The sequence below is a fragment of the Bradyrhizobium sp. SZCCHNR1015 genome, assembly GCF_032489875.1.
Taxonomy (GTDB): domain Bacteria; phylum Pseudomonadota; class Alphaproteobacteria; order Rhizobiales; family Xanthobacteraceae; genus Bradyrhizobium.
On the sequence record NZ_JAUEYW010000010.1, the window covers coordinates 1 to 113,891 of the forward strand.

A 113,891-nucleotide genomic window follows, 5' to 3' on the forward strand; every position below is an offset into this window, starting at 1 on the left:
ACATTCAACGCCATCTCCGAGAGCCGCCAAGAAAACGAGAATACCAAGCGTTAATTTGGTAAGTTAGCGCCAATGAGGCATACCCCTCACCCAACCGAGTTCGCAGGACTTTCCTACATGTCCTCTCCCACAAGGGGAGAGGACACATTCATGAGCACCGCGCCTGCCGATCCACAACGGGCGCAATGATTATTTGAACAAAAGGACCACCTCATGACCGTCCAGGCCGCGCTACGTTCCGACAAGGCCGATCTGCTGCGCGACGCGCGCCTCGAGGCCTATGCGACGCCGATCGAGGACTTCCATCCCGGCGCGCCCAGGCTGTTCCAGAGCGACACGATCTGGCCGTGGTTCGAGCGGCTGCGCAAGGAGGCGCCGGTGCACTACTGCACCAAGGCGCCGATCGAGCCCTATTGGTCGGTGACGCGCTATCACGACATCATGCATGTCGACACCAGCCACGCGCTCTTCTCCTCGGACGTCAGCAATGGCGGGATCATGATCCGCGACGTGCCGCCCGGCTACGAATGGCCGAGCTTCATCGCGATGGACGAGCCTCGCCATGGCGAGCAGCGCAAGACGGTGCAGCCGATGTTCACGCCGGAGCATCTCGACGAGATGGCGGTGCTGATCCGGCAGCGCTCGGCGAAGGTGCTGGATTCGTTGCCGCGCAACGAGACCTTCAACTGGGTCGAGAAGGTCTCGATCGAGCTGACGACGCAGATGCTGGCGACCCTGTTCGACTTCCCGTTCGAGGAGCGCCGCAAGCTGACGCGCTGGTCGGATGTCTCGACCGCGCTGCCCAAGAGCGGCATCGTCTCGTCGGAGGAGGAGCGCCGCCGCGAGCTCGCCGAATGCGCCGAGACCTTCGGCCGGATGTGGAAGCAACGCCAGGCCGAGCCCGGCCGCGACCTGATCTCGATGATGGCGCATAGCGAGGCGACGCGCCACATGACGCCGGACAATCTGATGGGCAATCTGATCCTGCTCATCGTCGGCGGCAACGACACCACCCGCAATACGATGACCGCCTCGGTGCTGGCGCTGAACGAGAACCCGGCCGAGTATCAGAAGCTGCGTGACAATCCGGCGCTGATCGAGACCATGGTGCCCGAGGTGATCCGCTGGCAGACGCCGCTCGCCCATATGCGGCGCACGGCGCTGGTCGATACCGAGCTCGGCGGGAAGACAATCAGGAAGGGTGATCGCGTCGTGATGTGGTACGTCTCGGGCAATCGCGACGAGGAGGTGATCGAGAACCCCGACGCCTTCATCATCGACCGCAAGCGGCCGCGCATCCACCTCTCCTTCGGCTTCGGCATCCACCGCTGCGTCGGCATGCGGCTGGCCGAGCTGCAACTGCGCATCGTCTGGCAGGAGATCCTCAAGCGCTTCGACCGAATCGAGGTCGTGGGCGAGCCGAAGCGGGTCTATTCCAGCTTCGTGCGAGGTTACGAGTCGCTTCCTGTGAGGATTCCGGGGTGAGGGCCACGCCTGAGGCCCCCCACCTGTTCGATCGCCCGTCGTCGCAACCCGGCGGCGCGATTCGAGTTAGAAGCCGCGACTGAAATTGCCGTCAGCCCGCCCAATCTCGAGCGCTTGGGCCTTCGATACCCGATCGCGACACATGATGTATTTCAGAACCTGCGCGTCGGTCCCGGCACGATGGGCACGCCACATGTCGAGGGAGAAGCCGTTCTTTGCCATGCAGGCTTGAGAGTGAGGACTGTCGTTGCGCTCTCTGGCGTTTGCAACGCTGGAAGCGAAGAGCGCGGTCGATACCAGGAAAAAACCAAGCAGTTTCATCAAATCATTCCCTTGAGATGTCATGTGAGATCAAACACGGGAACAATAGCCAGCACGATCGCAAGCACAAGCGTGGGGTTGCCCATAAAATCACGGGGAGACATGATGACCTCATGTGATGAGGCGCAACGCGTGCTTTGACCAGATCATTCCTCGCACCCTTTGCGGGTGCTCATTTACCGAAAGTCGTCATGGCAGTATCCGACCCGCCGACAACAGGCCCCGACTGGCCGCTTGCCATCTACGAGGCGCTGAAGGCCGCCGACGTCCGGCAACTCTGCTACGTCCCGGACGCCGGCCATTCCCGTCTGATCGGCCTTGCGCATGACGATCCCGCGATCGCCACCACGGTCCTGACCACCGAAGAGGAAGGCGTCGCGCTGTCCGCCGGCGCCTGGCTCGGCGGCCAGCGCGCGGTGCTGCTGATGCAATCGAGCGGCGTCGGCAATTGCGTCAACATGCTCTCGCTGCTTCAGAGCTGCCGCTTCCCGTTCCTCACTTTCGTGACCATGCGCGGCGAATGGGCCGAGTTCAATCCGTGGCAGGTGCCGATGGGAAAGGCCACGCAGGCCGCCTTCGAGATCATGGGCGTCACCGTGTTCCGGCTCGAGCATCCCGAGGACGCCGGCGAGATGGCGGCCGCCTCCGCCAAGCTTGCCTATGACAGCGAACAGCCGATCGCGGTGCTGATCTCCCAGCGCATGATCGGCGCCAAGAAGTGGACGGAGGCCAAGTGATGCGTGCCGCACTCGACCGCCGCGCCGCCGTGAAGGCGCTTTTGCAGGACCGCGGCGACCTCCTGGTCGTCAGCGGCCTCGGCTCATCGTCCTACGATGTGTTTGCCGCCGGCGACCATGATGCGAATTTTTACCTGTGGGGCGCGATGGGCGGCGCAGCCATGATCGGCCTCGGATTGGCGCTGGCGCAGCCGTCACGACCCGTCGCGGTCATCACCGGTGACGGCGAGCAGTTGATGGGGCTCGGCAGCCTCGCGACATCGGCTGCGAAGAGGCCGCGCAATCTTGCGATCGTCGTGCTCGACAACGCGCATTTCGGCGAGACCGGGATGCAGATGAGCCATTCCGGGCTCGGCGCAAATCTCGAACTGATCGCGACCGGAGCCGGCTTTCCCTCGGTCAGCACCATCGAGGACAGCGCGGCGCTCGATGCCTTTCGGCCGAAGCTGCAAGATCTGTCCGGGCCGCATTTCGCCCGCGTCGCGATCTCGACCGATCACGTCGACCGCGCGCTGCCCGCACGCGACGGTGTCTTCCTCAAGAACCGTTTCCGCGGTCATCTCGGATTTCCCGTCAGCTAGAACGCAGCCGCAGGCCGCCTGCTCTGTCGCTCCGGCAAGGCTGCTCGGCTGCAACGCTGGCATTCCAAGCTTGCCAAGCGTGACCCGCTTGGTCATAGGCTATCAGGAACAAGTCCAGGGAGAGAGCCCAGGCCGCGTCACGGCGGCCCGCGGAGCAACACATGACAGACCAGCATCAGCACGACGATTACGCCGACATCCGCGACGCAGTGGCCAAGCTGTGCGCGCAGTTCCCCGGCGAATACTGGCGCAAGCTCGATCGCGAGATGGCCTACCCGTCCGCCTTCGTCGATGCGCTGACGCAGGCCGGCTATCTCTCGGTGCTGATCCCCGAGGAGTATGGCGGCGCCGGATTGAAGCTGTCGGCGGCGGCGGCGATCCTCGAGGAGATCCAGCGCGCCGGCTGCAATGGCGGCGGCTGTCATGCCCAGATGTACACGATGGGCACGGTGCTGCGGCACGGCTCGGCCGAGCAGAAGTCCAAATGGCTGCCCAAGGTCGCCAGCGGCGAATTGCGGCTGCAGGCGTTCGGCGTCACCGAGCCGACCTCGGGCACCGACACGACCTCGCTGAAGACGGTCGCGAAGCGTGACGGCGACAGCTACATCGTCAACGGCCAGAAGATCTGGACCAGCCGCGCCGAATATTCCGACCTGATGATCCTGCTCGCGCGCACCACGCCGAAGGACCAGGTGCAGAAGCGCACCGAGGGTCTCTCCGTTTTCATCGTCGACATGCGCGAGGCCAAGAAGGCAGGGCTCACCATCCGCCCGATCCGGACGATGATGAACCACGCCACGACGGAAGTGTTCTTCACCGACATGCGCGTTCCGGCGGAGAACCTGATCGGCGAGGAAGGCAAGGGCTTCCGCTACATCCTCTCCGGCATGAATGCCGAGCGCATCCTGATCGCGGCCGAATGCGTCGGGGATGCCAAATGGTTCATCGCCAAGGCCACCGCCTATGCCAAGGAGCGCGTCGTGTTCGGCCGTCCGATCGGCCAGAATCAAGGCATCCAGTTCCCGATCGCCAAGGCCTATGCGTCGATGCGGGCCGCCGAGCTGATGGTCAAGGAAGCCACCCGCAAATACGAGGCCGGGCAGGATTGCGGCGCCGAAGCCAACATGGCCAAGATGCTCGCGGCCGACGCCTCGTTCGAGGCGGCCAATGCCTGCATCCAGACCCATGGCGGCTTCGGCTTCGCCGAGGAATACGACGTCGAACGCAAGTTCCGCGAAACGCGGCTGTATCAGGTGGCGCCGATCTCGACCAACCTCATCCTCTCCTACGTCGCCGAGCACGTGCTCGGCATGCCCCGGTCGTATTGAGGTCTGCGATGCTGCCGCTTGAGGGAATCACCGTCGTCGCCGTCGAGCAGGCGGTGGCCGCGCCGTTCTGCTCGTCGCGGCTGGCCGATGCCGGCGCTCATGTCATCAAGATCGAGCGGCCCGAGGGCGATTTCGCCCGTGGCTATGACGCCGCCGCCAAGGGGCAGAGCAGCTACTTCGTCTGGCTCAACCGCGGCAAGGATTCGCGCGTCGTCGATCTCGCCAAGCCGGAAGGCCGCGCCGAGCTCGAGAAGCTGATCGCCGGCGCCGACGTGCTGCTGCAGAACCTCAAGCCCGGCTCGATGGACAGAATGGGCTTCGCCCGCGAGCGGCTGCGCAAGGACTATCCGAAGCTGATCTGCTGCACCATCACCGGTTACGGCGACACCGGTCCCTACGCCGACCGCAAGGCCTATGACCTGCTGATCCAGGCCGAGAGCGGGCTCGCCTCGATCACCGGCGGGCCGGATGGTCCGTCGCGCGTCGGCATGTCGATCGTCGACGTCGCCACCGGCGCGACGGCGCATGCCGCGATCCTGGAGGCGCTGATCAAGCGCGGCCGCACCGGCGACGGCGCCGATATCAGGATCTCGATGTTCGACGTGATGGCCGACTGGCTCACGGTGCCGCTGCTCAACGCGGAAGCCGGCAATGCGCCGAAGCGCATCGGCCTCGCCCATCCCTCGATCGCGCCCTATGGCGTGTTCACCTCGAAGGACGGCAAGGACATCCTGATCTCGATCCAGAGCGAGCGCGAGTGGAAGACGCTGTGTGCCAAGGTGCTGGACCAGCCTGCCCTGCCCGACGATCCGCGCTTCGCCAACATGGTCGCGCGCGTGCGCAATCGTGCGCTGACCGACGGCATCGTCGCCGAGCGCTTCGCGGCGCTGTCGCGCGATGAGCTGCTGGGCAAGCTCGCGAGCGCCGACATCGCCTTTGCCGAGGTCAACAGCATGGCGGATCTCGCGGTCCACCCGCATCTGCGGCGGATCGAGGTCGACACGCCAAACGGCGTCGTCAGCTATCCCGCACCGGCGGCGATCGTGGTCGGCGACGACAGGCGTTACGGCGCCGTGCCCGCGATCGGCGAGGCCGCCTCGCCCCATCAGCGAAAGGGATGATCATGACGGACATGCTCGATCTCGATCACCTCCGGCAATGGATCGGCCGCAGCGCCGAGGCGACCGACCTCGTCACCCCGCAGCTCACCAAGGGCCTGCGCGCGACGCTGTTCCTGGACATCGGCGAACCGACGACCGGCGACATCGCGCCCTACACAGTGCACTGGTGTTTGGGCCAACCGGTGTTTCCGCACGATCAGCTCGGCCCCGACGGCCATCCGACGCGCGGCGGCTTCCTGCCGCCGGTGCCGCTGCCACGGCGGATGTGGGCCGGCGGCGAGGTGCAGTTCGTCGATCCCCTGCGCGTCGGCGATGTCGCGACGCGTGTTTCGACGATCACCGACGTCACCCTGAAGAGCGGCTCGACCGGCCAGCTCTGCTTCGTGTCGGTGGAGCATGTCGTATCGACGCCGCGCGGTGTCGCGGTCCGTGAGCGCCAGGACATTGTCTATCGCGACATGGGCGGCGCGCCGGCTGCGCCGGCAAAAGCGCCGCCGCCTCCGGTCGCGCAGCACAGCGAGACGCGCGTGTCCGATGCGGTGCTGCTGTTTCGCTATTCCGCGCTGACCTTCAACGGCCACCGCATCCACTACGACCGCGACTACGTCACCAGGGTCGAAGGCTATCCGGGCCTGATCTTCCACGGCCCGCTGCAGGCGGCGCTGCTGGTCGAGTTCGGCGCCAGGCTGAAGGGCAAGCCGCCGGCCAGGTTCACCTACCGCGGCGTGCAGCCGTTGTTCGAAGGCAGCGAGTTCTCGGTCAACGCCAACGACAAAGATGGCGGCCTCGAGCTGTGGACGGCCAACGCCGAGCGGCAGCCGACCATGAAGGGCACCGCGACGTGGTGAGATAGGCTATCGTCATTGCGAGCGAAGCGAAGCAATCCAGGGCCGCACCCGGGACTCTGGATTGCTTCGTCGCTTCGCTCCTCGCAATGACGGCAATTCGAGGAAACGCCTTTGGCAAGAACAACCAAAACAACAACCAAGCCCGTGACCGTCAAGCAGGCCACCTTCGCGCTGCTCCGCGCCTTCGGCATCAAGAAGGTGTTCGGAAATCCCGGCTCGACCGAGCTGCCGTTCCTCAGCGACTGGCCCGAGGACATCGACTACGTGCTCGGCCTGCAGGAGGCCTCCGTCGTCGGCATGGCCGACGGCTACGCGCAGGCGACGCGCAATGCCGGCTTCGTCAATCTGCATTCGGCGGCCGGCGTCGGCAACGCGCTCGGCAACATCTACACCGCGCACCGCAACCAGACGCCGCTCGTCATCACGGCCGGCCAGCAGGCGCGCTCGATCCTGCCGCTGCAGGCGTTTCTCTATGCTGAGCGTCCCTCGGAGTTTCCGCGCCCCTACGTCAAATACAGCGTCGAGCCGGCGCGGCCCGAGGACGTGCCGGGCGCGATCGCGCGCGCCTACTACACGGCGATGCAGCCGCCCTGCGGGCCGACCTTCGTCTCGATCCCGATCGACGACTGGATGCATCCGGCGCAGCCGATCGCCGCACGCAAGGTCAGCCGCGAGCTCGGCCCCGATCGCGCCGCGATGGACGAGCTGGTGGGCGCGCTCGCCGCCGCGAGGAATCCCGCGCTCGTGGTCGGCCCCGGCATCGATCGCGCCGGCTGCGTCGACCTGATGGTTGCGGTCGCCGAGAAGGCCAGGGCCGCAGTCTGGGTCAGCCCGTTCTCGGCACGCTGCGCGTTCCCCGAGCGCCATCCTCAGTTCCAGGGCTTCCTGCACGCCTCGCCCGGTCAATTGTCCGACGCCCTGAAGCCGCACGACCTCGTCGTCGTGATCGGCGCGCCGGTCTTCACCTTCCATGTCGAAGGCCATGCCGCGATCTTTGACGGCGCGACGACGCTGTATCAGATCACCGACGACGCCGAGGGCGCCGCGGTGCCGCCGATCGGCACCAGCATCATCGCGACGATGCGCCCGGCGCTGTCGCTGCTGCTGGAGCTGCTGCCGGAGACCAGGCGCACGGCGCCGAAGGGCCGCGTACTGCCGGCGGCGCCGAAGCCAGCCGATCCGATCCCGGTCGACTATCTCCTACATACGCTGGCGCAGGCGCTTCCGGCGGGCAGCGCCGTGGTCGAGGAGATTCCCTCGCACCGGCCGGTGATGCACAAGTACATGCCGATGCCGGGCGCGGATTCGTTCTACACGATGGCGAGCGGCGGGCTCGGCTACAGCCTGCCGGCGGCGGTCGGCATGGCGCTGGGCCGTAGCACCGGCCGCACGGTGTGCCTGATCGGCGACGGCTCGGCGATGTATTCGCTGCAGGCGCTGTGGACATCAGCGCAGCGCCGGCTGCCGCTGACGGTCGTGGTCATCAACAATTCCGGCTATGGCGCGATGCGCTCGTTCAGCCAGGTCATGCAGGTGCGCAACGTGCCCGGGCTCGAGCTGCCCGGCCTCGACTTCGTCAAGCTCGCCGAGGGCATGGGCTGCGACGCGGTGCGCGTGAGCCATGCCGCCGAGCTCGAAAGTGCGCTGGCGCGAGGCCTCTCCCATGCCGGCACGAGCCTCATCGAGGTGATGGTCGACGCCGCGGTGCCGCTGCTCTACGCCCAGAAGGGCTGAGCCCGCGTTCGTACAGCGGACGTTCTGTCAACCACGCCGTATGCGACAATGCGTCGCATCTTCAATGGCGGCAGCATGGCTCGCCGCGAAATGCTCATCGGCCCGCCGCAACCGTGCAACCGGCGGTGTCGAGCGCAACCGATTGTTTCCAAAGCTTTCTGCTCCCCCGCGCCATCTCGCCGCGGCCGGCTTGCCGCAAACATCGCGAAATCCTGCCGTCAGCTCGCAGGCAGACGCCTTGCTGCTTGCAAGGTCCGACCATTCTGCAAGCCAAAATCATTTTCAAAAGGTTCCATCATCCAATCCAGCGTACCAAGGGAGTTGAGCTGATGGCGGATAAGAAGAATCTTCAAACCGCGGCGTCGAGGACCGATCTCTATCGCCATGTCAGCGTGCTGGCCCTGATGTCCGCTCTGGCGGTGACGGCGCTGCCGCATCAGGCCCATGCGCAGGCGATGACCACCGCCCTTGCCACGTCGGCCACCACCAACGCCGCCGCGAAGGCGGCGCAGGATGCGGCGGCGAAAGCCGCGGCACAGGCGGCCGCCAAGGCTGCCCAGGATGCCGCTGCCAAGGCCGCGGCTGCTGCCGCCGCCAAGGCCGCGCAGCAGGCTGCTGCGAAGGCGGCGACCGACGCGGCTGCGAAGGCTGCAGCCAACGCCGCTGCGAAGGCCGCGGCCAGCGCCGCCGCCAAGGCTGCTTCCACGGCTGCCTCCACGGCTGCGACCGCCGCTGCGGCGACCGCGGCGAGCAGTGCCGCCAAGACTGCGGCTGCAACGACGACGGCCGCGGCCATGACGACCAGCACCACCGCCAAGCCGGTTGCTGCCACCACCACCACCGCGGCTGCGACGACCAGCACGGCCGCCAAGCCTGTCGCCGCCGCCAGCACCGCTGCCAAGCCCGCTGCTGCCGCCACCGCGGCAACGACGACGACCGGCACGGCCAAGACCGCCGCCGCGACCACCACAAGCACGACCACCACCGCCGCCAAGCCGGCCGCGGCAACCACGACCACCGTCGCGCTCGCCAAGGCCACCGCGGCGCCGGCAGCCGCAGCGACGCCGGCCAAGGCGGCCGCCGCAGCGTCGAGCAGCAGCGATGCCGTCGCCAAGGCCAATGCCGCCGCAGCAGCCGCGGCGCAGACCGCGGCCGCCGCCGAGGCGCAGGTCGCTGCCGACCGCAAGGCGATCGACGTCGCCCGTCAGGCCGAGCAGAACGCGAAGGGCGCCGCGATCGAGGCGCAGGAACAGGCTGAAAAGAACCCGACAGCCGCCAACCAGGCCGCGGCGACCGCGAACGCCGCGAAGCTGAGCGCGGCCTCGGCCGCGCTGCAGGCCGCGTTCCAGAAGCTCGACAAGGACATCGACGTCTCCAACGAGGCCAAGGAAGCCGCCAACGCCGCCAAGGACACCGCGCGCGAGACGGCCGAGGCCGCCGGCAAGGCGGCCCAGCAGGCCGGCCAGGCGGCCGGCAACGCCAACAATGGCGGCAATGCCAACAATGGCGGAGCGGCGGCCGGCAACGGCGGCAACAACAACAATAACAACAACCAGCAGAACCAGGCGGCCCAGGAAGCCGCCGAGCAGGCTGCGCTGCAGGCGGCGTTGAAGACCGGCGAGCAGGCACGCGCGGTGGCCCAGCAGAAGACCCAGGCCGCGCAGGCGGCCGCGACCCAGAACCAGAAGACGGTCGAGGCTGCGCTGAACCAGAAGATCGGCACGATCGATGCGACGGTCGAAGCGGCCGAGCAGAAGGTGAACGCCGACCGGCAGGCCCTGGAGCAGGCGCGCCAGGCTGCGCAACAGGCCAAGCAGGACGCACAGGAGGCCGCCGAGGTCCTCGAGCGCGCCAACAATGCGGCCAACCAGGCTGCGCTGGCGGCCGCCCAGGCCAAGGCGCAGACCACCGCCAACGCCTTCAACCAGGCCAACGCGACGCTGAACGCCGACAACCAGGCCCTGACCCAGGCCCGCGAGACCGGCGAGCAGCAGGAGCAGGCGCTGCGGGCCACGGCTCAGCAGCAGATCCAGGCCGGCTACACCGCCGCCCAGCAGGCCACCCAGGCCGCCTGGGCCGAGGCGCAGCAGATCGGCAACGCCGCGCTGGCCGCGCTCGAACAGTAAGACCGCTCCGCGCCGCCGCTCGGGTTACGCCGGGCGGCGCGGACACCGATAACGATAACAAGACCATCACCAGCCGCATGCCGAACCGACCGGGGATGGCGCACGCGTCGGCGACCTGACCTCATCCCGCCGCGTGAGACTCCCCGGTCACCCCACCCGTCAGGCATGCGTTGCCTCGAGGCCCCGTCCCCTGCGGGGCCTTTCTTTTTTGCGCGAGATGGGCCAGCCCGCCCTCGACGGCGATGCAGACCGCGCGCATCGGCCGCAAATCCGGTCGGACAGACGTCGCCGCGTCGGAAGCGCGGGTTCGCGTTCGCGCCCTCGCTGTCGCGCGGCTCGCGCGGAACGACGGGCCGAGGTGCACGCGGCGACTGTCGTCCACCCGCCCTGTTGCCCGCTCAATATTGGAATCGCACGCCGACGACGCCGACCACCGCCATGAAGTTGTTCAGCGCGATGTTGGAGCGGGTCCATTCGGTGCGGACCTCGCTCTTGAGCTGAACGTTGCGGTTCATCTTGTAGGTGCCGCCCGCGGCAACGAACATGCGCTGGTCGACGCGGCCGATGCCGACGAACTGATCCTGGCCGTAGCCGCCGCGCAGCGTTCCGATCAGCCACGGCTCGAACTGATGATCCATCTGCAGGATCACGTCGCGCGACAGGATGCCCGAGACGTTCATCGCCGGCGTCTCGGAGGCCTGCGAGCGCGCCACCAGCACGAAGGTGGTGGCGTCGGTCGCGGCCCAGGCGAGCGTCGCATCCGCGATCACGCCGTTGATGTTCGGCATCAGCGGCGAGTCCATGCGGCGCGTGAGATAGCCGACCGAGGCTTCGCCGGTCAGCGTTCCCACGTTGACGACGGCGCCGCCGCGCGCGGTGATGCCGCTGGAATCGCGGCGCTGGCCGTTGAAGTCGACCTGCAGATCGTGGTTGCGCCGATCGAAACTCATGTCGACAAACGGCGAGATGTTCGGCGTCAGCGCATAGGTGATGCGGACCTGCGCGCCCGGCTGGGTGTAGTTGCGGTCCTGCGTCCGCAGCGGCACGTTGGCGACGATCAGCGCGTCGTTGAACACGACGCGGTCGGCCGATCCCTTGAATGCGATCTCGGCGGGACCGATCTTCTGCAGCACGCCGGCGCTGCCGCCGAACGTCGTGGCGCGGGGCAGCTTGAGCGCGCCCGGCAGCGCCAATGCATCGTTGACGAAACGCGCCTCGCCGGTGATCGCGGTGCCCTCGGTGACGTCATAGCGCCCTTGCGCCCGCGCCTCGAAGGTCGGATGGCTGAGCGAACGGACGTTGGTGTCCTCGGTGTAGGCGCCGCGGAAATCGGCGTTGAGCTGATGCCGCTCCCATTGCGAGCGGACCGCGACCTCCGTCGCCACGATGGCGACCGGTGAGCCCTGCCCGCCGTTTCGCCGGGTCGGATTGGTGTCGTAGCCGGCCTGGATCTCGACGGCGGGCTTCACCAGGAACGACCCGACCATCACACCCGTCGGATCGTAGGGCTTCGCATCGGCGGTCACCGGTTGCGGTTTCACCGTGTTCAGATTGCGATCGGGAAGAACGTCGCGGTTGCGCAGCACGGCCGCGGGCTGGGCTGCTGCCACGGTCTCGTCCGGCTTGGCCGGCTGTGCCTCGGCGGCTGGCTTTGCTGCGATCTGCCGTGCGGCGGGTTGCGGCGCGGCGCGTTGAGCGTCTCCCGCCGGCTCGGCCGTGGCGACGCGCGCGCCACGGGCGGGCTGAAACGCGGCGAATCCGAAGCTGCCGACCGCCGCGTCGCGCTTGCCCGGCGCGGCCAGCGACGGCGCACCGGCCTCGCGCACCGGACGCAGCAATGCGCTGACGCCACGCGGGTCCTGGCGCATCATCAGCGTCCGGCTGTCGTTGGTGATCCGCGGAACGTTGTAGTAGATGCTGCGCGCCGTCACGTGACGGAAGAACAGCCGGTCGGCGCGTCCCGGAACGACGTCCGTCGGCTTGGCCTTGATGGTCTGCTGCGCGGACGCGCCGTCCACCACCATCACGGTCAACAGCAGCACCTCGACGAGCGCGAGCGTGACCCCGCGGTGGGATCGCGTCACCATGAGCCGCTTGGTCCGCACCGCGAACGCGCCGGTCTTGTGTGGTGAATGAGCCTGCAAAGCAATGCCGGGGTATGCCAATATCACGCGACGACGTCAGGTCAGGGCGCCGTCGCAATGAATACGCAGCGCATGCACGCGACGAGCTCCCCTTGCCTGGCAGATAGCCGGAAAACGTCGGCGGAAGTTTTGCCGAGCCGGGATGATTTCAGGCGAGATTGAGAGCTGTTCGCAATGAGTCGCCGCGAAGCCGCGCAGCGGTGTCTTGGCGTTCGCAGACCAAACTAATTAGTTGAAACGAAGACGATCGCTGCGCGGAAGCCGGCGAAATTCGGACCTCGGCATGATCCTCTTTCGACGACAATCAAGGGTCCGAGACGGCTGCGGCGATCGCGGGCGCTGCGTCGTCGGCGACGGCCGACGCCTCTCGGATTCAGGACGCGAGGAAGCCGCCATCGGCCGCCAGGACGTGGCCGACGACATAGGACGACGCGTCCGACAATAGCCACAGCACGGCCTCGGCGATGTCCTCGGGCTGCCCCATCCGCCGCAGCGGCAGGCCGGCGGCGACGGTCGCGATGTCGCCGACACCGGCGCGCAGCATCATGTCGGTGACGACGCGTCCGGGCGCGATCGCGTTGATCCGGACGCCGCGCGGCGCCGCCTCCATCGCGGCCGATCGCGTCAGCGAAATCACGGCGGCCTTCGACGCCGAATAGAGCGCAAGCCCCGCATTCGGATTGCGCACGCCGCTCACGGAGGCGTTGATCACGATGCGGCCGCGGCCCTGCGCATACATGACCGGCAACTGCGCGCGCAGGCACAGGAACACCGAGCGCACATTGGTGTCGAACACGTCCGCATAGACGCCGTCGCCCTGCTGCTCGATCGGCGCCCGGCGCTCCTGGAATCCGGCATTGTTGAACGCCGCATCCAGCCGGCCATAGCGATCCAGCACGGCCTGCACGAGGTTCGCGACGTCGTCCTCGCGCGTGACGTCGGCCTTCACCGCGAGCGCCTCGGCCCCGAGCGCCCGGCATCGTGCCGCCGTATCGGCCAGCTCGGCCTCGCGCCGTCCGGCGACGACGACTGCCTCTGCGCCGCCGGCGGCGAGCTTCAAGGCGGCGGCCCGGCCGATGCCGGAGCCGCCCCCGGTGACGAGGCAGACCTGCCCCTGCATCCGCGACGCCGCGGGCGCGCTTGCCCCGGCCGTGAGCTGCGTATCACTCATCTCCGACCCTCCGCTGTACGGCGTCGTCGATGCCACGTTGCATCGTCTATTTGTTGTATGATACAACTATATGGCAGGAGTCAAGATGCCCGACCCGGATCTCACGCTCGTCGACGACATCCGCGCCGCCGCGCGCCTGATGGTGCGCGAGCTCGGCTTCATGGAAGCGACGCTGGCCGCCACCGACCTTCCGCCGTCGGCGGTTCACACCATCCTGGAGATCGGCCTGCGCGGCCCGCTGACGGCGATGCAGCTCGGCACGATCCTGCATCTGGAGAAATCCAGCATCAGCCGCATGGTCCGCAAGCTGATCGACAGCGGCGAGTTGCAGGAGACGATCGATGCCGGCGACGCCCGCATCAAGCCGCTCTGCCTCACAACCAAGGGACGGAAAACGCTGGCGGCGCTGCACGCCTTCGGCCGCCAGCAGGTTCGCGGCGCCCTGTCGTCGCTGTCGAAGGCCGAGCAGCGCACGGTGCGCGAGGGCCTGTTGCTGTACGCCCGCGCGCTCGAAGCTTGGCGCGCGGCAGAGCAGGACATGCAGCCGTCGGAGCCATGAGCGCGCCCGACGGGCAGATTGCGCATGCGCGTCATGACGAAACTGCCCGTCGTGTTGAAATGCCGCAGCACGTGGCCTTGCACCGTCGGGCAAATCAGGACGATGTTTCCGCGCATCCCGCCTCACACGAAGGGGCGTTGCGCGCGATCGTCACGACACGCGAGGCGGGGAGCGATGGCCGCGAGATGTCGCAGCGTGCTTGCGCGCGGACGAACGGCAACTTGCGGACGTGAAGTCGCAGGGTCCTGATACCCCGACGCTGGTATCACCCGCGCAATGCGCAAGCATTGTCGCGGCATGGTGGCCAACAAGCCCGGCGCACCAGGGAGACTGCGTATAAGCGTTAAAGACCGTCGCGCAGGGAATGCCGGAGTGTTCGGCTTTGCCTGTGGTACCTGCCGCCTGCATTTTTTTCTGCAGGCGGGCCATGGGTGAGGCCCTCACCCGGCATTCCCTGCGCCCTTCGTCTGTTCGGAGGGAGCCAAATGACCGTACAACTCGGACGCCCAAGGTCGCGAGAACGCGAGGTCATGTCATGAGCCGTGCGGATATGGACGCAGGACCTGCCACGCCGTCATTGCGAGCGAAGCGAAGCAATCCGGGGCAGCGCTCGCGACTCTGGATTGCTTCGCTTCGCTCGCAATGACGGAAACGACCAATGTCCGATGTGTCGCGAAGGGTCCACTGTCAGATTGTCCGACAACTCAAATCATCCGACGACAATGGCTGCAATCCTAGTTGCCGAACTCGTCCCGCATCTTCGCCTGGATCTTCGCCATGCCGCCGAGCCAACGGTCGTAGTTCTCGGTCTTCTTGCGCATGTAGCCGAGAACCTGCGGATGCGGGAGAATCAGGAAGCTCTCCTCGGCAAGCCCTTTCAGCACGTCCTGCGCGACCTGCTCGGGTGTCAGATCACCGTCGCCGGATTGCGGGCCCTTCGGGATCGATCGCAGCATGTCCGTGTCGACGCCCTGCGGACAGAGGATCGAGACCTTGATGTTGTCGGCCTTGTGCGAGATCGCGAGATTCTCGGCAAATCCCACCGCGGCATGCTTGGTGGTGGAGTAAGGCGCGCTGCCGACCTGCGACAGCAGGCCGGCCGCCGAGATCGTGTTGAGGAAATAGCCGCCGCCGCGCGCCTTGTAGCGCGGGATCAGATGCCGCGCCGCGTAGACATGCGCCATCACGTGAATGGCCCAGCTCCGCGCCCACGGCTCGTCGGAGGTGCCGCCGACATTGACCGACAACGGGTCGAAGCCGCCGCCGATGCCGGCATTGGAACAGAACAGCGCAATCGGCCCGAACTGCCGCTCGGTTTCCTCGATCACGTGCCGGATGTCGGCTTCCTGGGAGACGTCGCATCTGAAGGCGGCGCCGCCGATGCCATCAGCGACGGCCTTGGCGCCGGCTTCGTCGAGATCGGCCACGATCACCTTGGCCGCCCCAGCAGCCGCGAACGCCTCGCACAGCGCCTTGCCGATGCCGCGGGCTCCGCCGGTGACCACAACAATCTTGCCGGTCACCTGCATGCAAAGCCCTCCTCGTGGAATTTTCTAGGTCAAGACCAGGTCGAGCACCGCGGTATAATGAAAGCCGGCGCCCAGCAACACGAAACCATGCCAGATCGCGTTCTGGAAGCGCAAGCGCCGCCACGAGTGGAAGATGACGCCGAGGCTGTAGAGGATGCCGCCGGTGAGCACGCAGGCCAGGACCGAGGCCGGCATCACCGAGATCACCCGGTCGTACATCATGACGCCGCTCCAGCCGAGCGCGAGATACAGCCCGATCGACAGCGCGTCGAAGCGGCCCGGCCAGCGCAGCTTCAGAACGATGCCGAAGATGGCGACGCCCCAGACCCCGAGCAGCAGCGCGGCCGAGAACACCGTGTCCTTCAGGGCGGCGATGAACGGCGTATAGGTGGCCGCGATGAGCACGTAGATGGCGGAGTGGTCGAAGCGGCGCAGCACCCATTTGGTCGGCGACACCGGCCACAGATTATAGGTTGCCGACAGCGTCAGCATCGAGAGCAGTCCCGCGACATAGATCGACACCACCACGATGTCGACGGCGCTGGCATAGATCGAGGTCAGCACGACGAGCACGGTTGCGGCGACCAGCCCGGCGGCGATGCCGACGACGTGGACGACGCCGTCCGCGATCATCTCGACCTTGTCGTAGTTCCAGCGCATCGCGCCGGTGGCGGCATGGACGGAGGTCGAGGCGAACTGCTTCAGTTGAAATACGGTCATGTCAGAGCCTGGTGCCGGTTTTCCGGGACAATTGTGCCGGAAGGATTATGGTTTCCAGTGGTCAACGTTCCGTTCAAAGTCTGGTTCTATCCGGAAACGGGCCGGAATTGTGAGCTTGAATCCGGTGTTTTGCATCGCCACCTGTCAACAATCGCTCACGCCCTTTTCAACTGGCGAATTCCCCTCCTCCCATGGTGACCTTTTCCGAACTCGTCGAGGAAGCGCGGCTCTCGGCCCGTGCCCTGCTCGATTATGGCGAGAGCTTCCTCAACCCGACCGTCCGCCTTGGCGTCACCGGGCTGTCGCGGGCCGGTAAGACCGTGTTCATCACGGCGCTGATCCACGACCTCGTTCGCGGCGGGCGCATGCCGGTGTTCGAGGCCTTGGCCTCGGGCCGCATCGCCCGCGCCTATCTGACGCCGCAACCCGACGACGGCGTGCCGCGCTTTGCCTATGAGAGCCACGTGCGGGCGCTGGTCACCGAGCGACGCTGGCCGAGCTCGACCGTCGACATCAGCGAGCTCAGGCTGGTGATGGAATTCCAGCGCGCCAACGGCGCCGAGCGGACGCTCACGCTCGACATCGTCGACTATCCCGGCGAATGGCTGCTCGACCTGCCGCTGCTGAACAAGAGCTATGAGCAATGGGCGCGGGAAAGCCTCGCGCTGTCGCGCAGCGAGCCGCGCGCGCATGTCGCCAGGGACTGGCACGCGCATCTGGCGACGCTCGCCCCCGAAGGCCGCGAGGACGAGTCGGCGACACTCGAGGCCGCACGGCTGTTCACCGACTACTTGCGCGCCTGCCGCGACGAGCGCTTCGCCATGAGCCTGCTGCCGCCCGGACGCTTCCTGATGCCCGGCAATCTCGCGGGCTCGCCGGCGCTGACCTTTGCGCCGCTCGACGTGCCGGCCGACGGCCAGGCACCGAGCGGCTCGCTGTGGGCGATGATGGCGCGCCGCTACGAGTCCTACAAGGACATCGTTGTCAGGCCATTTTTCCGCGACCATTTCGCCAGGCTCGACCGCCAGATCGTGCTGGTCGACGCGCTGGCCGCGTTCAATGCCGGACCGGAGGCGCTGCACGATCTCGAGGCGGCGCTGACCGGCATTCTCGATTGCTTCCGCGTCGGACGCGGCAATCTGCTGACCGCGCTGTTCCGGCCGCATATCGACCGCATCCTGTTCGCGGCGACCAAGGCCGACCATCTGCATCACACCAGCCACGACCGGCTCGAAGCCGTGCTGCGGCGCGCCGTCAACCGCGCGGTGGCCCGGGCCGAGAGCACGGGCGCTGCGATCGATGTGGTGGCACTGGCCGCCGTCAGGGCGACGCGCGAGGCGCTGGTCGCCCGCGGCCGCGACAAGCTGCCGTCGCTGCTCGGCACGCCGGCCGCCGGCGAAAGCGCCAATGGCGAGATCTTCGACGGCGACACCGAGGTGGCGACGTTTCCGGGCGAGCTGCCGGCCGATCCGGAGGAGCTGTTCAAGGGCGGCGCCTATCGCGGCCTGTCGAGCGCTGCCGCCGACGGCACCGACTTCCGCTTTCTGCGCTTCCGCCCGCCTTTGCTGGCCCCCGATGCTGGCGGCGAGCCCGCTTTGCCCCATATCCGCATGGACCGCGCCCTTCAGTTCCTGATCGGAGACCGGCTGCAATGAGCGAACGCGCCAAGCCTCGTCGTCCCCAGACCTTCCGGCTCGATGATCCCGACGTCGTCGTGGTCGATGCCGAGGACGCCGCCCGGCCCGGCCGGGGCACCATCCAGATCACGCCTGAGGCCGACCCGGCGCAATTGCCGGTGCCGGTCGAGACCGTGCTGCCGGCACGGCGCGGCTTTCGCTGGGGCGCACTTTTTTGGGGCTCGGTCACCGGCCTCGTCCTGCTCGGCCTCGGCCTCGGCGTCACCCGGCTGATCGAGGATCTGTTCGCGCGCAGCGAGGCGCTCGGCTATGTCGGCGCGGGATTCGCGGCCGCAGCCGCGATCGCATTGGCGGTCGTCATTGCCCGAGAGACCTACGGCCTGGTGCGTCTCGCCACCATCGAGAAGCTGCATCAGCGCGCGGCCGCCGTGCTGCTGTCCGACGATCGCGCCGAGAGCCGCGAGGTGGTCGCCGAGCTGCTGCGGATCGCACATGCCAATCCCCGGCTGGCGCGTCCGCGTGCCGCGCTCGCCGGCCACGCCGACGACATCATCGACGGCGGCGACATGATCAAGCTCGCCGAGCGCGAGCTGATGGCGCCGCTCGACGTCGAGGCACGGCGCCTGGTGTCGGTCGCGGCGCAGCGGGTCTCGGTGGTGACTGCCGTGAGTCCGCGCGCGCTGATCGACGTGCTGTTCGTCTTCGTGGCAAGCTTGCGGATGATCCGGCAGCTCGCGCGGCTCTATGGCGGCCGTCCCGGCGCGCTCGGCATGATCAGCCTGTTGCGCCATGTCGTCGCGCATCTCGCCATCACCGGCGGCATGGCCGCGAGCGACAGCCTGATCCAGCAGGTGCTGGGCCATGGCATCGCGGCAAAGCTGTCGCAGCGGCTCGGCGAAGGCGTGCTCAACGGACTGCTCACGGCGCGGCTCGGCCTCGCGGCCATCGACGTGACGCGCCCGATGCCGTTCGCCGCGCTGCCGCGGCCGGCGCTGGCGGATCTCGCCAAGGATCTCCTGCGCAAGCAGGAGGAGCAGGAATGAGGCTCAGGCCCGCGGCGCGGAATCGAACTCACCGGCGAGCCAGCGCCATTGGTACAATGGCGAGTCCGGCGGCGGCGCCAGTTCGGGCGTCCAGCCCGTCAGCCTGCCGAACGCGTAGGTGTCCATGACGCGGCCGCGCCAGCTCCGCTCGACGCGTCCGAGCGGCTCGCGGTGCGCGGTCGTGTCCGCCAGCAGCGGGCCGGCATTGTCCGGCTCGCGCACGACGTAGAGGCCGGCATGTCCCGCGATCAGGTTCATGCCGGGATCACGAAAGCCGATGAAGCGGGCACGCTCGTTGATCTGGATCACCGGCACGCGGCCGCGAAAGAACCACCGCATCATCGCGTAGGTGCGATAGTCGGAGGTCGCGATCCAGGTGGCACCGCTGCTTTTGAGCTCCTGCTCGGCGCGCGCCGCCACCTGCTGATAGCCCGCCTCGGCGCCGATCGGATCGGCCCGCCCGAGGAAATTCCAGGGCGCGGCAACGTAGTAGAGGAAGATCAGGACCACCATGGCGATGCCGCTGACTACGGCGATGCGCGCCCAGCGCACGGTGGATCGGACGAACCAGGCGGGCGCGCCGTCCTGCGGCAGCTTGACGATGTTGATCGCGACCGCCGCAAACCCGATCGGCCACATGAACATCGGCCAGGTGTCGCCGATCCGCAAAGTGAACGACTTCCAGAGGAAGTAGAGGAACGGCACCAGCACAGCCGTCGACAGCAGGATCGCGACCGGCTCACGCGTGCGATAGCCGCGCCAGGCCGTGAAACTCAGCGCCGACAGCGTGACCGGCAGCAGCACGAAGCCGACCTGTCCGAACTGCAATCCGATGTAATCGCCGAGCGTCCGCAACGACAACTCATGCGGCGCGGTGGCGCGAACGAACTGGAAGCGGAACGAGGCCCAGTCGTGCTGAACGTTCCAGATCAGCACCGGCGAGAACACGGCCAGCGCAATCAATGCTCCGCACCATGGATAGGGACTGAGGAGCCAGCGGCTGCGCCATGCCGGCACGAGCAGGAACGCCGCCACGGCGGGCAGCAGCATGACGACGGTGAATTTGGACAGCAGCGCCAGCCCGCCGAACAGTCCGGCAGCGAGCCACCAGCGGCCGTCGTCGCTCTCGGCGAGCCGCACCAGCGCCCAGATCATCGCGAGCGCAAACGGGATCGCCGCGACGTCCGGCGCCACCTTGGCCATCAGCAGGCCATAATAGAGCGCGGCCTCTGGCAGCAGCACCACGATGATCACCGCCCGCATGTTGTGAGTGGCGCGGCGAACGATGTCGGCGAGCAGGAGCTGCGTCGCGCCCATCGCGAGGATGCCGGCAAAGCGGACGCCGAGATTGGTATCGCCGAACAGGGCAGTTCCCAGCCGGATGAACCAGGCGATCATGGGCGGATGATCGAGGAAGCAGAGCTGCAGCTCCTTCGACCAGGTCCAGTAATAGGCCTCGTCGGTGCGCAGATCGAGCGCAGCGGCGTAGACGAGACGGATGATCGTCATGCTTGCGATCACGGCCGCAGCCATCAGCCACGCAGCGCGCGTGGAGCGAAACTTTGGGCTGTCGATGCCTGGGGGAATGGCCGTCACGCGGTGCTTTTCCCCGACTCCGCCGGGCGAGTCAACGTTCGCGCGCGCAGCTCGCGCCGCCGGATGACCACCGCCATCAGCCCTCTAGGACAACAGGGAATAAATCTCTAGCATTGCGGCTCCAGATCATACGGACCACATGACCATTTCGATTTCCCATCGTTTACAGTCCGCCCGGCGCGGCATCGGTGTGCGGCAGGTGCGGCTGATCTGCGGCTTCATCCTCTTCAGCTACCTGCTCAGCCATTTTCTCAACCATGCGCTCGGCAACATCTCGCTGCAGGCGCTCGCCGAGGGCGTGTCCTATCATGTGGCGTTCTGGCAGTTTCTTCCGATCGCCGTGCTGTTCTATGCGGCCGCTCTCACCCATGGCGGGCTCGGCGTGTGGGCGCTTTATCAGCGCCGGCAATTCAGCCGCAGCACGATGGAGCCTCTGCAGCTGCTGCTCGGCCTCAGCATCCCCGCGTTGATCTTCAGCCACATCGCCGGCGTCCGCATCGGACAGGCCCTGTACGGACAAGAGAAGCTGTACCCGCAGGTTCTGTACTCCTATTGGACCGGCCCGTCCTGGCGGATCTGGCTGATGTCGGCCGCGCTCCTGACGTCATGGGCGCATGGCTGCATCGGGCTGCACTTCTGGCTGCGGCTCAAGCCGTTCTACAAGCGCGCGGCGCCGTGGCTGCTCGCCTGCGCCGTGCTGATCCCGGCGCTGGCGCTGCTCGGCTTCTACCGTGGAGGCCGAGACGTCATCGCGGCAAGCGCAGCGCCGCAGTGGCGGGTCGAGAATCTGTCGCGGCAGATGGGCACGCCCCTGGAGCAGGCAGTACTCGAGACCATCATGAACGGATTCCTGATCGGCTATGGCGGCCTGATCGGCTTGGCGCTCGCCGCGCGCGGCGTGCGAGCGGTGCATGAGCGACGTGGCGGCATGGTCACGCTATCCTACAACAATGGCCGCTCCATCCGAGTGCCAAAGGGTTTGTCCGTGCTCGAGGCCAGTCTGCGCAACAACGTACCGCATGCCAGCATGTGCGGCGGCCGCGCGCGCTGCTCGACCTGCCGCATCAGGGTGATCGGAGATCCCGGCGCGCTGCCGCCACCCTCGCCTCGCGAGGCCTTCGTGCTCGCGCAGATCGGCGCGGCCGACCCGTCGGTCAGGCTGGCCTGCCAGTTGCGCCCCACCGGCGATCTTTCATTCTTTCAGCTGTTCATGCCGAACCCGACACCCGGCGAGCGCACTAGCTCGCGCGCCGGAATCGGGCAGGAGCGCTACCTCGTCAGCCTGTTCGTCGACATGCGCGGATCGACCGGCCTCGCTGAGAAACGGCTGCCGTTCGACGTCGTGTTCATCGTCAACCGCTTCCTCAGCGCCGTCTCCCAGGCCGTGCTGGCGAATGGCGGGCAGCCCAATCAGTTCGTCGGCGACGGCATGCTCGCGCTGTTCGGACTGGCCACCGATTCACATGTCGCCTGCGGCCAGGCGATCCAGGCGGCGCGTGACATCGCGACCAACATCGCCGAGCTGAACACGTTCCTCAGCCACGATCTGCATGACCCGATCCGCTTCGGCATCGGCATTCACGGCGGCGAGGTGATCGTCGGCGAGATCGGCTATCGCGACCACATGGTGTTCACCGCGCTCGGCGACGCCGTCAACGTCGCATCACGGCTGCAGGACATGACGAAGACCCTCGGCTGCCAGGTCATCATCTCGGACGAGGTCTACGCGCGGGCGCGACTTGCCGCCGACGTGCTGCCGCAGCGCGAGGTCGAGATTCGCGGCCGCGCCGAGCCGATGCGCGTCAGGACGGCCATGGATGTCGCCGAACTCGCGATGCTCTGGGAACAGGGGACGGCTGCATGACGAGTTGCGTTGAACCTGTTTGCAGCCTGCGCTGTCATACCGAGAACGGTTGCAGCGGGTCCGCGGCGACGGGCGGAACGGTGGAGTTGCGGTCAAAAGCCGCAAAGCCGCCACGATATCGATCATTTCGGGCCAAAACCGCCCGCTGTTTGCGCTATCACGCCTGTCACAACCGCAGTATTCTCGAATTCCGAGCCTGACGGTTTGCGGGGACCGCCGGTTCGAATTGGATTGATCCCGCGGAGGCGACGTATGGCTAAAGGTACGGTCAAGTGGTTCAACCCGACCAAGGGCTATGGCTTCATCCAGCCTGCGGCCGGGGGCAAGGACATTTTCGTTCACATCTCCGCCGTGCAGAAGGCCGGGCTGGCGACCCTCAACGAGGGCCAGACCATCGAGTACGACGAGATTGCCAACCGCGGCAGGAGTTCGGCCGAGAACCTGAAAGTGTAGCGGATCAATTGGCGCGCCATTCCGCCTCGCGGCTTTTCGGCGCGATCGTTCCCCTCACCAAGCCAGCATGATTGTCGACACGTCGAAATAGACAGGAGCGGTGCCCGCTCCTGATCACATCTTTACGCTTGTTTGTAGTTTCAGCTCCCTCCCCGCCATTGCCTCGCCCGCCCGACCCGGGTCAAATGCGCCTCGAACCGCGCCGACAACAGAATTCCAGCGCGCGGAAACAAGCGACGGGAGCGACGCATCATGGACGACAAGGGCATTTTCCATGGCCTGAAGGTGCTGGACTGCGCGAGCTTCATCGCGGCTCCCGCAGCCGCCACCGTGCTTTCCGATTTCGGCGCTGACGTCATCAAGATCGAGCCGCCCGGCGCCGGCGATCCCTACCGCAACCTGCCGAACCTGCCGGGCTATCCGCGCAGCGAGCATAACTACGCGTGGTATCTTGAAGCCCGCAACAAGCGCAGCCTCGCGCTCGACCTGTCGAAGCCGGAAGCGCAGGCCGTCCTGCATAGATTGGTCGGTGAGGCCGATGTCTTCATCACCAACTTTCCGCCGTCGGTCCGCGCCAAGCTCGGCCTCACCCACGACAAGCTCGCGCCGCTCAATCCACGGCTGATCTATGCGTCGTTTACCGGGTATGGCGAGAAAGGCGAAGAAGCCGACAAACCCGGCTTCGACAGCAATGCCTATTGGGCGCGCTCCGGACTGATGGACCTGGTCCGTGCCGACGAGAGCACGACACCCGCCCGCTCCGTCGCCGGCATGGGCGACCACCCCTGCGCGATGGCGTTCTATGGCGCGATCGTCACGGCGCTTTACCAGCGCGAGAAGACCGGCAAGGGCTGCCATGTCGCCTCCAACCTGATGGCCAACGGGGTCTGGGCGGCCTCCGTGCTCGCTCAGGCCAAGCTTTGCGGTGCGACCTTCGTCGAGCGGCGGCCGCGCGAGCGCGCGCTGAACGCGGTCGCCAATCACTACAAATGCCAGGACGGCCGCTGGATCATGCTGTCGCTCCTCAATGAGGAGAAGCAGTGGCCGATCCTCGCCCGCTGCCTTGGCCGGGAGGAGCTGATCGACGATCCGCGCTTCATCACCAAGGCCGATCGCCACGCCCGCTCGGTCGAGCTGATCCATGAGTTCGACGCGGTATTCGCGACCAGGCCGCTGGCCGAATGGCGCCGGATCCTCGACGGCAGCGGGCTCGTGTTCGGCGTGGTCGGCATTCTCGACGACATCCCGAACGACAGGCAGATGATCGAGAACGATGTGCTGGTGCCGTTCGAGAACGACACCATGCTGACCGTCAACAGCCCGATCTTCATCGACGGCCAGCGCAAGGTCGCACCGCGCAAGCCGCCCGGCATAGGGCAGCACAGCGACGAGATCCTGCGCAGCGCCGGCTTCGACGACGAGGCCATCCGCGACCTGCGCGCGCGCGGCGCAGTAGCCTGAGCTAGCGCGTCGCGATGAAGCACATGCCGAACCGCGTCGCCGGCCCGGTCTGACAGGAAAGGTTCGCGGCGCAGGTCCAGGTCGAGAAGCTCCTGTCGTTGTCCGTCGCGTCAGCGTGGCGCGCGTAGCAATGCCCGCCCCAGCCGTCATTGTAGACCGTGCCGGCGAGCTCATCGCTGCCGCGCAGCTGCGGGCGGCTGGCGAAGCCGCGCGAGAAATCCGGCGTACGGCCCTCGGCAAAGGCGTTGAGGATGTCGCGCCGGCGGACCTGGTCGCCGAAGAAATGCGGCGAGCCCGGCACCACCACGGTGTTGGACGGCTTCTCCGCCATCCAGTCGACACCGGGGAAGTGGAAGCCGCCGATGCCGCGGGTCTGATGGCAGCCGCCGCAGCTCGAATCGTTGAGGCGACGCTCGAAGCCCGCGACCGACTGGATGTTCTGCAGCACGATGCCCTGCGCGGCCGCCTTCTCCAGCGCGCCGACCACATCGGCCTCGGTGAACACCGCACCCTGCCCGTCCGCGCTCCCCTGCACCAGCCCGTAGGCCGGCAGCAGATCGGAATTGACGAAGCCGACCGGGGTCGGCGCCACCGCAACCTTGGCCAGGAACTGGTCGGGGATCACCGCGGTGCCGCGGTCGAGCTCGCCGAGATGGACGGGGTCGAGCAGCCAGGCCTTGAACTCGCGCGCCAATGCGGCATCCGAAAGCAGCCGGTCGCGATCGACCTGATCCTCCAGCACCGCCTCCTCGAACGTCCCGCTCGCGGCCTGATAGTCGAACACCTTCATCATGTAGTCGGTGCGGAAATCGCGGATCGCCGATTTCGGCGCATGCGCGATTTGCAGGTTGGTCTCGATGCGGTGGATGTTCTCCGGCCTGATCAGCGCCAGCGGCCCGTCCGGCGCCGTCAGCTTCGCGGCAAGCTCCGGCCCGGTCAGTTGCAGATCGGACGTCGCCAGCCACCGCTTGGCGATCTCGGCGCAGCTCGGGGAGTTGCTCTTGGCTTGCGCGTCGCTGCGCGCCTTGAGCACGATGTTGAGCGTCATCGGCAGCCGCGGCGAGGCGACCTCGCCGTCCTTGGCCTCGGGCGGCGTCGTCCGCGTCAGGCGGTACAGCAGCCGCACCTCGCCGCAATGGTCGGGATCGACGAAGGCGCGATCCATGCGATTGACGACACCGGCCAGCACGAAGCGGGCATCGGACGAATCGAGCACGGTGCGGTCGAACAGCTGGAACGCGTAGGACGTGCCGACGCCGATGCTCTCGTTCGGCAACGTCGTCTTGTGCTTGTCGACGTAGCGGTCGAACTCCGCCTCGAGCGCCTTGCGCACGGGGGCCATCGACGGCAGCGCGAACAATGCCGCGTCGGTCAGCGGCGCATCGCTCGCGCGCGCGAGCATCTTTCCGAGGCCGAACGCGCCGTTGTCGAGCTCACGCAGCGCGAACGGCTCGAGGATGGCGGCGCCGCGCTCGATCGGCGCGCTCTCGTCCGCATGGGCGAACGGGGCGCAGCACAGCATCACAAGGCCGAATACCGACAGTCGCAAGATCCGCCTCCTCGATTCCATGGCGCAACTGACGGCCTGCTAGCCCTCGAAGATAGCCGAAAGGCGGGCGGCTTCGGACAATTGTGCGACGAGGCGCCTCACGTCGCGGTGAGGCGCCTCGTCAGATTCGTCTCCAAAAACAGATGGTCGGTCAGCGCGAGACGACAAGCCCCTTGGTGGTGACGACCACCCAGCGGCCGTCCTGCTTGCGGATCGCGTCGACCTTGCCGAGACCCGGCACGGGATCGCCGGCATAGACCTCGTAGAGGCCGCCGCGGCCCTCGATCAGCGCGCCGCCACGACCGACGTCGCGCAGCACCCAGCCCTCGACGACCTTGGGCTTGGCGGCGTCCGCGCGGTTCGGCTCGGGACGAGCAGCGGCCTCCGCCCGCGCCGGCTCGGTCCGGCTCGCCTCTGCCCTTGCTGCCTCGGTCCTGGCTGCCTCGGCGCGGTTCGCCTCCTGGCGGCTCGCCACCCCCGCGGGCGGGGCCGCCGCATTGATCGCGCCCACCGCCTGCGGCACGGATGCCGCGCTATCACGTGACGCCGCCTGCTGCGATGTCGCGGACGCCTGCGCGGCGCGCAGCCGGTCCACGGCCTCGCTCAGACGCTGCAGCTCGCTCGGCTTGGCCGACGATTTCGTCGACAGGTCACCCAGGATCTTCTCGAGCCGGTCGAGACGCTCGGCGGACTTGTTGAGCTCGACGAGGCTGGTCTGATTGGTCTGGTCGAGGCTCGCCTTCAGCGCGGCGACATCATTGTCGATCCGCGCCACCGTCGCGCCAAGCGTGGAATCCGCAGCCTCGCCGGCGGTCGCATCGGCCACGTCACCACCGCCGGAGCGCGTGACGAATTTGGCGGTGACCAGACCACCGGCAACGCCGCCGACGACCATCGACAGCAGCAGGATCGCGGCCATGGCCGGAAGGCCGAGCCTCCCGTTCACGGCATGCGGAATCACGGCATGCGGAAGGGTCTGCGCCTGCGGAGGCGACGACGCCCCAGCGGCGCGAGCTGCCGTCGCGGCGGCCGCCGGCTTGGGCGCCGCATCGACCTTGAACGGCTCGGTCTTGAACTTCGCCCTGGCCCAGGCTGCGGCCTTGTCGACGGCGGCAAGAGCACCAGCCTTGGTCAGCGGTCCGGCGACCGCCTGGACCGGCGTGACCGGACGCGGCGCGGACGCCTCTGGCTTGGCTGCGGATGCCGACTTGGCAACGGGCTCCGGCTTGGCAGCCGGCTCCGGTTTGACGGCCGGCTCGGGCCGGACGACGGCTTCCGTCTTGGTGGCAGTCACGGGCTTGATCGGCGCATCCGGCTTGATGGGCGCGTCCGGCTTCGGCGAGGTCGCCGCCATCGGACCCACCTTCGGCGCATTGGCCGCGAGCGCCGACAGCTTCGGCGTCTCGACCTTGAGGAGCTCGCCGGCCGCCGCCGCCTTGATCGGCTCCGACTTGACCGGCTCGGTCCTGATCAGATCCAGGATCGTCGAGGGAGATTTCGCAGCACTCGGGATCGCTCCGGCTTCGACCTTGCCCGGCACCGTGCCCCTTGCCGCCTGCGACTTTGTCAGCTCGGGCTTGACCTTGTCGGACTTGCCCTTGTCGGATTTGACCAGGTCGAGCCGCGCAGGCTCGGGCTTGGCGCGCTCCAGCTTCACCGCCTCGATCTTGGCGGGCTCGATCTTGTCCGGCTCGGCCGTGACGACTTCGCTCTTGGCCTGCTCGGGCTTGATCGTTCCGATCTCGGTGCCGGCCGTCATCCCGGTATTGATCGCAGAGCTGTTGATCGCTGGGCTGTTGAGCCCAGGGCTGTTGGGCGCAGACTTGGCGTCGGTCGTGGCGCCGTCCAATGCAACCGGTCCGGCCTTGGTGTCGAGCTGCGGCTCGGGCGCGGTCACCGCTTCCACGATTGCCACCTTGGGGTCGATGCCCGGACGATCAGCCGCCGGCGCTTCGTGATCCGGCGCGATCATGGGCGGGGCCACCGCGGCGATCGTGGGCACGGCCGGATCGACTGCGTCCGGGGAGGCGGATGTCGTCAGGGCCGGGTCGACGCTCGCAGGGGCCGCGCCAGTCGTACCGGCCACGCCAAGGCTGGCCCGTTCGGGCTTTTGGTCGCTCACGTTCAGAGTCTCCGCATGACGTTGAGCACTTGGTAACCTTAGTTAGCGTTCGATTGATTGCCAAAATCTTACTTTTGCAAGGCTTACCTGAGTTTTAGGGATTCATACCGGGCGGATTTGCGCCGACAAAGTGGAGCAGATGTGGCGGGCGGTGCCCGAATATTCAGCTCTGGGCGGCCCGTCCGGAGGCAGCAAGCTCGATCGGCACGCGGCGCAGTGTGGTCGACGGGGAGTCAAACAGAGCCGCTCTCGCGGCGCGATTGCACCCGAGCTTTGACCATCATTCCCTCCGCATCAGTCGGAGGGCGCAGGGAAGGCCGGGTGCCGACTGGCACCCGTGGCCCCCGTGCGGAAAGATTGCACGGGGCAGGAACCACAGGTTCAGCCGGAACGACCCGGCCCTCCCTGCGCGATGGCGTTACGGCTGCTTCGTAGTCTCCCCGGTGCGCCGGGCTTTCTGGTCACCGTCATCCGCACGAGGCGAAGCCTGCATGCGAACTTGACATCGGCATCGGGATGCCAGGACCCTACGACTTGACCGTCCGTACCGCGCTTGCTCGCCGGCCCGCTTGCGCAAAGCCCCAAGTCCGACACGGCCACCGCTCCCCGCTGCTACGCCTCGTGACGATCGGCCGAAACGTCCCTCTTCATCGCAGGCGGGATGGCCGGGATCATCGTCGTGATTTGCCCGACGCTGCAAGCCGGCAAGCGTGCGACAAACTGGCTCGACGGGCAGTTGGCGCATAAGAGGGATGCGGGAATTGCCCGTCGGGTCAGTGGTCGATGGACGACTGTAGGCTTGCGAATGCTATCAGTCTTGCAATGCCATTCAGTCTTGCAATGCCATCGACAGACGGAAGGCATGCTTGTCAGCCAACTGAACGCCAGTTCTCGACATCGGACGGCTGGCTCCCTGCTTGGCTGATAGGACGGGCCTGCACCAGAACCTTGAGGGAAGCGTTAGCCGAGCGAGGAACGAGAAACCGAAGAGAGCAATGCGCATCGATTGTCAGCCGGCCATCAAAGGCGTGCGGCCCGATGATCCGGTGGGATATGCCGACGAGCCCGGCAACTTCCATATCGGCGGCGCCGGCCAAATGCCCCGAACCGGGATTCCGCTTCTGCGACCGGAACACGAATATGAATTCTGCTTCTACGCAGACAGCAAATATGAAGGCGGCAGCTACGACGTAGAGGTCACAATGACGAGCACTGATCGATTCACGGGCTCGAGCGTGCAGATTGATCCAGAAGATCTTGATCGCACCACGCGGAACATGAGGCGCTTCTTTTCAGACCGCTGTTTTCTGATGCCGCGGATACCAATTCCTGCCGGGGAGCACTTTCGAAGCCTAAGGATGTTATGGCCCCCAAGAGACCGGAACAACGATGACGGTGCCGCACCGTCGAGATCGCCCCTGGTCAATACACAATCATAGATTGTATATTGTGCCGCCGGCCTTGTTGTTTTCGATGAACGCTCTGGTTGCTTTCGTAGACTAATACTCTGTGTTCGGGTTATTTTTCATTTTCAGCATTTCAAGGGGAGCGCTCATGCGAAAGCTCATTTCTTCGATCGGATTGTTGTGCGTCGCACTTTTGATCCTGGCCTCGCCGGGCGCGCACGCGCAGGCGACGCGGACCTGGGTGTCCGGGGTCGGCGACGACGTCAACCCGTGCAGCCGGACTGCGCCCTGCAAGACCTTCGCCGGCGCGATCTCGAAGACCGCCGCCGGCGGTGAGATCGACGTGCTCGATCCCGGCGGCTACGGCGCCGTCACGATCACCAAGTCGATCACCATCGACGGCGGGGGGACCATGGCCTCGGTCCTGGCGTCGGCGACCAACGGCATCAATGTGAATGCCGGCGCCAACGATGTCATCATCCTGCGCAATCTGAGCATCAACGGCGCCGGCACGACCCTCGGCCTCAACGGCGTCAATTTCCTCGCCGGCCGAAAGCTCGTCATCGAGAACTGTACCTTCGAGAACTTCTCGCAAAGCGCAATCTCTGTCGCGCCGACCGGTGCGGCACAGGTGGTGATCGCGGACTCCTCGCTCAAGGCGTCGGCGTTCGGCGTCACGGTCTCGACCGCCAATTCGAGCAGCGCGATCAGCGTGCTCGTCTCGAACACGAGGACCATCGAAAATGGCAATGCCGGAATATCCGCCACGGTCCCGGCCGGAAAGCCGGGGATGGGGGTGTTTCTCGATCGGCTGACCTCCGAGTTCAACAACACCGGCGTTCTGGCAAGCGGCAGCGGCGCCATCGTGACGTTGGGAAATTCCGTCATCCAGGGCAATTCCAACGGCGTCGTCCAGACCGGCGGCGGCTCCGTCTCGTCCTTCAAGAACAACGCGATCAGCAACAACGGCGTCGACGGCACGCCGCTCACGGGGATCAGCCTGAACTAGCGACGCCGCCGCGGGAAGCCCGACATCTGGCGACCCGCGCCTGGCGGACAACGTGCAATCACATCAGCGAGGTCCCGTCGCCGGCGGGACCTCGCTCGATTGTATCGATGCCGGCGCTCAGACGCCGGCGGCGGCCGCGTGCTGGGCCGCCATCTCGGCATCCGCAGCGGTGACGCGCTGGAACGCCGGACGCTGGGTGATGCGCTCGGCGTAGCGCACGAACACGTCCTTGCGCGGCACCACGCCGAACATCATGGTCCAGTTGAAGGCGACACCCCACAGCACGTCGGCGGCGGTCATGCGCTCGCCGAGCAGATACGGCCCCTTGGCGAGCTGCTGCTCCAGCGCCCCCAGCATCGTGTCGTAATCGGCATAGGGCGACTGCGTGACCGGCGCGGGCTCGCGCTTCATGAAATGGTCGATCACGGCGGGCTCGAACGACGCGCCGTAATACGCGATCCAGCGCAGATAAGGTCCGCGCATGGGATCGTCGAGCGCCGGCGTCAGCCCCGCCTGCGGAAACAGATCGGCGAGATAGATGAAGATCGCGACCTGCTCGGTCACGATCTGGCCGCGATGTCCGATCGTCGGCACCTTGCCGAGCGGATTGACGGCCAGGAATTCCGGCTTGCGCTGCTCGCCCGCCTTCATATTGAGGACATGCAGATCGTAGGGCGCGCCCAGCTCCTCGAGCAGGATGCGCGCGCCCGCGGCGCGAGTCTGCGGCGAGTAATACAGCGTGATCTTGTTGTCGGCGGTCATGATGGTCTCCTCCCATTGCCGGCTGCGGTGGCGGGCTTGTCGCACACCATACCTGACAAGGCGTGTCAGGTATGTTTAAACAACGTCATGCGCGCGAGCCGGCTGCTCTCCATCCTCACCACCTTGCAGGCCAAGGGACAGGTCACGGCGCCCGAACTCGCAGGCGCCTGCGAGGTCTCGGTGCGCACGATCTACCGCGACATCGACGCGCTCGCCGCGGCGGGGATCCCCGTCTATGCCGAGCGCGGCGCCGAAGGCGGGTTCCGCCTGCTCGACGGCTATCGCGTGCGGCTGAACGGGCTGTCCCCGGCCGAGACCGATGCGCTGTTCATGGCGGGCCTGCCCGGCCCCGCCGCAGCCCTCGGGCTCGACGACGCGATGAGCGCGGCGCAGACCAAGCTGGTGGCGGCGCTGCCGCAGAGCCTGCGCGCCAATGCCGGCCGCATGCAGGCGCGGTTCCATCTCGACGCGCCTGGCTGGTTCGGCGAGTCCGAGGAGCCGCCGCATCTGCGCGTCATTGCCGACGCCCTGCTCCGCGACGTCATGGTCGACGTCCGCTATCAGACCTGGCGCGCCGAGAAGCGCCGCCACGTCGCGCCGCTCGGCCTCGTGCTGAAGGGCGGCAATTGGTATCTCGCCGGGCAGGTCGAGGGCAGCGTGCGCACCTACCGGGTCGCGCGCATTCTCGACTGCCGCGTGACCGCGGACAGCTTCGCCCGGCCCGCCGATTTCGATCTCGCCGCCTATTGGCGCGTCGCGACGGAGCGGCTGGAGGCGGAGCTGCATCCGAAGACGGCCACGGTGCGGCTGTCGCCGCTCGGCGTGCGGCTGCTGGAGGTGTGGAGCCAGCCTTACGTACGTGCCCGCACCCGCCTCGCCGACGAAGCAGATGCGGACGGCTGGCGCATCGCGACGATCCCGACGGGGACGACGCTGTGGCACGCCGCGGGCGAGCTGCTGCGGTTCGGCCCGGAGGCCGAGGTGATCGATCCGCCAGAGCTGCGCGCGAAGATGACCGAGCTGGCGCAGGCGATGACGAAGCGCTACGGCGCGGCTGAGACGAAGGTGTGAGTTGCCGACAAAGACTCTGTCCGCTTGTCATTCCGGGGCGGCGCGCAGCGACGAGCCCGGAATCCATAATCCCGAACGGTGATGGGACGAAGATGAGCGCCACGGCGATCTCGCGCCCCACGATGTTTCGTGGCTATGGATTCCCGGCTCGCGCGTGCCGCGCGCCCCGGAATGACGTGGTGAGAGCATGCGATTTCTGACGCGCATCTGGCGTGAGCAAGAGCGTGGGAACTGAGGTGGACTACATCACCACCGGCGCGTCGGGCAGTTCGTTCGTCTCGCCGGCATGCGGCGGATAGTGCTTGGCGAGCTCGCGCGACACTGCGGCGACGCCCTCGATCACGCCCTGTTCGAAACGCCCCGCGCGGAACTGCGCCTCCATCGCCCGGCAGATCGTCTCCCAGCCTTCCGCGCCGACGCGATCGTGGATACCGCGGTCGGCGATGATCTCGACGTCGCGGTCGGCCAGGAGCAGGTAGATCAGGACGCCGTTGTTATCAGCGGTGTCCCAGATGCGCAATTGCGAGAACACGTCGAGCGCGCGCTCGCGCGGCGGCTGGTCGCGCCACAGCGGCCGGCCGTCGAGCGCGCCCTCGACGACGAAGCGGAGCTGGCCGGCATGGGTGCGCTCGCCGTCCTTGATCGCCTGCTCGATGCGGGCCAGCACAGCCGGCGTGAAGATGCGCCTGAGCTGCCAGTGATGCTGCAGGAGATGCCGGCCGATCCGCCTGATGCCCATGGTCGCGCGCCCCCTCCTCACCAACTGCCCGAGGCGCCGCCGCCGCCGAAACTGCCGCCGCCACCGGAGAAGCTGCCGCTGTCGCTCGAGCTGCCGCTGCTCCAGCCTGACGACGACGAGCCGCTCGACCAGCCGCCGCGGCGGCCGCTGCCCGGCGTCATCGCGCCGAAGGCGTCGGCAACGAAGGCGATGACGAAGCCGGCGATCGCCGACAGGGCCGCCAGCCCAACCGATCCCACCATCAGCCAGGCGAGCACGCCCATGGCGCCGCCGGTCGCCAGCGAGCCGATCAGGCGGCCGAGCAGCGTCCGCAGGAAGCCGCCGATCACCAGCGCGCCGAACAGCGCCACCGGCGCGAACGAGCTGATGGAGTCGAAGTCCAAATCGTCGCCATGCGAGGCCTGCGGCTGCGGCACCGGCAGACTCTCGCCATTGATCACGCCGATGATGCGGTCGACCCCGGCGTCGATGCCGCCGGCGAAATCGCCGCTGCGAAATCTCGGCGTGATGACCTCGTCGATGATGCGGCGCGCGGTGACGTCGGTGAGGCTGCCTTCGAGGCCGTAGCCGACCTCGATGCGCAGCTTGCGGTCGTTCTTGGCGATCACCAGCAGCGCGCCGTCATCGACCTTCTTGCGCCCGATCTTCCAGGTCTCGGCGACGCGGAGCGAAAACTGCTCGATGGTCTCCGGCTGCGTCGTCGGCACGATCAGCACCGCGACCTGGCTGCCCTTGCGGGTTTCCAGGTCCTTCAGCTTCTGCGTGAGGCCTGCGATGTCCGAGGAGGACAGCGTGGCGGTCTGGTCGACGACGCGGCCGGTGAGCTGCGGCACCGCCACGTCCGCCAGCACGATCGTCGCGAGGCAGACGAACAGCGTCGCAAGCAGCGCCTTGATGACCGGCAGCGCGCGCACGATTCCCTGCTCCGGCTATTTCGACGGCGCAGGCGACGGCGCGTTGAAATCGACCTTCGGCGCGACCGAGATCTCGCGCTCGTTCTCGACGGTGAAGTTGGCCTTCTCCTTGTAGCCGAACACCATGGCGGTCAGGTTGTTCGGGAAGGTGCGGATGCCGACGTTGTACTCCTGCACCGCCTTGATGTAGCGGTTGCGCGCCACCGTGATGCGGTTCTCGGTGCCTTCGAGCTGGGACATCAGGTCGCGGAACAGCGCGTCCGATTTGAGCTGCGGGTAGTTCTCGGTGACGACCAGCAGCCGCGACAGCGCGGAGGTCAGCTCGCTCTGCGCCGCCTGGAACTTCTGCAGCGCGGCGGGATCGTTGACGACGTCGGGCGTGGCCTGCACGCTGCCGACCTTGGCGCGGGCGTTGGTGACGCCGAGCAGCACGTCCTTCTCCTGCTGGGCAAAGCCCTTCACGCTGTTGACCAGGTTGGGCACGAGGTCGGCGCGGCGCTGATACTGGTTGACGACCTCCGACCAGGCCGCCTTGACCTGCTCGTCATTGGTCTGGATGGCGTTGTAGCCGCAATTGGTCAGGCTCAGCGTCATCAGCGCCGCCAGCACGGTCAGCAATCTCCGCATCGCGCGTCCCCCTCTTCATCCGGTTGTACCGCCTTCACACAGCACAGCTTTGGCGACGGCGCAATGACGGCAGCCGGCCGCTGGACATGGGTCGCGGCGGCCGGTGCGTCGGTTCAGGGAGGTTCCGAGTCTGCCGCGGATGCGGGTCATTCGCGCGGAATGACCGGTGGAGAGAGGCGCTGTCGTCTTTGCGGCGGGACTCGCGGCTGGCTGATGGGCCCTGCGCCAACCACACACTCCGTCATTCCGGGGCATCCGCACGCCCCGGACGACACCATAGGCGCCTGCGCTCAACTGCCCTTGCGGTCGCGCAGCTGGGTCACGAACATGTCCTGCCAGCTCGCCGGCTTGACCTTGATCGAGCCGACGCCGTGCATGAACTCGGCGATCTTCAGCACGCCCTCGGGCGTCGCGGAGAACCAGGTGTCCTTGTCCTGCAGCATCTCCAGCACGTCCTCCTTGGTGGTCTTCACCTTGGCGGTGCGGGCATAGATCTCGGCCGCGGCAGCCTTGTCGTTGGCGATCAGCGTGCAGGCCTCGTCGAGCGCGTCGAGGAACGCCTGCACGACCCTGGGATTGGCGTCGACGAAGCGCTTGGGCGCGAACACCACGTCCATCGTCATCCGTCCGAGCACATCGGCGGAATTGGCAACGCGGCGGATCTTCGGATCCTTCAGCTCGATGTAGGAGAACGGCGGCGAGGTGAAATGCGCCGTGATCTCGGTCTTGCCCGAGGTCAGCGCCGCCAGCGCCTCCGGGTGCGGCAGGCCGACGGTCATGGGATCGAGCTTGGCGTAGTTCTCCTTGCCGAACTCCTGCGCCGCCATCATCTGCAGCATGACCGCCGACAGCGAGGTCTTGATGCCTGGCAGGGCGATCTTGTCGCTCGGCTTGAAATCCTTCAGCGACTTGATCTCGGGATTGTTGGTGTTCATCCACAGCGAGGTGGAGCTGAGGCCGCTGACGCCGACCACCTCCACCGCCGGAATGCCCTTGGCCTTGGCCCACAAGGTGATGAAGCCGGGCGCGCCGGTGCCGGCGATGTCGAGCGAGCCGGCCATCATCGCGTCGTTGATGATGTTGCCGCCGTCGAGCATCTGCCAGTTCACCTTGAACGGGCCGAGCCCGGCCTTCTCGGCCTGCTTCTCCATCAGCTTCTGATCCTCCATCACGATCAGCGGCAGATAGAGGATGCCGTAGCCCTTGGAGAGCCTGATCTCCTTGACCTCGGCCTGCGAGGCACCGGTGGCGCCGAGCAGCGCGGCGAGGCCGAGCGCGGCGGCCGTGAATGATTTGCTCCAGGACATGGTCGTCTCCTTCCTTGTTGTTGTGCTTATAACTTGAAAATCAGTGCTGCATGCCCCAGCGCCGCACCGTCTTGCGCTCGATGGTGGCGAACACGACGTTCTCGACGACGAGACCGATGAAGATCACGGTGAACAGGCCGGCGAACACGTTCGCCGTCTCCAGCTGGTTGCGGTTCTCGAAGATGAACCAGCCGAGCCCGCCCGAGCCGGAGGACACGCCGAACACCAGCTCGGCCGCGATCAGGGTGCGCCAAGCGAAGGCCCAGCCGACCTTCAGGCCGGTGAGGATGGCCGGAAAGGCCGCGGGGATCAGGATGAAGCGCACCAGCTTCAGCCCGCGCAGGCCGTAGTTCAGGCCGACCATGCGCAAGGTGTTCGACACCGAGCGGAAGCCGGAATGGGTGTTGAGCGCGATCGCCCACAGCACCGAATGCACCAGCACGAAGATGATGCTGCCCTTGCCGAGGCCGAACCAGATCAGCGCCAGCGGCAGCAATGCGATCGCCGGCAGCGGGTTGAACATCGAGGTCAGCGCCTCCAGCATGTCGGCGCCGATCCGCGAGCCGATCGCGATCGTGGTCAGCACGGCCGCCAGCGCGATGCCGATGCCGTAGCCGATCAGCAGCGTCTCCAGCGACACCAGGGTGCGCGCCGGGATGATACCGTTGCCGATGTTCTCGAAGAAGGCTGAGAGCGTGTCGGTGAAGGTCGGAAACAACAGGGGATTGCCGAGCCACAGGCCATAGGCCTGCCACAGCGCGGCGAGCGCCACCAGGATGATGGCCTTGCGGACCGCACCGATGCGGTAGGCGCGCTCCAGCCAGGACAGGCTCGCCTCGACCTTGACGTCGCCGAGGGGCGTGTCTGCATTGACGATCTCCGGGCGCAGCGCCAGCGTCTCGCTCATGGATGCTCTCCTCGTCTCTAGTGATGGCCGAACAGCATGTCGTTGATGCGCCCTTCGAGCGCGACCTGTTCCGGCGAGCCCATCGTGCCCGGCGGCACGCTGTTGAGCTCGGCGCGGACGCGGCCGGGATGCGGCGACAGCAGCAGGATGCGGGAGCCGATCTTGATCGCCTCCTCGATCGAATGCGTCACGAACAGCACGGTGAAGCGGGTGTCCTGCCAGAGCTGCAGCAGCTCATCCTGCATCTTGCGCCGGGTCAGCGCGTCCAAGGCGGCGAACGGCTCGTCCATCAAGAGCACGTCGGGCTCCATCGCCATGCCCCTGGCGATCGCGACACGCTGCTTCATGCCGCCGGAGAGCATGTGCGGATAGGAGTCGATGAACTTGGTGAGACCGACCTTGTCGATATAGGACTTCGCCCGCTCGTTGGCCTCGGCCGTGCCGAGCCGGCCGCTGGCGGTCAGCGCGAATACGACGTTCTCGCGCACGGTCTTCCACGGCAGCAGCTGGTCGAATTCCTGGAACACCATCATGCGGTCCGGGCCGGGCTCGCTGACGTCGTGGCCCTTGAGCCGGATGCGGCCCTCGGTCGGCTTCAGATAGCCGCCGATCGCCTTGAGAAGCGTGGATTTGCCGCAGCCGGAGGGGCCGAGCAGCACGAAGCGGTCGGAGTCGAAGACCTTGAAATCGACGCGGTAGGTCGCCGTGACCAGGGTGTCCGGCGTCTTGTACTGGAGCGTCACGCCCTCGACCGAGAGCAGCGGCTCGAACTGAGACGGCGATTGATGGACGGTCATCGTCCTCCCTCCTCTATATTGCAGTGCGAAATTTCGCCTGGTGCACTTCGGCGCCCTTATTCGAAGTGATAGAGGAGGAGACTGACGCGAACCTGACTCCGGGACTGAGACGAAGACCTTGCGCATCCTGCTGGTGGAAGACACGCCTGAGATCGGCGCCGCCGTGACCAGCCGGTTCGAGCGGATCGGCTATGCCGTCGACTGGGAGAAGGACGGCCGCACCGCGAGCGAGCTGATCGAGGTGCAGACCTATGACCTGATCGTGCTCGACGTGATGCTGCCGAACATGGACGGCTTTGCCGTGCTCAAGCATCTGCGCAAGCGCGGCCTGCGCACGCCGGTGCTCGTGCTGACGGCGCGCTCGGCAGTCGACGACCGGATCGGGGCGCTCGACCTCGGCGCCGACGACTACCTGATCAAGCCGTTCGACTATCGCGAGCTCGAAGCGCGTGCCCGTGCGCTGCTCCGGCGTGCGGCTGGCCAGTCCGACAATCTGCTGACCCTCGGGCCGCTGGTGATCGACCGCGCCGGGCGCACCGCCAGCGTCGCCGGCCAACCGCTGGACCTGACGCGGCGCGAGCTGACCGTGCTGGAAATCCTCGCCGCACGCCCCGGACGCTACGTCGCCAAGGAGGAGCTGGTCGAGCAGCTCTTCAGCTTCGACCAGGACCCGAGCCCGAACGCGGTCGAGCAGTTCGTCGCACGTCTCAGGCGCAAGCTGGCGGCGACGTCAGTCGAAATCAAGACCGAGCGCGGCCTTGGCTATCAGCTCCACGCTTCGTGACCTCAGGGCGTCGCTGCGCGCGCGGCTGCTGATCGCGATCGGCGCGATCCTGGCCGTGGGCGCCGTCGTGCTCAGCCTCGCCGCTTGGCAATATGCCGCGACCGCCGCGCGCGACGCCTATGACAAGCTGCTCGCGGGCGGCGCCGTGCAGATCGCCGAGAACATCTACATGCAGGGCGGCGTCGTGACGCTGGATCCGCCGGCGGCAGCGTTCGCGACATTGTCGGCCTATGACCTCGTGTTCTATCGCGTCACCGATCCGCGCGGCGTCGTCATCGCCGGCTATGACGACCTCGCCGTCACCGCGCCCGCCAGGGCGCTGCGCGAGGGCGTGGTGCTGCGCGACGGCGTCTATCGCGACCAGGCCGTGCGCATCGCCGCGGTGGCGCGCAAGCTCGACGGCGCGCCCGGCGATGGCGGGAGCCAGATCGTGCTGGCGCAGACCCTGCGCGCCCGCGACGCGCTGACCTGGGATCTTGCCTCGAAGGCGATCGGCCTGATCGCGGCGATGAGCCTGCTGGCGCTGGTTGCGACCGCGCTGTGCCTGCGGCTGGTGTTCGCGCCGCTGACGCGGATCGAGGCCGAGATCGTCAAGCGTCGCCCCGATGATCTCAGCCCGATCGCGATCACGCCGCCGCGCGAGGTGCGCGCGCTGGTCGGCGCCATCGACGGCTTCATGCAGCGCCTCGCCGAGCGCATCGCGCTGATGCAGCGCTTCATCGCCGACGCCACGCACCAGCTGCGCACGCCGCTCGCGGCCATCGACGCCGAGGTCGAGCTGCTGAGCGATCACACCAAGGACCCGAAGGCGCTCGACCGGCTGCGCGGCCGCATCGCCGACCTCGCCCGTCTCACCAGCCAGTTGCTCGATCACGCCATGATCCAGCACCGCGCCCAGGCGCCGCGCTTCGCGGCGACCGATATCAATGCGCTGGCGAAATCGGTGCTGTCGCAAAGCGTGCCGCTGACGCTGGATCGGGAGGTCTCGGTCAGCTTCGTGGCGTCGGAGGAGAACGCGGTGGTCGCCGCCGACGCCATCAGCCTGCGCGAGGCGCTTGCCAACCTCATCCACAACGCGCTGGCGCATGGCGCAAGGACGCGGCTGATGGTGAGGGTGGAGCGAACGGCGGCGCATGTCGCGATCGTCGTCTGGGATGATGGGCCGGGGATCGCCGAGGAGGCGCAGACCGGACTGCTGGCGCCGTTTCAGAAGGGCGACGGCTCGCATGGATCGGGGCTTGGGCTTGCGATCGCCAAGGACGTCGCGGAGGCCCACGGCGGAAACCTGCGGTTTGCGGGCAGCGCGGGCGACTTCAGCGTGATCCTGGAACTACCACCCCAGCCCCATGGCTAAACCTTTAGTTGTTTCATTACACGCCCGTTCTGAAATCAACGGTATGTCGTTCCCAGCATCAGGGGAACCACCATGGTACGGCTTGCCGTTCTAGGAATTGTTGCAGCGGCCAGTCTCTCATGCACCGCACCGGCAACCGCCGCGGATCAGAACGGCGAATGCGCGAAGTCCCTGCTCAGGACCTCCCCCGAGATCGTCATTGCGGCCTGCTCCCGAATCCTTGCCGAGCCCAACACATCCTCGGCCGAGCGTGGCCGCGCCCTCTCGGTTCGAGGCTCGGGCTACTATCACACGAAGCGGTGGGACTTTGCAGCGAAGGATTACGATGCAGCCATCGCGCTGATGCCGACCGATGAAGAACTGCTGCTGTCCCGCGCGACGACGGCGTCCCGTCTCGGCGATCTCACACTGAGCCACTCACTCATCGAGAAGGTCCTGACGCTCAATCCGTCCAATCCGAATGCGATCTGGCGCGTCGCCGCCTCCTATGCAGACGCCGGCGACGACCGCTCCGCGATCCGCTATTATGACATGGCCTTGGCGATCGCGCCGAGAAACCAGTATGCGCTGCTGCTCAGCAGCGACAGTCATCAGCGTTTGCGCCGCTTCGACGAAGCGCTGAAGACCGCTGACGCGCTGGTTGCGCTCGGTCCCGACGAGATCAATCTGCAGCCCTATTTCGACGGCTATGGTAACCGGCTCGACTTCTACATCGTCGCTCTGAAGAACCGCGCGCGCATTTACTGGACAGTCGGCCAGTTTGACCGTGCAGAGCAGGACTTGAACGCTGCCGTAACCTATCGACGGATTCCCCTGTCGCTCACGGCACGGGGCCACTTGCTCACCTACAGACCCGGACGAGAGCAGGAGGCGTTTGCCGACCTGCAGGAAGCCAAATCGCTCGGGTCGGAGCAATATGAGACCTTCTTCGACCTCGGGCTCATCCACGCCAAGCGTCAGCAATTCCGCGAGGCGATCGCCGAATTCGATCGTGCCGCGGCGATTGATCCGCCATCCGGCGAGGCGTTCCGCATGCGTGCACTGATGCATCGGGAACTCGACGAGACCGATCTCGCGTTCGACGACATGGTGCTGGCCGTGAGCATCGAAGAGTCGGTGCTCAAGCGGACCGTTCTGGCGCTGCGCACCGCCGGCTATTGGCGCTCGAACCAGGCGCCTGACGAACTGACGCCCGACTTCAAGGACGCGATCCGCGCCTGCATGCTCGACAAGCTCTGCAAGTGAGTCCTCCGATGACATCCCGCATTCGCTCCGCCATCCCGCTCATCCTGATCGCCGGGCTGCTGGGCACGCCCTCTCTCGCCGAAGACATGCTTGGAACGGCGGGCCCGATCCGCTCCTTCGGCTTCGGAACATGCAAGCTGCCCTATCCGGCGAGAGCCCGCGGCGAATGTGATCCGCCGGAAGTTTCAGCAACACTGCCGGCGGATGTCCGTTCGCAGCAGCGCGTCGTTCGCGCGCGTCAGCTCACCGAGATCGCCAGGCTGCCGCAGGCGATCGCCGAGCTTGATACCGCCATTACCGAGCAGCCCGGCAACGTGCCGGCGCTGCTGCTCCGCGCCCGCCTAAGGATACCCGCCCAGCTGACCGAGGCCACGCGCGACGTGAAGGCGGCGCTGCAGGCCGCCCCTGAGAATGCCGACGCGCTGGCGACCATGGCCTTCATCCTCATCGGTCAGGACGATCAGGCCGCGCTTCAGTTGGCCACCGACGCCCTCGTCCGCGACCCGCCATCGGTCGATGCGCTCTGGATCCGGGCCATCCTTGCAAACCGAAGCGGCCGGCCGGAGCAGTCGGAGGCGGATCTCGATCGGGCCATCGCAATCGAGCCCGACGATCGGCGAAGCCGCATGACACGCGCCGAGATCAGGCTGCAGACCGGCAAGGCGGCTGGCGCCAAGGAGGATCTCGATGCGATCCTCGCGGCGGGGTCTGATCTCCAGGCGCTGCAGATGCGGGCGACGATACTGGCCGGGCTGGGAGACGACAGCGCAGCGCTTGCCGACCTGAACAAGGTTCTCGGTCCGCCCGGACAGCGGGTGCTTCCCGGCCCGGCCCGACCCGACCTCGTCAACATGTTCGTGCAGCGCGCCTTGATCCTCACCCGCACCGGACGAGAGCCGGATGCCAGGCAGGACCTCGAAACCATCGTCGCGCTGGGCGGCAATCGCGCGATCCTGCAGATGCAGGTCTACCTGCGGGGTCATGGCTTTCCGGACCTCGCTCTGAACGGCAAACGGTCCGACCAGCTCGACGACGCGCTGCGCGCCTGCTTCATCAACAGTGCATGTGGCCGCGGCATCGCCATCCGCGGGTAGCATCTCGTCTGCGGTGGCCTGACCGCCGCATCCTCAATGCCGGCAAGCGGCAGACGGATGCGGCGGTCTGAGAAGTGAAGTTATGCTTACGCCGCAGCCTTCCTTGCCTTCGCGTCCCGGATCGCCGCCCACACCTTCTCAGGCGTCAGCGGCGTCTGCAAATTGGTGATGCCGAGTTCGAACAGCGCGTCCATCACGCCATTGGTGACGCAGGGCGGGCCGCCGATGGCGCCGGATTCGCCGCAGCCCTTGGCGCCCAGCGGGTTGGTCTTGCAGGGCGCGGAATCATCGAGCGTGACGACGATCGGCGGCACGTCGTCGGCGCGCGGAATGCAGTAGTCCTGATAGGTCGCGGTCAGGAGCTGGCCGTCGGCATCGTAGGCGACGTTCTCGTACAGCGCCTGGCCGATGCCCTGGGCGACGCCGCCATGGATCTGGCCGGCCACCAGCATCGGATTGACGGCAACGCCGACGTCGTCGACGGTGGTGTAGCGCACGACACGGCTGATGCCGGTCTCCGGATCGATCTCGACCTCGCAGATATGGGTGCCGTTCGGCCAGCTCGGACCGTCGACCTCGCCCTCGCTGTCGACCGACAGCTTGGCGCCCTGCTCCTTCTGCGCGATCTCGAACAGGCTGATGCGGCGGTCGGTGCCGACGACGGTGAGGACGCCGTCGCGATACTCGATGTCCTCGACCGCGGTCTCCAAGAGGTTCGACGCCTTCTCGCGCGCCTTGCTGATGAGATCGTTGGAGGACACCGCCACCGCGGTGCCGCCGACGAACAGCGAGCGCGAGCCGACGCTGCCGAAGCCGGTGGCGAGATCGGTGTCGCCCTGCACCACGTCGATCTTGTCGAGCGGGATGCCGAGCGTGTCGGAGATCATCTGGGTGTAGGTGGTCTGCAATCCCTGCCCCATCGCCATGGTGCCGGAGTGCAGGATGACGCGGCCCTCGGAGGTCGCGTGCAGCGACACCTTCTCGGTGTGGGCGCGGCCGCCGGTCCATTCGATGTAGCTGGTGAGGCCGCGGCCGTAGAGCATGCCGCGCTTCTTCGCTTCGCGCTTGCGCGCATTGAAGCCGTCCCAGTCCGCAAGCTTGGACGCGCGCTCCAGCATGTGGGCGAAGGCGCCGGAATCATAGACCTGGCCGACGGCGTTGGTGTAGGGCAGTTGCGCCGGCTTGATGTAGTTGGCCTTGCGGATCGCGCGCGGATCGATTCCGATCTGGCGCGCGGCCGCGTCGAACAGGCGCTCCACGATGAACACCGCCTCGGGACGCCCGGCGCCACGATAGGCACCGACCGGCGCGGTATGCGTCATCACGGTCTTCACCTCGAAATGCACCAGCGGCAGGTCATAGACACCGGTCTGCACGAACGGCCCGAGCACCAGCGGAATGATGTTGGCCGCACCCGATGAATAGGCGCCGGTGGCGCCGATCGAGCGCACGCGATAGGCCAGCACCTTGCCCTTGGCGTCCAAAGCGAACTCGGCGGTCGAGGTGAGGTCGCGGCCATGCGTGCCGCCGACGAACTCGTCGGTGCGCTCGGCGCGCCAGCGGATCTTCTTGCCGAGCTTGGTCGCGGCATAGGCGACGATGCCGTCCTCAGGATAGAGGTTGGTCTTCTGGCCGAAGCCGCCGCCGATGTCGCCGACCAGCACGCGCACACTTTCCTTCGGCCGCTTCAGCACGGCTTCCGCCAGCACGTCACGGGTCGAGGCCGGCGTCTGCGACTGCACGTACAGCAGCAGCCGGCCGGTCTTCTTCTCGATCTCGGCAATGGTCGAGCGCGGCTCCATCGCCGAGGGCACCAGGCGCTGGCTGGCAATGTCGAGCGACACCTTGTGCGCGGCGCTGGAGAAGGCCTCTTCCACCTTGGCGGCATCGCCATAGCTCATCGCGGCAACGATATTGTCCGGCGCCTCGGCCCAGACGACGGGCGCACCCGGCTCGAGCGCCTTCACCGGATCGGTCACCGCCGGCAGCACCTCGTAGTCGACGGCGATCGCTTCCGCCGCTTCCTGCGCGATCGTGCGCGACGCCGCGACCACGGCCGCGACCGCCTCGCCGGTGAAGCGGACGACCTCATGGGCGAGCAGGCGGCGCGGCGGCACCGTCATCGGCTTGCCGTCGGGACGCTTGAAGATCGCCAATGTCGGAATGGTGCCGACATCGTCGGCGACGAGGTCCGCACCGGTGTAGATCGCCTGCACGCCCGCGATCTCGCGGGCGGCGGCGGTGTCGATCGACAGGATCCTGGCATGCGCATGCGGGGAGCGCAGCACGTAGAGCCACAGCGCGCCGTCCTCCGCCTTGTCGTCGATGAACTGCCCCTTCCCGGTCAGCAGCCGCTGGTCCTCCAGACGCTTGACGGGCTGCCCCGCACCAAACCGCATATTGTTGGGAAGAATGTTCATTCGGGAATCCTTGGTCAGTTCAATGTAATTGCATGGGGTTTTAGCGGATCGATGTTCCGCTGGCCAAGCCATGATTGTGCTGGTGCGTCATACCGCACTGTCATGCCCGGGCTTGGCCCGCCTGCGCAGCCGAAACGCTTCGGCCCAGCGAAGGCCCGGGCATCCACAGTCCCGTCTCCGTTTGGGATGGATGGCCGGGTCAAGCCAGACCAGCGTCACGCCAGGCTGCGCAGCACCTCTTCGACGACCTTGCGCTGCTCGGGCGAGAGCGGGGCCTGCGGCGGCACGGGATCGCCGACGTCGTACCCCTGGATCGACAGGCCGGCCTTGATGCAGGCCGCGAGGTTGAAGCGGGCGAAGGCCTCGTTGACGCGCCACAGCTTCTTCTGCAGCAGCATCGCATCGTCCCAGCGCGACGCCCTGCAGAGATTGTAGAGTTCGACGCTCTGGCGCGGAATGATGCAAGCCGGCCCGGCCATCCAGCCCTTGCCGCCGATCAGCATCACCGCCGCCGGAATGTGCGAGGACGCCGCGAACACCTTGATGGCGTCGCCGCAGCGATTGATGATCGACAACAGCCGGCCGGTGTTGGTGGACGCGTCCTTGATGTAGTTGATGCGCGGATGCTCGGCGAGATCAGCGATGACGTCGAGCGACAGGTCGGAGCGCTGGAACTGGGGATTGGTGTAGATGACGACGGGAATGTCGACGGCATCGGCAATCGCCCGGAAATACGCCTTGATACCGGCGTCGTTGACCGGGAAGTAGGCTTCGAGCACGGCCAGGATGCCGGTTGCGCCGCGCTTCTGGTAAGCCTTGGCCTGCGCCACCGCGTCAGCGATCGCAGTCGAGGCCACGCCTGCGATCACGGGAACGCGGCCCTGGGCGGCCTCGATGGTTGTCTCCACGACGGTCATGCGCTGCGCGCGGTCGAGATAGGCGAACTCGCCGGTCGAGCCGAGCGGCGTCAGGCCGTGCACGCCGGCATGGATGAGATCATCGCACAGCCGCCCCAGCACCTCCGTCCGGATCGTGCCATCCGCGCCGATCGGCGAGGCCAGGTAGGGGAAGACACCATGAAATTCAGTCATGCGGCGGGTATAGCGGCCGGGCCGCCGCCTCCGCAAGCATCCGCATGATCGCGGGCAGCCCCCTCGGCACTGAGTGCTTCCAGCGACGCGTCCGTCCGGGCGGAACCTGGCTCGCGCGGGCGGGTGCAACGGTGTCACACTGCTGCAGCAATCGCATGTTGTCGCTCACAACTGACCTGCCGATCAGTTCGCGTTAAACCCAGCTTCAAACTTCTTCTTCACCATGGAGGAAGGTCCGGCGGCAGAGGCGATGAGAAAGCAGCGATTCAATCTGCGATTGCGCGCACCATGACGAGGAAGGGCGAACGCGGTGGCGTCAAACACGGCAAAAATGGCTACGAACTTCGCCATTTTCAGTCATTTTTCCGCCGGATTGACCAACCATCATGCCAAGCGGAAACAGTTAGTACGAGTGCTCCAGCGTAAATTCGCCGTAGGAATTTCGATCGGAGACGAGGGAAGCCTGCAGCGAGAACGGCGATGAAGACGCTTTACGATTTACTCGGAGCTCTTCCGGACGATGACGCTGACGATATCCGGGCGGCCTTCCGCAAAGCGGTCAAAGAGAGCCACCCCGACGTCAATCCCGGCGATCCGGACGCCGCGCTGCGGTTTCGACAGATCATCCGCGCCAACGACATTCTCGGCGACAAGGAGCAGCGCACGGCCTATGACCGGCTGCTCGGAGCCGCGCAGGACGAGCATCGGCAGGATTCCAAGCTCGCGGTCGTCGCCAGGGTTCACACGGTCGCGTCCGGCGTGATGGCGCTGGCCGGGGCGTCCGCCTTGGCGCTGACGGGCTACCTGCTGTTCACGCACATGTCCTCGGCGTCCGTCGCGCCGCTCGAGCCGATCGTGGTTGCCACCAACAAGGTGAAGCCGAACGAGGTTCCCGCCAAGCCGATCGATGGCCCCACCGATGCGGCGACGGCCGTCGACGCGGCCGCAGGCAACGAGGCGGCTGCCGGCACAACGGTCGGAAACGCATCGGGCAGCAACAACGCGGCGTCCACCGAGCCACTGCCGCTGCGGGCCAGCAAGGTCGACGTGGTCTATTCGGCCGAGCAGGATCGCGCGCCCTGTGCGGCAGGCGCCACCGCACCATGCGGAGCAGATGCCATGCTCGCCGGGGGTACGGCCTCGAACGAGGCCCAGGCCCATCACGATCGTGGCATGGCCGCGTTCCAGAAAGGCGATTTCGCGGCGGCGCTGGCCGATCTCGACGCGGCGATCCAGCTCGATCCCCGCTACCATGAGGCCTATATCGACCGCGGCATCGTGTTCTATCGCATGCGCAAATTCGACCGCGCCTTTGCCGACGTCGCGGCCGCAAAGCGCATCGAGAAGACGAACCGCGCCGTGCTCGACGCGATGGCGAAGCGTCAGCCGCTGCGGCCGCTGAAGCTCGATCCGCCCAAATCCGACATCAAGGCGGAAACGCCGAAGGCAGAATCGCCGAAAGTGGCGGCGGCGGCGCCGATGCCCTCGCGGATGTCGACGGCGACGCCGGTCTATCCAACCAGCGACCCCAGCCGCGCCCCCTGAGCGATTGACGAAGATTTAAGGTAACTCCGAACCTTCGTCGCGCGAATCGTTCGCGCCCATCAACTGTTAGGAAAGGTGTCCCATGGTGGTCCCATGGGACATGGGCTGCTTTCCAGATTCATCCATCCGAACCCGGCGATCCGGCGCGAGCTCGTCGATCTGCTGTACACGTCTCTGCCGCAGGTCATGTCGATCAACGCGGCCGCCATCACCGGCTCGGTCACGCTTGCGGTCCTGCACGGCGATCCCGGCTACATCGCGATCTCATTCGCGATCATCGTCAACGCCATCGGTCGCGTGGTCAGCCTGCTGCGCTACAAACAATATGCGGGACGCCTGTCCGATCGCGACGTGATCCTCTGGGAGAAGGTCTACGCCGCGGGCGCCGCCGCCTTCGGCCTTGCGCTCGGAGCTCTCACCTTCCGCGCGTTCCAGCTCAACGATGCCCCGGGCGCATGGATCGCCTTCGGCCTGTCGATGTCCTATTGCGTCGGCATGGTGTCGCGCGCGGCGATCCGCCCGTGGGTCGTGCTGACGACAACCGCCGTGCTGCTCGCCCCGACGCTCGTCGCCGGGTTGATGCGCCCCGAGCTGCCCTATCAGCTCGGGGCCGTCCTGCTGGTGCTGTTCTGGTTCTCGATCCGCGAAGCCTCGCGCCATCTCAGCACCGCGTTCATCGAGCGGCTCGAGGCCAAGCACGCGCTGGCCCGCCAGGCCAACCATGATTTCCTGACCGACCTGCCCAACCGGGCGGCCTTCCTGGCTGCGCTTGAACGCACGACCGGGACTGTCGCGATCGTTGCCATCGATCTCGATGGCTTCAAGCCCGTCAACGACCGCCACGGTCACCACGCCGGCGACGACCTGCTGCGTCAGGTCGCAGCCCGGCTGTCGAGCTGTGTCGGCCGGGGCGGTCTCGCCGCGCGCTTCGGCGGCGATGAGTTCATGCTGCTGAAGCCGGTGGCGAGCGGCGCGGACGGACGCGACGAGGCGCTGGCGCTCGCGCGCGAGGCGGTCCGCTCGCTGTCGATGCCGTTCCTGCTGTCCGACATTCCCGTGGTGATCGGCGCCAGCGCCGGCCTGCTGGTGAACGACCGGCCGCTCACGGACGAGTCCATGGACGAGGTTCTGCGCCAGGTCGACAGCGCACTCTACGCCGCCAAGCGCGCCGGGGGCGGCTGCTGCACCTGGGCCGAAGCTGCGGACGGCGCGTTGCGGCAGGCGGGCTGACGCGCGGCCTTCGATCTCAGGCGACGATCACCTCGTGCAGCAGCGCGTCGATCTCCCCGGCGTCGAGCTCACCTTCGCGTCCGATCAGCACGAGCTGCGCCGTGAGGCCATCGGCGGGCGACACCGGCGACGGCGCCAAGGTGCCACGCGTCGCCACCGACTGAAACAGGATCGGCTGTCCCGGATGGTCGGTGAACAGCAGGATGCCCTTGATGCGCAGGGTGCGCGGCGCGAGCTTTCCGATCACCTGCTGGAAGCGGGCCAGCGACAGCGGAGCACGGGAGGTCCAGGTGAGGGTTGCGAAAGGTTGCGACATCGTCGGCACCTGCTTGGGTAGCTCTCGCGGCGCGCGAATGTCGCGGCTGAACAGCAGGTCCGGCGCGACGACGCCATGCGATATCTCGAAGATCGCCGATTGCGGCTTGATGCCGCCGACGACGCCGCGGACCGCATCGAGCGCGGCGCGGTCGAGCAGATCGGCCTTGGTCAGCAGCACGAAATCGGCGGCGCGCAGTTGCGAGCGCCACAGCGCGTCCTGCTCGATCCCGGGATCATCGCGCAGCCGCTGCGGATCGACCAGCGTGACCACGGTCTCCAGCGGCGCGACCCTGAAGATCACGGGATCCATCAGGCTGCGGATGATCTCGGCGGGATCGGAGATGCCCGATGTTTCGATCACGATCGCATCGGGTGCCGGATCGCGCTTGATGACGGAGGACAGCGTGCGCAGCAGGTCGCCCTGCAGCGAGCAGCAGATGCAGCCGTTCTTGAGGCTGATCACGCCTTCGGTGACGGTGCCGAGCAGTTGCGCGTCGATGTCGACCGCGCCGAAGTCGTTGACAACGGCGGCGATGCGCCGCCCGCCCGGATTGGCGAGCAGATGATTGAGCAGGGTCGTCTTGCCGGCGCCGAGCGAGCCGGCAACCAGCAGGACCGGGACGTTCATGACAGGACCGGACGGCGCACGGCCTGTCCCGGCCTGACGTCGCGAACGAGCTCGCCATTGGCGATGACCGCGCGGCCATTGACAAGCAGATGCCTCACGCCCTCGGACGGCCGGTTCATGTTGAGGAAGTCGGCGCGGTCACGCAGGCCCACGAGATCGAGCACCGCGATGTCGGCGTCGCAGCCGGCCTGCAGCCGTCCCTTCTTGCGCATCGCGGGCGTCGACGGTTCCAGGATCCGGGCCGGAATCAGCGTGCACTTGGCGAGGCCCTCCATCAGCGGCACTGCCTTGCGGTCCAGCACCCATTCGCGCAGGAATTTGGTGAACGTCGCCGATGAGCGCGGATGCGACACCGCGTCATCCGGCAGCGGCCAGGCGTCGCCGGTGTAGTCGGTGCCGTTGGACAGGATCCACGGCATTGCATCGGAAGCGATGGCGCCGCCCGGAAACAGCACGGAGACGTCGAGCAGGTCGCGGTGGCGCTGGTTGACGGCGACATCGAGGAAATGGATCAGCACCAATGCGCCGGGATCGTCCTGCTGCCGCGCGAGCAATTCGTCGCGGCTGCCGAGCCGGTGGCGCTCGGCCACCATCTCGATCGCGTCATAGCCGGTGCCCATGCGCTGGCAGAAGGCGGGATCGGCGAAGAAGCCGGCGCCGACCACGGTCGAGCCGGTGCCGTAAGGATAGGCTTCGGTCGTGACCTTCAGGCCCTGCTTCTGCGCGGTCTGCACCAGCTCGGCGCAGCGCTCGACATCCTGCAGGCTGGTGCTGTTGAAATGGCAGATGTGCATGTGGGCGCCGGTCGAGCCGGCCAGCCCGATCAGTCGCGTGTAGGCATCGACCGAGCTGCGCGGATCGACATTCGACATGTAGGCGATGTGCGTATAGGTCGGCACGTCGTGCTTGGCCGCGAGGCTGCACAGCTCCGACAGCTCCTTCATGCCGGTGCCTGGCGCGTACGCATTCGGGAAGGCGATGCCGAGACCGCCCTGCTCCAGACCCTGTCGCGTGCGCTCGACGATCTCGGCAGTCTCGGCCGCGGTCGCGACCTCCTCGACCCAGCGCTTGTCGCGCATCGCCTCGCCCATGCCGGCGATGTTGGACGCGGTCTGCTGCGTCGTCATCGTCGCGATGCGCGCGAACACCCAGCCCGACGCTGCGCCGTAATTCAGGAGGCGGCCGATCGCCGCCTGCTCGTCATACCAGCGCGCCACCGGCATCACGCCGATTTCGAGCTCGAGCGTCGTGGTGACGCCGTCGAACGCCTGCATGCGGTCCGCCGGCAGCGACTGGCCATGGGCGTGCAGATCGATGAAGCCGGGCACGACGGCAAGGCCGGCCGCATCGACCACCTGATCGGCAGCCCCGCCGACATCGCCCACGGCAACGATCGCGCCATCCGTGATGGCGACATCGGCCGTGGCGTCGAGCTTCGTTTCCGGGTCGAGCACGCGACCGCCGCGAATGATCAGATCGTAGTGAGGCATGAAATCAGCTGGGCTCGCGAAGTGGAACTGCTGAAAGCCCTAACACAGATGCGCGACGATGAGAACGCGGCGGGAGAGATCGATTCTCTCCGAGCCATGCGTGGCGCACTTATCAGTTCGTCGACCTGCCGCCCCCGCTCTTCCCCTTGCGCAAGCGATCGGTCAGGATTGCGAAAAACGACCTCTCGGCATCCGCCGTTCGACAGAGGAGACCCGAATGGATTCGCCCACACGGCGCATCGCCGACTTCACCTGCGAGAAGCAGCCGGCGACCGGCGCGCGCGGGATGGTCGTCACCAACCATCCGCTCGCCTCCAGCGCCGGCGCCGAGATGCTGATGCGCGACGGCAACGCGATCGATGCCGCGGTCGCCGCACTGTTCGCGCTGACGGTGGTCGAGCCGATGATGGTCGGCATTCTCGGCGGCGGCCTGTCGCACATCCGCCTTGCGGATGGACGGCACATCGTGCTCGACGGATTGAGCACCGCGCCGCGGCGCGCCACGCCAGGAATGTATGATCCGGTCTCCGACGAGATCGCGCTGGCGCGCGAGACGCGCGGCCGCAGCAATGTCGCAGGCGCGCTCGCGGTCGCCGTGCCCGGTGCGCTGAAGGGATGGTGCGAGGCCCTGGCGCGCTTCGGCCGGCTGCCGCTGGCCGAGGTGATGGCGCCGGCGATCCGGCTCGCCGAGCACGGCTTCGTCGCCAGTCCCTATCTCAACGATTGCGTGCGGCTGGTCGCGGACGACCTCGCGCGCGATCCGCATCTCGCCGCGCTGTTCCTGCCGGACGGCACGCCGGTCAGGCCCGGCGCCCGCGTGATCCAGACCGACTATGCCCGCTCGCTGCGGCTGATCGCGGAGCATGGTCCGGACGCTCTCTATGGCGGTCCGCTCGGGATCGCGCTGGCCAACTACATGGCCCAAAGTGGCGGCCTGATCGACGCGGCCGACCTCGCCGCCTACGCGGTGATCGAGCGCGCGCCGATCCGCGGGCTCTATCGCGGCCATGAGATCATCGGCCCCCCGCCGCCCTCGTCCGGCGGCGTGCACATCGTGCAGATGCTGAACATCCTCGAGGGCTTCGACGTCGGCGGGCTCGGCTTCGGCTCGGCCGACGGCGCCCATCTGCTCGCCGAAGCGCTGAAGATCGCCTTCGCCGATCGGGCGGTCGCCACCGCCGATCCTGCATTCGTCGACGTGCCGGTCGCGCGCCTGACATCCAAGACCTATGCCGCCGAGCGGCGGGCAGAGATCGACATGCGCCGGGCACGGAGCTTCGGTCCTGGGCTTGCGCCGACGGAGTCCGCCAACACCACCCATGTCACGGTCGCCGATGCCGCGGGCAACGTCGTCGCGGCGACCCAGACCATCAACGGCCTGTTCGGCGCCTGCGTACAGATCCCGGGCACCGGCATGACCGCCAACAACTACATGTACAATTTCGATCCGCATCCGGGCCGCGCACTGTCGATCCAGCCGGGCAAGCGCGTCTTCACTTCGATGGCCCCGATGATGGCGCTGCGCGACGGCCGCCTGCGCTATGCGCTCGGCCTGCCCGGCGGCCTGCGCATCTTCCCCTCGGCTTTTCAGGCGCTGGTCAACCTGATCGACCACGGCATGTCGCTGCAGGAGGCGGTCGAGGCGCCGCGGCTGTGGACGCAGGGCGGCGTGCTCGAGCTCGAGCCGGCTTTCCCCGAGCATGTGGCGCAGGATCTCGCCGCGCGCGGCCACGAGATCAAGCGCGAGCCGGTCGTGGCCGGCGGCATGAACGCGATCGCATTCGGCGACGACGGCACGCTGACGGGAGCCGCGTGCTGGCGCGCCGACGGCACGCCGATCGCGATCTCCGGCGGGCGCGCCCGCGCCGGGCTCCGCTTCGCCATCGCCTGAAGTCTAATGGCGCTTTCGCATCATCCGCGCGATCGCCTCGCCGATCACGACGGTGGTGAAATGCGTGTTGGCGCGGCAGTCCGACGGCATGATCGAGGCGTCGGCGACGCGCAGGCCGGCGATGCCCTTCACGCGGCCGTCCGGATCGACCACGCCATCGGCGTCGTCGAAGCCGCTCATGCGGCAGCTCCCGGCGGCGTGCTGGATGTCGCCGGTGACCTGCCGGAGCAGCGCATCGAGCTCGGCGTCGGGCAGCGCAGCCGCCTGCGGCAGGGTGAACTCCGTATCGCCGAGGCGAATCCAGTCGGCGATGTCGCGCAGCGCCGGCTGCACCGTGATCAGCGCCAGCCGCTTCACCGCATCGCGCATCCGCGCGATGTCGCTGACATCGGCCAGCATGTTCTCCTCGACGATCGGATCCACGCTCGGATCGGTCGAGGCGAGCTTCAACGTGCCGCGCGAGAAGGCGTTGAACAGGCCGGCGCCGATCGCGCCGGGCACGCCGATGCCGCGATGGTTGAACGCGATCAGGATCATGTCGCGCTTGCCGCCGCCGGCGAGGCCCGACGAGTAGGTGACGCAGCAGTTGGTGTGGCGGGTGTCGCGGTCGGTCGGACGTAGCGCCTCGCGCAATTGAATGGTGGTGCGGAACAGCGGATGATCGAAGAAGTGCCGTCCCACGGGAAGATCGCGCAGCACGGCGATGCCGAGCGCCTGAAGATCCGCCGCGGGGCCGATGCCCGAGCGCAGCAGGATCGCCGGACTATGGATGGCGCCGGCGCACAGCACGACCTCGCGCGCCGCGATGTCCTTCACGCCTTCACCCTCGCCATGGACGCGCACGCCGGTCGTCCTGCCGTCGCTGATCAGCAGCCGCTCGACCAGCGCCCGCCCGCGGATCTCGAGGTTCGAACGGCCGCGCGCCGGCTCCAGATAGGCCTCGTTGGTGGAGATGCGCCGGCCATTGCGGCTGTTGATCGGATAGCAGGCGACGCCCTCGCCGTCAGGCCCGTTGAGATCGTCGCACCAGGGATAACCGCTCGCCAGCGCGGCATCGCGCAGGCCGCGGTCGATCGGCCCCCATGTGTCAGGCGGTGCGCGGTAGACCGGAAGCGGCCCGCCGCGGCCGTGGCCCTCGCGATCACCGAGCGCGAGATCGTCCTCGATCACCGCGAACAGCGGCATGATGTCCTTGGCCGACCATCCCGTGCAGCCATTGGCCGCCCATTCGTCGAACGCATCGGCCACGCCGCGGATCGCGATCTGGCCGTTCATCATCGAGCTGCCGCCCAGCCCCTTGCCGCGCCAGTAGAAGCGCATGTCCTGCCCGGCGACGCGGCGGGACATCAACTGCGGCCACTGCCATTTCTCCTGGAAGGCGCGATCATGGATGATCGGAATCGGGTTTGGCGTCGCGATCTCCCACGGCGCGTCGTCCGCGCGCCAGTCGGCGCCGGCCTCGAGTAGCAGGACCCGCGTCCGGGAGTCTTCCGACAGGCGTGCAGCCACGGCCGCGCCCGCGGAGCCGCCGCCGACCACAATGACGTCATACATGGACTGAATTCCCGCTGTTCTCTGGCATCGCAATCATGACGGCCAGCTTGCGCTGCCGCGAGCGATCCGTGAAGCCCTCGAAAACTCAGGCCACCAGCATGCCGACGCAGAGCTGCGGCGCATCCTCGGCCACGAGACAGGAGGCCACGGCGATCACCTCGCGCGCCGATTTCCAGGCGCCGCCGCCGCCGGCCGGGCCATTGGTGTAGAGCGTCTCGACCTCGTTGCCGATGCGGATCGCCTCCGCCATCGTCTCGGTCCGTCCGGCGACACGAATGCGCACCTCATGGGGCTCGGCACCCTCTGCGCGCTCGTCGCCATGCAGCGCATTCAGCCCGATCAGGTCGCAGCGCAGCTCGCTCACGGCCACGCCGGTGAGCGCGAGACGCTCGCGGACGATATCGAGCGCGAGGCGGCCGCGCGCGACGGCGCCAGGGCCGGCATAGGAGATCTGCCCCTCGCCGACATAGGAGTCGAGATAGCCGACCGAGGTCTTCAGCAGTCCCGTCTTCGGCCGGCCGCGGCCGCCGACCACCCTGACCCGGTCCGCACCGAGCTCCTCGACGGTCACCTGCGAGAAATCCGCCACGACGTCGGGCTGGAAATATTGCGCGGGATCGTGGATCTCATAGAGCAACTGCTCCTTCACCGTTGCCGGCGTGACGCAGCCGCCGGAGCCCGCGACCTTGGTCACGATCAGTTCGCCATCCTCGCGCACCTCACCGATCGGAAAGCCGAGCCGGGCGAGATCGGGAACGTCCTTGAGTCCGGGATCGGCGAAATAGCCGCCGGTGATCTGGCCGGCGCATTCGAGCAGATGACCGACGACGGTGCCCTGCCCGAGCCGGTCCCAATCGTCCAAAGCCCAGCCGAACTCATGGATCAGGGGGCCGAGGAACAGCGCCGGATCGGCGGCGCGCCCGGTGATCACGACATCGGCTCCGCCCGCGAGCGCCTCCGCGATCGCGCCCGCGCCGACATAGGCATTGGCGGAGACGACGCGATTGCCGAGGGCATGGATCATGTCGCCGGTGTCGAGCACGACATCCGCTGTCTTCAACGGCTCCAGAACATCGTCGCCGGTCACGGCCGCGATCTTCAGTCCCGTCAATCCAAGCTGGCGCGCGATGGCGCGGGTGGCTTCGGCCGCGGCGACCGGATTGGCGGCGCCCATGTTGGTGACGATACGGACCTTGTTGGCGCGGCAGATCGGCAGCACCGCCTGCATGCGCGCCGCCAGCAGCGGATCATAGCCGGCGGCCGGATCCTTGATGCGCGCCTGCTGCGCCAGCGCGATCGTGCGCTCCGCAAGGCATTCGAACACGAGATAGTCCAGGCCGCCCCTCGCCGCGAGCTCCACCGCGGGCTCGATCCGGTCACCGGAATAGCCCGCGCCGGCGCCGATCCTGATGCTTCGCATCGGCCGCTCCTCCTGACATCATGCGCCGTTCGTCGGCTTCTGCCGGCCACATTAGCGGCCGCGGTGCGACCTTGCCAACGTCCGCATCAGACGATCAGGCATGCTGCTCATCCGCGAGCGCCAGCGTCGGGGCCTCGCTGCTCGCCGTGCATGCGACGGCAACGGCCATGTGCTCGTCGGCCCAGCACCATCGCTGGCCGCCGGCGCGCTTGGCGGCATAGAGCGCGCGATCGACCTGGCCGAGCAGCGCTTCCGTATCCGCCCGCCGATCCCCCGCGACCAGAACGCCGGCGCTGGCGCCGATCTGCACGCGCGTTCCAGCCAGCGCGAAGGGACGCGACAGCGCCGTCACCGCGGCTTGCGCGAGCGCGAGCGCGGCGTCACGTCCGGCTGCGGGCAGCAGCAGCATGAACTCGTCACCGCCGAACCGCGCCGCCAGGCCGGCTTCGCCGAGGCAATCCTGCAGGCGTGCGCCGACCTGGCACAACAGCTCGTCGCCGGCCTGATGGCCGAACCGGTCATTGACGAGCTTGAAGCCGTCGAGATCGACCGCAATGATCGCCACGGGACGATCGCACCGGCCGAGCGCGGCGATGAATGCAGCCCGGTTCGGCAGGCCGGTGAGGAAATCGCGCAGCGCCTGCCGCGCCAGCGCCTGCTCGGCCATGATCCGCTCGGTGAAGGCGGCCGTCAGCCGATAGGACGTCCCGCGCAGCGTGATCCAGAACAGCACGACCATGCCGGCGCCCATCCGGTAGACCGGCTCGGGCTGCATCAGGCAGGCGATGACGGTCGGGATCAGCAGCACCGCCGACGAGGTCATGACGATCCACGGGCTGACGCGCGACACGATGCCGACACAGAACGCCATCGACAGGCCGAAGCACATCCAGATCCCGGGCCCGTCGCCGATCTGGAACGCGCGAGCCGACAGCGCACCGATGGCCAGACCGAAGGCGGCGGCGCCGAGGCCGTAGAGGCGTTCCCAGCGAATGATGGCGTCGTGATCGAGCCGATCGAAGCGCGCGGCGAACATCCGCAGCTTGACCACGCGCAGCGCGCCGATCACCAGCAGCGCCACCGTGATCGCGGCGTAGCCCGGATCGTGCGCCACCCAGGCCATCACGCTGCCGATCACGACGGCCGCGACCGCGATCGTCCCGACCAGCGGCATCGAGCTGTACAGCAGGTGCGCGAGGTCGCGACGAATGTCCGGGTCCAATCGATGCATCGCAATTCCGTTTCGGCAATTGCGCGCACTCTCGTACCCACGCCTTAACGAAATCTCGCTGCACCCGCGAAGGGCTGCCATGCGCCGCGGATGCTTAAGAGATGCTCACCGCAACCCTGACAATGCGAATGATGTCAGCGCATGACGCGCCAGAGCGACACAGGGCGTCGGATCAGCTCGCCCAATTGTCGCGGAACTCGCCGAACAGCGTGATGCCGCCGCAGGCATAGATCGTCTGTCCGGTGATGTAGCTCGCCTCGGACGAGGCGAGAAAGGCGAACACGCCGGCGATCTCTTCCGGGCTCGCTACCCGCCCCATCGGAATGTGGGACTCGACCGCCGCGCGCTTGGCGGGGTCATCGGTCCAGGCGGCGTTGATCGGCGTGTCGACCGCGCCGGGCCCGACCGAATTGACGCGGATGCCGCGGCCGGCGAATTCGAGCGCGAGGGTCCGGGTGAGGCCCGCCATCGCACTCTTGCTGATCGAATAAGCGAGATAGCCGGGCTTCGGAATGATCTGGTGCACGCTGGACGTATTGATGATGTTGCCGCCGCCGCGCGCGACGAAATGCGCCAGCGCATGACGCGCGCACAGCACCGCGCCGTTGAGGTTGACCTCGAGGATCTGGCGATAGGCGTCGACGTCGAGCGCCTCGCTCGGCGATTCCCGCTGGAAGCCGGCATTGTTGACCAGGCAGTCGAGCCGGGGCCAGCGCGTCAGCACGGTCTCGAACATCTCGGCGATCTCGGCCTCGACGCCGATGTCGGCCTTCACGGCGAAATGATCGCGCGCGCCGTGACCATGCGCGGCGGAGGCCGCGTGCACCAGCGCCAGGGTCTCATCGCCCGATGGCGACGGACCGCCGAAATTGATCGCGACATGCGCGCCCTCCTCGGCAAAGCGCACCGCGATCGCGCGGCCGATGCCTTGGGCCGCACCGGTCACCAGCGCGTAGTGCCCGACCAGGCGCGACGCCCGTTCGGCTGGTTGGTCAGATGGCTCCATGTCTCGACTCCCTGAAAATGAGCTCGCCTCGCTCGCGCTACGATGACTCGCGTTCGGATGACAAGGCTATCAGGAGTCTGGTATCGCTCCACTCCCTATCCGTCACTGCGCACGCACGCGTGAGACGTCATGTATCTCGGCATCGATCTTGGAACATCCGCGGTCAAGACGATCATCGTCGATGACGCGCAGCGCGTCGTTGCGAGCCGCAGCCGCGCCTTGACGATGGACGTGCCGCGATCGGGCTGGGCCGAGCAGGACCCCGCCGCCTGGATCGCCGCGGTGTTCGCCACGCTCGATGCGCTCAAGGCCGATCATCCCGGCGCGTTGACGGCGGTGGACGCCATCGGCCTGTCGGGCCAGATGCATGGCCCGGTGCTGCTCGATGCCGCGATGAATCCGTTGCGGCCCTGCATTCTCTGGAACGACGGGCGGTCGGAGCGGGAATGCCTCGCGCTGGAGCAGCGCTGGCCCGCCTTGCGCATGATCACCGGCAACAAGGCGATGCCTGGTTTTGCCGCGCCGAAGCTGATGTGGATCGCGGCGCACGAGCCCGAGATCTTCGCGGCCACGCGGCTGGTTCTGCTGCCAAAGGCCTATGTCCGGCTGGTGCTGACGGGCGATGTGATCGAGGACATGTCCGATGCGTCCGGCTCGCTCTGGCTCGATGTCGTCGGGCGCGACTGGTCGGACGAGGGCCTCGCCGCCACCGGCCTGACGCGTGCGCAGATGCCGCGCCTCGTCGAAGGCTGCGCGCCGGCGGGCCGGTTGCGCAGCGACCTCGCGGAACGCTGGGGCATGACGAAGCGTCCGGCCTTCGCGGGCGGCGCGGGCGACAACCCGGCCGGTGCCGTCGGCATCGGCGCTGTCAGGCCGGGCGCCACTTTCATCACGCTCGGCACGTCCGGCGCCGTGATCACGCCGGTCGACGCCGTCACGGCCAATCCCGAGCGCGTCGTTCACACCTTCTGTCATGCCGTCCCTGCGATGTGGCTGCAGGCCGGCGCGATGCTGTCGGCGGCCTCATGCCTCGCCTGGGTCGCGCGGCTGCTTGGCGCGAGCGAAACGGAGCTGCTTGCCCCGCTGGGCGCACGGCCCGCCGCGCCGTCGCCGGTCAGCTTCCTGCCCTATCTCGCGGGCGAGCGGACGCCGCATGACGATCCCCATGCCCGCGGCCTGCTCGACGGCCTGAGTCATGCGACAGATCGCAGCGTCATCGTCCAGGCGGTGCTCGAGGGCGTTGCCTTCGCCCTGGCCGACTGCCGCGACGCGCTGAGGGAAACCGGCCTCGTGATTGCCGAAGCGGATGCGATCGGCGGCGGATCGCGCTCCGACCTCTGGCTGGCGATCCTGGCTGATGTCCTCGGCATTCCCGTTCATCGGCTGGCCGAGGGCGAGACCGGCGCCGCCTTCGGCGCGGCCCGGCTGGCACGTCTTGCCGTTACCGGCGAGGACATCGGCGCGGTCTGCACGCCGCCGGCGCGCGTGCGGACCTTCGCGCCGGACGTCGCGCTGTCGGCAGCCTATGCCGAGCGGCGGCCGCGCTGGCAACAGCTCTATCGTCGGCCGAGCTAACCCGATCTCCGAAAGGCATTCGTCGCGGCGACGCGTTGCAGCGGCGTCTCTTTCATATTGTATTCGGCAACAGCCTCTAGTTTAATGGCTACCCCGCGCCAGCGATCAACGAGCCGCGGACGACAAGACGACGTGCATTGGGAGGCACGATGAGCGGTCCGATCCTCGAGATGCGAGGGGTGTCGAAGTCATTCTTCACCATCAAGGCCCTGCACAAGGTCGACCTCACCGTCTACGCCGGCGAAGTCCATGCGCTGATGGGCGAAAACGGTGCCGGCAAATCCACGCTGATGAAGATTCTCTCCGGCGCCTATCGCCCGGATCCCGGCGGTGAGATCCGCATCGAGGGCCGGCCGGTGCGCATCGAAGGGCCGATGGGCGGCCGCAACGCCGGCATTTCGATCATCTACCAGGAGTTGTCGCTGGCGCCGAACCTGACGGTCGCCGAAAACATCTATCTCGGGCGCGAGCTGTCGCAGAGCGGCCTGCTCGCGCGCAGCACCATGCGCGAGGGCGCTGGACCGATCCTGGACCGGCTCGGCGCCGATTTCACCGCGTCCACCTTGGTGGCCGAGTTGTCGATGGGCCAGCGCCAGCTGGTGGAGATTGCCCGCGCGCTGCATGCACGGTCCAAGATCCTGATCATGGACGAGCCGACCACGTCGCTGTCCGCCGGCGAGAGCGAGAAGCTGTTCGCGCTGATCCGCCAGCTGCGCGCCGAGGGGCTCGCCATCATCTACATCTCGCATCGCATGGACGAGGTCTATGCGCTCGGCGACCGCGTCACCGTGCTGCGCGACGGCCGGCTGGTCGGCTCGCTCGACAAGCCGGAGATCCGCGCCGACAGCATCGTCCGCATGATGGTCGGCCGCGACGTGTCGTCGTTCTACAAGAAGGACCACGACCCGCACGCCAAGCGTGACCGCGCAGTGCTCAGCGCCGTCGATCTCGGCGACGGCCATCGCGTCAAGAACTGCTCGCTGACCGTTCATGCCGGCGAGGTGGTCGGCCTCGCCGGGCTGATCGGCGCCGGACGCACCGAGCTCGCGCATCTCATCATCGGCGCCGCGCCGAAGACGACCGGACACATCGAGCTCGACGGCGAGAAAGTCAGCATCGACACGCCGCGCGATGCGCTCGATGCCGGGATCGCCTATCTGACCGAGGACCGGAAGGCGCTGGGCCTGTTTCTCGACATGTCCTGCGCCGACAACATCAACCTCGCCGTGATCGGACGCGACGCGAAGCTCGGCGGCATTCTCGATCGCGACAAGGCGAAGACGCGCGCCGACGAAGCATTCGCCGCGCTCGGCATCCGCGCCCCCAATCCCGGCGTCACCGTCGGCGGGCTGTCGGGCGGCAATCAGCAGAAGGTGCTGCTGTCGCGCCTGCTTGCGACCGCGCCGAAGGTCCTGATCCTGGACGAGCCGACGCGCGGCGTCGACGTCGGCGCCAAGTCCGAGATCTATTCGATCATCGACAATCTCGCCAAGTCGGGCACCGCGATCCTGGTGATCTCGTCCGATTTGCCGGAGATCCTCGGCATCTGCGACCGCGTGCTGGTGATGCGCGAAGGGCACCTGGCCGGCGAGCTGCAGCAGAGCACGACATCACCCATCACCCAGGAAGACATCATGGCGCTGGCCACCGGGACGGAGCACGTCGATGCCTGACAACAGTTCGTCGCAAGCCAAGACCGCGCCTTCATCCGGCCTGCCGTCCGCGTCGGACAACAAGCAGCAGCGGCTGCGGCTGATGATCCGCGCCGCCGGCATGCTGCCGGTGCTGCTCATCCTTTGCGTCGGCTTCCACCTGCTGTCGGAGGGACGCTTCTTCACCGGACAGAATCTCGGCATCGTGCTGCAGCAGGCCGCGGTCAACACCGTGCTCGCCGCCGGGATGACCTTTGTCATCCTGACCGGCGGCATCGATCTCTCGGTCGGCTCGATCCTGGCCGCTGCGGCGATGGCCGGGCTGACACTGTCGAAGATGCCAGATCTCGGCGCGCTGTGGCTGCCGGCCGCGGTGCTGACGGGCCTTGCCTTCGGTGTCGTCAATGGCGCGCTGATCGCGCTGTTGCGGCTGCCGCCGTTCATCGTGACCCTCGGATCGCTCACCGCGGTGCGCGGTCTCGCCCGCCTGATGGGTGGCGACACCACCGTGTTCAACCCGTCCATTCCCTATGCCTTCATCGGCAACGCCTCGCTGACGATCATTCCGGGCGTCGTCTCGATCCCCTGGCTGTCGGTGATCGCGTTGCTCGTGATCCTCGGCTCCTGGCTGATCCTGCGCCGGACCGTGCTCGGCGTGCACATCTATGCCGTCGGCGGCAATGAGAGCGCGGCGCGGCTCGCCGGCATCAAGGTCTGGGCGGTGCTGATCTTCGTCTACGGCATGTCCGGCCTGCTCGCCGGCCTCGGCGGCGGCATGCAGGCGGCGCGGCTCTATGCGGCGAACGGCCTGCAGCTCGGCCAGTCCTACGAGCTCGACGCCATCACCGCGGTCATTCTCGGCGGCACGTCGTTCGTCGGCGGCATCGGCTCGATCTGGGGCACCTTGGTCGGCGCGCTCATCATCGCGGTGTTGTCGAACGGGCTCATCCTGGTCGGCGTGTCCGACATCTGGCAATACGTCATCAAGGGCCTCGTGATCATCGGCGCCGTCGCGCTCGACCGCTACCGGCTGCAGGGCTCGGCCCGCACCTGAGACGACATGGCGGGCTCCACCGGGGCCCGCCGCAACGCATTCTTCCACGGCCACTGGTCCGCCGTGCGTAGACGAACAGGAAGGGCCAGGGAGGAAACCAATGTTGAAGTCGGTTTTGTTTGCCGGTGCCGCGCTTGCGCTCGTGATGAGCTCCGCGCCGTCGTCGGCCAAGGAGCTGAAATCGATCGGCGTCTCGCTGGGCTCGCTCGGCAATCCGTTCTTCGTCGCGTTGTCGAAGGGCGCGGAGTTCGAGGCCAAGAAGACCAACCCGAACGTCAAGATCACCGCGGTCGGCTTCGAATACGATCTCGGCAAGCAGGTCACCCAGATCGACAACTTCATCGCCGCGGGCGTCGACATGATCCTGCTCAATCCGGGTGATCCGAAGGCGGTGGGTCCTGCGATCAAGAAGGCGCAGGCCGCCGGCATCATCGTCGTCGCGGTCGACACCGCGGCCGAGGGCGCCGACGCCACCGTGACCACCAACAACGTGCAGGCCGGCGAGATCTCGTGCCAGTACATCGTCGACAAGCTCGGCGGCAAGGGCGACGTCATCATCGAGAACGGGCCGCAGGTGTCGGCCGTGATCGACCGCGTCAACGGCTGCAAGAGCGTGTTCGCCAAGGCTCCTGGCATCAAGGTGCTGTCGAGCGACCAGGACGGCAAGGGTTCGCGCGAGGGCGGCCTCACGGTGACGCAGGGCTATCTGACGCGCTTCCCCAAGATCGACGCGATCTTCGCCATCAACGATCCGCAGGCGATCGGCACCGATCTCGCCGCGCGTCAGCAGGGGCGCACCGGCATCGTCATCACCGCGGTCGACGGCGCGCCCGACATCGAAGCCGCGCTGAAGGATCCGGCCTCGCAGCAGATCCAGGCCTCGGCCTCGCAGGATCCGTTCTTCATGGCGCGCCGCGCCGTGCAGATCGGCGTCGGCCTGCTCAACGGCCAGAAGCCCGCCTCGACCGTCGAGCTGCTGCCCTCCAAGCTGATCACGCGCGACAATGTCGGCGAGTACAAGGGCTGGACCTCGGAGCGGAAGGAATAGACTTCGGTCGTCGACCTGCATCTGATTGAAAGCAATGAGAAGCGCCGCCCTCTCCGGGGCGGCGTTTTGCTTGGAACCACATTCTGTCTCGTCGGCGAGCCTTCAACGACCGATCGCCGCGGAGCTGGCGGATGGATGCCGATGGCTGCCAAGCTCGACGATCTCGACCGCGGGCTGGTGCGGGCGCAGGGCCTGTTCATTCCACAGCAGGAATTCCTCGCCGCGCTCGGCCGCGAAAAGGACCGCGCTCATTCAGCGTGGTTGTCGCGTTTGCGACAAGGCTCCTCTGTTTGTCCCGATTTTGCGCTGGTCCGGAACTTGCGTGAGCCGGCCTGACGGCATCAATCAGCAGGCGATCCGATGGCTTTTACCGCAGTCTGTCCGACAAGCGCCATGGCTGAAGGCGGCATGGGCCTGTACCAGGTCGGCAAGAAGAGCGTGCTGCTGCTCTGGCCCCGTGGCGGAGAGCTGAAGGCCTATCGCGGCCGCTGCCCGCATGCCGACGTGCCGCTGACGGAAGCGACCTTCGACGGCAAGACGATCACCTGCCCGCACCATCAATGGGGCTTCGACGGCGTGAACGGCAAATGCGTCACCCATCTGGTCCGCAACGCGCTGCACGCCTACCCGCTGCAGGTCGAGGGTGATGAGATCCAGGTCGATGTCGGGCCGGTCAAGCCGGCTATCCCGTCGCCATCAGCCGCTTCATGAACTGGTCAACCTCGCGACGCAGCGTCTCGACCTCGCCATGGACCCGCTCGGAGGCATTGTTGACTCGCGATGCGATCCGGCCGGTGTCGGCGGCAGCGCTGCTGATCGCGCCGACGTCTGACGCGACCCGTGCCGTGCCGGACGAGGCTTCCTGAACGTTGTGCGCGATGTTCTGCGTCGCCGCCGCCTGCTGGTCGACCGCGGCCGAGATGGTGGACGCGATCTCGTCGATCTCGGCGATCGTCCGCGCGATCGCCTCGACCGCCGCGACCGACGTCGAGGTCGAGTGCTGCATCTCGTTGACCTTGGCGCTGATCTCCTCGGTCGCCTTGGCGGTCTGGTCGGCGAGACTCTTGACCTCGGCCGCAACGACGGAAAAGCCGCGCCCGGCATCGCCGGCCCGCGCCGCCTCGATCGACGCATTCAGCGCCAGGAGGTTGGTCTGTTCAGCGATCTCGCTGATCAGCTTGACCACGTCACCGATCCGGACCGCCGCATCGGCAAGCTCGCGGATCTCGCCGCCGGCACGGTTGGCCTCACCGACCGCACGCCCCGCGCTTTCGGTGGAGCGTGAGACCTGCCGGCCGATTTCGGCGATCGAGGACGCGAGCTGATCCGCCGCGCCCGCCGCCGTCTGCACATTGGACGACGCGCGCCCCGAAGCCGCGATCACATCCTCGGTGCGGCGGCTGGTTTCCGTCGCGGCCGTCGCGACGTGGCCGGCGTCGGACTCGAGATCCCCCGCCGCGCCGACGAGGCTGACGACGATCTGATCGAGCTGCGTGCCGAACTGCCGTGCCAGACCCGCAATGTCGACCACCCGGCGGCCGAGGCCGTCGGTGCCCTGGTTGATGATCGCCGCCGAGCGGCGGAATGCGCCAGGCAGGCCCCGCACCATGATCTTGCGGAAATGCTTGCCGCGGCTGGCATAGTCCATCGACGCCGACGCCTCGCGCACGAAGGCGTCGGTGATGTCGAGCATGTCGTTGATCGATTTCTGCAACAGACCTATGTCGCCGTGCTGGCGCCGGCTCAGCAGCCGCGGCTCGAGATTGCCCTTGGCTGCGCTGTGACAGACCTTGGCCGCCTCCGCGATCACGGCAGATGCCACCCGCAGTTGCCACAAGCCAAGGCCGAGCAGCAGCGCAACAGCGATGAGCAGCGCTCCGCCTGCGGCGGGCGGGGTCGCGCCGGCGACGACGAGCCAGGCCAGCCCGCCGAGTGCCAGCAGCGCCGCGGCCGCGATCGCGATCTGGGCCTTAGAGAGAGAGCACGAACTCATCATAATCAACGCCTTGTTGTTTGATCGCCGAGACCATCATGTCAAAGCTTGCGCGCAGGCCGTCCTTGGCATTGGCGTGGCGCGCCTCCTCGTCGCACAACGTCTTGTAGATCGGCTTGAGGCTCTCGATCGGCCCACGCTCGGGTCTGCGGCGGTTGGAATGGTAGCCGATGATATTGCCCTGGTCGTCCAGCGTCGGCGTCACATGGGCGAGCACCCAATAATGGCTGCCGTCCTTGGCCAGGTTGACGACATAGGCGAAGATCTCGCGCTTGGCCTCCAGCGTGTCCCACAGCAGCTTGAAGACGCATCGCGGCATCTCGGGATGGCGGATCAGGCTGTGAGGCGCTCCCAGGAGCTCGTCATAGCTGTACCTGGCCATGCGAACGAAGACGTCGTTGGCGTAGGTGATGCGTCCCTTGCGGTCGGTCTTCGAGACGATCAGGTCTTCTTCGCCGAGCATGTGCTCGATGCCGGTCGGTTTCACAATGTGGGCCATGACTGGTCCTCCTTGCGGTCATCACGATGCGGGGCGGACAGACGGGATGGCCCGGCCCGTACGGCCGGTCCGGTCGACGCGCGGGCACAACCGGCGCCGCCCGGCGTGCGGCCAGGTGTCGCCAGGACCCCATCGGCCGGCTTTCGCCGGGCCCAGGAGAAGGCTGTCCGCCTCCCGGCCTCAATCTGACGTTAACTGTGAAACATCGCGTTAACTGGGAGCCCCCGCCAGAATACAGGTGGCGCCCGCGGCGGGGACGGGGCGCGCCGGCTCGATGGCCGGCGATCGGTGCGGACCGCTGGCCGGAGGATCGCGTCGGCCGTCGCCTTGTTGGAAGATGTGGCACAAGGACCAGGAGGTGCGTACGTGACGCCCCGCAACCTCATGAGACGCGCACGGGCCGGTCGGGGCGCTCATGCCCGACCGGCCCGGCGCCCCCTGCCTCAGAAGAAGCCGAGCTTCTTCGGGCTATAGCTGACCAGCATGTTCTTGGTCTGCTGGTAGTGGTCGAGCATCACCTTGTGGGTCTCGCGTCCGACGCCGGACTGCTTGTAGCCGCCGAATGCCGCATGCGCCGGGTAGGCGTGATAGCAGTTGGTCCAGACGCGCCCCGCCTGGATGTTGCGGCCGAAGCGGTAGCAGGTGTTGGCGTCGCGGCTCCACACGCCGGCACCCAGGCCGTAGAGCGTGTCGTTGGCGATCGCCAGCGCCTCGTCCTCGGTCTTGAAGGTCGTGACCGAGACCACGGGTCCGAAGATCTCCTCCTGGAACACGCGCATCTTGTTGTGCCCCTTGAACACCGTCGGCTTGACGTAGTAGCCGCCGGCGAGATCGCCGCCGAGCACATTGCGCTCGCCGCCGATCAGGAGCTGCGCGCCCTCCTGCTTGCCGATGTCGATGTAGGACAGGATTTTGGACATCTGCTCGGAGGAGGCCTGCGCGCCGATCATCGTGGCCGGATCGAGCGGGCTACCCTGCACGATCGCCCCGACGCGCTGCAGCGCGCGCTCCATGAAGCGCTCGTAGATCGACTCGTGAATGAGCGCGCGGCTCGGGCAGGTGCAGACCTCGCCCTGGTTGAGCGCGAACATCACGAAGCCTTCGATCGCCTTGTCGAGAAAGTCGTCATCTTCGGCGCAGACGTCCTTGAAGAAGATGTTCGGCGACTTGCCGCCGAGCTCCAGCGTCACCGGGATCAGGTTCTGCGAGGCGTATTGCATGATCAGGCGCCCCGTCGAGGTCTCGCCGGTGAAGGCGATCTTGGCGATGCGGTTCGACGACGCCAGCGGCTTGCCGGCTTCGAGGCCGAAGCCGTTGACGACGTTGAGCACACCCGGCGGCAGCAGGTCGCCGACGATTTCCATCAGCACCAGGATCGAGGCCGGCGTCTGCTCGGCCGGCTTGAGCACGACGCAATTGCCGGCGGCGAGCGCCGGCGCGAGCTTCCACGCCGCCATCAGGATCGGGAAATTCCACGGAATGATCTGGCCGACGACACCGAGCGGCTCGTGGAAGTGATAGGCGATGGTGTCGTGGTCGATCTCGGCGATCGAGCCTTCCTGGGCGCGGATCACACCGGCGAAATAACGGAAGTGATCGATGGCGAGCGGGATGTCGGCGGCGGTGGTCTCGCGGATCGGCTTGCCGTTGTCCCAGGTCTCGGCGAGCGCGAGCTTGTCGAGATTGGCCTCCATGCGGTCGGCGATCCTGTTGAGGACCATCGCGCGTTCGGTCACGCTGGTACGGGCCCAGCCGTCCTTGGCGGCATGCGCGGCGTCGAGCGCGGCCTCGATGTCGGACGCATCGGAGCGCGCGATCTGGCACACCGGCTGGCCGGTGATCGGCGAAATGTTGTCGAAATATTTGCCGGCGTTGGGGGCCTTCCAGGCGCCGCCGATGAAGTTGTCGTAACGCGCAGCGAAAGGCGGCTTGAGCGCCGCATTGACGTCAACCTTGGTCATCTCTCTCTCCCATTCACGCCGATGCACACGGCGTTGCAGGGAGGCTCGATCAAACCGGCACGACAGACCAGAGGCTGAAACGAGCGCGTCCGAACAAGTGTCGCAGTTCTGCGACATGTTGGCTGCGATTCGACAGTCGCGGCGCGTTCATCGCTCGAGCCCGAGCCGCTTCATCTTCCGGTGCAGGGTGGCGCGCGACATGTCGAGCTCCTTCGCCGCCTTCGAGACGTTGCCGCCGGCGCGCGCCAGCGCGCGCTTCAGCACGGCGCGCTCGGCGGCGTCGATGTCGTCGCCACCGGTGGTCGTGTCCTTGATCAGGTCGCCGGCCGGCACCGGGCGCGCCAGCGCGGACGGAGACAGGTTGAGCGCCCGCCGCGCCGCCCGTGTGGCACCGATGACGAGGTCGTTGCGATCGACCGCCAGCAGCGAGTTGATCTCGCGCTCGCTGTCCGGCGTCAGCACGATGCGGGCGTGTGGAAAGGCCTGGCGGAAATTCTCCGCCTCGATCAGCCGCGCGGCATCCGCGACGGTGGTCGCGATCAGCCGACTGAAGCCTTCGGTCAGATCAGCACGGCAGGAGGAGACGTCGAGCGCGGCCTTGAGCTGGCCATGCTCGTCGAAGATCGGCGCCGTGGTACAGAACAGGCGCGCGTTGCGCGACAGGTAGTGCTGGTCGCGGTCGATGGTCAGCGGCCGCTTCTCGACCAGGCAGGTGCCGATCGCGTTGGTGCCCTCGTGCCGCTCGCTCCACACCGCGCCGGTCCACAGGCCCCAGGATTCGAAGGTGGCGTCGTCGCCGCGCGCGCCGCGGCGCTCGAGCACGGTGCCCTCGGCATCGGCCAACAGCACCGAGCAGCCGACGCCCCCGACCGCCAGGAACAGCCGGTCGAGGCTCGCTTGCGCGATCGCGAGCAGCCGCCCGAGCCGGGCGCGCGCATCAGCGATCTCGGCGGCCGTCAGCCGGGCCGGCAGCTTCGGCGTGGCGGGATCGAGCGCATGGAGGTGGCCGGAGCGCCGCCATGAGGCCGCGAGCGCCGAGACCGCCGGCGCGCCTCTGTCGGCTCTGTGATCGGCCTTGCCGTCAGCGTCAGCCTTCGCATCCCCCTTGGCCAAGGCCTCCAGGATGCGATCCGAATGGGCATTCCCGGGCGAACGCCCCATGTCCCTCCTCCCGGCTTTCCTGCCGCGATTGGCGCAGCTTACAATCAGATTAGCGCAACTACAGCACCGCCGTTTGACCGGCGTCAAGGAACGGGGACTGGAGCGCCCTCTCCCCTTGGGTGTGGCAATTGCCTCCGCCCTTATGCCCGGATGACTACGGGGGTGTCGCAACGCTGCGACACTCCGTTGGCCGAACTGGGCCAGGCGCCCTGAAAGGACGCCGGTGCCTTAAAGCGCATTAATCCCCATTCCGGATGGTTCCCGCACGCGCTTCGCACCGATGAACGTCATTGCCGGTCCAGCGAGGCAACCACGAGAGGGAAACATGCGCCTATCCTTTGCGGCAATACGCTCCATCCAGACCAAGATTGCCTTGATCGCCGGCTTCTGCCTCGCGCTCACCTGCGTCATCCTGATCGGCTACGGCCTGTTCTCGACGCAGAGCATGAACCAGTACGTCAACCACGAGGTCATGCAGCTGGTCGATCGCCAGACCAAGGAGAGCCTGATGAATCGGGCCTCCACCGAGGCCAACGTCATCAAGGCCGAGCTGGAGGTCGGGTTCGACGCGGCGCGCACGCTGGCGCAGTCCTTTGCGGTTCTGGCCGATGCCAAGACCGGGACCGCCGCGAGCGCACGCCGCGCGCAGCTCAACGCCGTGCTGCGGCGTGTCCTGGAGCTCAATCCCGCCTTCAACGGCACCTACTCGGCCTGGGAGCCCGATGCGCTCGACGGCAACGATAGCACCTTCAAGGCCAACAAGGAGATGGGCTCCGATCACACCGGCCGCTTTCTCCCCTACTGGACGCGAAGCGCCGGCGGCGCGATCGCCGTGCAGCCGCTGGTCGAGTACGACAGCAGCGAGCGCCATCAGAATGGCCTCGTGAAGGGCGCCTGGTACATCAACCCGAGCACTACCGGGAAGGAGAACATTCTCGGGCCGCTGCCCTACATCGTCCAGGGCAAGCCGGTGTTCCTGGCCACGATGTCGGTGCCCGTCATGATCAACGGCAAATTCCGCGGCGTTGCGGGCGCCGACTACAATCTGGACTTCGTGCAGAGGCTGGCGGTCAAGATCAACACCTCCCTGTTCGACGGCAAGGGCAAGGTCGTGATCCTGAACGACACCGGCCTCGTCGTCGCCGACAGCGCCAATCAGAACGTCATCGGCAAGCCCGCCGCCGAGGCCGACCCGCGCTGGACCGACAGCGCTGCCATCGTCCGCACCGGCAAGGGTACCGTTCTGGACGAGCCCAACAATTCGAACGTCGACATCTACGCCCCGATCACCTTCGGGCTCACCGACACGCCCTGGTCGGTCGTGATCTCCATCCCGCGCGACGTGGTTCTCGCCTCGGCACGGCAGCTCGACGCTTCGCTCAGCGGCCGCTCGACCAGCAACACGCTGTGGCAGCTCGGAGTCGGAACGGTGATCACGGCGCTTGCGATCTTCCTCATCTGGGTGGCGGCACGGGGCATTGCCCGTCCGATCCGGGATTGCGCCGTATTCGCCGATGGCATCGCCAAAGGCGACTTCAACCAGACCCTGACCATCGAGCAGGCGGATGAGGTCGGCGCCCTCGCCACCTCCCTGAAGGCGATGCAGGGCGACCTGAAGCAGAGCATCGCGCAGCGCGCCGAGGACCAGGCGGCCGCCGACGCCCAGCGGCGCCACGCGATGAACGCGATGGCGGATCAGTTCGAGGCGTCGGTCGGCGGCATCGTCGAAACCGTGTCGGCCGCCTCGGGCACGCTGGAGACGTCGGCCGGATCGTTGAGCGCGACCGCGGAGCGGGCGCAGTCGCTCGCGACCACGGTCGCTGTCGCCTCGGAACAAGCGTCGACCAACGTGCAGTCCGTGGCGTCCGCCACCGAGGAGATGGCCTCCTCGGTGACCGAGATCAGCCGCCAGGTGCAGCAATCCGCGCGCATGGCCAACGAAGCCGTGACGCAGGCACGCTCCACCACCGGACGGGTCGGCGAGCTCTCGAAGGCGGCGGCGCGCATCGGCGACGTCGTCGAGCTCATCAACAGCATCGCCGGCCAGACCAACCTGCTCGCCCTCAATGCCACCATCGAGGCGGCGCGGGCGGGCGATGCCGGACGCGGCTTTGCCGTGGTCGCCACCGAGGTCAAGGCGCTCGCCGAGCAGACCGCGAAGGCGACCGGGGACATCGGCCAGCAGATCGCGGGCATCCAGACCGCCACTCAGGAGTCCGTCGGCGCGATCCGCGAGATCAGCGAGACCATCGAAAGGCTGTCGGAGATCTCGGCCACCATCGCCGCCGCCGTCGAGCAACAGGGCGCGGCGACGCAGGAGATCTCGCGCAACGTCCAGCAGGCGGCCCAGGGCACGCAGCAGGTCTCGTCGAACATCACCGACGTGCAGCGCGGCGCCAGCAACACCGGGACGGCGTCATCCGAGGTGCTGTCCGCGGCCAAGCTGCTGTCGCGCGACAGCGGCCGACTGAGGGAGGAGGTCGGCAAGTTCCTGACCTCGGTGCGTGCCAGCTGAACGCCGACCGACAAAAGCGAAAAGGCCGCCTGGATGATCCAGGCGGCCTTTATCGTGTTGGATGCGATGCGTCCGCCGCTGATCTCAGCGGCCGCCGCGCGACAGCATCTCGAAGCGGTAGTTGACGCCGATCATCGCCGTGTGGAGCTGGGTCTTCTGGCTGACGACGTTCGGCCCGCCGGTGATCGCGGCGGCGCCCGGCAGCGTGCCGGTCACCGTGCCGAAATCGGCGTAATCATACTCGGCGAAGGCCGACCAGTTGCGCGCGAACATCCACTCGACGCCGGCGCCGACCGTCCAGCCGCTGCGGTTGAACGCCACGCTGGCGGACTGTCCGGTGGCGGTGTTGACGACCGAAACATTGGTCCGTGTCCACGCCGCGCCACCGCGCACATAGGCCAGGATCTCAGGCGTCACGAGATAGCCTGCACGCACCGTGGCGGTGTAGAGGTTGCTGGTTCGCGTGTTCATCGTCAGCGCCGGTCCGAGCTGGCTCGACGCGTTGATGATGCCGAGATCGGCCATCGCCTGGATGCCGACGACGAAGCGGTCCGTTTGGTAGTCGCAACCGAGCTGCAGGCCGCCGACGACGTCGCTGCCATTGCTGGAGATGGCGGTCGGAATCTGCACGGCCGCGACGGGCAGCGGCGCCACGTTGCCACCGCCGGCCACCGGCGGCGGATTCTGCGCCGGCGGATTGCCATTGTTGCCCTGGGGCGGCGGGTTCGGTTGACCGCCGCCATTGTTCGGCGGCGGATTCTTCGGCGGCCAGGGCTTGTCCGGATGATGCGGCCATCCGCCATGATGGTAGTTGCCGCCCTGCTGCTGCCAATGATCCTTGTCGGGCTGCTTGTCGCCATAGCCGCCCTTGCCGTCGTCATTGTCGTGCGGCTTGCCGCCCCAGCCGTAGCCGCCATGCTTGTCGTCGTTCCGGTCGTCCGGCTTCATCCAGGCGTAGCTGTCACGCTCGCTCTTCATCGGCTGCTTCGACCAGCCGAAACCAAGCGGCTTGTCGGTGCCGTCGTCCTTCTTCCCACCCCAGCCGGAAGCCGGCTTGTCGTGATCGTCCTGCCGATCACGGTGCAGCCAAGCCGATCGGTCGGAGTAGCCGCTCGAATGCAGCTGCGACCAGCCGCTCGACTTGCCATGGTCGTCGTCGTGAGGCTTGTCGAACCAGCCGCTGCCATATTTGACGTCGTTGTAATTGTCGTCCTTGTTCTTGGATGGAGCCGACGGCCAGGAAGACTTGTTGTCGCCGCCTTTCGATCCAACCTGTGGCCAATGATGACCACCGTCGTGATCGGGCTTGTAGGACGGCTTGTCGTTCGGCCAGCCGTGATCCTTGTCGCCATGATACTGCTTGCCGGGCTGCCACCAGCCCTTGTCGTTGCGCTCGCAGATCGGAGGCTTGCCCGGCGGCTTATGCGGCGGCGGCTTCCATCCGCCGTTGTTCCCGCCGGGGTTGTTCGGCGGCGGCGGGTTCGGCGCGGGGTTTGCAACCACAGGCGGCTTGACCACCGGCGGGTTGTTTGCGTTGCCGACGGGCTGCTGCACGGGCTGAACCGGCGCGGCGGCGGCATTGGCGACCTGGCTCCACGTCTGCTGCTGACGCGACCAGGCCATCCCGGCGTTCGCGCCGGCATGGCAGCCACTCCACCTGTAGGCGAAGACGTCGGGCGGCGGGAGCGGGGGAGGCAAGGCGAGATCAGTCGCCCAGACCGATGTCGTACTTCCTGCGAAAGTAGATAGGCAAAGGCATACGCCAAATACGCGACGCATCGAACTCACAACTCCTGAACACGTGCCGCAACAAACGGCGGCCGCATCAGGAGGGTGAGATTGTGTCGCGAACTGAATTGAAAAATGTCATTCAGAAGGAATGCAGATCGCGACGCCGACGCGATCGAAATTCGGCTTTGACTGTTGCACGCAAGATGCAGGATTCTGGCAAAATGAAGCAGCGCGCGACACGATTGCGACAAACGGCGCGACACGCGATGCCGCAGCGGCTCATGAGTTCGTAGTAGACGAACGTCCGCACCGAACTCACAGCAAGCGCAGAGCGCGCTCGGCGGCATGCGTCCTGATCGCGCGCACCTCGCGATCGTCGGCCTTCACATCAACCACACGCTCCGATTGCACTACAGCGAAGAGGGCGGCACTTGGTCTGTGCGGTCGCCTTCGCCGTCGACGCGCCGACGCTCGGCTATCCATGCGCGCCGACAAGTCCTGCCCGTGGTTTAGCCGCTATTGCGCGGCCCGCGCGACGTCATCGATCGGAAGAGAAAGCGGCAAAGGCCGCCGCGATCGCACCGAATGAGGCGGACCTTCGTCGACGTCGGGGCAATTCATCGGAGCAGCGCGCCGCGAAACATCCATGATTGCGGCCGGATGTGGCGCGGCGGCGCGCGGCAGATTTCGTGTCATGCCATAGGCATCACGGATTGCGCCGCGAGAACGAGATGGCATAGGCGCCGTTGCGGATGTCGATCATCGGATCGTCGGAGGCCTCGATGCCGTCGGTGAGCTGGCCCGGCAGGAACAGCAGCTTCTTCTGCGCGGCGTCACTGTCTTCGACCGCCTTGTCGATCGTCAGCTCGCCGAGCTCGACCAGCTTGCGATCGTCGGGCCAGGCCTTTGCCGGGTCCCTGGTGTCGTCGCCGGCCGCGGCGAGCTGCGCCTTGAAGCGGAACGTCACCGGCCCCTGCTTCAGCCGCGCCGGCAGCTCGGCCATCAGGAAGTCCGGCGCGCGTTTCGCCGCGTCCTCCTTGTCGATATGCACGACCTTCTCCGGCAGCATCTGCCAGCGCACCGCCTGCTTCTCGCCGGCCTTGTTGACGAGGACGAAGGCGTTGACGCCGAAATAGGCCTCGTCGGCAAGACTGTCCGGCGTCGCGATGGTGCCGAGCGCCGTCGGCACCGAGGGATGGCTGGCGATGAACTGCTCGAGCCTGGTCGGCTTGGCCGCACTCGGTCCGGAGTCCGCGATCGCCAGGAACAAATCGCGTAACTCCGCCCCCGTCGAGACAGGGAAGAATTTCAGCGAGTTGATCACGAGGTCCATGTCGCTGCCGTCGGCGAGATGAAACTTCACCGCCATGCCGTGCGGATTGGCGTCGCCGGAGCCGTCCGGCAGGTTCGGCACGCCAGTGGAGTCCGAGAACCGCACCGTGACCGGAACCTCGCCGCCGCTGAACAGCGACGCCTTGCTCAAGGTCGCCGCCTCGGCCGACGGCTTGAACTTGCCCTCGACGACGACGCCCTTGGCGTGATTGGCGCGAAAGCCGGCGTACACGCCGAACACCTTGTTCATCGCATTGACGAGCTGCTCCTCGACCGGCGGCTCCTGCGCGAGGGCAGCGGCCGGCAACGCGAGGGCAATCCCGGCCAGCGCGGCAACGAGTGTGCGTGTCGTCATGAGCGGCGTCCTCCTTGTATGAGGGATGCAGCATAGCAGCATGAATTGACGCGCGAGCGACTTTCGAGCGCGGCCGATGGGCGCCCCTCACCGCATGATCCACCTTGCCGTCTGACAGGAGCCATTACGCCCCGTCACCCGCTCCTTGCGGCGAGATGGCGAATGTCTCTATTGTAGTCGCGCGTGTCCGGTCTGCCTCCCTCCGCGGTGCGGATCGGGGGATCGTGCCCCCTCCGACCCTGACGCCGGACGGCGCGCCCACGACGGAGTTTCAACTGTGTCCGCACCGGAAAGCTTTCCCATCGACAGGATCCACGTCCCCGACAAGAAGCGCAAGGCGCTGAGGCAGGACGCGGTCGACGCGCTGGCCGAAAGCATTTTGGAGGCCGGCCAGCGCGAGCCGATCCTCGTCCGCCGCGACAAGGACCATTTTGTCCTGGTCGAAGGTCTGCACCGCCTCGAAGCCTGCAAGGCCCTCGGCGAAAGCGCCATCATGGGTCTGCTGATCTCCGCCGAGGAAGCCCGCCAGCGCGAGCTGCCACCGCCGCCGGTCGATCCGGAGCGCGAGAAGATGGAGCGGCTGCGCAAGCTGCGGCTGGAGAAGGAGGAAGCGGAGAAGCTCGCAACGGCCCCGAGAGGCGTCTCGGGCGCCCATGCCGCGACGCGCCCGCGCGGGCCGACCGAGACGACGAACCGGAGCAACAGGACTGCCACCGCGAAGCCATCGCGCCCCGGACAAGGATCGTCGCCCCGGACCTTGTCGGATTGGATCAAGCAACAAGAGCGCAGCGGCGGGCGATACTGACGGTTTCAACGCGCGAGTGCCCCCCGGCCTCGGTCTGATTGAGCGGCAGTCCGTCTGGCGGATCAGCGCAGCGTGATCCGCCGCCTCGCGTCGCAGTTCAGCACAGTCACGTCCATCCCCGCACATGCGCGCAGCAGCGCTGGACCCCGGCCCGCGCAGGGGCAGTTTGACGCGCCTCTCGCGGCGATCCGTGGGGAACGCGCCCCGTGGCCATACGTTGCCGACACTCGCGGGAACGAAATCCGCAAAGCCGGCGCGGCGTTGCCGTGCAGCCAAGCCGACCCGCGTCCTTCAACCGGCACAACCCAGCCTCGACAATGAATTGGAGCCCCTGATGCGAGCAACCATCGTTGCACTCTCCGCCATCCTTCTCGTCAGCTCCGTCGGAGCCTCGGCGGCGCCGATGGCCGTCGCGGCAGATGAGGGCGAAGCGGCTGCTTCTCCGATGCGCCTTGCGCAGCGGGATCACGGCAACGGAGACGGTCGCTGGCAGCACGAGCAAAGACGTCACGGCTATCGCGGCCACGACGGACGGCGTCACGGTCCTCCTGCCGGCTGGCACCGCTATCGCTTCCGCCCGCACGACCATCACCGCCGGGGCTGCATGCAGATCGGACCGGCCTGGTTCTGCCCGTAGGCGCCGCGTGTCCGTCCCGCACGTTGCTCCGCGGAGGACAGTGCTGGACGGGCTAGGCAACTCCGATCACGCCCGTCCGACTCAGCGCGATGCGACGGGCGCGGCAAGCACTGCGAGCATGCCAATGGCAGCGACGTTGGCCGCCACGTCCCTCCGTCGCAGCCGCCTTCGGCTGAAAGAGCCTATTCTCGGAGCTGTCGCCGCGTTCGCGGCGCAAATGGCGCGGCCGACTGGACGGCGGCGAGGTCGCGATCGCCGGCAGGCGCATCTTCATCCCTCCGCCCGCCCCGCCGTTAGCACGTCTTTAGGCGATGTCCGCCTTCATCAGGTCGCGCAGCGCTTTCGGTATCGGCTGCGCCCTGCCGCCGCTGATGAACGCGACTCTCACGTCGGCCTTGACGAGCACCTCCTCGCCGCGCCTGACCTCCTGCGCCAGCGTGATCGACGCCCCCTTCACCGCCACGGGCCAGGTGACGACGTCGAGCACGTCGTCCATACGGGCCGGCCGCAGGAAGTCGAGCGTCATCGAGCGCACCACGAAGGCGAAACCCGGGGCTTCGCTTGCCGCCTCCGCGAACAGCGCGTGCTGCTCGGCGCCCATCAGCCTCAGGTGATTGGTACGGCCGCGCTCCATGAAACGAAGGTAGTTGGCGTGGTAGACGATGCCTGAGAAATCCGTGTCCTCGTAGTAGACGCGGACCTGCATGTGGTGACGGCCGTCGCGGATCTCGCCGTCGAGATGGTGATGGGTCAAGGGACGCCCTCGATAGCCGGAAATGGCGATCGTTTCGCCCAGTTCAACGGCCAGCGCAAGAGCAGGCTAGGACGTCACCTCGACGGGTTCCCTGCCGACGGTGACCAGCACGATTTCCGGCGGCATGCCGATCCGGACTGGCATGATGCTGCAGCCGAGGCCGCCGGAGACGATCACGTCGCATTGGGTGCGGATGTGGCCGTAGGCCAGATTGACGCCATTGCGCGCGGGAACGGCCGGCGACCAGCCGAGCAGGCGGATCTGGCCACCATGCGTATGCCCCGACAGTTGCAGCGCCACGCGCGGCGGCACCCGAAGCGCGACGTCGGGCTCGTGCGCCAGCAGAATGACCGGGGCGCTGTCCGTCACCTTGCGCAGCGTCCCTGCGAGATCATCGATGCCGATCCGCGGCATCGGCCGGAAGCGGCGCGCCGGCATGTAGGCCAACTGATCGCCGAGGCCGGCAAGCCAGAAGGCATGGCCGTTCTTCGTGAGACGCACGACGTCGTTCTCGTAGACGGGAATGCCGGCGGCCTCGAGCGCCTTCTGGGCATACGGCGCGCCGCGGCCGTCGCGCTGCACGGTTCGATCATCCCAATAATCATGATTGCCCAGGATGGCGTGCACGCCCAGCGGCGCCTTCAGGCCGCCGAGCACCGGCGCCCAGGCGGCGGCGTCGATGCGTCCGATGTGATGACGATGACCGGCGACGTAGTCGCCGAGCAGGACGATCAGATCCGGCTGCAGCGCGTTGGCACGCTGCACAATCCCGTCGATATGCACCAGCGACATCCAAGGATCGCAGGCATGGATATCGGCGATGGCCGCGATCTTCAGTCTCAGCCCAGCGGGCCAGTTGTGCGGATGGACGTGATAGTCGGTGACGCCGAGACGGAGCGGCTCGACGCCGACGCCATAGGTCGCAGTCGAAAAACCGGTCGCGGCAAGACCGCCTGAGAATGACAGAAAGCGACGGCGTGACAGCATCGATAAACTCCTCGCAGCGGCTCCCTTCTCCCTGATCATTGCAACCGATTTCGGGTGCGTCTGTGCAGATTGTCAGCAGTTTCGTTAATCATCGTCCTCATTGCCGAACAGGCCGAACTGGCTGGGATCGCGGTTCGGCTCGGCCAGGCCGAGATGCTTGAATGCGTGCGTGGTCAGCAGCCGGCCGCGCGGCGTGCGCTGCAGATAGCCGCATTGGATCAGATAGGGCTCGATGATGTCCTCGATCGCGTCGCGCGGCTCCGACAGCGCCGCCGCCATGGTCTCGACGCCGACCGGGCCGCCGCCGTAGTTCAGCGCGATGGTCGAGAGATAGCGCCGGTCCATCGCGTCCAGCCCGGCGGCATCGACCTCCAGCGCGCTCAGCGCGTGATCGGCGATGGCGCGATCGATCGCGTCCGCGTTTGCCGCCGAGGCGAAGTCACGCACACGGCGCAGCAGCCGGCCGGCGATGCGCGGGGTGCCGCGGGCGCGCCGCGCGATCTCGTTGGCGCCGTCCGCGGTCATGCCGACCCCGAGCACGCGGGCACCGCGCGTGACGATGCCTTCGAGCTCCTCGACGGTGTAGAAGTTCAGGCGGATCGGGATGCCGAAGCGGTCACGCAACGGATTGGTCAGCAGGCCCGCGCGGGTGGTGGCGCCGACCAGGGTGAACTTCGACAGATCGATCTTCACCGACCGCGCGGCCGGTCCCTCGCCGATGATGAGGTCGAGCTGGAAGTCCTCCATCGCGGGATAGAGCACCTCCTCGACCGCCGGGCTGAGACGATGGATCTCGTCGATGAACAGCACGTCGCGCTCTTCGAGATTGGTCAGCAGCGCCGCGAGATCGCCGGCCTTGGCGATGACCGGACCCGAGGTAGCGCGGAAGCCGACACCTAGCTCGCGCGCCACGATCTGCGCCAAGGTCGTCTTGCCGAGGCCGGGCGGGCCGACGAACAGCACATGGTCGAGCGCCTCGCCGCGCTTGCGCGCCGCCTCGATGAAGATCGACAGATTGGCGCGCGCCTGCTGCTGGCCGACGAACTCCGACAGCTGCTGCGGACGCAGCGCGGTGTCGCCGACATCATCGGAGCGCCGCTCCGGACTGACCATGCGCGCAGGCGGCTTCATTCGTTGCCGCGCCTGTACTTGTTCGGCAGCAGCTCGCCGATGGTCACCGCCGCAGGCCCCTTGCCGTTCGACGGCACGATGACGCGCGCCTTGGCATCATAGTCGTGGATCAGCTCGCGGCAGGTGCCGCAGGGCGAGACCACGGCGACCTCGCCGGGCTCGCCGGGCTTGGGATGGCGCACCGCGACGATGGTCTCGATGCCGTGGTCGCCGTGCTCCGTGATGGCGCGGCCGATCGCGATGGCCTCGGCGCAGACGGCGTTGCGGCCGAGATAGGCATCGATGTTGACGCCCGTGATGATGCGGCCGTCGCGCGTGCGCATGGCTGCGCCGACCTCCTGCCAATCGTTGCGATAGCGGCTCTTCACCGCTGATGCGGCCGCCTCGATCAGCTCCTTGTCCTTCTTGCTCACCATGGTGAAGATCGTTGTCCTTCTGCTCGCCCGGTGCGGCGACCTACTTCGCCAGCTCCTTGAGGCCGAGGCGGATGAGTTGGGCGGTCTCGGCCTTGTCGCCGGCCGTACGCGAGGCGGCGGCGATGGCGGCGGCCGCCTGCGGCTGGCCGTAGCCGAGATTGATGAGCGCCGAAATCGCGTCCGCAATCGGCTGCGGCGCGCGGGACTCCTCGATCGCGCCGGACAGCCGGACCACGCCGGGATCGACATCGGCGAACGCCGGCGCCTTGTCCTTCAGCTCGGTCACGATGCGCTCGGCGACCTTCGGACCGACGCCCGGCGTGCGCGCCACCGCGGCCTTGTCGCGCAGCGCAATGGCGTTGGCGAGATCGGCCGGCGGCAGAGTGCCGAGGACGGCGAGCGCGACCTTGGCGCCGACGCCCTGCACAGTCTGCAAAAGGCGAAACCATTCCCGTTCGACATCCGAGCGAAAACCGAACAGCTTGATCTGGTCCTCGCGCACATAGGTCTCGATCGACAATGTGGCGGCTTCACCGGGCGACGGCAAGGCCTGCAAGGTGCGCGCCGAGCAGTGCACCTGGTAGCCGACGCCGCCGACATCGAGGATGACGAAGTCCTCGGCATAGGAGTCGATCAGCCCCTTCAGCTTGCCGATCATAGCCCGGCCACCTTCATGCGCAGCGCCTGGCCCTGGCGGTGATGGGCATGGGTGATCGCAATCGCGAGCGCGTCCGCCGCGTCGGCCGACGGCGGCTCGGCCTTCGGCAGCAGGATCTTCAGCATCACCGCGATCTGGCCCTTGTCGGCGTGCCCGGCGCCGACCACGGTCTTCTTGACCTGGTTGGGGGCGTATTCGGCGACCGAAATTCCGAACATCGCTGGCGCCAGCATCGCGATGCCGCGAGCCTGGCCGAGCTTCAGGGTGGCGACGCCGTCCTTGTTGACGAAGGTCTGCTCGACCGCCGCCTCCAGCGGCTGGAAGTCATTCAGGACCTTGGCAAGACCCTCGTGGATGGCGAGAAGTCTGTTCGCCAGCGGCAGGTCGTCCGGCGGCTCGACCGAGCCGCAGCCGACATAGATCAGGCGGTTGCCCTCGCTCTCGATCACGCCCCAGCCGGTGCGGCGGAGGCCAGGATCGATCCCGATGATGCGGACGGCTGCGCGAATCGGCTGGGCTTTCATGGGTTCAGAGATAGCCTTGCGCCGCACCGATGGAAACATAAACGGAACGCACGAATGACGTGGTCAAGCGTCCGTCAACCGCCCATCTTCGCCATCAGCGCGTCCGAAATCTCGAAATTGGCGTAGACGTTCTGGACGTCGTCGTGCTCGTTCAGGAGGTCCATCAGCTTCAACAGCTTCTCGCCGGTCTCGTCGTCGACCGCCACCGTGTTCTGCGGCTTCCAGGTCAACGCCGCCTTGCGCGGCTCGCCGAACTTGGCCTCGAGGTTCTTGGCGACCTCGTGGAAACTGTCCGGCGAGGCATAGACCTCGTGGCCGCCCTCGCCCGAGATCACGTCATCCGCGCCGGCCTCGATCGCGGCGTCCAGCACCGCGTCGTCAGAGGCGACGCTGCGGTCGAACTCGATGATCCCGACGCGGTCGAACATGAACGAGACCGAACCCGTTTCGCCGAGATTGCCGCCGGACTTGGTGAAATAGGAGCGAATGTCGGAGGCGGCGCGGTTGCGGTTGTCGGTCAGCGCCTCGACGATGACGGCGACGCCGCCCGGGCCATAGCCCTCGTAGCGGATCTCGGCATAATTGTCGCCCTCGCCGCCGAGCGCCTTCTTGATGGCCCGCTCGATATTGTCCTTGGGCATGTTCTCGGCCCGGGCGGCGACCACGGCGGCGCGCAGCCGCGGGTTCATCGCCGGGTCGGGCGTGCCGAGCTTGGCGGCGACGGTGATTTCGCGCGCCAGCTTGCCGAACAGCTTGGACTTCATCGCATCCTGCCGGCCCTTGCGATGCATGATGTTCTTGAATTGGGAATGGCCGGCCATGCGAGGTCTCTTGCAATCGTAGGGGATCAATGAGGGAAGCGCGGCCTTATAGGCCGGGAATCGGCAAAATCAAAGATTTGAGGTGGATTCTGCGGTGGCTGCCCCCTTCGGGAAGCCGGCCGGGTGCCCTGCAGCATAAGCCAATGTTAACCATGGCTTCACAGTCAAGTGCAACGATCCCGCCCCTCTGCACCGTTTCACCCGCACCGGGGCCCACCCCATGGCGTTTGGTTTCCTTGCAAGACGACCCTCTGCGCCCGATCCGGTGGCCGAACCGAAGCCGGTGGCCGCGCCGGAGCCGCCGACGTCGTCGGATGCCGATTCGGCCAAGGCCATCCTCGACCTGCTGGAGCTGGAACTCGGCGGCATGATTCGTCAGCTCGAGCGCGCCGCCGATGCGGTCGCCAGCGGCGCCGAGGCGACGGCGGGGACGCTGACGGACATTCGCCAGCGCGCCGATGCGCTGAGCGGGCGCAGCAGCGCCGCGCAAGGAACGGCGGCGACGTTCGCCCACGCCGCGGAGAAGGTGACCCAGTCCGCCCACGGTATCCGTGCCCAGGTCCAGGACGCCGGCCAGCTCGCCGACCAGGCCAGCGCCGCCGCCACGGAAGCCCAGGCCAACGTCGACCGCCTGCGCGAATCCTCGGCGGCGATCGGCAACGTCGTCAACCTGATCTCCCAGATCGCGCGCCAGACCACCCTGCTCGCGCTCAACTCGACCATCGAGGCCGCCCGCGCCGGCGAGGCCGGCCGCGGCTTCGCGGTGGTCGCGACCGAGGTCAAGGCCCTCGCCGTGCAGACCCAGAACGCGACCGAGGAGATCACGCGCAAGATCGAGGCACTGCAGAAGGACGCCGCCGGCTCGGCCGACGCCGTCCACCGCATCGCCCAGGCGATCGAGGCGATCCGCCCCGTCTTCACCAACGTCAACGGCGCCGTCGCCGAACAGAACCAGACCACCGGCGAGATGTCGAACAATGCGGCCCAGGCCTCGCAGTTCATATCCTCGGTGGTCGACAGCGCCGCCGACATCGGCAGCGCCACCCAGCAGGCCGAGAGCTATGGCGAGCGCGTCACGAACGCCGGGCGCGCCGTGACCATGTACGCCCAGAAGCTGAAGGCGCGCTGCGCCGTGCTGCTGCGGCAGGGCGATCGGCCCGTGCGCAGCGGCAGCGAGCGTCTGCCCTGTCACCTCAAGCTCGCGATCAAGTCGGGCGCACGTACGATCGATGCGCCGGTCTATGAGATTTCCAACGACGGCCTTCTGATCACCGGCCCAGATGCCAGCCGCCTGCCCGTGAACGAGCGTCTCGACGCCGTGCTGGAGGACGTCGGTCCGTGCCGCCTGCGCGTCACCGAGCAGGTCAAGGCCGGCGCCCAGGCGCGGTTCGATGCGCCAAGTGCCGAACTGCGCGAGAAGATCGAGGACAAGCTCTGGGCGCTGCACGAGGAGAACAACGAGTTCGTCACCCGCGCCATGGAAGCCGGCACCGAGCTGAACCGGATGTTCGAGAGCGCCGTCGCGCGCGGCGAGGTCACGATCGAGGACATGTTCGACACCAACTATGTCGAGATCCCCGGCACCAATCCGCAGCAGCATCGCAGCCGGATCCTCGACTGGGCCGAGCGCGCGCTGCCTGCGTTCCAGGAGGCCTTCCTGGCCAAGGATCAGCGCTTGGCGTTCTGCGTCGCGATCGACCGCAACGGCTATCTGCCGGTGCACAACAAGATCTATTCGCATCCGCAGCGGCCGGGCGATGTCGCCTTCAATACCGCCAACAGCCGCAACCGCCGCATCTTCAACGATCCGGCCGGGCTCGCGGCCGGGCGCAACCAGCGGCCCTATCTGATCCAGAGCTACGCGCGCGACATGGGCAACGGCAACACCATCATGATGCGCGAAATCGACGTACCGATCCGCGTCCGCGGCCGGCACTGGGGCGGCTTCCGCACCGCCTACAAATTGTGAGCCAAGCGGCGATTTTCTGATCCTATCAAGCCCGGGAGTCTGGACATGTCGGTCGCGCAACGCGCCATTCTGGAAAGTCACGACGCGCGCACCGGCGCCGAGCGGCTGATCGACGAGATCGCCGACCGCATCGGCGGCCTCGGCGTCGAGCTCGCCGACGTCGCCGGCAACGTCCAGGAGGTCGCCAACCGCGTCAGCTACCAGTCGCAGCGGTTCGGGCATCTGCAGGCCACGGCCAAGACCATGGTCGCGGCCAATCACGACATCGCCACCGCCTCGCAGGCGGTGCAATCGGCCACGACCGCCGCGGTCGGCGACATCACCCAGTCGCGCAACGTGGTCGACACCGCGGTGCGGCACATCGCCGAACTGGTCGAGTCCGTCGAGCGCATCGAGCAGCGGCTCGGCTCGGTCGGCGATGCGCTGTCGCAGGTCGCCAAGGTCTCGGTGGCGATCGAGGCGATCGCCAAGCAGACCAACCTGCTGGCGCTCAACGCCACCATCGAGGCCGCGCGCGCCGGCAGCGCCGGCCGCGGCTTTGCTGTCGTCGCGAGCGAGGTGAAGTCGCTCGCCGAGGCGACGCGCCAAGCCACCCAGGAGATCGGCGATACCCTGCGCGGGCTCGACTCGCAGGTGAAGAGCCTGCTCGGCGAGAGCGGCCAGGCCTCGTCGCGCGCCAAGACAGCGGGTGAAGGCGCCCAGCAGATCGGCGGCATCATCGTCCGCGTCCAGGACGGCTTCACCAGCGTCGGCCAGGAGATCGACGGCGTGGCGAAGGCCGCGACCTCCAACCTCGCGCATTGCGACGCCGTGATCAGCGAGCTCAACGAGCTCGCCAAGGGCGTTGACCAGTCCTCGGTCGAGCTCAAGCAGGCCGACAGCCGCATCGCCAAGCTGCTCGATCATTCCGAGGCGCTGATCGGGCTGATCGCCGAAAGCGGCGTACAGACCACGGACGCGCCGCTGATCAAGACCGTCGTCGACACCGCCCGGCAGATCTCGGCGACCTTCGAGGCGGCGATCGATCGCGGCGAGATCACGCTCGCCGACCTGATGGACGAGACCTATCGCGAGATCCCCGGCACCAATCCCAAGCAGTACATGACGCGCTACGTCGAGTTCACCGACCGCGTGCTGCCCGCGATCCAGGACCCGATCCAGGGCAGCGACCCGCGCATCGTGTTCTGCGTCGCCTGGGCGCGCGGCGGCTATCTGCCGACGCACAATCCGAACTACCGCAGGCCGCAGGGGCCCGATCCGGTCTGGAACAACGCCAACTGCCGCAACCGCCGGCTGTTCGACGACCGCGCGGTGAAGAAGGTCGCCGCCGCCAGCAACAAGCCGTTTCTGCTCCAGACCTACCGCCGCGACATGGGCGGCGGGCAGTTCGTGCTGATGAAGGACCTGTCCGCGCCGATCGTCATCAAGGGGCGGCATTGGGGCGCGTTCCGGATGGGCTTTCGCCTCAAGGCCTGACGCAGCCTCTCATCCTCCCCAGAACGCCGGCCTCGTCTGCGACAGCCGGCCGCCGATCCGCACCGGCGCGACCTTGATCGCAAGCCCGGTGCCGTTGTCGGTCTCGACCGCCACCCCGCTCAACGTCGCCTCGCCCGTCGCCGGCTCGAACCGCGCCGACGGGATGCCCGACTGGAAGCGCCGCAACGGCTCGTCCTTCTGCATGCCGATGATGGAATCGTAATCGCCGGTCATGCCGGCATCGGTCATGTAGGCAGTGCCGCCAGGCAGGATCTGGTGATCGGCCGTTGGCACATGCGTATGGGTGCCGACGACGAGGCTGGCGCGGCCGTCGCAGAAATAGCCCATGCCCTGCTTCTCGCTGGAGGCCTCGCAATGCACGTCGACCACAACAGCATCCGCCGCCTCGCGCAACGGGCAGGCGCCGAGCTCGCGCCCCAGTGCCGCGAACGGATCGTCGAACGGCGTCATGAACACGCGACCGAGCACGTTGACCACCAGCGCGCGGGCGCCGTTCTTGGCATCGATCAGCGCGGCGCCACGACCGGGCGTGCCCGCCGGATAGTTCGCGGGGCGTACCAGGCGCGGCGCGCGCTCGATGAACACCAGCGCCTCGCGCTGATCCCAGGAGTGGTTGCCGAGCGTGACCGCGTCGGCGCCGGCATCGACCAGCTCCTGATAGATCGCCTCGGTGATGCCGAACCCGCCGGCCGCGTTCTCGCCATTGACGATGACGAGATCGAGCGCCCAATCGCGGATCAAGCCTGGAAGGTGGTCCGAGACGGCGCTCCGGCCGGCCCGGCCGACGACGTCGCCGACGAAGAGAATTCGCAACTCAATTGCTCCGGAAATCCAAGGTCTCGCGCTCGGTTAGCACATAATCCAGCGCCGCGTCGTGGGCCAAGGCCGGGACGGCCTCGGTTTCCTGCACGGCAAAGCCGAGGCCGACGCCGATGAGATGATGTGTCTTCCGCAGGTGCGAAAAGGTGTAGTCGTAGTAGCCGCCGCCATAGCCGATGCGATGGCCGGTGCGGTCGAAAGCGGCGAGCGGGACCAGCATCACGTCCGGCACCAGCTCGGCCGCGACCGGCGACGGCTCCGGGATGCCGAGCGAGCCCAATGTCAGCCGATCGCCCGGCGACCACGCCCGGAAGGAGAGCGAATGGCCGCGTGCCAGGATGACCGGCAGCGCCAACCGCGCGCCCTTTGCCGCCAGCACGCGCATCAGTGGCACCGGATCGAGCTCGTTGCGAATCGGCGCATAGCCCGAGACAACCTGGCCCGGCTCCAGCGCGAAGGGCAGCCCGCGCACCGCGATGGCCTCGGCGGCGGCGCTGCGCGCCTCGTCGCTCAGCGCGTCGCGCGCGGCCAGCGCTGCAGCCCGCAGCTGCTGCTTGGTGTGCTGGGCGGCCTTCATCGGCATGCGGCGGGACCTCCGTCAAGAGCTCGCGGACGCGGGCACTCCAACGTTCTCAGAAACGCAGCAGGTCGGCAATCAAGGGGACAGACTCGAAGGGGACAGGGGAGAGAGACAGGCGCGAAGCCGCAATCGCCGTTGAAACGCTCGATCCCGGAGTTCCCTACGAAAGTAGGTGGGCACCATATGTCCAGGTCCACGGACCTGGCCAGGGACAGTTCCCTAAAGGATCGATAAGGCCCCGGGGATATGTTGGTTCCGGACGCGCGTCGCAGCTTCGCCGAGGCAATGTAACCATGGCGGGGTGATTTTGCCAGCGGTCGAGGCGGATAAGGCAATAGCGGTCCTCCTAGCCGGTGTCGTCGCCTGGCTCGCCGCCTCCGCTGAAGCTCCGGCGCGCCCTGGGTGCCGGCGCGCCGCGTCGAACGGGAAGACGGCACCGGGCGCCGCGGTACGCCGAGGCAACAGTAGCGGAGTCCGGCAGGCCACGGCGATGGCCCGCTTGCGGGCGATGACGGTTGTGGGATGGCGACGGCTGGGCCGATCACTGCGGGGGAGATCAATAAAGCGCTGATCGTCAATCAGGGACACGGCTTCGCCTCCTCGCGGCGCTGATCGCGTCCGAGCTGTTCTTTTCGATCACCCTCCGTGAACAGAGGGCACAGGGAAGGCCGGGCGTCGGCTGACGCCCGTGGCCCGCCTGCTCAAAAAATGCAGGCGGCAGGTACCACAGGTGCAGCCGGACACGCCCGGCCTTCCCTGCGCGACGGTTGGAACGGCTGCTTCGCGATCTCCCTGGTGCGCCGGGCTTGTTGGCCACCATGCTCTGCGCGACGCCTCAAGCGTCGTCGCAAAGGTAACACCAGCATCGGGGTGTCAGGACCACGCGACTTGACCGTACGTGCATCGCCGTTCGTCCGCGCGATCAACTCACGCTGCGGCAATCCACGCCCATCGCATCCCACTGCCAACGTCTCGTGACGGTCGCGACACGCCCCTCATGCGGCAGCAGGACGAGCGGAAGCATCCGCCTGATTTGCCCGACGAGACAAGTGACGCAGCCTGCGACATCGTAACGCGACGGGCAGTTTGCGCAGGGCGCGTATGCGCGGATTGCCCGTCGTGCGGCAGAGGAAAGCAGTTGGCGGAGAGGCATCCATCCGGCGAGGGTGCGAGACGCAACCAAATAGCGGCGGGCTTGGCGACGGCGGAGGTCATCGCGCCTCTTCAATCCCAATCGTCATCCACATCAATGCCAGCCATCCCTCTCATCTCCGGCATTGCCGTCATCATCACCGCCCTCCTCGCCGCATCACGGCGCTCCCGCGGCAGCGCATAGTCTTGCCACGATTCAGGCCCATCGACTGGGAGCTGAGGTTGTGGCAGATCGTGCCCACATCCGAATGCCCCGTATCGTACGTTGGAGTCCTGGCATGCGCTTCAATCTCACAACTGTCACGGCCGCGTGCGCGCTGCTGATTGTGTCGGCTGGAGCGGGCCTCGCCGCCGACGTCAAGATCCATCGCGTCGCGATCCAGGTCGATCAGAACGATCCGGCGATCATGAATCTGGCGCTCAACAACGCCACCAACATCATGGAGACGTTCAAGGAGAAGGGCGAGGAGGTCGAGATCGAGCTCGTCACCTATGGACCCGGGCTGAACATGCTGCGCGAGGATACCTCGCCGGTGAAGGACCGGCTCAAGCAGATCGCCGAGCTGAGCTTTCCCGCCAAGATCAAATTCTCCGCCTGCAACATCACCAAGCGCGGCATGGAGAAACGCGAAGGACATCCGATTGCGATCGTCGCCGAAGCGAGCCTGGTGCCCTCGGGCGCAGTGAGGCTGATGGAATTGCAGGAGAGCGGCTGGAGCTACCTGAAACCTTAAGTAGTTCTTGCCCCAAAACTGCCAGGTTTAGGGCTCATTGAGATACGATCTTGGATTGATCTGTGTCATCAGTCTGCTCGGGGGAATGGCGAGCAGACGCGATCGGGGACTAGTCACATGCACAGAGTACTCGCCCGGCCGGCGCTGCTGGCGCTGGCAACGCTTTCGGCTGCCTTGCTCACCCCCGTGGGCGCGGTGCGCGCGCAAGAGCAGTCCGCCGCTCCGCTCTCGATCAAGCCTGCGCGCGCGTCGGAACGGCGGACCGTCGAGCCTCGGGTCTCAGAGTCCCGCGAGCCGCGGAGCGCCTCGGACGAAGCCGCCATCAAGACGCGCATGAACCAATGGACCGTCGGCCTGGCCGCGGGCCTGCCCGATGGCGGCTTCGTGCGCTTCGCCAGCGAGATGGCGCGGACGATGGACGATGGCGACAACATGCGCCTGATCCCGATGGTGACGCGCGGCACCACCTCGAACATCGCCGACCTGCTCTATCTGCGCGGCGTCGACGTCGCGATCACCTATGCCGACGCCTTCGACTTCTACGCCAGGCAGGCCGGTCTTTCCAACATCAACGACCGCATCCGCTACGTGCTGCGCTTCTTCATCTCCGACGTGCACATCTATGCGCGCGACGAGTTCAAGACGCTGCAGGACCTGAAGGGCCAGAAGGTCGCGGTGGGCACGGCGGGCGTCGCCGCCGCCCACACCGGCCCGCTGATCTTCCGGCGCCTCGGCATCGACATAGAGCCGGTCGCGGTCGGTGGCCCTGTCGCGCTGGAGAAGCTGCACAAGGGCGAGATCGCCGCGATGGTCTATGTCGCCTCCAAGCCCGGCGAGCTGTTCAGCGGCAAGAAGGCGGATCCCGGATTCCACTTCGTGCCGGTGCCGTACACGCAGCAATTCTCGGATTTCTACTATCCGACCAGCATCAAGGCCGACACCTATCCAGGGCTGGTCGCACCTGACACCGCCGTGGAAACCATCGCCGTGCCGTCGGTGCTGGCCGTCTACAACTGGAAGCCGGGCAGCGACCGCGCCGACCGCGTCAACCGCTTCGTCGACACGCTGTTCACCAACCTCGCGCGGCTGCAGCAGCCGCCGTTCCATCCGGGCTGGAAGGATCTCAATCTCGAGGCCCAGGTGCCGGGCTGGCAGCGCTATCCGTATGTCGACGCCGTGCTGGAACGGATGAAGAAGGAGGCCAATGTCGGCCTGGCGCCCGCCGCGACCGGCGGTCTCTCGCAACAGGACCGCTTCGAGGCGTTTCTCGAATCGCAGGCCAAGGCGCCGACCTCGAAGGCGGAGAAGGAGGAGCTGTATCGCTCGTTCCTGGACTGGAGCCGCAAGCGGCAGAGATGAGGGGGACCGCCAATAGCGGCTCGGGCAGTCGGCTCCCTCTCCCCCTTCTTACGGGGAGAGGGTTGGGGTGAGCGGCCGCCACACGGGAAGTGTGAGTTGGGGCAGACGCGCAGGGAGCGTCCTTGGTGAGACCTGTACCCCCTGACCCGGATTGCATCTGACGATGCAATCCGACCTCTCCCCGCAAGCGGGGCGAGGTACACCGAGCCAGCCGCGTGAGCGATCGCGCAAACTTGCTTGCAATCAACTCAACAACAACTTCATCCCCGGATCGCCCTTCTCCATCGCCCGCTGATAGGCCGGGCGGGCGGCGATGCGTGACAGATAGGCGCGGATGTTGGGGAAGGGGCTGAGATCGTAAGGCAGGAAGTAGCGCATCGTCGTCAGCGAGAACACGGTCATGATGTCGGCGGTGGTGAGCGCCGCCCCCGCCAGGTAGTCCGCCTCGCCGCAGCGCGCCTCGACGGCCGCGAAGGCGCGATCGACCCGCGCCCGCATCGCGCCGAGCATGGGATTGTCGTCGGGCAGATCGAGACGGTTGAGGATCATCAGCCGGCCCATCGCCGCCTGCAAGGTGCCGTTGGCGAAGTGGAACCAGTAGAGGAATGGCGCGAAGTTCGGATCATCGGGGCCTGGCCGCAGCCGGCCCTGGCCGTATTTGGAGATGATGTAGTCGACAACGGCGCCGGATTCGGCGAGCACCAGATCGCCGTCGGTAATGACCGGCGCGGCGCCGATCGGGTGCAGCGCCTTGTACTCCGCGGGCGCCAGGACCGTCCTGGCGTCGCGCGTGTAGCATTTCAGCTCGTATGGGATCGCCAGCTCCTCGCAGAGCCAGACGATGCGCTCGGATTGGGACTTCCCCAGATGATGGATTGTCAGCATGCGCTATCTTACCTCACCATCGCGCCATAGACGATGTCCTGCACCTGCTCGCGATAATATTTGCGCAGGTCCCCGGGCGCCGCGGTGCCGACCACGACGACGAGGCGCTCCTTCGGATCGCAGAAGAACTGCGTGCCATAGGCGCCGTTCCAGCTGAACTCGCCGGGATTGCCGGGCACCGCCGACAGGCCCTCGCTGACGCGCACGGCGACGCCGAGCCCGAAGCTGAAGCCGGCGCGATGCGGCTCGACATTGGCGACGGTGTTCTTGATTTCGGGCCCGAGATGGTTGGAGGTCATGTGGTGCACCGTCTTCGGACTCAGGATGCGCGCGCCATCGAGCTCGCCGCCATTGAGCAGCATCTGGCCGAAGCGGACGTAGTCGCCAATGGTGGCGAACGAGCAGGCGCCGCCGCAGTCCGACTTTGTCGGCGTGTCCAGCAGCTTGATTGCCTGCGGCTTGCCGGTCAGCGGATTGTGCGGAAACGGATGCGCCAGCCGCGGGCGTTGTGCGTCGGTCGGCGCGAAGGTCGCATCGACCATGCCGAGCGGCTTCCAGACATTGGCTGAAAGATATTCGCCGAGCCGCTGCTCGCTGACCTTCTCGATGACGGCGCCGAGCACGTCGATGGAGAAGCCGTATTCGAACTGCGAACCAGGCTGATGCGCCAGCGGCAGCCTGGTGAGGCGCTCGATGAAGGCCTGGGTGTCGCCCTCGATCGCGGGCGCGGTGCCGTCGGGATAGAGCCGCGCCACCGCGCTCGAGCTATCCGGCCGGCCGCCATACATCAGGCCCGAGGTGTGGCGGTAGAGGTCGTGGATCAGGATCGGGCGGGCCTGCGGCACCAGCAGCAGTGCGCCGTTCTCCTGGGTGACGCCGACCTTCATGTCGGCGAAGGCCGGATAGTAGTCGGCGAGCCTGGCCTGCAGCGGTAGCCGCCCCTGCTCCATCAGCGTCAGCCCCGCCACCGCGGTCATCGGCTTGGTCATCGAGGCCAAAGCGAAGATCGCGTCGAGCGGCATCGGCGTGCCCTTCACCGGATCGAGCTGGCCGTAGGCCTTGTAGTGCACGAGCTTGCCGTCGCGCGCGATCGCCACCACCGCGCCGGGCACGCGCTTGGCGGCGATCTCGCGGGCGAAGAAGTCATCCATGCGGGCGAGACCCGCCTGCGAGAAGCCGACTTCGTCGGGCCTGGCCTCGGGCAAGGGCGCGGCGGCGAGCGGAGTCGCGAGCGCGGTGAAGGCTGCGGCGGCCGCCGCGAGGATCAGCTTGTTCAAGAACACCTCCCTGACGCGAACACGATCCCGCTTGTGGTCACGGGATTCGATGATGTCCGCCTCCCCAAGCAGTAGGGCAGCACGCAGCGAACGACAAGCGCTCGCAACACGACCGCATCGCGACGATGTGATCTGTTCGCTGCCGCACAGCGGGAGGCCGGCGAGACCAATCAATGGGGACGGGTGAGACCGCTGATGCGCGAGGTCACGCATGCTGAGGACGATCGGACTCATCCTTCACACGCTCTGGGCCCTTTGTACGCTCGCGACGGGAGCCCTCGCCGGTGCAACCGTCGGCTTTCATTCGGGGGGCTGGATCGCTGCCGTCGTCCTCGGCCTCGTCGGCCTGGTCATCGGCGCAGTGGCTGCTGCATTGCCGTTGGAGACCATCGCGCTGATCTTGGAAGGTCTTTGATTTCTGGTCGGAACCGTTGCCCTTGCGAGAGGTTGCCTGCTCTCGTTCGAACGGACCCAGCGCCATGACCGGACCCGAACTCGCCAATCACTATCGCGCCTACATCGTGTGCCTGAATGCGCAGGCATGGCCGGTGCTCGGCGATTTCGTGCACGAGCATGTCGTCCACAACGGCCGGCAGATCGGACTTGCCGGCTATCGCGACATGCTGATCGGCAACTTCGCCGACATCCCCGACCTTCGTTTCAACATCGGCCTGCTGCTATCCGACCCGCCGCGCGTCGCGAGCCGGCTGGATTTCGACTGCATGCCGCGTGGCGCGTTTCTCGGGCTGCCGGTCAACGGCCGGCGGGTCGCCTTCACGGAGAACGTGTTCTACGAATTCCGCGACGGCAGGATCGCGGAGGTGTGGTCGGTGATCGATAAGGCGGCGATCGAGGCGCAGCTTGCGCAGATGTGAGCGAGACTGCGTAGGGTGGGCAAAGGCGCCGCCCGTGCCCTGCATTGTCTTAGTCGGTTGCCTGAACGCGGCGTGCCCACCATCCGCACCACCGATGGAAGGCGGTGGGCACGGCGCACGATGCATCCATGTCTGACGCAACACCGTCGTTCGCGCCTTTGCCCATCCTACGGCTATGAGCGTTGTCGCTAGAGGCGTAGGTTGCGCTTGTGCACCAATACTTATTCCACGGCGATGGCGACGAAGTAAGAGGACCGCAGTTTGATCAAGATATCACGGTCTGGAGCCAACAGATCGCCGGTGGTCGTGTTCGGGCCATGGGCCTTTAAGTTTGCGCGGAACAAATACGGACGCCGCTGCAATCAATTCGAAGCGCACTTGTATCGGAGTTGCACGGAGCAACAGCGTAAATCGCTTTGTCCGGCAATCTGGGTATCGCCCAATGGATTACTGTTGATTATGGCTGCAGCCCAAAAATTACGAACGCCGATGTCGCTATTGCAACTCAACGAGCATTATCGTGAATGGGCCGAGTGTCCGTTCGAACCCGGACCTCAAAATTGGGGTATCTACCAAGGGCGGCCCGTTGCTATCGACTATTCGGCAACTGCGCCTGAAGAGTAAACGACAACTCACTTCACCCAATCGCCACACCGCCGCCGATGGTGCGGTTCAACACCTGCGTGGTGCGCTCGATGCGCTCGGCGGCGGCGTTCAGCGCCTTGGCCACCGCGACCTGCGTGGCACGGGCGCGGTCGCTGGCCTGGTTGCGCACGTTGCGCAGGCCTTCGAGCTCCTGCTCCAGCACCTGGACGCGCTGATTGGCATCGATCAGCTCGTCGCACACGGTGAGCGCGGCCATCACCGTCAGCCTGGCGTCGCCGATCTCGCCGAACTTGCCGCGCAGATTGGTGATGCGCGATTCCAGACTCTCCGCGAGCTTCAGCAGCCGCAGCTCCTGGCCCTCCTCGCAGGCCATGCGATATTGGCGGCCGTTGATGGTGACGTTGATGTGGCTCATTCCTCGTCCTCATCGTCTTCAGCGGCGTCCTGCCCGTCGCCGCCAGCGAGCACCGCGCGGATGGTGCCGATCGCGGTGTCCAGTCGTTCGGCGATCTCGCGATTGGTGCGCTCGAGCCGGCGCGTCTTCATCAGGGAGCCGTCGAGCTCGTCGGCGAGGCGCGAGCGGTCGGCGCCGAGCGCCTGGATGCGCGTCGCCAGCTCGTCCTCGTCACGATCCGCCTCGCGCCGCCGCTCGACCGCGCTCTCCAGCGCGTCGAGCGCCGTCATGAGTCGCCGCGTCGCCGCCTCGAGATCGGCGGCGCCGGGTTCCACCTGGCCGGCAAGATTGGCAGGGTGATCGTTCATGGCGCGGATGCGAGGCCCTCGGAGCAAGCGGGACGCGACAAAAGCGCTGTCCGGCAAGCGGTTACGGGCAAAATCTTACGTGCTGGGCGAGCCGAGCGCAACGCTCGGCCGAAACTATGCACTACTAAGCAACTTTTGGGACGTCCGGGACGTTGCATTGCCTTTGATTCCCGGAACCGAGGTGCTAATCAGCCCGCAAAATCCCGGCCCGCCAGCAATACCGGCGGCGTCCCTGTCATCAGCATTTCACGTTTGGACGGATTCCAGCATGACGCAGGTCGATCATTCCCGCATGGCCAACGCCATCCGCGCGCTCGCAATGGATGCCGTCGAAAAGGCGAAATCGGGCCATCCCGGCCTCCCGATGGGCGCCGCCGACGTCGCCACCGTGCTGTTCACCCGCGTGCTGAAATACGATGCCGCAGCGCCCGCCTGGCCGGACCGCGACCGCTTCGTGCTGTCGGCCGGCCACGGCTCGATGCTGCTCTATGCGCTGCTGTATCTGACCGGCAACGAGGAGATGACGCTCGACCAGATCAAGCGCTTCCGCCAGGTCGATTCGCTGACCCCCGGCCATCCGGAGAATTTCCGCACCAAGGGCATCGAGACCACCACCGGCCCGCTCGGCCAGGGCATCTCCACCGCGGTCGGCATGGCGCTGGCCGAGAAGATGCTGCAGGCGGAATACGGCAAGAAGATCGTCGACCACCACACCTACGTGCTGGCCTCCGACGGCGACCTGATGGAGGGCATCTCCCAGGAAGCGATCGCGATGGCCGGGCACTGGAAGCTCAACAAGCTGATCGTGCTGTGGGACGATAACGGCATCTCGATCGACGGCCCGCTGTCGATCGCCGACTCGGTCGACCAGGTGAAGCGCTTCAAGTCGGCCGGCTGGGCCGCCGAGCTGATCGACGGCCATGATCCCGAGGCGATTGCCGCCGCGATCGCGCGGGCGCAGAAGTCCTCCAAGCCGTCGCTGATCGCCTGCAAGACCACGATCGGCTATGGCGCGCCGACCAAGGCCGGCACCTCCAAGGTGCATGGCGAGGCGCTGGGAGCAGAAGAGCTGAAGGGCGCCAAGGAGAAGCTCGGCATTTCGCAGGAGCCGTTCTCGGTGCCCGACGACGTGCTCGCCGCCTGGCGCGAGGCAGGCCGCCGCGGCGCACCCGCACGGGCGGAGTGGGAGACCCGGCTCGGCGAGATGGGCCCGCGCAAGCGCGCCGAGTTCGAGCGCCGGCTGCGCCACGAGCGCCCGGCGTCGCTGGCGAAGGCGCTGAAGGACCACAAGAAGGCGCTGCTGGAGACCCCGCTCAACGTCGCCACCCGCAAGTCCTCGGAGGCCGCGATCGAGGTGATCGCCGCAGCGATGCCGTTCGAGTTCGTGGCGGGCTCGGCCGACCTCACCGGCTCCAACAACAACAAGGCGAAGTCCGCGACCTCGTTCTCGGCCAAGACGCCGAAGGGCCGCTTCATCCATTACGGCATCCGCGAGCACGGCATGGCGGCGTGCATGAACGGCATCTTCCTGCATGGCGGCTTCGCGCCGAACGGCGCCACCTTCCTGGTGTTCTCCGATTATGCCCGTGGCGCAATGCGCCTGTCGGCGCTGATGGGCGCCGGCGTCGTCTATGTGCTGACCCACGACTCCATCGGCCTCGGCGAGGACGGCCCGACGCATCAGCCGGTCGAGCATCTCGCCGCGCTGCGCGCGATGCCGAACATGCGCGTCTTCCGCCCGGCCGACGCGGTCGAGACCGCCGAGTGCTGGGAGCTGGCGCTGAACCGCACCAACGGCCCGACCGTGCTGGCGCTGACGCGGCAGAACCTGCCGCAACTGCGCACGTCCGCGCCGGCGGACAATCCCTGCGGCCGCGGCGGCTATGAGCTGGTCGCGGCGCAAGGCGAAGCCAAGGTGTCGCTGTTCGCCACCGGCTCGGAGGTCGAGATCGCGGTCGCCGCGCAGAAGCAGCTCGCCGAGCGTGGCATCCCAGCCCGCGTCGTCTCGGTGCCGTCGCTTGAGCTGCTGCTGGAGCAGCCGGCCGAGACCCGGGCCGCGATCATCGGCAAGGCGCCGGTCAAGATCGCCATCGAGGCCGCGGTGCGCTGGGGCTGGGACGCGGTGATCGGCCAGGACGGCATCTTCATCGGCATGCATTCGTTCGGCGAGAGCGGCCCGGCCAAGGAGCTCTACAAGCATTTCGGCATCACCGCCGAGGCGGCTGTCGAGGCCGCCGTACAGCGGCTGGCGTAAGGCCTTCGGTCCCCCGCGCGGCCGTCCATCACGTCTGAGCGACCGGACAGCCGCGCTGGCGGATCCCTGATTCGCGACGGTTGAGCGAGCGCAAAAAAAGGACTACGAAAGGGCCATATCGTCCGCTCCCGCCCGGCAGAACCGGGCGTCAACAGGTCCAAACCCTCGTAGAGCCCTTGCCAGGGGCCGGCTACGAGGGACGAGAAACGTCATTGAACGATAAACGTCATTGAAGGAGACGAAAATGGCAGTCCGGGTCGGGATCAACGGGTTTGGCCGCATCGGCCGCAACGTTCTGCGCGCCATCGCGGAATCGGGCCGCAAGGACATCGTGGTGGTCGGCATCAACGATCTCGGCCCGGTCGAGACCAACGCCCACCTGCTGCGCTTCGACAGCGTGCATGGCCGCTTCCCGCACACCGTGACCGTCGACGGCGACACGATCGATATCGGCCAGGGCAAGATCAAGGTCACCGCCGAGCGTGATCCGTCGAAGCTGCCGTGGAAGGATCTCGGCGTCGACATCGCGCTGGAATGCACCGGCATCTTCACCTCCAAGGACAAGGCCTCCGCGCACCTGACCGCCGGCGCCAAGCGCGTGCTGGTCTCGGCCCCGGCCGACGGCGCCGACGCCACCATCGTCTACGGCGTCAACCACACCACGCTGACCAAGGATCATCTGGTCGTCTCCAACGGCTCCTGCACCACCAACTGCCTGGCGCCGGTCGCCAAGGTGCTGAACGATACGGTCGGCATCGAGACCGGCTTCATGACCACGATCCACGCCTACACCGGCGACCAGCCGACGCTCGACACCATGCACAAGGATCTCTATCGCGGCCGCGCGGCGGCGATGTCGATGATCCCGACCTCGACCGGCGCCGCCAAGGCGATCGGCCTGGTGCTGCCGGAGCTGAAGGGCAAGCTCGACGGCGTCGCGATCCGCGTGCCGACGCCGAATGTCTCGGTGGTCGATCTCAAGATCGTCGCCAAGCGCAACACCGAGCCGAAGGAGATCAACGAGGCGATCAAGCGCGCCGCCGAGCAGGAGCTCAAGGGCGTGCTCGGTTACACCAATTCGCCCAACGTCTCGATCGACTTCAACCACGACCCGCACTCGTCGACGTTCCACATGGACCAGACCAAGGTCATGAACGGCAACCTCGTGCGCGTGATGTCCTGGTACGACAACGAGTGGGGCTTCTCCAATCGCATGGCCGACACCGCCGTCGCGATGGGCAAGCTGCTCTAACAAAATTGACTGTCATGGCCGGGCTTGTCCCGGCCATCCACGTTTTACGCCCATAGAAGGACGACGTGGATGCCCGGCACAAGGCCGGGCATGACGCCTGGGAGGCACCGCATGAAACAATTCCGCACCCTCGACGACGTCGATCCCAAGGGCAAGCGCGTGCTGCTGCGCGTCGATCTCAACGTGCCCATGGAGAATGGCCACGTCACCGACGCCACGCGCCTGGAGCGCGTCGCGCCGACCATCAATGAGCTCGCCACCAAGGGCGGCAAGGTCATCCTGCTCGCGCATTTCGGCCGGCCGAAGGGCCGCGACGCCAAGGACTCGCTGAAGCCGGTCGCCGCCGCGCTCTCGCAAGTGATCAAGCGCCCGGTCGCCTTTGCCGACGACTGCATCGGCGAGCCGGCGGCGACCGCCATCGCCGCGATGAAGGACGGCGACGTGCTGTGCCTGGAGAACACGCGCTTCCACAAAGAGGAAGAGAAGAACGATCCGGCCTTCGTGGCCGAGCTCGCCAAGCTCGGCGACATCTGGGTCAACGACGCCTTCTCCGCCGCGCACCGCGCCCATGCCTCGACCGAGGGCCTCGGCCACAAGCTGCCGGCCTATGCCGGCCGCACCATGCAGGCCGAGCTCGACGCGCTCGACAAGGCGCTGGGCCGCCCGGCCAAGCCGGTGATCGCGATCGTCGGCGGCGCCAAGGTCTCGACCAAGATCGACCTGTTGGAGAACCTCGTCACCAAGGTCGATGCGCTGGTGATCGGCGGCGGCATGGCCAACACCTTCCTGCATGCGCAGGGCGTGCAGATCGGCAAGTCCCTGGCCGAGAAGGATCTGGCAGCGACCGCGCTCAGGATCATGGAGAAGGCGGAAGCCTCGAACTGCGCCATCATCCTGCCGGTGGACGCGACCGTCTCCTATCACTTCGCAGCCAACTCGCCGTCCTTCGCCTATGGCCTCGACGCGATCCCGCCGGACAGCATGATCCTCGATGTCGGCCCGCAATCGACCGCACGCATCCATGCCGCGATCGACGATGCCGCGACGCTGGTCTGGAACGGTCCGCTCGGCGCCTTCGAGCTGACGCCGTTCGACCGCGGCACGATGGTCGCCGCCAAGCACGCAGCGGAACGCACCAAGACCAAGAAGCTGGTCTCGGTGGCCGGCGGCGGCGATACCGTCGCGGCCCTCAACCAGGCCGGCGTGGCCGCCGACTTCAGCTACGTCTCGACCGCCGGCGGCGCCTTCCTGGAATGGATGGAAGGCAAGCCGCTGCCGGGCGTGGAAGTGCTGAAGGCATGATCCTCAGAGCTTGTCGGCCATGGATGTTTCTGTTATGTTCCATTCATGGCTGACACTCCGACAGACGCCGTGCACTCGATCCTGATCAAGATTCAGGAGAGCATTGCTGCGTTCCGATCGGAGTTTGGACAGTTCAGACAATCGACCGAGACGCGGCTCGATAGCTTGGAAACCTTGATCCGCAAGCAGCGGCGTGATTCCGCCGGCATGCTGGTCATGATGCGCGCGGCCGCCAGCGACTTCGACGAGCGTGTCACCGAGGTCGAAGAGCGCATCGCGGCTCTCGAAGCCAGGAAGAGCTGAGCCAGCTCTTACGTGCTGTCCGTTGCGACGGATTTGGCTGATAACCTATGAATGGCCGCTGACAGCGCGGTCTGGTGGCCTGCGTCGCCCGCAACCCTTGGAATCTCCCGACCACCGCGTTATGCACGGTGCAGCAGTTTCGACACGTGCGCATCCTGCCGCACGGTCCAATTCTTAATCAGGGAGTTCCAGCCATGGCTCGTATCACGTTGCGTCAATTGCTCGACCACGCGGCGGAAAATGACTACGGCGTCCCGGCCTTCAACATCAACAACATGGAGCAGGCACTGGCGATCATGGAGGCGGCCAATGCGGTCGACGCTCCGGTGATCATCCAGGCCTCGCGCGGCGCCCGCTCCTATGCCAACGACGTCATGCTCAAGCACATGATGGACGCGGTCACCGAGATCTATCCGCACATTCCGGTGTGCGTGCATCTCGACCATGGCAACGGTCCCGACACCTGCATGACCGCGATCCAGTCCGGCTTCACCTCGGTGATGATGGACGGATCACTGAAGGCCGACGGCAAGACGCCGGCTGACTGGGACTACAATGTCGGCGTCACCAAGACGGTCGCCACCATGGCGCATCTCGGCGGCATCTCGGTCGAGGGTGAGCTCGGCGTGCTCGGCTCGCTCGAGACCGGCATGGGCGACAAGGAGGACGGCCACGGTGCCGAAGGCAAGCTGTCGCACGACCAGCTGCTGACCAACCCGGACGAGGCCGTGAAGTTCGTGCGTGAGACCCAGGTCGACGCGCTCGCGATCGCGATGGGCACCTCGCACGGCGCCTACAAATTCACGCGCAAGCCCGACGGCGACATCCTCGCCATGAACGTGATCGAGGAGATCCATCGCAAGCTGCCGAACACGCATCTCGTGATGCACGGCTCGTCCTCGGTGCCGCAGGACCTGCAGGAGATCATCAACGCCTATGGCGGCAGGATGAAGCCGACCTGGGGCGTGCCGGTCAGCGAGATTCAGCGCGGCATCAAGAACGGCGTGCGCAAGATCAACATCGACACCGACAACCGCATGGCGATGACCGGCCAGATCCGGAAAGTTCTGTCGGAGCACCCGGAGGAATTCGATCCGCGCAAGTACCTGAAGCCGGCGATGGAGGCGATGGCCAAGCTGTGCAAGCAGCGCCTGCAGGAGTTCAACACCGCCGGCCAGGCCTCCAAGATCAAGCGCGTGCTGACCACGGCCGAGATGGCCAAGCGCTACGCCAAGGGCGAGCTGGCTCCGAAGGTGGCGTGAGGCAGCTGCCGCCGCGCTGCGTTGAGCTTCTCGACCCCAGCAGCCGCCGCAACGGCGGTAAGCTCCCCTCCCCCTTGCGGGGAGGGGTCGGGGGGGTCCGGGGCGTACTATCAGTGATGAGATCGAAGGCGCATATCGACCATCGCGCTTGCGATTGAAGTGGCCGAACGCGTGCGCGCGACAGCGTTCACCACTTACGATCTCAACGCGTAACTCACTGAGTTCAGTGCGTATGGACCCCCCCCCCAAACCCCTCCCCGCAAGGGGGAGGGAAGCCGACCACCGGTGACGTGATCGCTTGCTCCGATCAGCAACCTCCCCTTCACCTCTTCGAGAGTCCGCCTCACCGGCGGCCAATGTTTGCTCGGCATCCGCCCGAGAACCGTCTATTTTGATGGGCAGGGCAGGTGCGTCTGGAGCCAAGCATGAATCTCTCCGCACTGAACACCACGGCCCTTGCCATGGTTGCACCGGGCAAGGGCATCCTCGCCGCCGATGAATCCACCGGGACGATCAAGAAGCGCTTCGATGCCATCAAGGTCGAATCGACCGAACAGAACCGCCGCGACTATCGCGAGATGCTGTTTCGCAGCGAGGGCATGTCGTTCATCTCCGGCGTCATCCTCTATGACGAAACCATCCGGCAGCATGCCGCCGACGGCACCCCGCTGGTGAAGCTGATCGAAGCGGCCGGCGCCATTCCCGGCATCAAGGTCGATGAGGGAACACAGCCGCTGTCCGGCTGCCCCGGCGAGCGGGTCACGGTCGGCCTCGACAGGCTTGCGGATCGGCTGGCGACGTACTACGCGCTGGGTGCGCGCTTCGCCAAATGGCGGGCCGTGATCGATATCGACAAGGACAACATCCCTTCGATGACAGCGATCCATGTCAACGCGCATGCGCTCGGCCGCTATGCCGCCCTGTGCCAGGCAGCGAACATCGTGCCGATTGTCGAACCGGAGGTGCTGATGGACGGCGATCATGACATCGGTCGCTGCTTCGACGTCACGCGCCGCGTGCTGAACGAGGTGTTTCGTGAATTGCGCATCCAGCGCGTCGCGTTGGAAGGCATGATCCTGAAGCCCAACATGGCGGTCGCGGGCAAGCAGTCGCCGGACCAGGCCGGGGTGCAGGAGGTCGCCGAAAGGACCGTCCAACTGTTGAAGGAATGCGTGCCTGCGGCGGTGCCCGGCATCGCCTTCCTGTCCGGCGGACAATCCGACGAGAGCGCGACCGCGCATCTCGACGCGATGAACCGGCTCGGACCGCTGCCCTGGAAGCTGACCTTCTCCTACGGCCGCGCGCTGCAGGCGGCGCCGCAGCAGGCATGGGCAGGCAGGGCGGCGAACATCCCCGCCGGCCAGCGCGCCTTCACCCACCGCGCCCGCATGAACGCGCTTGCCAGCCGCGGCCAGTGGACCGCAGCGCTCGAGAAAGAGGCCGCCTAGTGTCCGGCAAGACGACATCCGCGCGGCCCGCGCCGCGCCTCTATCTGGCAACGCCGGTCGTGACCGATGCGGCGGCGCTGGCCGCCGGCCTGCCCGAGATCCTCGCCATCGCCGACATCGCTGCGGTGCTGGTGCGGCTGAAGGACAGCGATCCGCGCAGCATGATCACGATGGTCAAGACGCTGGCGCCGGCGATCCAGGGCGCCGGCGCAGCGCTGCTGATCGACGGCCATCCCGACATCGTCGCCCGCGCCGGCGCCGATGGCGCGCACCTGACCGGCATCGCCGCGCTGGAGGAGGCGCTGCCCGGCCTGAAGCCGGACCGCATCGCCGGCTGCGGCGGCCTGTCCACACGCCATGATTCGATGCGCGCCGGCGAGCTCGGCGCCGACTATGTGCTGTTCGGCGAGCGCGATGCGCAGGGACGGCGGCCCTCGCCGGATGCCGTCAACGAGCGCCTCGCCTGGTGGGCGGAGCTGTTCGAGCCGCCCTGCGTCGGCTATGCGATCTCGCTCAAGGAGGCCGCGGACTTCGTCGCGGCGGGAGCCGATTTCGTGCTGGTCGACGACCTCGTCTGGAACGACGCCCGCGGCCCGGCCGCGGCGCTTGCTGAGATCAGCACCGCGATCCGCAGCGCCCATACGGCCGCGCCAGCCGACGCGCCAGGACAGAGCTGAACGGCGGCCGATGACGATCCTGCGCCTGACATGTGTCGTTGCTGCGCTCGCCATGGCGATGCCGGGCGCACGCGCGCAGATCTCGTTGACGCCGCCGGCCCTGCAGCCGGCCCCGGCGGAAAAGCCCAAGCCGGTCGAACGGCCGGCGGAGAAGGCGGCTGAGAAGGCCAAGCCGCCGGCAACGTCCGCGGCAAAGAAGCCGGCCCCCGCCCCGTCGGCCAAGCCGGCCGCTCCAGCGCCGGCCGCGACGCCACCGCCCGCCACCAATGATCCCAATGTCGACCTGGTCTACGGCGCCTATCAGCGCGGCCAGTACAAGACCGCGTTCGATCTCGCCACGCCGCGGGCGCAGGCCGGCGATCCCAAGGCCATGGCGATGCTCGGCCAGCTCTACGAAAACGCCATGGGCATCCGCCGCGACTACGACAAGGCGGCGATCTGGTACAAGCGGGCCGCCGAGGCCGGCGACCGCGAGGCGATGTTCGCGCTGGCGATGATGCGGCTGGCCGGGCGCGGCGGCCCTGTCGACAAGCTCGAGGCGGTCAAGCTGCTGGCCTCCGCCGCCAAGCTCGGCGAGCCCAAGGCGGCCTACAATCTCGCGCTGCTCTATCTCGACGGCCAGACCTTTCCGCAGGACCTCAGGCGCTCGGCCGAGCTGCTGCGCCTGGCTGCGGATGCCGGCAATGCCGAGGCGCAATACGCGCTGGCGACCTTCTACAAGGAAGGAACCGGCGTGCCGAAAGACCTCGAAAAGGCCGCGCAATTGCTGAAGGCGGCCGCGATCGCCGACAATATCGACGCCGAGGTCGAATACGCCATCGCGCTGTTCAACGGCACCGGCGTGCCGAAGGACCAGCCCGCGGCCATCGCGCTGCTGCGCCGGGCCGCGCGGCAGAACAGCCCGGTCGCCCAGAACCGGCTGGCGTGGGTGCTGCTGTATGGAATCGCCACCCCGATGGACAAGGTCGAGGCCTACAAATGGCACCTGGTGGCCAAGACCGCCGGCAAGGGCGATCCCAAGCTCGACGAGAAATTCGCCGACATGCCCCCCGAAGACCGCGCCAAGGGCGAACAGGCCGCCAAGCACTGGCTGGGCACCATCAAGTGATCGGCCGCTGATCCGGCCTTGACGCGGCCGCCCCGGCAGGGCACCCACAGCCAGCCATTTCACCCGCCTTCGTCCGCTTCCGGGGAAGGCGCGCACCGCGAGGTGCGGTCAGCCCAGCGCATCGAACTCATGATCCATTCCGCCCTCATCAACGTCATGGTCAAGGCCGCGCGCCGCGCCGGCCGCAACCTCAAGCGCGATCTCGGCGAGATCGAGCACCTGCAGGTGTCGCTGAAGGGGCCGGCCAATTTCGTCTCCCGCGCCGACAAGAAGGCCGAGGAGATGCTCTACGAGGATCTCTCCAAGGCCCGGCCCGGCTACGGCTTCCTCGGCGAGGAGGGCGGCAAGCGCGAAGGCAGCGACAAGTCGCACACCTGGATCGTCGACCCGCTCGACGGCACCACCAACTTCCTGCACGGCATCCCGCAATTCGCGATCTCGATCGCGCTGCAGCGCGAGGACACCGTGATCGCCGGCGTGATCTACAATCCCGCCAATGACGAGCTCTACATCGCCGAGCGCGGCAAGGGCGCGTTCCTCAATGACCAGCGGCTGCGCGTCGCCGCGCGCAAACAGCTGCATGAATGCGTCATCGCCTGCGGCCTGCCGCATATCGGCCGCGGCGATCACCAGCTGTTCCTGCGCGAGATGACCTCGCTGCAGGTCAAGGTCGCAGGGCTCCGCCGCTTCGGCGCCGCCTCGCTCGACCTCGCCTTCGTCGCCGCCGGCCGTTTCGACGCCTATTGGGAGCGCGACCTGCAGCCCTGGGACATCGCCGCCGGCATGATCCTGGTGCGCGAGGCCGGCGGCACCGTGTCCGGCATCGACGGCAAGGAGGACGCGCTGGCGACCGGGCACGTGGTGTGCGGCAACGAGGTCATCCACCGCGAGCTGGTGAAGGTGCTGAAAGCGGCGGCGTAGCTTGATTCTGCGCGGCCACCGGCCGCCTTCTTACGGTTTGCCAAACCGCTCGCCTCACATGCGGTGTCGTCCCGGCCTTGAGCCGGGACCCATAGCCACCGGCCGTTTTGATCGAGCAAGATGGGTCGACCAGAATGCCTCACACGTCTCCCTGGGGTTATGGGTCCCGGATCGGCGCGCGCGTGACGCGCGCTTGTCCGGGACGACACCGAGGGTGAGGCTGGCCGCGCCTAGTATCGCCGTCCGCTGGTGAAGGCCTGCGGCGTGGCACCTGGCAGCGCCGGAGAGTTGATGTCGCTGTCGACGCGATCGGACGACTGGCCGGCGTAGCTGAAGCCAAGCGACAGGCTGACATTGGAGGTCGGCTTGAACTCGACGCCGCCATTGATCGCGTAGGCCGGCGTCGAGGTCGAGCGCCCGTCGAACGTCGCGAACGGGCCGCCGAGGCCGGGATTGTATTTCAGCGTCTCGAAGCCGCCATAGAAGCTGACGCCGCTCTTGAAGGTGTAGCCGTATTGTGCGCCATCGGTGGTGTACGACCCGAGCCCGCCGTAACGGTTGACGAGGTTCGAGCTCAGGCCAACGCCCGACAGCGCCGCCCAATTGTTCGTCACGCTGTAGCTCCGCGCGAAGAAGCCGCTGTCCTTGCCGCTGCCCGTGAAGCTTGGAAAGTCACCGTAGGCGTCGAGGCTGCCGGAGTCGCTGAAGCCGACCGGCCAGCCCGGCAGCCAATATTTGACGGGACCGGATTGGGCGTGGGCGGCTGAGGCGCCGAGAGCAGCGAACACCAACGCGAGAACAGATTTGCGAGAGACCATCGACATGCCGTACCCGTCACGTGTCGTCGCAGCATACACGGACGGACCAAGAAACTCCAGTCGCGGGGATTGCAGCATCATGTCCCAGCGCCGGCGGTGCTCTCCCCTCCCCCTTGCGGGGAGGGGTCGGGGGTGGGGGTCCGCGAACTCCGAACGCCGATAAGGGAACATATCTTCGGGCGCCCACGAATGAGCAAGCGGCTTGCGTTTCTCGCTCAAGCAAATGAGCCGCGTCGTGGATGGGAGTAGATTTCATCACATTGAGCGGGACTGGTGGACCCCCACCCCCAACCCCTCCCCGCAAGGGGGAGGGGAGCGCACCGACGGCTTGGCGAGATTGCGGCTCGCTTGATCGAGCGAGGTAATTCGATCGCCTACGGCTTCGCCGGCGCCGGCGGCCCGTACACCTCGCGCCCCGCCGCGGGCTCCGTCTTCTCCCGATCGCCCGCGAGCACGCGCTGCACGGACACGAAGAACACCGGCACCATCAGCAGCGCCAGGATCACCACCGCGATCATGCCGCCCATCACGTTGGTGCCGAGCGCCTGCTGGCTGGCACCGCCGGCGCCTGTCGCCATCGACATCGGCAGCACACCGCAGACGAAGGCAAGGCCGGTCATGATGATCGGGCGGAAACGCAAGGAGCAGGCCTCGATCGTCGCCGCGACCAGCGGCTTGCCGTGGGCGCGCAGATCCTTGGCGAACTCGATGATCAGGATCGCGTCCTTTGCGGCGAGGCCGATGATGGTGATCAGCGCCACCGTGAAGTACACGTCGTTCGACAGGCCGCGCAGATTGGCGGCGACGACGGCGCCGAGGATGCCGAGCGGCACGGTCAGGAGCACCGCGAGCGGGATCGTCCAGCTCTCGTAGAGCGCAGCGAGACACAGGAACACGACCAGCGCCGAGAGACCGAGCAGCAGCGGCGCCTGCGAGCCCGACAGCTTCTCCTGCAGCGACTGTCCGGTCCATTCATAGCCGAAGCCGCGCGGCAACTTGCCAGCGAGCCGCTCCATCTCCTTGAGCGCATCGCCCGAGGTGTAGCCCGGCTTGGCCTCGCCGGAGATGCGGATCGCCGGATAGTAGTTGAAGCCGGCGATCTGGGTCGGTCCCTTGGCCCATTGGATGGTCGCGAACGACGAGAACGGCACCAATTGTCCCTTGGCGTTCTTGACGCTGTAGTTGAGGATGTCGTCCGCGTTCATGCGGCTGATGCGGTCGGCCTGCACCACGACGCGCTGCATGCGGCCGCGGTTGGGGAAATCGTTGACGTAGGTCGAGCCGAGATTGGTCGAGATCGTGTTGTTGATGTCCTCGAAGGTGACGCCGAAGGCACCGGCCTTCTCGCGGTCGATCATCAGATTGACCTGGGGACCCTGCGGCAGGCCTTCGATGAAGACCTTCTGCAGCACCTGGCTGGCATTGGCCTCGGCGATCAGCTGGTCGGCGGCCGCGGTCAGCGCGGCATAGCCCTTCTGGCCGCGGTCCTGCAGGCGGAAGCTGAAGCCGGAGGAGTTGCCGAGATTGTCGATCGGCGGCGGCTGCAGCGCGGTGATCTTGGCGTCGCGCAAGCCGGCGAGATCGCGGTTGATGTCGGCGACCAGTGCCGCGGCGCTGTCATGCTTGCCGCGCTCCGACCAGTCCTTCAGCGAGATGAAGGCCTGCGCGGTGTTGACGCCCTGGCCGGCATAGCTGAAGCCGGTCAGGAAGGTGACGTCCTCGATGCCCGCGCGCTTGGCGAGATACTTCTCGACCGCCTCCACCGCGGCCTGCGTCCGCGCGTAGGACGAGTCCGCCGGCGTCTGCACGTCCGTCGTGATGAAGCCCTGGTCGTCGACCGGCAGGAAGCCGCCGGGCAACTGGATGAAGGCGAAGGTCAGCCCGACCAGGAAGATCGCATAGATCAGCATCAGCCGGCCGGTGCGCTTCAGCGCGCCGCCGACCACGCCGGTGTAGCGGTTGCGGCTGTTGTCCATGAAGCGGTTGAACCAGCCGAACAGGCCTTTCTTCGCGTGACCGTGACCGGCCGTGACCGGCTTGAGCAGGGTCGCGCACAGCGCCGGCGTCAGCGACAGCGCCAGCAGCGCCGAGAAGCCGATCGCCGCCACCATGGTAACCGAGAACTGCCGGTAGATGATGCCGACCGAGCCGGGGAAGAACGCCATCGGCACGAACACCGCCATCAGCACCAGCGTGATGCCGATGATGGCGCCGGTGATCTGGCCCATCGCCTTGCGCGTCGCCTCCTTCGGCGACAGCCCCTCCTCGGTCATGATGCGCTCGACGTTCTCGACCACGACGATGGCGTCGTCGACGAGGATGCCGACCGCGAGCACCATGCCGAACATCGTCAGCATGTTGATGGAGTAGCCGACCAGCATCAAGGTGGCGCAGGTGCCGAGCAGCGCCACGGGCACCACGATGGTCGGAATGATGGTGTAGCGGATGTTCTGCAGGAACAGGAACATCACCACGAACACCAGCACGACGGCTTCGACCAGGGTCATCAGCACCCGCTTGATCGAGGCCTTCACCACCGGCGTGATGTCGTAGGGAATCTCATAGGTGATGTTGGAGGGGAAGAAGCGCGACAGCTCCTTCATCTTGGCCTCGACCGCACCAGCGGTCGCCAGCGCATTGCCGGTCGGCGACAGCAGCACCGAGAGACCGGCGGTCGGCTTGCCGTTGAGGCGGGTGTTGAACTGATAGCTGAGGCCGCCGATCTCGACGCGCGCGACGTCGCGCAGCCGCACCGTCGAGCCGTCGGGGTTGGCGCGCAGGATGATCGCGCTGAACTCGTCGGGTGAATCGAGCTGGCCCTTGACCAGCACCAGCGCCGAGGTGCGCTGCGAGGTCGTCGCGGGCTCGGCGCCGATGCTGCCGGAGGCGACCTGGGCGTTCTGGGCGCCGATCGCCTTGGTGACGTCGTCGGCGGTCAGGCCGTAGCCGATCAGCTTGGCGGGATCGAGCCAGACGCGCAGCGAGCGCTCGGTCGAATACAGCGTGGCACGGCCGACGCCGGGGATGCGCCGGATTTCGCCGAGCACGTTGCGGATCATGAAGTCGCCGAGGCCGACCTCGTCGAGGCTGCCGTCGGTCGACTGCAGGGTGATGATCTGCAGCACCGCGGCGGAGGCTTCCTCGACCAGGATGCCCTGCTGGATGACGGCGCGCGGCAGCCGCGCCTCGACACGCTTGAGGCGGTTCTGCACCTCGACCGAGGCGTCGTTGGTCGACGTGCCCGGCACGAAGTTGGCGGTGATCTCGACCTGGCCGAGCGAGTCGCTGGTGGATTCGAAGTTGAGAATGCCGGAGGCGCCGTTGAGCTCCTCCTCGATCAGCCGCGTCACGCTGTTGTAGAGGTTCTCGGGCGACGCGCCGGGATAGCTGGTCGAGATCGAGATCGAGGGCGGCGCGATGATCGGATATTGCGCCACCGCCAGCAGCGGGATCGCGATCGCGCCGATCAGGCAGATGAACAGCGCGACCACCCAGGCGAAGATCGGCCTGTCGATGAAGAAGCTCGGCATGGCGAATTACCGCGACGTCGACTTCGATTCGAGCTGCGTCGCGGCGCTGACCTCGGTCCAGACCTGCGGCGCGACCCTGTCGCCGGCGGCAAACTTCTGGAAGCCGTCGACCACGACCTTGTCGCCGGCGCGCAGACCGTCGGTGATCAGCACGAGGCCGTCCTGGATCGGACCGGTGCGGATCGGCCTCGCGATCGCGCGGTTGTCGTCGCGGATGACGTAGACCTCGGAGCCGCCGGCCGCATTGCGCTGCACCGCCTGCTGCGGCACGCCGACGGAGTCGCTGTCGATGCCCTGCTCGATGCGGACGCGGACATACATGCCCGGCAGCAGCTCGCGCTTGGGATTGGCGAACTCGCCGCGCAGGGTGACCTGACCAGTGGCGGCATCGACCTTGGCGTCGGAGAATAGCAGCTTGCCCGGGATCGAGTACGGCGTGCCGTCGTCGAGCACGAGACGGACCTTGATCGCGTCGGGCGAGATCTGGTCGAGATCGCCGGACTCGAACGCGCGGCGCAGGCGGTTCAGCTCGCTCACAGACTGGGTGAAGTCGGCATAGATCGGGTCGAGCTGCTGGATCGTGACCAGCGAGGTCTCGTTCTGGACCGCGATGGCGCCTTCGCTCACCTGGGCCGCACCGACGATACCGTCGATCGGCGCGCGCACGGTCGCGTAGTCGAGATTGAGCTGGGCGCGCGCGAGATCGGCCTTGCGGGCCTCGATATCGGCCGCAGCCTCACGTTCCGACGAGATCGCCTTCTCGTTCTCGACGGCTGGCGCCGCGCGCTCCTTGAACAGCTGCGCGATGCGGTTCGCCTGCTGCACGGCGCGCTCATGCACCGCTTCGGCCTTGGCCAGCGCCGCACGGCTCGACAGGATCTCGACCTCGAAGGGTCGCGGATCGATCCGATAGAGCGGATCACCCGCCTTGACCTCGCTGCCCTGACGGAACAGCCGCTCGACGACGATGCCGGAGACGCGCGGGCGCACGTCGGAGACGCGGGTCGGCGCGATGCGGCCGGGCAGCTCGCGCACGATCGCGCGCGCCTTCTGCTCGACGGTCACGATGCCGACCTCGGGGATGACGATCTGCTCATTGGCGGAGGCCTGAGCCTGGATGGGGTCGTTGCAGCCGGCCAGCAGCGGCGCGGCGGCCGAGAGCATCAATGCACTGCTGACCAGCGACGCGCGAAAACGAGACATGAGTGGAGGAGCCCCCTCGATGATGATGAAAACCAGTCGACCGGATGGCCCGGTCATGGCGCCATTCTGGCGCTCGCCTTGCGTGCAACATAGAAAACAGCTGCTGCGACGCAACGCGGAACCTGGGCGGCTTGATGTCACACGAACTACGTAGCTGATAGATTTAGCTTTTTCGCGACTCACCTGATTGTGAGCGCTTTGTGGCAACAAGTTCCGGGCAGGTTCCGCAGAGCGAAACGCGAATCCCATGACGGCGCTGCGGCATCCCGCCGCAGCGAACAAATTAGTTGGCCGGCCGCAGACGGTAATGGCTGACGCCCCATTCGCGGCCTTCGTCATGGCCGAACAGACCCGCGGTGGCGAGGAAGAACCAGCGCCAGCGGCGCATCCACAGCATCGCGTCGTCGCCATAGACGGGCTGCAGCACCTGCAGGATGCGGTCGCGGTCGGCGTCGAAATTGGTGAGCCAGTCCCGCGCCGTGCGCTGATAATGCGCGCCGCTCCAACGCCATTCTTTCTCGACCGCGAACAGATCGTCGTACTGCCGGATCAGCCCGTGGCTCGGCATGATGCCGCCGGTGAAGAAGTGCTGCGCGATCCAATCCTCGCGATCGTTGCGGTCGAACAGGTAGGATGCGGTGCGATGGGTGAAGATGTGCATGAACAGCCGGCCATCCGGCAGGAGCCATGCCCGGACCCGCGACAGCAGCTCGCGCCAGTTCATCATGTGCTCGAACATCTCCACCGAGACGATGCGATCGAACCGCGCGTCGGGAGCGAACCCGTTCATGTCGGCGGTGACGACCCGCAAATTGAGCAGGCCGCGCGCGGCCGCCATCTCCTCGATCGCGCGGCGCTGCGAATGTGAGTTGGAGACCGCCGTGATCTTCGCACGCGGGAACTGCCGGGCCATGAACAGCGACAGCGAGCCCCAGCCGCAGCCGAGCTCCAGAATGCTCTGGCCGTCCTGCAGATCGGCATTGGCCACCGTCTGGCGCAGCGCCTCCTCCTCCGCCTCCTGCAGGGTCGAGACCGGCTCCTTGTAGAAGCAGCAGGAATATTTGCGGTTCGGCCCGAGCACGCGGGCGAAGAACGCCGCCGGCACCTCGTAGTGCTGGCTGTTCGCCGCGTCGGTATGCTCGGCGATCGGCCGCGTCGTCAGCAGGCGGGCGAACTCTGCGTCGCCCATCGCATCGGCCCCGCCGAGCCGCGCCGCCGTGCGCGCGCACAATTCGGAGATCGCCGAGCGGATGACGGCATCGGGCAGCGGCACACGCTCGGCGGCGCCGATGATGGTCGAGATGAAGCTCATGCTGTGGCTCCGTTACTTCGCAAAGTGATTTGGCGGCAGGGGAAAGAACGCGCTGGTGCGCGCCTGGTAGGCCCGGTAGCGATCGCCGCGCGAGCGCAGCATCTGCTGCTCCAGCGGCGGGATGCCGGTGACGTGGACCAGGATCCAGTACATGAACAGCGGCGCGAGCAGGCTGGCGAAGCCCCACGGGTGGTCGAACGACAGCGCGATGACCGGGTAGGACAGCCAGCACACCCATTCGAAGAAATAGTTGGGATGGCGCGACCAGCGCCACAGGCCGACGTCGCACACCTTGCCCTTGTTGGCGGGATCGGCACGGAACGCCTTGAGCTGAGCGTCGGCGACGCCCTCGCCGGCGATCCCTGCGAACAGCACGAGGATGCCGAGATAGTCCTGCAGCCGCAGCTCGGCGGCCGGCGCATGGGCGGCGACGAACATCGCGAACACCAGCGGGATCGAGCCCCAGGCCTGCTGCTGCAGGAACAGGAACATCTTTCGCGGTGCGGCCGCGCCCCATTGCCGGGCAAACTCCGCATAGCGCGGGTCGTCGGAGATGCCGCGGCTGCGCGCCGCAACATGGCCGCCGAGCCGCAGCGACCAGACCGCTACCAGCACCGCGACCAGCCATTGCCGCGCGTTGGGGGCGGCGCCGCCGGCGGGCCAGATCGCGCCGGCGGCGCCGACCAGCCCGACGGAAAACGTCCAGATCGTGTCGACCCAGCCGGAGTTGCCGCTGCGCTGCTGCACGACCCAGGCGAGCCCCATCAGCACCGACATCGCCACGGCCATCGCCAGCAGCGCTTGCAGATATTCAACGACGGTCATGACAAAGCCAGGGCGTTCCCGCTAGATATGAGCCACGGGACTAACTACGCCGCGGGTGCCCGCCGGTTTCAGCCATAGTTCCGCGCAGGGGACGGGATTGCGCCGATCGCGGCTTTTTTCCCGCTGCTGCTGTGCCATAGTGGATTTCAGGGACCGGTCCCCGCAACGGATGTCATCGACAATGCCTCAAGGCTCCCCCTCCCGCTCCGCGATGGACGTCGAACGGACCAAGCTGTCCACGCCCCGGATCTTCCTGGTGCGGATGCTGGTCTTCCTGGTGCTGTGCGCCCTGGTCGGCGTCGTGCTCTACAAGCAGATCGTCATGGCGTTCTTCGCCAATCCCGGCCTCAACGCCCTGATCGGGGCCGTGCTGCTGATCGGCGTCATCCTGTCGTTCCGACAGGTGGTCCGGCTCTATCCGGAAGTGTCCTGGGTCAACAATTTCCGCATCGCCGATCCCGGCCTGGCGGTGCCTCGCCACCCGGTCCTGCTGGCGCCGATGGCGGCCATCCTCGGCCGCGAGCGCTCCGGGCGGATGTCGATCTCACAGCAGACCATGCGCCATCTGCTCGACTCGATCGCCACCCGGCTCGACGAGGCCCGCGACATCTCGCGCTACATGACCGGCCTCCTGGTGTTCCTCGGCCTGCTCGGCACGTTCTGGGGCCTGATCGAGACGGTCGGCTCGGTCGGCAAGGTGATCGAAGGGCTGAAGGTCGGCGGCGACGCCGGTGCGCTGTTCGACACGCTGAAGGGCGGCCTTGCCGCGCCGCTGGGCGGCATGGGCATCTCGTTCTCGTCCTCGCTGTTCGGCCTCGCCGGCTCGCTGATCCTCGGCTTCCTCGACCTGCAATCGAGCCAGGCGCAGAACCGCTTCTATACCGACCTGGAGGACTGGCTCGCCGGCACCGTGCGGGAATATGGCGGCAGCGGCGACACCGGTGCCGACCTCTCGGTTGCCATCGAGCGGCTGCGCACCGCCATGGAAGAAGGCTCCAACCGCGGCGCCACCGCGGCGATGGCCAACCTCGCCGAGGCGATCCAGGGCCTGGTCGGGCACATGCGCACCGAGCAGCAGATGATCCGCGAATGGGCCGACGGCCAGGGCGAGCAGAACCGCGAGATCAAGCGGCTGCTGGAGCGGCTGGCGCGGCAGACGGAGAAGAGTTGAGCTGCTCCGTCGGCCGGCCCAGGCCGAACTACTAGACGAGCTAGGAGACGCTGAATGGCGCTTGCCCGTACCCGCCGCGGAGATTCCGGCCTCAACTACTGGCCGGGCTTCGTTGACGCGCTGTCGACGCTGGTGCTGTCGATCGTGTTCCTGCTGACCGTGTTCCTGGTGGTGCAGTTCTTCCTGTCGCAGGAGGTCACCGGCAAGGACAAGGCGCTGGAGCAGCTCAACGCCAAGATCGCGCAGCTCAACGAGATGCTGTCCCTGGAGAAGCTCGGCAAGCTCTCGCTGGACGACCAGGTTGCGCAGCTGCGCGCCGGGCTCGCGAACGCCGAGGCCGAGCGCGACCGCGTCAAGGGCCTCTATGACGGGCTCGCCAATGCCGGCAGCAATGCCGCTGGCCGCGCCAACG

The 113,891-nt window shown here is 66.9% G+C and carries 99 protein-coding genes and 1 other RNA gene (1 of these 100 running past the window's edge); 51 read left to right on the forward strand and 49 right to left on the reverse strand.

The features are described from left to right. The first annotated feature begins 213 nt into the window (after positions 1-213). The gene (locus tag QX128_RS17700) at positions 214-1,485 is read left to right on the forward strand and encodes a cytochrome P450 (protein ID WP_316238087.1); all 1,272 of its coding nucleotides are present in this window, start codon (positions 214-216) and stop codon (positions 1,483-1,485) included. Positions 1,486-1,551: 66 nt separating this feature from the next. Here the strand turns inward: QX128_RS17700 and QX128_RS17705 are convergent, their stop codons facing one another. Then, complete coding sequence (locus tag QX128_RS17705) at positions 1,552-1,806, reverse strand: hypothetical protein (RefSeq protein WP_316238088.1); 255 nt, start codon at positions 1,804-1,806, stop codon at positions 1,552-1,554. 191 nt (positions 1,807-1,997) lie between these two features. On the opposite strand from QX128_RS17705, the gene QX128_RS17710 reads away from it, so the two are divergent. The 7 genes from QX128_RS17710 to QX128_RS17740 all read left to right on the forward strand — a co-directional run bounded on the left by QX128_RS17710 (position 1,998) and on the right by QX128_RS17740 (position 10,281). Next, positions 1,998-2,543 carry a thiamine pyrophosphate-binding protein gene (locus QX128_RS17710; protein WP_316238089.1) on the forward strand — a complete coding sequence of 182 codons (546 nt, stop codon included), beginning with the start codon at positions 1,998-2,000 and terminating at the stop codon, positions 2,541-2,543. Continuing rightward, positions 2,543-3,124: a thiamine pyrophosphate-dependent enzyme gene (locus QX128_RS17715; RefSeq protein ID WP_316238090.1), complete on the forward strand. Its 582-nt coding sequence runs from the start codon at positions 2,543-2,545 to the stop codon at positions 3,122-3,124. The genes QX128_RS17710 and QX128_RS17715 overlap by 1 nt, the downstream gene beginning before the upstream one ends. Before the next feature lie 161 nt (positions 3,125-3,285). After that, positions 3,286-4,452: an acyl-CoA dehydrogenase family protein gene (locus tag QX128_RS17720; RefSeq protein WP_316238091.1), complete on the forward strand. Its 1,167-nt coding sequence runs from the start codon at positions 3,286-3,288 to the stop codon at positions 4,450-4,452. An 8-nt stretch (positions 4,453-4,460) separates the two neighbouring features. Further along, positions 4,461-5,573: a CaiB/BaiF CoA-transferase family protein gene (locus QX128_RS17725; protein WP_316238092.1), complete on the forward strand. Its 1,113-nt coding sequence runs from the start codon at positions 4,461-4,463 to the stop codon at positions 5,571-5,573. Positions 5,574-5,575: 2 nt separating this feature from the next. Beyond that, positions 5,576-6,421 (forward strand): MaoC family dehydratase N-terminal domain-containing protein, encoded by an 846-nt coding sequence (locus QX128_RS17730; RefSeq protein ID WP_316238093.1) that lies wholly within the window; start codon positions 5,576-5,578, stop codon positions 6,419-6,421. A 111-nt stretch (positions 6,422-6,532) separates the two neighbouring features. Beyond that, positions 6,533-8,155, forward strand: coding sequence for a benzoylformate decarboxylase (gene mdlC, locus QX128_RS17735; RefSeq protein WP_316238094.1), 1,623 nt, complete (start codon positions 6,533-6,535; stop codon positions 8,153-8,155). Positions 8,156-8,484: 329 nt separating this feature from the next. Then, positions 8,485-10,281: a hypothetical protein gene (locus QX128_RS17740; RefSeq protein ID WP_316238095.1), complete on the forward strand. Its 1,797-nt coding sequence runs from the start codon at positions 8,485-8,487 to the stop codon at positions 10,279-10,281. Between the two features lie 398 nt (positions 10,282-10,679). On the opposite strand, the gene QX128_RS17745 is transcribed toward QX128_RS17740, so the two are convergent. Continuing rightward, positions 10,680-12,368, reverse strand: coding sequence for an outer membrane beta-barrel protein (locus QX128_RS17745; protein ID WP_316238096.1), 1,689 nt, complete (start codon positions 12,366-12,368; stop codon positions 10,680-10,682). A gap of 430 nt (positions 12,369-12,798) precedes the next feature. Further along, on the reverse strand, positions 12,799-13,596 hold the full coding sequence (locus QX128_RS17750) for a glucose 1-dehydrogenase (protein WP_316238097.1): 798 nt from the start codon (positions 13,594-13,596) through the stop codon (positions 12,799-12,801). Positions 13,597-13,681: 85 nt separating this feature from the next. On the opposite strand from QX128_RS17750, the gene QX128_RS17755 reads away from it, so the two are divergent. Further along, on the forward strand, positions 13,682-14,155 hold the full coding sequence (locus QX128_RS17755) for a MarR family winged helix-turn-helix transcriptional regulator (RefSeq protein ID WP_315803183.1): 474 nt from the start codon (positions 13,682-13,684) through the stop codon (positions 14,153-14,155). Next, complete coding sequence (locus QX128_RS17760) at positions 14,152-14,388, forward strand: hypothetical protein (RefSeq protein WP_315803182.1); 237 nt, start codon at positions 14,152-14,154, stop codon at positions 14,386-14,388. Before QX128_RS17755 ends, QX128_RS17760 begins: the two co-directional genes overlap by 4 nt. Positions 14,389-14,889: 501 nt before the next feature. Here QX128_RS17760 and QX128_RS17765 read toward each other — a convergent pair. Next, positions 14,890-15,684, reverse strand: coding sequence for an SDR family oxidoreductase (locus tag QX128_RS17765; protein ID WP_316216557.1), 795 nt, complete (start codon positions 15,682-15,684; stop codon positions 14,890-14,892). A gap of 24 nt (positions 15,685-15,708) precedes the next feature. Next, a complete protein-coding gene (trhA, locus tag QX128_RS17770; protein ID WP_315759485.1) occupies positions 15,709-16,404 on the reverse strand; it encodes a PAQR family membrane homeostasis protein TrhA in 696 nt (231 codons plus the stop codon). A gap of 191 nt (positions 16,405-16,595) precedes the next feature. Between trhA and QX128_RS17775 the strand changes: the two genes are divergently transcribed. Beyond that, positions 16,596-18,059 carry a YcjX family protein gene (locus QX128_RS17775; protein ID WP_316238098.1) on the forward strand — a complete coding sequence of 488 codons (1,464 nt, stop codon included), beginning with the start codon at positions 16,596-16,598 and terminating at the stop codon, positions 18,057-18,059. Continuing rightward, positions 18,056-19,084, forward strand: a complete 1,029-nt coding sequence (locus tag QX128_RS17780; RefSeq protein ID WP_316238099.1) for a TIGR01620 family protein — start codon at positions 18,056-18,058, stop codon at positions 19,082-19,084. The genes QX128_RS17775 and QX128_RS17780 overlap by 4 nt, the downstream gene beginning before the upstream one ends. Positions 19,085-19,087: 3 nt before the next feature. On the opposite strand, the gene QX128_RS17785 is transcribed toward QX128_RS17780, so the two are convergent. Beyond that, positions 19,088-20,593, reverse strand: a complete 1,506-nt coding sequence (locus tag QX128_RS17785; protein WP_316238100.1) for a glycosyltransferase family 39 protein — start codon at positions 20,591-20,593, stop codon at positions 19,088-19,090. A 226-nt stretch (positions 20,594-20,819) separates the two neighbouring features. Here QX128_RS17785 and QX128_RS17790 point away from each other — a divergent pair, with 226 nt between their 5' ends. From QX128_RS17790 to QX128_RS17800, 3 genes are all read left to right on the forward strand, one after another. Continuing rightward, the gene (locus QX128_RS17790) at positions 20,820-22,544 is read left to right on the forward strand and encodes an adenylate/guanylate cyclase domain-containing protein (RefSeq protein WP_316238101.1); all 1,725 of its coding nucleotides are present in this window, start codon (positions 20,820-20,822) and stop codon (positions 22,542-22,544) included. Positions 22,545-22,796: 252 nt separating this feature from the next. Continuing rightward, positions 22,797-22,997, forward strand: coding sequence for a cold-shock protein (locus QX128_RS17795; RefSeq protein ID WP_315713975.1), 201 nt, complete (start codon positions 22,797-22,799; stop codon positions 22,995-22,997). Positions 22,998-23,249: 252 nt separating this feature from the next. Then, positions 23,250-24,458: a CoA transferase gene (locus tag QX128_RS17800; RefSeq protein ID WP_316238102.1), complete on the forward strand. Its 1,209-nt coding sequence runs from the start codon at positions 23,250-23,252 to the stop codon at positions 24,456-24,458. A gap of 1 nt (position 24,459) precedes the next feature. On the opposite strand, the gene QX128_RS17805 is transcribed toward QX128_RS17800, so the two are convergent. Together QX128_RS17805 and QX128_RS17810 are read right to left on the reverse strand one after the other, a co-directional pair. Continuing rightward, entirely contained in the window at positions 24,460-26,028 is a 1,569-nt protein-coding gene (locus QX128_RS17805) for a hypothetical protein (protein WP_316238103.1), read from the reverse strand. 130 nt (positions 26,029-26,158) lie between these two features. Next, a complete protein-coding gene (locus QX128_RS17810) occupies positions 26,159-28,129 on the reverse strand; it encodes a hypothetical protein (RefSeq protein WP_316238104.1) in 1,971 nt (656 codons plus the stop codon). Between the two features lie 995 nt (positions 28,130-29,124). Between QX128_RS17810 and QX128_RS17815 the strand changes: the two genes are divergently transcribed. Beyond that, positions 29,125-29,568, forward strand: a complete 444-nt coding sequence (locus QX128_RS17815) for a hypothetical protein (RefSeq protein ID WP_316177408.1) — start codon at positions 29,125-29,127, stop codon at positions 29,566-29,568. A gap of 115 nt (positions 29,569-29,683) precedes the next feature. Continuing rightward, positions 29,684-30,544, forward strand: a complete 861-nt coding sequence (locus tag QX128_RS17820) for a right-handed parallel beta-helix repeat-containing protein (RefSeq protein WP_316177407.1) — start codon at positions 29,684-29,686, stop codon at positions 30,542-30,544. A gap of 117 nt (positions 30,545-30,661) precedes the next feature. On the opposite strand, the gene QX128_RS17825 is transcribed toward QX128_RS17820, so the two are convergent. Beyond that, a complete protein-coding gene (locus tag QX128_RS17825) occupies positions 30,662-31,306 on the reverse strand; it encodes a glutathione S-transferase family protein (protein WP_316177406.1) in 645 nt (214 codons plus the stop codon). 87 nt (positions 31,307-31,393) lie between these two features. Here QX128_RS17825 and QX128_RS17830 point away from each other — a divergent pair, with 87 nt between their 5' ends. Beyond that, the gene (locus tag QX128_RS17830; protein ID WP_316238105.1) at positions 31,394-32,377 is read left to right on the forward strand and encodes a YafY family protein; all 984 of its coding nucleotides are present in this window, start codon (positions 31,394-31,396) and stop codon (positions 32,375-32,377) included. 241 nt (positions 32,378-32,618) lie between these two features. On the opposite strand, the gene QX128_RS17835 is transcribed toward QX128_RS17830, so the two are convergent. The 6 genes from QX128_RS17835 to QX128_RS17860 all read right to left on the reverse strand — a co-directional run bounded on the left by QX128_RS17835 (position 32,619) and on the right by QX128_RS17860 (position 37,668). Next, positions 32,619-33,116: a TPM domain-containing protein gene (locus tag QX128_RS17835; protein WP_315804834.1), complete on the reverse strand. Its 498-nt coding sequence runs from the start codon at positions 33,114-33,116 to the stop codon at positions 32,619-32,621. A 17-nt stretch (positions 33,117-33,133) separates the two neighbouring features. Further along, positions 33,134-34,030 carry a YgcG family protein gene (locus QX128_RS17840; protein WP_316238106.1) on the reverse strand — a complete coding sequence of 299 codons (897 nt, stop codon included), beginning with the start codon at positions 34,028-34,030 and terminating at the stop codon, positions 33,134-33,136. Positions 34,031-34,045: 15 nt separating this feature from the next. After that, a complete protein-coding gene (locus QX128_RS17845) occupies positions 34,046-34,657 on the reverse strand; it encodes a LemA family protein (protein WP_315804832.1) in 612 nt (203 codons plus the stop codon). A 290-nt stretch (positions 34,658-34,947) separates the two neighbouring features. Then, positions 34,948-35,964 (reverse strand): ABC transporter substrate-binding protein, encoded by a 1,017-nt coding sequence (locus QX128_RS17850; RefSeq protein WP_316238107.1) that lies wholly within the window; start codon positions 35,962-35,964, stop codon positions 34,948-34,950. A 40-nt stretch (positions 35,965-36,004) separates the two neighbouring features. After that, positions 36,005-36,871 (reverse strand): ABC transporter permease, encoded by an 867-nt coding sequence (locus QX128_RS17855; protein WP_316238108.1) that lies wholly within the window; start codon positions 36,869-36,871, stop codon positions 36,005-36,007. 17 nt (positions 36,872-36,888) lie between these two features. Then, positions 36,889-37,668, reverse strand: coding sequence for an ABC transporter ATP-binding protein (locus tag QX128_RS17860; protein WP_315796993.1), 780 nt, complete (start codon positions 37,666-37,668; stop codon positions 36,889-36,891). A 118-nt stretch (positions 37,669-37,786) separates the two neighbouring features. Between QX128_RS17860 and QX128_RS17865 the strand changes: the two genes are divergently transcribed. From QX128_RS17865 to QX128_RS17880, 4 genes are all read left to right on the forward strand, one after another. Next, positions 37,787-38,452 carry a response regulator transcription factor gene (locus QX128_RS17865; protein WP_315713962.1) on the forward strand — a complete coding sequence of 222 codons (666 nt, stop codon included), beginning with the start codon at positions 37,787-37,789 and terminating at the stop codon, positions 38,450-38,452. After that, positions 38,427-39,806 carry a sensor histidine kinase gene (locus tag QX128_RS17870; protein WP_316238109.1) on the forward strand — a complete coding sequence of 460 codons (1,380 nt, stop codon included), beginning with the start codon at positions 38,427-38,429 and terminating at the stop codon, positions 39,804-39,806. The genes QX128_RS17865 and QX128_RS17870 overlap by 26 nt, the downstream gene beginning before the upstream one ends. Positions 39,807-39,878: 72 nt before the next feature. Beyond that, positions 39,879-41,051: a tetratricopeptide repeat protein gene (locus QX128_RS17875; RefSeq protein WP_316238110.1), complete on the forward strand. Its 1,173-nt coding sequence runs from the start codon at positions 39,879-39,881 to the stop codon at positions 41,049-41,051. An 8-nt stretch (positions 41,052-41,059) separates the two neighbouring features. Then, positions 41,060-42,145, forward strand: coding sequence for a hypothetical protein (locus tag QX128_RS17880; protein WP_316238111.1), 1,086 nt, complete (start codon positions 41,060-41,062; stop codon positions 42,143-42,145). Between the two features lie 86 nt (positions 42,146-42,231). Here the strand turns inward: QX128_RS17880 and QX128_RS17885 are convergent, their stop codons facing one another. The 3 genes from QX128_RS17885 to QX128_RS17895 form a co-directional block, all read right to left on the reverse strand. Further along, complete coding sequence (locus QX128_RS17885; RefSeq protein ID WP_316238112.1) at positions 42,232-44,565, reverse strand: xanthine dehydrogenase family protein molybdopterin-binding subunit; 2,334 nt, start codon at positions 44,563-44,565, stop codon at positions 42,232-42,234. A 215-nt stretch (positions 44,566-44,780) separates the two neighbouring features. Further along, positions 44,781-45,656, reverse strand: a complete 876-nt coding sequence (locus QX128_RS17890) for a dihydrodipicolinate synthase family protein (protein WP_316238113.1) — start codon at positions 45,654-45,656, stop codon at positions 44,781-44,783. Between the two features lie 183 nt (positions 45,657-45,839). Next, positions 45,840-46,007, reverse strand: a complete 168-nt coding sequence (locus tag QX128_RS17895) for a hypothetical protein (RefSeq protein WP_315804823.1) — start codon at positions 46,005-46,007, stop codon at positions 45,840-45,842. Positions 46,008-46,136: 129 nt separating this feature from the next. Here QX128_RS17895 and QX128_RS17900 point away from each other — a divergent pair, with 129 nt between their 5' ends. Both QX128_RS17900 and QX128_RS17905 read left to right on the forward strand, forming a co-directional pair. Beyond that, entirely contained in the window at positions 46,137-47,201 is a 1,065-nt protein-coding gene (locus QX128_RS17900) for a J domain-containing protein (protein ID WP_316238114.1), read from the forward strand. 93 nt (positions 47,202-47,294) lie between these two features. Next, on the forward strand, positions 47,295-48,431 hold the full coding sequence (locus QX128_RS17905; RefSeq protein WP_316238115.1) for a GGDEF domain-containing protein: 1,137 nt from the start codon (positions 47,295-47,297) through the stop codon (positions 48,429-48,431). A 16-nt stretch (positions 48,432-48,447) separates the two neighbouring features. Here QX128_RS17905 and QX128_RS17910 read toward each other — a convergent pair whose 3' ends face one another. Together QX128_RS17910 and QX128_RS17915 are read right to left on the reverse strand one after the other, a co-directional pair. Then, positions 48,448-49,377 carry a GTP-binding protein gene (locus QX128_RS17910; protein ID WP_316238116.1) on the reverse strand — a complete coding sequence of 310 codons (930 nt, stop codon included), beginning with the start codon at positions 49,375-49,377 and terminating at the stop codon, positions 48,448-48,450. Next, positions 49,374-50,867: an amidohydrolase family protein gene (locus tag QX128_RS17915; RefSeq protein ID WP_410053160.1), complete on the reverse strand. Its 1,494-nt coding sequence runs from the start codon at positions 50,865-50,867 to the stop codon at positions 49,374-49,376. Before QX128_RS17915 ends, QX128_RS17910 begins: the two co-directional genes overlap by 4 nt. Positions 50,868-51,084: 217 nt before the next feature. Here QX128_RS17915 and ggt point away from each other — a divergent pair, with 217 nt between their 5' ends. Further along, on the forward strand, positions 51,085-52,758 hold the full coding sequence (gene ggt / locus QX128_RS17920) for a gamma-glutamyltransferase (RefSeq protein WP_316238117.1): 1,674 nt from the start codon (positions 51,085-51,087) through the stop codon (positions 52,756-52,758). A 3-nt stretch (positions 52,759-52,761) separates the two neighbouring features. Here the strand turns inward: ggt and QX128_RS17925 are convergent, their stop codons facing one another. From QX128_RS17925 to QX128_RS17940, 4 genes are all read right to left on the reverse strand, one after another. Then, the gene (locus QX128_RS17925) at positions 52,762-54,312 is read right to left on the reverse strand and encodes a GMC family oxidoreductase (RefSeq protein WP_316238118.1); all 1,551 of its coding nucleotides are present in this window, start codon (positions 54,310-54,312) and stop codon (positions 52,762-52,764) included. 85 nt (positions 54,313-54,397) lie between these two features. Further along, positions 54,398-55,732 (reverse strand): acyclic terpene utilization AtuA family protein, encoded by a 1,335-nt coding sequence (locus QX128_RS17930; protein WP_316238119.1) that lies wholly within the window; start codon positions 55,730-55,732, stop codon positions 54,398-54,400. Between the two features lie 94 nt (positions 55,733-55,826). Next, complete coding sequence (locus QX128_RS17935) at positions 55,827-56,963, reverse strand: GGDEF domain-containing protein (RefSeq protein ID WP_316238120.1); 1,137 nt, start codon at positions 56,961-56,963, stop codon at positions 55,827-55,829. Between the two features lie 172 nt (positions 56,964-57,135). Beyond that, entirely contained in the window at positions 57,136-57,969 is an 834-nt protein-coding gene (locus QX128_RS17940) for an SDR family oxidoreductase (RefSeq protein ID WP_316238121.1), read from the reverse strand. A gap of 129 nt (positions 57,970-58,098) precedes the next feature. Between QX128_RS17940 and xylB the strand changes: the two genes are divergently transcribed. The 6 genes from xylB (at position 58,099) to QX128_RS17970 (ending at position 64,009) form a co-directional block, all read left to right on the forward strand. Continuing rightward, a complete protein-coding gene (gene xylB / locus QX128_RS17945) occupies positions 58,099-59,544 on the forward strand; it encodes a xylulokinase (RefSeq protein ID WP_316238122.1) in 1,446 nt (481 codons plus the stop codon). 149 nt (positions 59,545-59,693) lie between these two features. Next, positions 59,694-61,217: a sugar ABC transporter ATP-binding protein gene (locus QX128_RS17950; protein WP_316177369.1), complete on the forward strand. Its 1,524-nt coding sequence runs from the start codon at positions 59,694-59,696 to the stop codon at positions 61,215-61,217. Beyond that, the gene (locus QX128_RS17955; protein WP_315804813.1) at positions 61,210-62,250 is read left to right on the forward strand and encodes an ABC transporter permease subunit; all 1,041 of its coding nucleotides are present in this window, start codon (positions 61,210-61,212) and stop codon (positions 62,248-62,250) included. The genes QX128_RS17950 and QX128_RS17955 overlap by 8 nt, the downstream gene beginning before the upstream one ends. A 100-nt stretch (positions 62,251-62,350) precedes the next feature. Beyond that, positions 62,351-63,298 (forward strand): ABC transporter substrate-binding protein, encoded by a 948-nt coding sequence (locus QX128_RS17960; protein ID WP_316177367.1) that lies wholly within the window; start codon positions 62,351-62,353, stop codon positions 63,296-63,298. Positions 63,299-63,439: 141 nt separating this feature from the next. Then, entirely contained in the window at positions 63,440-63,634 is a 195-nt protein-coding gene (locus tag QX128_RS17965; protein ID WP_315804811.1) for a hypothetical protein, read from the forward strand. 24 nt (positions 63,635-63,658) lie between these two features. Beyond that, positions 63,659-64,009, forward strand: coding sequence for a Rieske 2Fe-2S domain-containing protein (locus QX128_RS17970; RefSeq protein ID WP_316177365.1), 351 nt, complete (start codon positions 63,659-63,661; stop codon positions 64,007-64,009). On the opposite strand, the gene QX128_RS17975 is transcribed toward QX128_RS17970, so the two are convergent. The 4 genes from QX128_RS17975 to QX128_RS17990 form a co-directional block, all read right to left on the reverse strand. Continuing rightward, the gene (locus QX128_RS17975) at positions 63,981-65,291 is read right to left on the reverse strand and encodes a methyl-accepting chemotaxis protein (RefSeq protein WP_315804846.1); all 1,311 of its coding nucleotides are present in this window, start codon (positions 65,289-65,291) and stop codon (positions 63,981-63,983) included. The two genes, QX128_RS17970 and QX128_RS17975, sit on opposite strands and share 29 nt — an antisense overlap. Further along, the gene (locus QX128_RS17980; protein ID WP_315804809.1) at positions 65,269-65,790 is read right to left on the reverse strand and encodes a PAS domain-containing protein; all 522 of its coding nucleotides are present in this window, start codon (positions 65,788-65,790) and stop codon (positions 65,269-65,271) included. The genes QX128_RS17975 and QX128_RS17980 overlap by 23 nt, the downstream gene beginning before the upstream one ends. 443 nt (positions 65,791-66,233) lie before the next feature. Beyond that, positions 66,234-67,751, reverse strand: a complete 1,518-nt coding sequence (gene adh / locus QX128_RS17985) for an aldehyde dehydrogenase (protein WP_315804808.1) — start codon at positions 67,749-67,751, stop codon at positions 66,234-66,236. A 147-nt stretch (positions 67,752-67,898) separates the two neighbouring features. Then, positions 67,899-68,912, reverse strand: coding sequence for a helix-turn-helix domain-containing protein (locus QX128_RS17990; RefSeq protein ID WP_316238123.1), 1,014 nt, complete (start codon positions 68,910-68,912; stop codon positions 67,899-67,901). Positions 68,913-69,237: 325 nt separating this feature from the next. Here QX128_RS17990 and QX128_RS17995 point away from each other — a divergent pair, with 325 nt between their 5' ends. Further along, positions 69,238-71,427: a methyl-accepting chemotaxis protein gene (locus tag QX128_RS17995; RefSeq protein WP_316238124.1), complete on the forward strand. Its 2,190-nt coding sequence runs from the start codon at positions 69,238-69,240 to the stop codon at positions 71,425-71,427. Between the two features lie 84 nt (positions 71,428-71,511). Here the strand turns inward: QX128_RS17995 and QX128_RS18000 are convergent, their stop codons facing one another. Both QX128_RS18000 and QX128_RS18005 read right to left on the reverse strand, forming a co-directional pair. Continuing rightward, a complete protein-coding gene (locus QX128_RS18000; protein WP_316238125.1) occupies positions 71,512-73,050 on the reverse strand; it encodes an outer membrane protein in 1,539 nt (512 codons plus the stop codon). An 814-nt stretch (positions 73,051-73,864) separates the two neighbouring features. Next, positions 73,865-74,845, reverse strand: coding sequence for a catalase family peroxidase (locus tag QX128_RS18005; RefSeq protein ID WP_316238126.1), 981 nt, complete (start codon positions 74,843-74,845; stop codon positions 73,865-73,867). A 277-nt stretch (positions 74,846-75,122) separates the two neighbouring features. On the opposite strand from QX128_RS18005, the gene QX128_RS18010 reads away from it, so the two are divergent. Next, entirely contained in the window at positions 75,123-75,650 is a 528-nt protein-coding gene (locus QX128_RS18010) for a ParB N-terminal domain-containing protein (RefSeq protein WP_315804803.1), read from the forward strand. Positions 75,651-75,984: 334 nt separating this feature from the next. Beyond that, entirely contained in the window at positions 75,985-76,287 is a 303-nt protein-coding gene (locus QX128_RS18015) for a hypothetical protein (protein ID WP_316238127.1), read from the forward strand. Between the two features lie 304 nt (positions 76,288-76,591). Here the strand turns inward: QX128_RS18015 and ybgC are convergent, their stop codons facing one another. The 7 genes from ybgC to QX128_RS18050 all read right to left on the reverse strand — a co-directional run bounded on the left by ybgC (position 76,592) and on the right by QX128_RS18050 (position 81,578). Beyond that, complete coding sequence (gene ybgC, locus QX128_RS18020; RefSeq protein ID WP_316216520.1) at positions 76,592-77,041, reverse strand: tol-pal system-associated acyl-CoA thioesterase; 450 nt, start codon at positions 77,039-77,041, stop codon at positions 76,592-76,594. A 66-nt stretch (positions 77,042-77,107) separates the two neighbouring features. Next, positions 77,108-78,028 carry a metallophosphoesterase gene (locus QX128_RS18025; RefSeq protein WP_316238128.1) on the reverse strand — a complete coding sequence of 307 codons (921 nt, stop codon included), beginning with the start codon at positions 78,026-78,028 and terminating at the stop codon, positions 77,108-77,110. A gap of 84 nt (positions 78,029-78,112) precedes the next feature. Next, entirely contained in the window at positions 78,113-79,159 is a 1,047-nt protein-coding gene (ruvB, locus tag QX128_RS18030; RefSeq protein WP_315804799.1) for a Holliday junction branch migration DNA helicase RuvB, read from the reverse strand. Then, positions 79,156-79,575 (reverse strand): cytidine deaminase, encoded by a 420-nt coding sequence (locus QX128_RS18035; RefSeq protein ID WP_015664393.1) that lies wholly within the window; start codon positions 79,573-79,575, stop codon positions 79,156-79,158. The genes ruvB and QX128_RS18035 overlap by 4 nt, the downstream gene beginning before the upstream one ends. A 40-nt stretch (positions 79,576-79,615) precedes the next feature. Beyond that, complete coding sequence (gene ruvA, locus QX128_RS18040; protein WP_315804797.1) at positions 79,616-80,233, reverse strand: Holliday junction branch migration protein RuvA; 618 nt, start codon at positions 80,231-80,233, stop codon at positions 79,616-79,618. Next, positions 80,230-80,757, reverse strand: a complete 528-nt coding sequence (ruvC, locus tag QX128_RS18045) for a crossover junction endodeoxyribonuclease RuvC (RefSeq protein ID WP_012046730.1) — start codon at positions 80,755-80,757, stop codon at positions 80,230-80,232. The genes ruvA and ruvC overlap by 4 nt, the downstream gene beginning before the upstream one ends. Before the next feature lie 74 nt (positions 80,758-80,831). After that, positions 80,832-81,578: a YebC/PmpR family DNA-binding transcriptional regulator gene (locus QX128_RS18050; RefSeq protein WP_315804796.1), complete on the reverse strand. Its 747-nt coding sequence runs from the start codon at positions 81,576-81,578 to the stop codon at positions 80,832-80,834. A 220-nt stretch (positions 81,579-81,798) separates the two neighbouring features. Here QX128_RS18050 and QX128_RS18055 point away from each other — a divergent pair, with 220 nt between their 5' ends. Beyond that, positions 81,799-83,547, forward strand: a complete 1,749-nt coding sequence (locus QX128_RS18055; RefSeq protein WP_316238129.1) for a methyl-accepting chemotaxis protein — start codon at positions 81,799-81,801, stop codon at positions 83,545-83,547. A 45-nt stretch (positions 83,548-83,592) separates the two neighbouring features. Further along, positions 83,593-85,023 (forward strand): methyl-accepting chemotaxis protein, encoded by a 1,431-nt coding sequence (locus tag QX128_RS18060; protein WP_316177348.1) that lies wholly within the window; start codon positions 83,593-83,595, stop codon positions 85,021-85,023. Positions 85,024-85,032: 9 nt separating this feature from the next. Here the strand turns inward: QX128_RS18060 and QX128_RS18065 are convergent, their stop codons facing one another. From QX128_RS18065 to ssrS, 3 genes are all read right to left on the reverse strand, one after another. After that, a complete protein-coding gene (locus QX128_RS18065; RefSeq protein WP_316238130.1) occupies positions 85,033-85,857 on the reverse strand; it encodes a TIGR00282 family metallophosphoesterase in 825 nt (274 codons plus the stop codon). Between the two features lies 1 nt (position 85,858). Then, entirely contained in the window at positions 85,859-86,440 is a 582-nt protein-coding gene (locus QX128_RS18070; RefSeq protein ID WP_316238216.1) for a 5-formyltetrahydrofolate cyclo-ligase, read from the reverse strand. A 119-nt stretch (positions 86,441-86,559) separates the two neighbouring features. After that, positions 86,560-86,721: non-coding RNA, 6S RNA (ssrS, locus tag QX128_RS18075), on the reverse strand. 1,152 nt (positions 86,722-87,873) lie between these two features. Between ssrS and QX128_RS18080 the strand changes: the two genes are divergently transcribed. Beyond that, positions 87,874-88,329: a DsrE family protein gene (locus QX128_RS18080; RefSeq protein ID WP_316238131.1), complete on the forward strand. Its 456-nt coding sequence runs from the start codon at positions 87,874-87,876 to the stop codon at positions 88,327-88,329. 117 nt (positions 88,330-88,446) lie between these two features. Then, positions 88,447-89,688 carry a TAXI family TRAP transporter solute-binding subunit gene (locus QX128_RS18085; protein WP_315804791.1) on the forward strand — a complete coding sequence of 414 codons (1,242 nt, stop codon included), beginning with the start codon at positions 88,447-88,449 and terminating at the stop codon, positions 89,686-89,688. Positions 89,689-89,931: 243 nt separating this feature from the next. On the opposite strand, the gene QX128_RS18090 is transcribed toward QX128_RS18085, so the two are convergent. Together QX128_RS18090 and QX128_RS18095 are read right to left on the reverse strand one after the other, a co-directional pair. Next, on the reverse strand, positions 89,932-90,573 hold the full coding sequence (locus QX128_RS18090; protein WP_316238132.1) for a glutathione S-transferase family protein: 642 nt from the start codon (positions 90,571-90,573) through the stop codon (positions 89,932-89,934). A gap of 8 nt (positions 90,574-90,581) precedes the next feature. Then, positions 90,582-91,850 (reverse strand): serine hydrolase domain-containing protein, encoded by a 1,269-nt coding sequence (locus tag QX128_RS18095; protein WP_316238133.1) that lies wholly within the window; start codon positions 91,848-91,850, stop codon positions 90,582-90,584. A gap of 211 nt (positions 91,851-92,061) precedes the next feature. Between QX128_RS18095 and QX128_RS18100 the strand changes: the two genes are divergently transcribed. Then, the gene (locus tag QX128_RS18100; protein ID WP_315804788.1) at positions 92,062-92,265 is read left to right on the forward strand and encodes a hypothetical protein; all 204 of its coding nucleotides are present in this window, start codon (positions 92,062-92,064) and stop codon (positions 92,263-92,265) included. Between the two features lie 64 nt (positions 92,266-92,329). Beyond that, positions 92,330-92,725, forward strand: coding sequence for an ester cyclase (locus QX128_RS18105; RefSeq protein ID WP_315804787.1), 396 nt, complete (start codon positions 92,330-92,332; stop codon positions 92,723-92,725). Between the two features lie 637 nt (positions 92,726-93,362). On the opposite strand, the gene QX128_RS18110 is transcribed toward QX128_RS18105, so the two are convergent. Continuing rightward, positions 93,363-93,746 carry a cell division protein ZapA gene (locus QX128_RS18110; RefSeq protein WP_316169469.1) on the reverse strand — a complete coding sequence of 128 codons (384 nt, stop codon included), beginning with the start codon at positions 93,744-93,746 and terminating at the stop codon, positions 93,363-93,365. Continuing rightward, the gene (locus tag QX128_RS18115; RefSeq protein WP_316177332.1) at positions 93,743-94,093 is read right to left on the reverse strand and encodes a DUF4164 domain-containing protein; all 351 of its coding nucleotides are present in this window, start codon (positions 94,091-94,093) and stop codon (positions 93,743-93,745) included. Before QX128_RS18115 ends, QX128_RS18110 begins: the two co-directional genes overlap by 4 nt. A 268-nt stretch (positions 94,094-94,361) precedes the next feature. Between QX128_RS18115 and tkt the strand changes: the two genes are divergently transcribed. The 9 genes from tkt (at position 94,362) to QX128_RS18160 (ending at position 104,620) form a co-directional block, all read left to right on the forward strand. Further along, positions 94,362-96,347, forward strand: a complete 1,986-nt coding sequence (gene tkt / locus QX128_RS18120) for a transketolase (protein ID WP_316238134.1) — start codon at positions 94,362-94,364, stop codon at positions 96,345-96,347. A gap of 244 nt (positions 96,348-96,591) precedes the next feature. Beyond that, entirely contained in the window at positions 96,592-97,599 is a 1,008-nt protein-coding gene (gap, locus tag QX128_RS18125) for a type I glyceraldehyde-3-phosphate dehydrogenase (protein WP_316238135.1), read from the forward strand. A gap of 111 nt (positions 97,600-97,710) precedes the next feature. After that, positions 97,711-98,901, forward strand: a complete 1,191-nt coding sequence (locus QX128_RS18130) for a phosphoglycerate kinase (RefSeq protein WP_315804782.1) — start codon at positions 97,711-97,713, stop codon at positions 98,899-98,901. A 45-nt stretch (positions 98,902-98,946) separates the two neighbouring features. Further along, positions 98,947-99,204 (forward strand): hypothetical protein, encoded by a 258-nt coding sequence (locus tag QX128_RS18135; RefSeq protein WP_315804781.1) that lies wholly within the window; start codon positions 98,947-98,949, stop codon positions 99,202-99,204. 194 nt (positions 99,205-99,398) lie between these two features. Continuing rightward, the gene (gene fba / locus QX128_RS18140; protein WP_315804780.1) at positions 99,399-100,466 is read left to right on the forward strand and encodes a class II fructose-bisphosphate aldolase; all 1,068 of its coding nucleotides are present in this window, start codon (positions 99,399-99,401) and stop codon (positions 100,464-100,466) included. Positions 100,467-100,891: 425 nt separating this feature from the next. Continuing rightward, entirely contained in the window at positions 100,892-101,914 is a 1,023-nt protein-coding gene (locus QX128_RS18145; protein WP_315804779.1) for a class I fructose-bisphosphate aldolase, read from the forward strand. Continuing rightward, a complete protein-coding gene (locus QX128_RS18150) occupies positions 101,914-102,591 on the forward strand; it encodes a thiamine phosphate synthase (protein ID WP_316238136.1) in 678 nt (225 codons plus the stop codon). Before QX128_RS18145 ends, QX128_RS18150 begins: the two co-directional genes overlap by 1 nt. Before the next feature lie 10 nt (positions 102,592-102,601). After that, positions 102,602-103,699, forward strand: a complete 1,098-nt coding sequence (locus QX128_RS18155; RefSeq protein WP_316238137.1) for a tetratricopeptide repeat protein — start codon at positions 102,602-102,604, stop codon at positions 103,697-103,699. 129 nt (positions 103,700-103,828) lie between these two features. Continuing rightward, complete coding sequence (locus QX128_RS18160) at positions 103,829-104,620, forward strand: inositol monophosphatase family protein (protein WP_315804776.1); 792 nt, start codon at positions 103,829-103,831, stop codon at positions 104,618-104,620. 230 nt (positions 104,621-104,850) lie between these two features. Here the strand turns inward: QX128_RS18160 and QX128_RS18165 are convergent, their stop codons facing one another. The 5 genes from QX128_RS18165 to QX128_RS18185 all read right to left on the reverse strand — a co-directional run bounded on the left by QX128_RS18165 (position 104,851) and on the right by QX128_RS18185 (position 112,308). After that, positions 104,851-105,444: a hypothetical protein gene (locus QX128_RS18165; protein ID WP_316238138.1), complete on the reverse strand. Its 594-nt coding sequence runs from the start codon at positions 105,442-105,444 to the stop codon at positions 104,851-104,853. Positions 105,445-105,812: 368 nt separating this feature from the next. After that, the gene (locus tag QX128_RS18170) at positions 105,813-108,968 is read right to left on the reverse strand and encodes a multidrug efflux RND transporter permease subunit (RefSeq protein ID WP_315804774.1); all 3,156 of its coding nucleotides are present in this window, start codon (positions 108,966-108,968) and stop codon (positions 105,813-105,815) included. A 6-nt stretch (positions 108,969-108,974) separates the two neighbouring features. Further along, positions 108,975-110,171, reverse strand: coding sequence for an efflux RND transporter periplasmic adaptor subunit (locus QX128_RS18175; protein ID WP_316238139.1), 1,197 nt, complete (start codon positions 110,169-110,171; stop codon positions 108,975-108,977). A gap of 283 nt (positions 110,172-110,454) precedes the next feature. After that, the gene (locus tag QX128_RS18180) at positions 110,455-111,483 is read right to left on the reverse strand and encodes a cyclopropane-fatty-acyl-phospholipid synthase family protein (RefSeq protein ID WP_316238140.1); all 1,029 of its coding nucleotides are present in this window, start codon (positions 111,481-111,483) and stop codon (positions 110,455-110,457) included. A 12-nt stretch (positions 111,484-111,495) separates the two neighbouring features. Beyond that, positions 111,496-112,308, reverse strand: a complete 813-nt coding sequence (locus tag QX128_RS18185) for a DUF1295 domain-containing protein (protein WP_316238141.1) — start codon at positions 112,306-112,308, stop codon at positions 111,496-111,498. A gap of 181 nt (positions 112,309-112,489) precedes the next feature. Between QX128_RS18185 and QX128_RS18190 the strand changes: the two genes are divergently transcribed. Then, the gene (locus QX128_RS18190) at positions 112,490-113,479 is read left to right on the forward strand and encodes a flagellar motor protein MotA (protein ID WP_315804771.1); all 990 of its coding nucleotides are present in this window, start codon (positions 112,490-112,492) and stop codon (positions 113,477-113,479) included. A gap of 54 nt (positions 113,480-113,533) precedes the next feature. Continuing rightward, a protein-coding gene (locus QX128_RS18195) for a peptidoglycan -binding protein (protein WP_315804770.1) crosses the window boundary here: on the forward strand, positions 113,534-113,891 show its 5' portion. The gene runs 671 nt beyond the window's last position; the window shows 358 of its 1,029 coding nt (coding positions 1-358); its start codon is at positions 113,534-113,536; its stop codon lies off the right edge, out of view.

What these genes read in the sequence shown, in the direction of transcription:
- QX128_RS17830 (WP_316238105.1), top strand. Translation starts at nt 31,394, where the DNA reads ATGCGCGCGAGCCGGCTGCTCTCCATCCTCACCACCTTGCAGGCCAAG.
- QX128_RS18025 (WP_316238128.1), bottom strand. Translation starts at nt 78,028, where the DNA reads ATGCTGTCACGCCGTCGCTTTCTGTCATTCTCAGGCGGTCTTGCCGCG.
- QX128_RS18165 (WP_316238138.1), bottom strand. Translation starts at nt 105,444, where the DNA reads ATGTCGATGGTCTCTCGCAAATCTGTTCTCGCGTTGGTGTTCGCTGCT.
- QX128_RS17935 (WP_316238120.1), bottom strand. Translation starts at nt 56,963, where the DNA reads ATGCATCGATTGGACCCGGACATTCGTCGCGACCTCGCGCACCTGCTG.
- QX128_RS18115 (WP_316177332.1), bottom strand. Translation starts at nt 94,093, where the DNA reads ATGAACGATCACCCTGCCAATCTTGCCGGCCAGGTGGAACCCGGCGCC.
- QX128_RS18000 (WP_316238125.1), bottom strand. Translation starts at nt 73,050, where the DNA reads ATGGCCTGGTCGCGTCAGCAGCAGACGTGGAGCCAGGTCGCCAATGCC.
- QX128_RS18005 (WP_316238126.1), bottom strand. Translation starts at nt 74,845, where the DNA reads ATGACGACACGCACACTCGTTGCCGCGCTGGCCGGGATTGCCCTCGCG.
- QX128_RS17805 (WP_316238103.1), bottom strand. Translation starts at nt 26,028, where the DNA reads ATGGAATCGAGGAGGCGGATCTTGCGACTGTCGGTATTCGGCCTTGTG.
- QX128_RS18110 (WP_316169469.1), bottom strand. Translation starts at nt 93,746, where the DNA reads ATGAGCCACATCAACGTCACCATCAACGGCCGCCAATATCGCATGGCC.
- QX128_RS17990 (WP_316238123.1), bottom strand. Translation starts at nt 68,912, where the DNA reads ATGGGGCGTTCGCCCGGGAATGCCCATTCGGATCGCATCCTGGAGGCC.
- QX128_RS17900 (WP_316238114.1), top strand. Translation starts at nt 46,137, where the DNA reads ATGAAGACGCTTTACGATTTACTCGGAGCTCTTCCGGACGATGACGCT.
- QX128_RS17700 (WP_316238087.1), top strand. Translation starts at nt 214, where the DNA reads ATGACCGTCCAGGCCGCGCTACGTTCCGACAAGGCCGATCTGCTGCGC.
- QX128_RS17725 (WP_316238092.1), top strand. Translation starts at nt 4,461, where the DNA reads ATGCTGCCGCTTGAGGGAATCACCGTCGTCGCCGTCGAGCAGGCGGTG.
- QX128_RS17715 (WP_316238090.1), top strand. Translation starts at nt 2,543, where the DNA reads ATGCGTGCCGCACTCGACCGCCGCGCCGCCGTGAAGGCGCTTTTGCAG.
- QX128_RS17780 (WP_316238099.1), top strand. Translation starts at nt 18,056, where the DNA reads ATGAGCGAACGCGCCAAGCCTCGTCGTCCCCAGACCTTCCGGCTCGAT.
- QX128_RS17835 (WP_315804834.1), bottom strand. Translation starts at nt 33,116, where the DNA reads ATGGGCATCAGGCGGATCGGCCGGCATCTCCTGCAGCATCACTGGCAG.
- QX128_RS17750 (WP_316238097.1), bottom strand. Translation starts at nt 13,596, where the DNA reads ATGAGTGATACGCAGCTCACGGCCGGGGCAAGCGCGCCCGCGGCGTCG.
- QX128_RS18105 (WP_315804787.1), top strand. Translation starts at nt 92,330, where the DNA reads ATGACCGGACCCGAACTCGCCAATCACTATCGCGCCTACATCGTGTGC.
- ruvA (WP_315804797.1), bottom strand. Translation starts at nt 80,233, where the DNA reads ATGATCGGCAAGCTGAAGGGGCTGATCGACTCCTATGCCGAGGACTTC.
- QX128_RS17815 (WP_316177408.1), top strand. Translation starts at nt 29,125, where the DNA reads ATGCGCATCGATTGTCAGCCGGCCATCAAAGGCGTGCGGCCCGATGAT.
- QX128_RS17975 (WP_315804846.1), bottom strand. Translation starts at nt 65,291, where the DNA reads ATGAGTTCGTGCTCTCTCTCTAAGGCCCAGATCGCGATCGCGGCCGCG.
- QX128_RS17790 (WP_316238101.1), top strand. Translation starts at nt 20,820, where the DNA reads ATGACCATTTCGATTTCCCATCGTTTACAGTCCGCCCGGCGCGGCATC.
- QX128_RS18185 (WP_316238141.1), bottom strand. Translation starts at nt 112,308, where the DNA reads ATGACCGTCGTTGAATATCTGCAAGCGCTGCTGGCGATGGCCGTGGCG.
- trhA (WP_315759485.1), bottom strand. Translation starts at nt 16,404, where the DNA reads ATGACCGTATTTCAACTGAAGCAGTTCGCCTCGACCTCCGTCCATGCC.
- QX128_RS17980 (WP_315804809.1), bottom strand. Translation starts at nt 65,790, where the DNA reads ATGGCCCACATTGTGAAACCGACCGGCATCGAGCACATGCTCGGCGAA.
- QX128_RS17800 (WP_316238102.1), top strand. Translation starts at nt 23,250, where the DNA reads ATGGACGACAAGGGCATTTTCCATGGCCTGAAGGTGCTGGACTGCGCG.
- QX128_RS17720 (WP_316238091.1), top strand. Translation starts at nt 3,286, where the DNA reads ATGACAGACCAGCATCAGCACGACGATTACGCCGACATCCGCGACGCA.
- ruvC (WP_012046730.1), bottom strand. Translation starts at nt 80,757, where the DNA reads ATGAAAGCCCAGCCGATTCGCGCAGCCGTCCGCATCATCGGGATCGAT.
- QX128_RS17795 (WP_315713975.1), top strand. Translation starts at nt 22,797, where the DNA reads ATGGCTAAAGGTACGGTCAAGTGGTTCAACCCGACCAAGGGCTATGGC.
- QX128_RS17850 (WP_316238107.1), bottom strand. Translation starts at nt 35,964, where the DNA reads ATGTCCTGGAGCAAATCATTCACGGCCGCCGCGCTCGGCCTCGCCGCG.
- QX128_RS17910 (WP_316238116.1), bottom strand. Translation starts at nt 49,377, where the DNA reads ATGAACGTCCCGGTCCTGCTGGTTGCCGGCTCGCTCGGCGCCGGCAAG.
- QX128_RS17925 (WP_316238118.1), bottom strand. Translation starts at nt 54,312, where the DNA reads ATGTATGACGTCATTGTGGTCGGCGGCGGCTCCGCGGGCGCGGCCGTG.
- QX128_RS17705 (WP_316238088.1), bottom strand. Translation starts at nt 1,806, where the DNA reads ATGAAACTGCTTGGTTTTTTCCTGGTATCGACCGCGCTCTTCGCTTCC.
- QX128_RS17960 (WP_316177367.1), top strand. Translation starts at nt 62,351, where the DNA reads ATGTTGAAGTCGGTTTTGTTTGCCGGTGCCGCGCTTGCGCTCGTGATG.
- QX128_RS17895 (WP_315804823.1), bottom strand. Translation starts at nt 46,007, where the DNA reads ATGGCGAAGTTCGTAGCCATTTTTGCCGTGTTTGACGCCACCGCGTTC.
- QX128_RS18085 (WP_315804791.1), top strand. Translation starts at nt 88,447, where the DNA reads ATGCACAGAGTACTCGCCCGGCCGGCGCTGCTGGCGCTGGCAACGCTT.
- QX128_RS18130 (WP_315804782.1), top strand. Translation starts at nt 97,711, where the DNA reads ATGAAACAATTCCGCACCCTCGACGACGTCGATCCCAAGGGCAAGCGC.
- QX128_RS18135 (WP_315804781.1), top strand. Translation starts at nt 98,947, where the DNA reads ATGGCTGACACTCCGACAGACGCCGTGCACTCGATCCTGATCAAGATT.
- QX128_RS17730 (WP_316238093.1), top strand. Translation starts at nt 5,576, where the DNA reads ATGACGGACATGCTCGATCTCGATCACCTCCGGCAATGGATCGGCCGC.
- QX128_RS18055 (WP_316238129.1), top strand. Translation starts at nt 81,799, where the DNA reads ATGGCGTTTGGTTTCCTTGCAAGACGACCCTCTGCGCCCGATCCGGTG.
- QX128_RS17905 (WP_316238115.1), top strand. Translation starts at nt 47,295, where the DNA reads ATGGGACATGGGCTGCTTTCCAGATTCATCCATCCGAACCCGGCGATC.
- QX128_RS17885 (WP_316238112.1), bottom strand. Translation starts at nt 44,565, where the DNA reads ATGAACATTCTTCCCAACAATATGCGGTTTGGTGCGGGGCAGCCCGTC.
- QX128_RS17740 (WP_316238095.1), top strand. Translation starts at nt 8,485, where the DNA reads ATGGCGGATAAGAAGAATCTTCAAACCGCGGCGTCGAGGACCGATCTC.
- QX128_RS17995 (WP_316238124.1), top strand. Translation starts at nt 69,238, where the DNA reads ATGCGCCTATCCTTTGCGGCAATACGCTCCATCCAGACCAAGATTGCC.
- QX128_RS17760 (WP_315803182.1), top strand. Translation starts at nt 14,152, where the DNA reads ATGAGCGCGCCCGACGGGCAGATTGCGCATGCGCGTCATGACGAAACT.
- QX128_RS17820 (WP_316177407.1), top strand. Translation starts at nt 29,684, where the DNA reads ATGCGAAAGCTCATTTCTTCGATCGGATTGTTGTGCGTCGCACTTTTG.
- QX128_RS17950 (WP_316177369.1), top strand. Translation starts at nt 59,694, where the DNA reads ATGAGCGGTCCGATCCTCGAGATGCGAGGGGTGTCGAAGTCATTCTTC.
- QX128_RS17860 (WP_315796993.1), bottom strand. Translation starts at nt 37,668, where the DNA reads ATGACCGTCCATCAATCGCCGTCTCAGTTCGAGCCGCTGCTCTCGGTC.
- QX128_RS17755 (WP_315803183.1), top strand. Translation starts at nt 13,682, where the DNA reads ATGCCCGACCCGGATCTCACGCTCGTCGACGACATCCGCGCCGCCGCG.
- QX128_RS17855 (WP_316238108.1), bottom strand. Translation starts at nt 36,871, where the DNA reads ATGAGCGAGACGCTGGCGCTGCGCCCGGAGATCGTCAATGCAGACACG.
- QX128_RS18035 (WP_015664393.1), bottom strand. Translation starts at nt 79,575, where the DNA reads ATGGTGAGCAAGAAGGACAAGGAGCTGATCGAGGCGGCCGCATCAGCG.
- QX128_RS17930 (WP_316238119.1), bottom strand. Translation starts at nt 55,732, where the DNA reads ATGCGAAGCATCAGGATCGGCGCCGGCGCGGGCTATTCCGGTGACCGG.
- QX128_RS17765 (WP_316216557.1), bottom strand. Translation starts at nt 15,684, where the DNA reads ATGCAGGTGACCGGCAAGATTGTTGTGGTCACCGGCGGAGCCCGCGGC.
- QX128_RS17970 (WP_316177365.1), top strand. Translation starts at nt 63,659, where the DNA reads ATGGCTTTTACCGCAGTCTGTCCGACAAGCGCCATGGCTGAAGGCGGC.
- QX128_RS17785 (WP_316238100.1), bottom strand. Translation starts at nt 20,593, where the DNA reads ATGACGATCATCCGTCTCGTCTACGCCGCTGCGCTCGATCTGCGCACC.
- QX128_RS17775 (WP_316238098.1), top strand. Translation starts at nt 16,596, where the DNA reads ATGGTGACCTTTTCCGAACTCGTCGAGGAAGCGCGGCTCTCGGCCCGT.
- QX128_RS17940 (WP_316238121.1), bottom strand. Translation starts at nt 57,969, where the DNA reads ATGGAGCCATCTGACCAACCAGCCGAACGGGCGTCGCGCCTGGTCGGG.
- ggt (WP_316238117.1), top strand. Translation starts at nt 51,085, where the DNA reads ATGGATTCGCCCACACGGCGCATCGCCGACTTCACCTGCGAGAAGCAG.
- fba (WP_315804780.1), top strand. Translation starts at nt 99,399, where the DNA reads ATGGCTCGTATCACGTTGCGTCAATTGCTCGACCACGCGGCGGAAAAT.
- QX128_RS18170 (WP_315804774.1), bottom strand. Translation starts at nt 108,968, where the DNA reads ATGCCGAGCTTCTTCATCGACAGGCCGATCTTCGCCTGGGTGGTCGCG.
- QX128_RS18050 (WP_315804796.1), bottom strand. Translation starts at nt 81,578, where the DNA reads ATGGCCGGCCATTCCCAATTCAAGAACATCATGCATCGCAAGGGCCGG.
- QX128_RS18080 (WP_316238131.1), top strand. Translation starts at nt 87,874, where the DNA reads ATGCGCTTCAATCTCACAACTGTCACGGCCGCGTGCGCGCTGCTGATT.
- adh (WP_315804808.1), bottom strand. Translation starts at nt 67,751, where the DNA reads ATGACCAAGGTTGACGTCAATGCGGCGCTCAAGCCGCCTTTCGCTGCG.
- QX128_RS17825 (WP_316177406.1), bottom strand. Translation starts at nt 31,306, where the DNA reads ATGACCGCCGACAACAAGATCACGCTGTATTACTCGCCGCAGACTCGC.
- QX128_RS17890 (WP_316238113.1), bottom strand. Translation starts at nt 45,656, where the DNA reads ATGACTGAATTTCATGGTGTCTTCCCCTACCTGGCCTCGCCGATCGGC.
- QX128_RS18180 (WP_316238140.1), bottom strand. Translation starts at nt 111,483, where the DNA reads ATGAGCTTCATCTCGACCATCATCGGCGCCGCCGAGCGTGTGCCGCTG.
- QX128_RS18155 (WP_316238137.1), top strand. Translation starts at nt 102,602, where the DNA reads ATGACGATCCTGCGCCTGACATGTGTCGTTGCTGCGCTCGCCATGGCG.
- QX128_RS18015 (WP_316238127.1), top strand. Translation starts at nt 75,985, where the DNA reads ATGCGAGCAACCATCGTTGCACTCTCCGCCATCCTTCTCGTCAGCTCC.
- QX128_RS18160 (WP_315804776.1), top strand. Translation starts at nt 103,829, where the DNA reads ATGATCCATTCCGCCCTCATCAACGTCATGGTCAAGGCCGCGCGCCGC.
- QX128_RS18175 (WP_316238139.1), bottom strand. Translation starts at nt 110,171, where the DNA reads ATGTCTCGTTTTCGCGCGTCGCTGGTCAGCAGTGCATTGATGCTCTCG.
- tkt (WP_316238134.1), top strand. Translation starts at nt 94,362, where the DNA reads ATGACGCAGGTCGATCATTCCCGCATGGCCAACGCCATCCGCGCGCTC.
- QX128_RS18060 (WP_316177348.1), top strand. Translation starts at nt 83,593, where the DNA reads ATGTCGGTCGCGCAACGCGCCATTCTGGAAAGTCACGACGCGCGCACC.
- QX128_RS18070 (WP_316238216.1), bottom strand. Translation starts at nt 86,440, where the DNA reads ATGAAGGCCGCCCAGCACACCAAGCAGCAGCTGCGGGCTGCAGCGCTG.
- QX128_RS18145 (WP_315804779.1), top strand. Translation starts at nt 100,892, where the DNA reads ATGAATCTCTCCGCACTGAACACCACGGCCCTTGCCATGGTTGCACCG.
- QX128_RS18090 (WP_316238132.1), bottom strand. Translation starts at nt 90,573, where the DNA reads ATGCTGACAATCCATCATCTGGGGAAGTCCCAATCCGAGCGCATCGTC.
- xylB (WP_316238122.1), top strand. Translation starts at nt 58,099, where the DNA reads ATGTATCTCGGCATCGATCTTGGAACATCCGCGGTCAAGACGATCATC.
- QX128_RS17880 (WP_316238111.1), top strand. Translation starts at nt 41,060, where the DNA reads ATGACATCCCGCATTCGCTCCGCCATCCCGCTCATCCTGATCGCCGGG.
- ruvB (WP_315804799.1), bottom strand. Translation starts at nt 79,159, where the DNA reads ATGAAGCCGCCTGCGCGCATGGTCAGTCCGGAGCGGCGCTCCGATGAT.
- QX128_RS17745 (WP_316238096.1), bottom strand. Translation starts at nt 12,368, where the DNA reads ATGGTGACGCGATCCCACCGCGGGGTCACGCTCGCGCTCGTCGAGGTG.
- QX128_RS17875 (WP_316238110.1), top strand. Translation starts at nt 39,879, where the DNA reads ATGGTACGGCTTGCCGTTCTAGGAATTGTTGCAGCGGCCAGTCTCTCA.
- QX128_RS17915 (WP_410053160.1), bottom strand. Translation starts at nt 50,867, where the DNA reads ATGCCTCACTACGATCTGATCATTCGCGGCGGTCGCGTGCTCGACCCG.
- QX128_RS17955 (WP_315804813.1), top strand. Translation starts at nt 61,210, where the DNA reads ATGCCTGACAACAGTTCGTCGCAAGCCAAGACCGCGCCTTCATCCGGC.
- QX128_RS17710 (WP_316238089.1), top strand. Translation starts at nt 1,998, where the DNA reads ATGGCAGTATCCGACCCGCCGACAACAGGCCCCGACTGGCCGCTTGCC.
- QX128_RS18190 (WP_315804771.1), top strand. Translation starts at nt 112,490, where the DNA reads ATGCCTCAAGGCTCCCCCTCCCGCTCCGCGATGGACGTCGAACGGACC.
- gap (WP_316238135.1), top strand. Translation starts at nt 96,592, where the DNA reads ATGGCAGTCCGGGTCGGGATCAACGGGTTTGGCCGCATCGGCCGCAAC.
- QX128_RS18100 (WP_315804788.1), top strand. Translation starts at nt 92,062, where the DNA reads ATGCTGAGGACGATCGGACTCATCCTTCACACGCTCTGGGCCCTTTGT.
- QX128_RS17845 (WP_315804832.1), bottom strand. Translation starts at nt 34,657, where the DNA reads ATGCGGAGATTGCTGACCGTGCTGGCGGCGCTGATGACGCTGAGCCTG.
- QX128_RS17965 (WP_315804811.1), top strand. Translation starts at nt 63,440, where the DNA reads ATGGCTGCCAAGCTCGACGATCTCGACCGCGGGCTGGTGCGGGCGCAG.